This is a genomic window from [Clostridium] citroniae WAL-17108, from assembly GCF_000233455.1.
Lineage (GTDB): Bacteria > Bacillota > Clostridia > Lachnospirales > Lachnospiraceae > Enterocloster > Enterocloster citroniae.
Genome location: NZ_JH376423.1, coordinates 346,027 through 427,352 on the forward strand (window position 1 = coordinate 346,027; position 81,326 = coordinate 427,352).

74 protein-coding genes and 1 riboswitch (1 of these 75 running past the window's edge) are annotated in these 81,326 nt (G+C 51.3%); of the genes, 64 read left to right on the forward strand and 10 right to left on the reverse strand.

Translation table 11 applies throughout. The annotated features are described in order from the left end of the window. From cobK to HMPREF9469_RS16805, 11 genes are all read left to right on the forward strand, one after another. Positions 1-770: the 3' portion of a precorrin-6A reductase gene (gene cobK / locus HMPREF9469_RS16755; RefSeq protein ID WP_007863974.1), read on the forward strand. Its footprint begins 97 nt before the window's first position; the window shows 770 of its 867 coding nt (coding positions 98-867); its start codon lies off the left edge, out of view; it ends in the stop codon at positions 768-770. Next, positions 760-2,097: a bifunctional cobalt-precorrin-7 (C(5))-methyltransferase/cobalt-precorrin-6B (C(15))-methyltransferase gene (locus HMPREF9469_RS16760; protein WP_007863975.1), complete on the forward strand. Its 1,338-nt coding sequence runs from the start codon at positions 760-762 to the stop codon at positions 2,095-2,097. Before cobK ends, HMPREF9469_RS16760 begins: the two co-directional genes overlap by 11 nt. Continuing rightward, the gene (locus HMPREF9469_RS16765; protein ID WP_040416625.1) at positions 2,082-3,527 is read left to right on the forward strand and encodes a cobyrinate a,c-diamide synthase; all 1,446 of its coding nucleotides are present in this window, start codon (positions 2,082-2,084) and stop codon (positions 3,525-3,527) included. The genes HMPREF9469_RS16760 and HMPREF9469_RS16765 overlap by 16 nt, the downstream gene beginning before the upstream one ends. Then, complete coding sequence (gene cobT, locus HMPREF9469_RS16770) at positions 3,524-4,582, forward strand: nicotinate-nucleotide--dimethylbenzimidazole phosphoribosyltransferase (protein ID WP_007863977.1); 1,059 nt, start codon at positions 3,524-3,526, stop codon at positions 4,580-4,582. The genes HMPREF9469_RS16765 and cobT overlap by 4 nt, the downstream gene beginning before the upstream one ends. 44 nt (positions 4,583-4,626) lie before the next feature. Next, positions 4,627-5,283, forward strand: coding sequence for a bifunctional adenosylcobinamide kinase/adenosylcobinamide-phosphate guanylyltransferase (locus HMPREF9469_RS16775; protein ID WP_007863979.1), 657 nt, complete (start codon positions 4,627-4,629; stop codon positions 5,281-5,283). Next, positions 5,280-6,110, forward strand: a complete 831-nt coding sequence (locus HMPREF9469_RS16780) for an adenosylcobinamide-GDP ribazoletransferase (protein ID WP_007863981.1) — start codon at positions 5,280-5,282, stop codon at positions 6,108-6,110. The genes HMPREF9469_RS16775 and HMPREF9469_RS16780 overlap by 4 nt, the downstream gene beginning before the upstream one ends. Then, entirely contained in the window at positions 6,107-6,586 is a 480-nt protein-coding gene (locus HMPREF9469_RS16785; protein WP_007863984.1) for a bifunctional adenosylcobinamide kinase/adenosylcobinamide-phosphate guanylyltransferase, read from the forward strand. Before HMPREF9469_RS16780 ends, HMPREF9469_RS16785 begins: the two co-directional genes overlap by 4 nt. Positions 6,587-6,604: 18 nt before the next feature. Further along, positions 6,605-7,585 (forward strand): adenosylcobinamide-phosphate synthase CbiB, encoded by a 981-nt coding sequence (gene cbiB, locus HMPREF9469_RS16790; protein ID WP_007863986.1) that lies wholly within the window; start codon positions 6,605-6,607, stop codon positions 7,583-7,585. Between the two features lie 97 nt (positions 7,586-7,682). Beyond that, positions 7,683-8,849: a pyridoxal phosphate-dependent aminotransferase gene (locus HMPREF9469_RS16795; protein WP_007863988.1), complete on the forward strand. Its 1,167-nt coding sequence runs from the start codon at positions 7,683-7,685 to the stop codon at positions 8,847-8,849. Then, the gene (locus HMPREF9469_RS16800; protein ID WP_007863990.1) at positions 8,849-10,468 is read left to right on the forward strand and encodes a cobyric acid synthase; all 1,620 of its coding nucleotides are present in this window, start codon (positions 8,849-8,851) and stop codon (positions 10,466-10,468) included. Before HMPREF9469_RS16795 ends, HMPREF9469_RS16800 begins: the two co-directional genes overlap by 1 nt. A gap of 39 nt (positions 10,469-10,507) precedes the next feature. Next, on the forward strand, positions 10,508-11,167 hold the full coding sequence (locus HMPREF9469_RS16805; RefSeq protein ID WP_007863991.1) for a precorrin-8X methylmutase: 660 nt from the start codon (positions 10,508-10,510) through the stop codon (positions 11,165-11,167). Between the two features lie 2 nt (positions 11,168-11,169). On the opposite strand, the gene HMPREF9469_RS16810 is transcribed toward HMPREF9469_RS16805, so the two are convergent. Beyond that, on the reverse strand, positions 11,170-12,576 hold the full coding sequence (locus HMPREF9469_RS16810; protein ID WP_007863992.1) for an amidophosphoribosyltransferase: 1,407 nt from the start codon (positions 12,574-12,576) through the stop codon (positions 11,170-11,172). Between the two features lie 239 nt (positions 12,577-12,815). Here HMPREF9469_RS16810 and HMPREF9469_RS16815 point away from each other — a divergent pair, with 239 nt between their 5' ends. The 8 genes from HMPREF9469_RS16815 (at position 12,816) to HMPREF9469_RS16850 (ending at position 22,622) form a co-directional block, all read left to right on the forward strand. Then, positions 12,816-14,453: a response regulator gene (locus tag HMPREF9469_RS16815; protein ID WP_007863993.1), complete on the forward strand. Its 1,638-nt coding sequence runs from the start codon at positions 12,816-12,818 to the stop codon at positions 14,451-14,453. Positions 14,454-14,464: 11 nt separating this feature from the next. Then, positions 14,465-16,249 carry a sensor histidine kinase gene (locus tag HMPREF9469_RS16820; protein WP_007863994.1) on the forward strand — a complete coding sequence of 595 codons (1,785 nt, stop codon included), beginning with the start codon at positions 14,465-14,467 and terminating at the stop codon, positions 16,247-16,249. A 1-nt stretch (position 16,250) separates the two neighbouring features. After that, on the forward strand, positions 16,251-17,222 hold the full coding sequence (locus HMPREF9469_RS16825; protein ID WP_007863995.1) for a substrate-binding domain-containing protein: 972 nt from the start codon (positions 16,251-16,253) through the stop codon (positions 17,220-17,222). A gap of 54 nt (positions 17,223-17,276) precedes the next feature. Beyond that, the gene (locus HMPREF9469_RS16830; RefSeq protein ID WP_007863996.1) at positions 17,277-18,311 is read left to right on the forward strand and encodes a galactose ABC transporter substrate-binding protein; all 1,035 of its coding nucleotides are present in this window, start codon (positions 17,277-17,279) and stop codon (positions 18,309-18,311) included. Positions 18,312-18,616: 305 nt separating this feature from the next. Next, positions 18,617-19,744, forward strand: a complete 1,128-nt coding sequence (locus HMPREF9469_RS16835; RefSeq protein WP_007863997.1) for a galactose ABC transporter substrate-binding protein — start codon at positions 18,617-18,619, stop codon at positions 19,742-19,744. A 122-nt stretch (positions 19,745-19,866) separates the two neighbouring features. Then, positions 19,867-21,417 (forward strand): sugar ABC transporter ATP-binding protein, encoded by a 1,551-nt coding sequence (locus HMPREF9469_RS16840; RefSeq protein ID WP_007863998.1) that lies wholly within the window; start codon positions 19,867-19,869, stop codon positions 21,415-21,417. 3 nt (positions 21,418-21,420) lie between these two features. Continuing rightward, positions 21,421-22,419: a galactose/methyl galactoside ABC transporter permease MglC gene (locus tag HMPREF9469_RS16845; RefSeq protein ID WP_007863999.1), complete on the forward strand. Its 999-nt coding sequence runs from the start codon at positions 21,421-21,423 to the stop codon at positions 22,417-22,419. Between the two features lie 5 nt (positions 22,420-22,424). Beyond that, complete coding sequence (locus HMPREF9469_RS16850; RefSeq protein ID WP_227161075.1) at positions 22,425-22,622, forward strand: hypothetical protein; 198 nt, start codon at positions 22,425-22,427, stop codon at positions 22,620-22,622. 64 nt (positions 22,623-22,686) lie between these two features. Here the strand turns inward: HMPREF9469_RS16850 and HMPREF9469_RS16855 are convergent, their stop codons facing one another. Then, positions 22,687-23,163, reverse strand: coding sequence for a CYTH domain-containing protein (locus HMPREF9469_RS16855; RefSeq protein ID WP_007864001.1), 477 nt, complete (start codon positions 23,161-23,163; stop codon positions 22,687-22,689). Positions 23,164-23,316: 153 nt separating this feature from the next. On the opposite strand from HMPREF9469_RS16855, the gene HMPREF9469_RS16860 reads away from it, so the two are divergent. The 8 genes from HMPREF9469_RS16860 (at position 23,317) to HMPREF9469_RS16900 (ending at position 31,916) form a co-directional block, all read left to right on the forward strand. Further along, on the forward strand, positions 23,317-23,871 hold the full coding sequence (locus HMPREF9469_RS16860) for a DJ-1 family glyoxalase III (protein ID WP_007864002.1): 555 nt from the start codon (positions 23,317-23,319) through the stop codon (positions 23,869-23,871). Positions 23,872-24,245: 374 nt separating this feature from the next. Then, positions 24,246-25,532: a trigger factor gene (gene tig / locus HMPREF9469_RS16870; RefSeq protein ID WP_007864003.1), complete on the forward strand. Its 1,287-nt coding sequence runs from the start codon at positions 24,246-24,248 to the stop codon at positions 25,530-25,532. Positions 25,533-25,704: 172 nt separating this feature from the next. After that, positions 25,705-26,286: an ATP-dependent Clp endopeptidase proteolytic subunit ClpP gene (gene clpP / locus HMPREF9469_RS16875; protein WP_007864005.1), complete on the forward strand. Its 582-nt coding sequence runs from the start codon at positions 25,705-25,707 to the stop codon at positions 26,284-26,286. Positions 26,287-26,318: 32 nt separating this feature from the next. Beyond that, positions 26,319-27,638, forward strand: coding sequence for an ATP-dependent Clp protease ATP-binding subunit ClpX (clpX, locus tag HMPREF9469_RS16880; protein WP_007864007.1), 1,320 nt, complete (start codon positions 26,319-26,321; stop codon positions 27,636-27,638). Positions 27,639-27,822: 184 nt separating this feature from the next. Beyond that, positions 27,823-30,153: an endopeptidase La gene (gene lon / locus HMPREF9469_RS16885; RefSeq protein WP_007864010.1), complete on the forward strand. Its 2,331-nt coding sequence runs from the start codon at positions 27,823-27,825 to the stop codon at positions 30,151-30,153. A 41-nt stretch (positions 30,154-30,194) separates the two neighbouring features. Continuing rightward, positions 30,195-30,776: a ribosome biogenesis GTP-binding protein YihA/YsxC gene (yihA, locus tag HMPREF9469_RS16890; protein ID WP_007864012.1), complete on the forward strand. Its 582-nt coding sequence runs from the start codon at positions 30,195-30,197 to the stop codon at positions 30,774-30,776. Positions 30,777-30,796: 20 nt separating this feature from the next. Beyond that, positions 30,797-31,081 (forward strand): DUF6506 family protein, encoded by a 285-nt coding sequence (locus HMPREF9469_RS16895; protein ID WP_007864014.1) that lies wholly within the window; start codon positions 30,797-30,799, stop codon positions 31,079-31,081. 16 nt (positions 31,082-31,097) lie between these two features. After that, a complete protein-coding gene (locus HMPREF9469_RS16900) occupies positions 31,098-31,916 on the forward strand; it encodes a metallophosphoesterase family protein (protein WP_007864016.1) in 819 nt (272 codons plus the stop codon). A 29-nt stretch (positions 31,917-31,945) separates the two neighbouring features. Here HMPREF9469_RS16900 and HMPREF9469_RS16905 read toward each other — a convergent pair whose 3' ends face one another. The 4 genes from HMPREF9469_RS16905 to HMPREF9469_RS16920 all read right to left on the reverse strand — a co-directional run bounded on the left by HMPREF9469_RS16905 (position 31,946) and on the right by HMPREF9469_RS16920 (position 35,377). Beyond that, on the reverse strand, positions 31,946-32,464 hold the full coding sequence (locus tag HMPREF9469_RS16905; protein ID WP_007864018.1) for a DUF4364 family protein: 519 nt from the start codon (positions 32,462-32,464) through the stop codon (positions 31,946-31,948). Between the two features lie 33 nt (positions 32,465-32,497). After that, positions 32,498-33,646, reverse strand: a complete 1,149-nt coding sequence (locus HMPREF9469_RS16910; protein WP_007864020.1) for an NAD(P)-dependent malic enzyme — start codon at positions 33,644-33,646, stop codon at positions 32,498-32,500. A gap of 114 nt (positions 33,647-33,760) precedes the next feature. Further along, positions 33,761-34,729 (reverse strand): CPBP family intramembrane glutamic endopeptidase, encoded by a 969-nt coding sequence (locus tag HMPREF9469_RS16915; protein ID WP_007864022.1) that lies wholly within the window; start codon positions 34,727-34,729, stop codon positions 33,761-33,763. Between the two features lie 45 nt (positions 34,730-34,774). Further along, positions 34,775-35,377, reverse strand: a complete 603-nt coding sequence (locus HMPREF9469_RS16920) for a hypothetical protein (protein WP_007864024.1) — start codon at positions 35,375-35,377, stop codon at positions 34,775-34,777. 246 nt (positions 35,378-35,623) lie between these two features. Between HMPREF9469_RS16920 and HMPREF9469_RS16925 the strand changes: the two genes are divergently transcribed. The 17 genes from HMPREF9469_RS16925 to HMPREF9469_RS17000 all read left to right on the forward strand — a co-directional run bounded on the left by HMPREF9469_RS16925 (position 35,624) and on the right by HMPREF9469_RS17000 (position 53,691). Continuing rightward, positions 35,624-39,211 carry a DUF5717 family protein gene (locus HMPREF9469_RS16925; protein WP_007864026.1) on the forward strand — a complete coding sequence of 1,196 codons (3,588 nt, stop codon included), beginning with the start codon at positions 35,624-35,626 and terminating at the stop codon, positions 39,209-39,211. Positions 39,212-39,267: 56 nt separating this feature from the next. Next, a complete protein-coding gene (locus HMPREF9469_RS16930; protein ID WP_007864028.1) occupies positions 39,268-40,491 on the forward strand; it encodes a DUF5716 family protein in 1,224 nt (407 codons plus the stop codon). Next, positions 40,488-41,300: a hypothetical protein gene (locus tag HMPREF9469_RS16935; protein ID WP_007864030.1), complete on the forward strand. Its 813-nt coding sequence runs from the start codon at positions 40,488-40,490 to the stop codon at positions 41,298-41,300. Before HMPREF9469_RS16930 ends, HMPREF9469_RS16935 begins: the two co-directional genes overlap by 4 nt. A gap of 56 nt (positions 41,301-41,356) precedes the next feature. Continuing rightward, positions 41,357-41,845 (forward strand): YbaK/EbsC family protein, encoded by a 489-nt coding sequence (locus HMPREF9469_RS16940; protein ID WP_007864031.1) that lies wholly within the window; start codon positions 41,357-41,359, stop codon positions 41,843-41,845. A 412-nt stretch (positions 41,846-42,257) separates the two neighbouring features. Beyond that, positions 42,258-44,900, forward strand: coding sequence for a valine--tRNA ligase (locus tag HMPREF9469_RS16945; protein ID WP_007864032.1), 2,643 nt, complete (start codon positions 42,258-42,260; stop codon positions 44,898-44,900). Positions 44,901-44,932: 32 nt separating this feature from the next. Next, a complete protein-coding gene (locus tag HMPREF9469_RS16950; RefSeq protein WP_007864033.1) occupies positions 44,933-46,171 on the forward strand; it encodes a BTAD domain-containing putative transcriptional regulator in 1,239 nt (412 codons plus the stop codon). Positions 46,172-46,195: 24 nt separating this feature from the next. Beyond that, entirely contained in the window at positions 46,196-47,107 is a 912-nt protein-coding gene (locus tag HMPREF9469_RS16955) for a DMT family transporter (RefSeq protein ID WP_007864035.1), read from the forward strand. Positions 47,108-47,284: 177 nt separating this feature from the next. Then, positions 47,285-48,661: a bifunctional folylpolyglutamate synthase/dihydrofolate synthase gene (locus tag HMPREF9469_RS16960; protein ID WP_040416703.1), complete on the forward strand. Its 1,377-nt coding sequence runs from the start codon at positions 47,285-47,287 to the stop codon at positions 48,659-48,661. Between the two features lie 16 nt (positions 48,662-48,677). Further along, on the forward strand, positions 48,678-48,818 hold the full coding sequence (locus HMPREF9469_RS32490) for a hypothetical protein (protein WP_007864040.1): 141 nt from the start codon (positions 48,678-48,680) through the stop codon (positions 48,816-48,818). 3 nt (positions 48,819-48,821) lie between these two features. Then, positions 48,822-50,132: a tetratricopeptide repeat protein gene (locus HMPREF9469_RS16965; protein ID WP_007864042.1), complete on the forward strand. Its 1,311-nt coding sequence runs from the start codon at positions 48,822-48,824 to the stop codon at positions 50,130-50,132. A gap of 90 nt (positions 50,133-50,222) precedes the next feature. Continuing rightward, on the forward strand, positions 50,223-50,564 hold the full coding sequence (locus HMPREF9469_RS16970) for an STAS domain-containing protein (RefSeq protein WP_007864043.1): 342 nt from the start codon (positions 50,223-50,225) through the stop codon (positions 50,562-50,564). 31 nt (positions 50,565-50,595) lie between these two features. Beyond that, positions 50,596-51,066, forward strand: a complete 471-nt coding sequence (gene spoIIAB / locus HMPREF9469_RS16975) for an anti-sigma F factor (protein ID WP_007864044.1) — start codon at positions 50,596-50,598, stop codon at positions 51,064-51,066. A gap of 5 nt (positions 51,067-51,071) precedes the next feature. Next, the gene (locus HMPREF9469_RS16980) at positions 51,072-51,791 is read left to right on the forward strand and encodes a SigF/SigG family RNA polymerase sporulation sigma factor (protein WP_007864045.1); all 720 of its coding nucleotides are present in this window, start codon (positions 51,072-51,074) and stop codon (positions 51,789-51,791) included. A 79-nt stretch (positions 51,792-51,870) separates the two neighbouring features. Further along, positions 51,871-52,113 (forward strand): hypothetical protein, encoded by a 243-nt coding sequence (locus HMPREF9469_RS16985; RefSeq protein WP_007864047.1) that lies wholly within the window; start codon positions 51,871-51,873, stop codon positions 52,111-52,113. After that, a complete protein-coding gene (locus HMPREF9469_RS16990; RefSeq protein ID WP_007864049.1) occupies positions 52,110-52,736 on the forward strand; it encodes a stage V sporulation protein AA in 627 nt (208 codons plus the stop codon). The genes HMPREF9469_RS16985 and HMPREF9469_RS16990 overlap by 4 nt, the downstream gene beginning before the upstream one ends. After that, entirely contained in the window at positions 52,723-53,166 is a 444-nt protein-coding gene (locus HMPREF9469_RS16995; RefSeq protein ID WP_007864051.1) for a stage V sporulation protein AB, read from the forward strand. The genes HMPREF9469_RS16990 and HMPREF9469_RS16995 overlap by 14 nt, the downstream gene beginning before the upstream one ends. Before the next feature lie 63 nt (positions 53,167-53,229). Next, on the forward strand, positions 53,230-53,691 hold the full coding sequence (locus tag HMPREF9469_RS17000; RefSeq protein WP_007864052.1) for a SpoVA/SpoVAEb family sporulation membrane protein: 462 nt from the start codon (positions 53,230-53,232) through the stop codon (positions 53,689-53,691). A gap of 65 nt (positions 53,692-53,756) precedes the next feature. Here HMPREF9469_RS17000 and HMPREF9469_RS17005 read toward each other — a convergent pair whose 3' ends face one another. Next, positions 53,757-54,950 carry an MFS transporter gene (locus HMPREF9469_RS17005; RefSeq protein WP_007864053.1) on the reverse strand — a complete coding sequence of 398 codons (1,194 nt, stop codon included), beginning with the start codon at positions 54,948-54,950 and terminating at the stop codon, positions 53,757-53,759. Between the two features lie 176 nt (positions 54,951-55,126). On the opposite strand from HMPREF9469_RS17005, the gene spoVAD reads away from it, so the two are divergent. Continuing rightward, positions 55,127-56,149 (forward strand): stage V sporulation protein AD, encoded by a 1,023-nt coding sequence (spoVAD, locus tag HMPREF9469_RS17010; protein ID WP_007864054.1) that lies wholly within the window; start codon positions 55,127-55,129, stop codon positions 56,147-56,149. Positions 56,150-56,162: 13 nt separating this feature from the next. Further along, the gene (locus tag HMPREF9469_RS17015; protein WP_007864056.1) at positions 56,163-56,516 is read left to right on the forward strand and encodes a SpoVA/SpoVAEb family sporulation membrane protein; all 354 of its coding nucleotides are present in this window, start codon (positions 56,163-56,165) and stop codon (positions 56,514-56,516) included. Between the two features lie 95 nt (positions 56,517-56,611). On the opposite strand, the gene HMPREF9469_RS17020 is transcribed toward HMPREF9469_RS17015, so the two are convergent. Beyond that, positions 56,612-59,305: a transglycosylase domain-containing protein gene (locus HMPREF9469_RS17020; RefSeq protein ID WP_007864058.1), complete on the reverse strand. Its 2,694-nt coding sequence runs from the start codon at positions 59,303-59,305 to the stop codon at positions 56,612-56,614. A gap of 204 nt (positions 59,306-59,509) precedes the next feature. Between HMPREF9469_RS17020 and HMPREF9469_RS17025 the strand changes: the two genes are divergently transcribed. The 17 genes from HMPREF9469_RS17025 (at position 59,510) to HMPREF9469_RS17105 (ending at position 77,122) form a co-directional block, all read left to right on the forward strand. After that, positions 59,510-60,160, forward strand: coding sequence for a YigZ family protein (locus HMPREF9469_RS17025; RefSeq protein ID WP_007864062.1), 651 nt, complete (start codon positions 59,510-59,512; stop codon positions 60,158-60,160). 129 nt (positions 60,161-60,289) lie between these two features. Then, a complete protein-coding gene (gene typA, locus HMPREF9469_RS17030) occupies positions 60,290-62,119 on the forward strand; it encodes a translational GTPase TypA (RefSeq protein ID WP_007864063.1) in 1,830 nt (609 codons plus the stop codon). Between the two features lie 190 nt (positions 62,120-62,309). Further along, on the forward strand, positions 62,310-62,939 hold the full coding sequence (locus HMPREF9469_RS17035) for a single-stranded DNA-binding protein (protein WP_007864064.1): 630 nt from the start codon (positions 62,310-62,312) through the stop codon (positions 62,937-62,939). A 138-nt stretch (positions 62,940-63,077) separates the two neighbouring features. After that, positions 63,078-63,578: a cob(I)yrinic acid a,c-diamide adenosyltransferase gene (locus HMPREF9469_RS17040; RefSeq protein WP_007864066.1), complete on the forward strand. Its 501-nt coding sequence runs from the start codon at positions 63,078-63,080 to the stop codon at positions 63,576-63,578. 72 nt (positions 63,579-63,650) lie between these two features. After that, a riboswitch (Lysine riboswitch) is annotated at positions 63,651-63,829 on the forward strand. A 168-nt stretch (positions 63,830-63,997) separates the two neighbouring features. Beyond that, entirely contained in the window at positions 63,998-64,882 is an 885-nt protein-coding gene (dapA, locus tag HMPREF9469_RS17045) for a 4-hydroxy-tetrahydrodipicolinate synthase (RefSeq protein WP_007864067.1), read from the forward strand. 27 nt (positions 64,883-64,909) lie between these two features. Next, a complete protein-coding gene (dapB, locus tag HMPREF9469_RS17050; RefSeq protein ID WP_040416635.1) occupies positions 64,910-65,668 on the forward strand; it encodes a 4-hydroxy-tetrahydrodipicolinate reductase in 759 nt (252 codons plus the stop codon). Between the two features lie 105 nt (positions 65,669-65,773). Then, positions 65,774-66,097, forward strand: a complete 324-nt coding sequence (locus HMPREF9469_RS17055) for a hypothetical protein (protein ID WP_007864073.1) — start codon at positions 65,774-65,776, stop codon at positions 66,095-66,097. Positions 66,098-66,243: 146 nt separating this feature from the next. Next, positions 66,244-66,606 (forward strand): hypothetical protein, encoded by a 363-nt coding sequence (locus tag HMPREF9469_RS17060; RefSeq protein ID WP_007864075.1) that lies wholly within the window; start codon positions 66,244-66,246, stop codon positions 66,604-66,606. A gap of 163 nt (positions 66,607-66,769) precedes the next feature. After that, positions 66,770-67,477: a phosphoribosylaminoimidazolesuccinocarboxamide synthase gene (gene purC / locus HMPREF9469_RS17065; RefSeq protein ID WP_007864078.1), complete on the forward strand. Its 708-nt coding sequence runs from the start codon at positions 66,770-66,772 to the stop codon at positions 67,475-67,477. Positions 67,478-67,571: 94 nt separating this feature from the next. Continuing rightward, positions 67,572-69,020, forward strand: a complete 1,449-nt coding sequence (gene purF, locus HMPREF9469_RS17070; protein WP_007864080.1) for an amidophosphoribosyltransferase — start codon at positions 67,572-67,574, stop codon at positions 69,018-69,020. A gap of 72 nt (positions 69,021-69,092) precedes the next feature. After that, positions 69,093-70,529 (forward strand): adenylosuccinate lyase, encoded by a 1,437-nt coding sequence (gene purB, locus HMPREF9469_RS17075; RefSeq protein WP_007864083.1) that lies wholly within the window; start codon positions 69,093-69,095, stop codon positions 70,527-70,529. 246 nt (positions 70,530-70,775) lie between these two features. Further along, positions 70,776-71,690, forward strand: a complete 915-nt coding sequence (locus HMPREF9469_RS17080) for a LysR family transcriptional regulator (protein ID WP_007864085.1) — start codon at positions 70,776-70,778, stop codon at positions 71,688-71,690. Positions 71,691-71,859: 169 nt separating this feature from the next. Further along, entirely contained in the window at positions 71,860-73,137 is a 1,278-nt protein-coding gene (locus HMPREF9469_RS17085) for an adenylosuccinate synthase (RefSeq protein ID WP_007864087.1), read from the forward strand. A gap of 169 nt (positions 73,138-73,306) precedes the next feature. Beyond that, positions 73,307-73,963, forward strand: a complete 657-nt coding sequence (locus HMPREF9469_RS17090) for a helix-turn-helix transcriptional regulator (RefSeq protein WP_007864088.1) — start codon at positions 73,307-73,309, stop codon at positions 73,961-73,963. Between the two features lie 186 nt (positions 73,964-74,149). Further along, the gene (locus HMPREF9469_RS17095; RefSeq protein WP_007864090.1) at positions 74,150-74,518 is read left to right on the forward strand and encodes a RidA family protein; all 369 of its coding nucleotides are present in this window, start codon (positions 74,150-74,152) and stop codon (positions 74,516-74,518) included. Positions 74,519-74,550: 32 nt separating this feature from the next. Then, complete coding sequence (locus tag HMPREF9469_RS17100) at positions 74,551-75,741, forward strand: pyridoxal phosphate-dependent aminotransferase (protein ID WP_007864092.1); 1,191 nt, start codon at positions 74,551-74,553, stop codon at positions 75,739-75,741. Between the two features lies 1 nt (position 75,742). Continuing rightward, on the forward strand, positions 75,743-77,122 hold the full coding sequence (locus tag HMPREF9469_RS17105) for a sodium:solute symporter family protein (RefSeq protein WP_007864094.1): 1,380 nt from the start codon (positions 75,743-75,745) through the stop codon (positions 77,120-77,122). 656 nt (positions 77,123-77,778) lie between these two features. Here HMPREF9469_RS17105 and HMPREF9469_RS17110 read toward each other — a convergent pair. Both HMPREF9469_RS17110 and HMPREF9469_RS17115 read right to left on the reverse strand, forming a co-directional pair. Beyond that, entirely contained in the window at positions 77,779-78,033 is a 255-nt protein-coding gene (locus HMPREF9469_RS17110) for a hypothetical protein (RefSeq protein ID WP_007864098.1), read from the reverse strand. A gap of 70 nt (positions 78,034-78,103) precedes the next feature. Next, complete coding sequence (locus tag HMPREF9469_RS17115; RefSeq protein ID WP_007864100.1) at positions 78,104-80,053, reverse strand: ABC-F family ATP-binding cassette domain-containing protein; 1,950 nt, start codon at positions 80,051-80,053, stop codon at positions 78,104-78,106. A gap of 284 nt (positions 80,054-80,337) precedes the next feature. Between HMPREF9469_RS17115 and HMPREF9469_RS17120 the strand changes: the two genes are divergently transcribed. Then, positions 80,338-81,000, forward strand: coding sequence for a redox-sensing transcriptional repressor Rex (locus tag HMPREF9469_RS17120; protein ID WP_007864102.1), 663 nt, complete (start codon positions 80,338-80,340; stop codon positions 80,998-81,000). The last annotated feature ends 326 nt before the right edge of the window (positions 81,001-81,326 follow it).

Genomic DNA, 81,326 nt, shown 5'->3' on the forward strand with positions numbered 1-81,326 from the left:
GCGAGACAGTGGTATGCGTGGCCACGGAATATGGGCAGTATATAATGGAATCCTGCACAGCGGAGCCAGACGCGCAGCCGGGCGTGCAGCCGGACGCGCAGCCAGACGCGCAGCCGGGCATGCAGCCGGACGCGCAGCCGGACATCCGGCAGGGCCGCCTTGACCGGGCCGGGATGGAGGCATTGCTGGACCAGGTAAAGCCGGGGATGGTAATAGACGCCACCCACCCCTATGCGGTTGAGGTTACGCGGAACATAAGAACGGCATGTGAGACACGGCCGTGGATCCGGCTTCTGCGGTGTCAGAGGGACAAAGGCAGGGAGCGTGAGAACGTGGTCTCCGTCCCGGATCTGGGGACAGCAGTTTCCTGGTTAAAGCACAGGGAGGGCAATATACTGGTGACAACAGGCAGCAAGGAGCTGGCTTCCTTCTGTGAACTTAAGAATTACCGGCAGAGGGTATATGCCAGGGTCCTGCCGTCTGTGGAGTCTGTGCAGATGTGCAGGAACCTGGGGTATGAAGGACGCCATATCATTGCCCTGCAGGGTCCCTTTTCCAGGGAAATGAACCTGGCTATGATCCGTGAATATGATTGCCGTTACCTTGTTACCAAGGACGGAGGCCGGGCCGGAGGGCTGGAGGAAAAGCTGGACGCGGCTTCCCGGGCCGGGATCACGGCCGTTCTCATAGACAGACCGGACAGCGGCCAGGGAATTTCACTGGAGGAAGTAAAAAAACAGATAAAGGAGTGGATGGACCATGAGGGATGACAATGCATATATGGATGAGCTGCGTCCAATTGTATATCTGGTGGGGATCGGCATGGGGGGCGAGGACCAGCTGACAGGCCGGGCCATGGATTGCCTGGAGGCAGCGCAGGTGGTTACGGGAGCGGAACGCATGCTGGAAAGTGTTCGCTCATATACGGAGGGAAAGCGTGTGTTTTCCGCCTATAAACCAAGCGAGATGGTGCAGTGGCTGGGCAGCTTTAAGTGGGAGGAGGCAGCGCTGGTGCTTTCCGGGGACACCGGCTTTTACAGCGGCGCGGAGGCGGCTGCCAAAGCCTTTATGAGAGAGGGCTGGGATGTGGAGTATGTTCCGGGCATATCCAGCTTATCCTACTTCTGCGCGCGTCTGGGGAAAAGCTGGCAGAATGTCCATGCTGTGAGCAACCACGGACGGGAGTGTGATGTGGTGGCCCATATAAGGAACCACAGGTCCTGTTTTGTCCTTCTGGGAGGACCGGGAAGCGTGCCTTCCCTCTGCCGCCAGCTGGTGAGCAGCGGCATGAGCCATGTGAGCGTATGGGCGGGAGAAAATTTCTCCTATGAGGACGAGCGGATTAGCTGGGAGATGACACCGGCGGAACTGATCATGGAGGATGAACATCATCCGTTCGGAAGCCTTGCCTGTGTTTTGGTGGAGAATGAGCAGGCGCTGGAGGGACAGCTCTATCCCGCAGCAGGGCCTGAGGACAGTGATTTCATCAGAGGGCAGGTGCCCATGACAAAGGCTGAGGTCAGACGGCTTTCCCTGGAAAAACTTCGTATAGGCGATGGCGCTGTGTGCTATGACATCGGCGCAGGCACCGGATCCGTGGCCGTGGAAATGGGGATGGAGATCAGACGCAGGGGCGGCACCGGAGAAGTGTATGCCATTGAGCGAAGCGGGGAAGCTCTGCAGCTGATCCAATCCAATGCCCAGAAATTCCATGGGGCCTGGCAGGGCTTTCATATCGTGGAGGGGGAGGCTCCCGGGGCGATGAAGGAGCTTCCTGCTCCCACCCATGCGTTTATCGGGGGAAGCGGGGGCAGGATGAAGGAGATCGTGGAAACCCTTTTGGAAGCCAACCCTGAAACCCGCATTGTGGCCAATGCCATTACATTGGAGACCGTGGGGGAGATCCTGGACTGTATCCGCGAATTCGGATTCCGGGAAACGGAGCTGGTCCAGGTATGGGCAGCGCCGGTGGAATCCGTGGGCAGATATCACATGCCCAAAGCCCAGAATCCCGTGTATGTGGCAGCCATGCAGTATCCGGCCGATGCGGAGGAACCGGCCGGCGGCGGGGGTGAGATACAATGGCAGGAGTTATGATCGCTGCAGGGAAAAGCGGAAGCGGAAAGACCATGGTGACCTGCGGCCTGCTGTCCCTTCTTGAAAGAAAGGGATGGGATCCCTGGGGATTCAAATGCGGACCGGATTATATTGACGGCCTGTTTCACCGCAAGGTGCTGGGCGTGGAAAGCGGAAATCTGGACAGTTTTTTTGAGACACCGGAGCATATGCGCAGAAAGTATTCAGGCGCTGCCATGGACCACTTTGCCGTGGTTGAGGGAGTGATGGGATATTTTGACGGCCTGGGAGGTATTTGCGTAAAGGGCAGCTCCTATGAGGTGGCCGGTATCCTGGAGATCCCTGTGATACTGGTGGTGGATGCAAAAGGGGCCAGTCTGTCCCTGGCAGCCCAAATCCATGGGTTTATGGAATATATCCCGCCGTATGACCGGGGGGAGAGTCCCTCCTGCCATAATCATATTGCAGGCGTCCTGTTTAACCGTATGTCTCCCATGATATATGAACGGATGGGTAAACTGGTGGAGGAACAGCTTCATATACCTGTGGTGGGATATGTGCCTGAGCTGGATTTCCTTCAGGTCCAAAGCCGCCATCTGGGATTGATCCTTCCCCATGAGATAGAGGGACTCAAAGGTCAGATGGAGCAGCTGGCCGATGTGATGGAGAGGACAGTGGATATAAAAAAGCTGGCAGCGGTTTCCGGCTATGTTAACGGACAGGCAAAAATACGAGAAAAAAACTCACGAGAAAAAAACTTAAAAGAAGAATGCGCACAAAAAACAGATTCCAAGAAAAATATTGAGAGATTTTCTCTTGGAGTGGCTATGGATGAGGCGTTCTGCTTCTATTACAGGGACAACCTGGATGCCATGGAGCAGGCGGGCGCAAGGCTTGTGTATTTCAGCCCTGTCCATGACAGGGAGCTGCCGGATGGGCTGGATGGGCTTCTGTTTGGCGGAGGGTATCCGGAAAACCATGCCGGGCAGCTGTCTGAAAACGTGACCATGCGCCTCTCGGTGTCCGAGGCGGCTAAAAGGGGAATGCCCATATTGGGAGAATGCGGAGGATACCTCTATCTGTTGGATACACTGGAAGGGGCGGATGGACAGGATTATCCCATGGCCGGGGTGTTTTCCGGCCGCGGCTATAGGGGCAGGGAAAAAGGGCGTTTTGGATATATCACCCTGTATCCGGAAAGGGAACTCCCCTATATGCCCGCTGGCGGATGGATCAAAGGGCACGAGTTCCATTACTGGAACTGTGAGGTGAAAAAAGAGGACTGTGTAATGACTGCCAGAAAACCTGTAGGTGACAGGTCGTGGCCGTGTATGAGATCAGAGGGAAATGTGATGGCAGGTTTTCCCCACCTGTATTATCCCTCCTGTCCTCAACTGGTGGAACGGTTTGCGGCGGGGTGTATCAAATTTGGAAAGGAAACAAGAGCATGACAATGGAGGAAGCGATTCATTCGGTCAGGGGAGCGGACCGCGGCGCCCTGGAGCAGGCTTTGTCACATTGGGACAGGGTGGCAAAGCCCCTTAACAGCCTGGGCGTCCTGGAGGAGGATATTGTCCGTATTGCAGGAGCCTCGGGGTCCCATCACATTTCCATTGATAAAAAGGCAATTGTGGTTATGTGCGCGGACAATGGAATTGTTGAGGAAGGGGTGACACAGACAGGGCAGGAGGTCACTGCCATTGTGGCCGGAAACATGGGAAAAGGCTGCTCCTGCGTATGCCTGATGGCTGAAAAGGCAGAGGCGAAGGTGATACCTGTGGACGTGGGCATGAACTGCTGCGGGGAGATCCCCGGAGTCATACCGGAAAAGGTTTCCATGGGTACAAAGAATTTCCTGAGGGAACCTGCCATGAGCCGTGAACAGACGGTGATGGCAATGGAAGCTGGGATACGGATCGCAGAAGGTCTGAAAAGCAGGGGATACAATCTGGCGGGCTCCGGAGAGATGGGAATCGGGAACACCACCACCAGCAGTGCGGTGCTGTCCGTTCTGCTGGATCAGGATCCTGGACAGGTGACCGGGCGGGGGGCCGGCCTTACCGCTGAGGGGTACAAAAGAAAGATAAGGGTCATAAAGGATGGGATCGCACTCCACAGGCCGGACAGGGAAGATCCCGTGGACGTACTTTCAAAGGTGGGGGGACTGGACCTGGCGGCGCTGGCCGGTTTCTACATAGGCTGTGGGGCGGTGGGCCTTCCCGTGGTGATCGATGGACTGATCACAGGAGCGGCAGCCCTGGCGGCGGTGGGCATCTGCCCGCCGGTAAAGGATTATCTTCTGGCCTCCCACATTTCAGCGGAACCGGCAGGGGCAATGGTGCTGAAAGCCCTGGGTTTAAAGCCTGCCATCCAGGCCGGGATGTGCCTGGGGGAAGGGACCGGGGCAGCGGCCCTGTTCCCCCTCCTTGACATGGCGGCGGTTGTGTATGACCGGATGAGTAGCTTTGAGGAAATTCATGTGGAGCAATATGAACATCTGAAGTGATGGAACCGGATATGGATCGGATCCGGAGGAATGGGAGGAAGGAAATGATCTACCTGGTCACAGGTGGCAGCGGCAGCGGAAAATCGGAATATGCAGAAGGCCTTATAATGGGCTCCCCTTGTTCCAGGCGCTATTATGTTGCGACCATGGAGGTGTTTGGGGAGGAGGGCAGGGCTAAGGTAAAGCGTCATCAGGAACTGCGCCGGGGAAAAGGATTTATCACTTTAGAATGCCGGCGGGACGTGGGGAACGTTTTTTCCGGCCATGGACCTGACCATGAACGTTACCGTCAATCTAACCATGGACTTGGTTGTGGACCCGGTCAGCAGCCGGATACGGGACTGGACCGGGCAGTGCTTTTGGAATGTGTATCCAATCTGGCGGCAAATGAGATGTTTGGCTCAGGCGGCGCTGACCGGACACACTCTGAAAGGCCGGATGCCTGTTCCCTGGCCGAAGTCCTGGCTGAGGACATAAGATGTCTCGCAGCCCAGGTAAAAGATATGGTGATTGTCACCAATGAGGTGGCAATGGACGGCATCCTGTATGATCCGGAGACTATGGAGTATATCAGGCTCATGGGATTGCTGAACCAACGTCTGGCGGAAATGGCGGACCAGGTGGTGGAGGTGGTTTATGGGATTCCCGTGTGGCTGAAGAGGTGCGGGAACAGTGTTGAGAGGAGCGGCAGCGTCAAATGAATGGAATTTATTCCTGTATCATAGCCATTTCCATGTATTCCAAGATCCCCATGCCCACAGTGGAATGGACCCAGGAGCGGATGCGCTATGTGATGTGTTTTTTTCCCATGGTGGGAATTGTGGAGGGACTGGTGGTGGGAGCGTGGTTTTATGCCGGTCTGGATGTACTTGGCTTTGCTCCCTGGACCACGGCCCTGGTGGGAACCTGCGTCCCTGTTCTGGTAACAGGAGGAATCCATATGGACGGTTTTCTGGACACCATGGATGCCCTTCATTCCTATGGCGGCAGGCCAAAGAAGCTGGAGATCCTGAAGGATCCCCATTTGGGGGCGTTTGCAGTTATTTCCACAGCTGTTTATATGATGCTGTACCTGGGGGCGGCCAATGAATACGCACTTCTTTTGGCTTCCCGTCAGAAGGGGGCGGGAATGGTCCTGTATGCCGTGCCGCTGTTGTTTTTTGTGACGGAGCGGGCTCTCAGCGGTCTGTCCGTGGTATGGTTTCCGCCGGCAAAAAAGGACGGACTGGCAGCCGGATTTGCCCGGACATCCAAAAAGAAGCTGGACAGGCTGGTCCTGGTCCTGTGGCTGGTCCTGTGTACTGCCCTGGCCGCGGCGGCATGTCTCACCGCGGGGAAGGAGGCCGGGATCCTGGCCGCGTCCGTGGGAGGGGTACAGCTTCTGGTCTTTGGATGGTATTACAGGATGTCGGTAAAAGAATTCGGGGGCATTACAGGTGATCTGGCGGGATGTTTCCTGCAGATCTGTGAACTGGCCAGCTTCTGGGTGCTGGTAATACTGGTAAGGACAGGAGGTTTTGTGCTGTGATCTTGGTGATCGGAGGAAGATGTCAGGGTAAAAAGGCGTTTGTTGAAAAATTCCTTTTGCCCTCCCTTGAGGAATCCGTAGTTTCCGGGCCGTCCGCTGCATCCGGGCAATCCGGTCCATCAGGAATGCCCGGTCCGCCCGTTATCTGGACCCATGGGGCCGGTGCGGACTGGGGGACCTTTATGGATGGTATGTATTGTGATGATCTTCACCTGTTCATCAGGCGCCTCATGCTGGGAGAATCAGTCTGCGGGGAAGGAAGGGGAGCGGATGGAATAAGGGGGATGGCGGACGCCCTTATGAAGGCGAACCCGGACAGGATCCTGGTAACGGATGAGATCGGGTATGGGATTGTCCCGGTGGATTCCTTTGAACGCCAATACCGGGAGACGGTGGGAAGAATCTGCTGCCAGGCAGCCGGGTATGCGTCCCAGGTGTGGAGAGTGTGCTGCGGAATAGGGCAGAGAATCAAATGACAAGGAGCAGGAAAGAACATGGGATGGCTTGAATTGTGGAAATTTCACAGCACAGCGCTGCTGGCAGGATGCGCGCTGGACTGGATGTTTGGGGACCCGGTTTGCATTCCCCATCTTGTCCGTCTCATGGGCCGGATGATAGCCCGGCTGGAGCTGGAACTGAGAAGGCGCATGAGGGGGAGGGAGCTTGCTGCGGGAGCTGTTCTCACGTTTATCATGTGTGCCGTCTGGTGGATGGTCCCATGGGGACTTTTCCGCCTGGTCCGCAGCGCCGGATTTCCCGGATCCTTCCTGTTTCTCTTTTGCCTGGAAACCTTCATATGTTATCAGATGATGGCAGCCAGGGGGCTGTGCACGGAGAGCATGAAAGTGTGCCGGAGCCTGGAGGACGGGGAGGTGGAAATGGCCAGGCATCATGTGTCTATGATCGTGGGCAGGGATACAAGCGTCCTTGACAGGGACGGCATTGCCAGGGCTGCGGTGGAGACAGTGGCTGAAAATGCCTCGGACGGGGTGGTGGCGCCGTTCCTGTTCATGGCTTTATTGGGTCCGGCCGGAGGAACGTTTTACAAGGCGGTCAATACCATGGATTCCATGATAGGATATAAAAATGACACATATCGGTTCTTTGGACGTACGGCCGCTTTGCTGGATGACGTCCTGAACCTGATCCCGGCCAGGGTCACGGGCTGTCTTATGGTGCTGGCCGCTTTTTTCATTCCGGGGATGGACGGAATGAATGGATGGCGCATATTCCTGAGGGACAGGAAAAAGCATGCCAGTCCCAACTCGGCCCATGGGGAGGCGGCTTGCGCCGGAATCCTCCATCTGCGCCTGGCAGGAGATGCCTGGTATTTTGGGAGCCTGCACAAAAAGCCTTTCATAGGGGAGGATGACAGGCCCATTGTCCCGGCGGATATCAGAAGGGCCAATCAGCTGATGTTTGCCGCACAAGGGATTTTAGCCGCCGTGTTGGCCGCTGCCCTGGCAGCTGTTTGAAAGCGTCCGATTTATAACCGGCCCAATTTATAACCGGCCCAATAAAAGAAAACATATCTGCCCTGTGTACCAAGGGTAAGGAGAGGAGAAGAGATACATGGAATACCAGCACGGAGGAGACATTTACAGCCGGGAAATAGATCTGGATTATTCTGCGAATATCAATCCCCTGGGCTTGCCTGAAGGGGTTAGACGGGTGCTGGCCGGTTGCCTGGACACAGATGTGTGCGGCCTGTACCCGGACAGCCAATGCAGAAAGCTGAGAAAAGCACTGGGCAGACACCACCAGGTCCCGGAACAGTGGGTCATCTGCGGAAATGGGGCGGCGGATCTGATCTTTGGACTGGTGTATGCCTTAAAACCCGGACGGGCCCTGGTGACAGCGCCTTCATTTACTGAGTATGAACAGGCGCTGAGAGCATGGGGCTGCTGCCCGGACTACCTGTTCCTGGAGGAACAGGCTGGCTTTGTCCCCGACATGGACCGGCTTGTATCCACGGTTTTGCAGGCAGGACAGGAAGGAGCCCCCTATGATATGGTGTTCCTGTGTAATCCCAATAACCCCACGGGTATCCCGGTGCCCTCCCGGGCTGTGGCAAAGGCGGTATCTGCCTGCAGACAGACCGGCACCCTGTTGGTGGTGGATGAGTGTTTCTGTGATTTCCTGGATCAGCCCCAGCTGTATTCGGTTATACCGGATCTGGGAGACTACGGGAACTTGTTTGTGCTCAAGGCATTTACCAAACTGTATGCCATGGCAGGGCTTCGCCTTGGCTACGGGCTTTGTTGTGATGGGGCATTGATGGAAGCCCTTCAGATGGTCCGACAGCCCTGGTCAGTGTCCGGTCTGGCCCAGATGGCTGGGGAGGCTGCCCTTGAGGAACAGGAATATGTAGAGAGGACGAGAAAACTGATGGGGACAGAGAGGGCGTGGCTTACGGAGGGGCTGAAAAAACTGGGCTGTACCGTGTATGATTCCCAGGCAAACTATGTGTTTTTTAAAACAAAACTGGGGGAGGAGCTGGGCCGCCGCCTATTGGAGAAAAGGGTCCTTATACGCAGCTGCGGCAATTATCCGGGCCTGGACGGTTCGTTTTACCGCATCTGCGTAAAAAACAGGGAGGAAAATAAAGATTTGCTGGGGCATATGAGGGCTGTTTTTGCAGAAGCATCCGGGTCACGGGAAAAAACAGACTTCGGGACACAGGAGAATACAGATTTAGGAACACAGGAAAATACAGATCTCATAGGGGGAAATTCATAATGGCAAGATCGATCATGATTCAGGGAACAATGTCCAATGCGGGAAAAAGCATCCTGGCAGCCGGCCTGTGCCGTATCTTTATGCAGGATGGATATAAGACCGCTCCCTTTAAATCACAGAACATGGCGCTGAATTCCTATATCACCTCAGAGGGGCTGGAAATGGGCAGGGCCCAGGTGGTCCAGGCCGAAGCTGCAGGCGTCCCTCCCTCCGTGGACATGAACCCTATTCTGCTCAAACCCACCACGGACGTGGGCTCCCAGGTGATCGTCCACGGCATTTCCAGGGGGAATATGAAGGCAAAGGACTATTTTGCCATTAAGCGCAGCCTGGTGCCTGACATTATGGCATCCTATGAGCGCCTGTCCAAGGCGTATGATATTATAGTGATCGAGGGGGCAGGGAGCCCGGCTGAGATCAACCTGAAATCAGATGATATTGTTAACATGGGACTTGCGGCCCTTGTGGATGCCCCGGTGCTTCTGGTGGGGGACATTGACAGGGGAGGCGTGTTCGCCCAGTTGTACGGCACCATCGCTCTTTTGGAACAGGAGGAACGTGACCGGGTCAAGGGTCTTGTGATCAACAAGTTCCGGGGGGACAAGTCCATACTGGATCCCGGAGTCCATATGCTGGAGGAACTTTGCCATATACCGGTGGCCGGAGTGGTCCCCTACATGGATGTGGATATTGAGGATGAGGACAGCCTGAGTACACGGCTGGACAGCAGCCGGGATTTGGACAGCGGGGAATCGGGTATGATAGACCTGGCTGTTATCCGTTTTCCACGCATATCCAATTTTACGGATTTTAATGTGTTTTCAAGAATCCCGGGAGTGTCCCTCCGCTATGTGGCCAGGGTCTCTGAACTGGGAGCCCCGGACATGGTGTTCCTTCCCGGCACTAAGAATACCATACAGGATCTGCTGTGGATGCGCCAAAATGGCCTGGAGGCGGCTGTGTTAAAGCTGGCGGACAGGCAGGTGCCTGTGTGGGGGATCTGCGGGGGATATCAGATGATGGGGGAACGATTAAAGGATTCCCAGGGAGTGGAGTCTGACGGGAACAGGGAGATTGCCGGAATGGGGCTGCTTCCCCTTGGGACCGAGTTTTATGAAGAAAAGGTGAGGACACAGGTGGAAGGCTCCTTTGGGGAACTGGACGGAGTGCTCCAGCCATTGTCAGGCGCATGTATTGAGGGATATGAGATCCATATGGGGAGAACCGCCATAGACAGGGAAAACGGAGCCATGGACACAGCGCGGCTGGTATCCTGGCGCCGGGAGCCGGAAATCTGCCGGCCCATGGTGTACCTGATGGAAAAACAGACAGGGGAGGCAGGGGGAGGCGACCGGAAAAAGGTAAAGACAGACGGATGGAACAGGGGAAATGTCTACGGCGCGTATGTCCACGGCGTGTTTGATGCGCCCGGTATTGGGGAGAACATTATTAGCTGCCTGGCAAAAAAGAAGGGCTTGTCCATGGAGACGGTAACCAACGGGGACTACAGATCCTACCGCGGGCAGCAGTATGACAAGCTGGCGGATATACTCAGGGCCAGTCTGGACATGGATGCTGTCTATGGGATCATGGGCCTGCCGCCAAGGGGCAGGAACTGAATGATTGGCTGAAGGAGCCGGAAAAGGAGAAATCACAAAATGTTAAACATACAGTTGGAACAGGTGCTTCCTTCCCAGATCGAGCACCGCAGCTTTGAACTGATACAGCAGGAACTGGACCACATGGGGATCAGGCTGGATCCGGAGAATGAACTGGTCATCAAACGCGCCATCCACACCACGGCTGATTTTGAATATGCGGACAGCCTGGTATTTTCCAGCCATGCGGTAAAAAAAGGCATGGAAGCCCTGAAGCAGGGGGCGGTCATTATAACGGACACGAACATGGGAAAATCCGGGATCAATAAAAGGGCGGCTTCTGCTTTGGGAGCAGAGGTGCTCTGCTTTATGGCGGATGAGGATATTGCCAGGGAGGCAAAAGAAAGGAAGTGCACCAGGGCGGTTGCCAGCATGGAAAAAGCAGTCCGGCTGTTTGGGGCGCCGGAGGGTACACGCCCCTGTATATTTGCCATAGGCAATGCCCCCACAGCCCTGATACGGCTCTATGAGCTGGTAAAGGAGGGACGGATAAAGCCCTCGCTGATCATCGGTGCTCCTGTGGGATTTGTGAATGTGGTGCAGTCCAAGGAACTGGTCCTCACATTGGAAGATACCCCCTATATTGTGGCCAGGGGAAGAAAGGGGGGCAGCAATGTGGCTGCCGCCATATGCAATGCCCTCCTGTACCAGATAAAATAATATTATTTTTTGCCGCTCCAGCAGTAGGTGCAGAGCTTGCAGGGGGAGATTCCGATGGCTTCCACCAGATCGTCCAGCCTGTGATAGCGCAGTGAGGTGAAGCCCAGATGGTTCCTGACCACCTCCACCATCTCCCGGTAATTCCTGCTGTCAGGGTCGGCGTAATCGGCAAGGAGCTGGTCGGACACGCAGTCGCCCTCCCTGTCCTTTATGATCCTCCTGGTGATCAGATCCAGTTCAGAGGAAGATCGGGAAAAGTTCAGATAGGGACAGCCGTACATCAGAGGAGGACATGCGGGACGGATATGCACTTCCTTGGCGCCGCTCTGATAGAGCAGCTGGGTGGTCTCCCCCAGCTGGGTGCCCCTTACAATGGAGTCATCGATCAGCAGCAGTTTTTTGCCGCGGATCAGCGCATTTACAGGGATCAGCTTCATGCGGGCAATGAGGTTTCTGTCCCCCTGGTTCTGGGGCATGAAGGATCGGGGCCAGGTAGGAGTATATTTGATAAAGGGACGGGCAAAGGGAATCCCTGACGCATTGGCATAACCAATGGCATGGGCAATGCCTGAGTCAGGCACGCCTGCGACAATATCGGGCTGGGACTCGTCCCGCCGGGACAGAAGCTTTCCGCATTGGTAGCGCATGTTCTCCACATTGACTCCCTCGTAGGTGGAGGTGGGGTAACCGTAATACACCCACAAAAAAGCACAGATCTTCATGTCCTGCCTTGGAGGACTCAGGGTCTCCACGCTCTCTGGCGTGATGTATACGATCTCTCCGGGTCCCAGTTCCATATAGTCGGAATAGCCCAGATTGATATATGCAAAACTCTCAAAGGAAGCACAGAAGGCGTCCTCCTTTTTTCCAATCATAACAGGAGTCCTGCCGTACTTGTCCCTGGAAGCGTAAATTCCCTGGGGGGTCAGGATCAGTATGGTCATGGAGCCCTCGATCCGTTCCTGGGCATAGAGGAGCCCTTCCACAAGTGTGGCCTTCTGGTTGATCAGGGCTGCCACCAGTTCCGTGGCATTGATCCTCCCGTGACTCATTTCCATAAAATGGATATGACCGTTTTGGTAAGCGTCCTGTACCAGTTCCTGCAGGTTGTTGATCTTGCCCACGGTGGTGATGGCAAAACTGCCAAGGTGGGATTGGATCAGCAGGGGCTGGGGTTCATTATCGGAAATACAGCCGATTCCCAGGTAGCCTTCCAGTTCAGCTAAATCTCCATCAAATTTCGTGCGGAAGGGAGTATTTTCAATATTGTGTATGGACCGGGTAAATCCCTGTTCGCCGTACACGGCCATTCCGCCCCGTTTTGTTCCCAAATGGGAGTGATAGTCCACTCCAAAAAATAAATCCAGCGTACAGCTGTTCTTAGATGCAACACCAAATATTCCGCCCATGCTAGTACCTCTTTATTTTTGGTCTATAATTCTGTCTGTTACAGGACTAATCATAACATATATTAGCAGTGAAGGACAATATGATTGATATATTATTTATACTTATCATACATCATAAGCAGCCCGGACATTTCCGGCAATTGCAAAATACAGGGACTCATTGTATAATTTGATAGGATACCCTTGTCTGTTGAGGGTACGATCGGTTTGATCACTACGAAGAAAAGGGGCGTTCATACATGGATTTATACAGGATCATTCTGGTGGATGACGAGGAGGAAGTCAGACAGAGTATTATAAGAAAAATAAACTGGACAGAGGCCGGTTTTAAGGTGGTGGGGGATGCGGAGAACGGAGAGGATGCCCTGGAAAAGGTGGAAGCCCTGGAGCCGGACCTGATCCTTACGGATATCCGCATGCCATACATGGACGGATTGACCCTGGCGGAACGGGTGCGCCAGAAATATCCCTCCATTAAGATCGTGATCTTTTCAGGGTATGATGATTTTGAATATGCCAAACAGGCCATTAAGCTGAACGTGACCGAGTATATACTTAAGCCGGTCAATGTGGAGGAGCTGACAGCCATCTTAAAGCGGATCAAAGCCAACCTGGATGAGGAGATCGAGCAGAAGAGGAATGTAAACCTTTTGCGGGAAAATTATATTAAAAGCCTGCCCATCCTCAGGGAGCAGTTCTTAAATGAACTGGTGAGTTATCCCATGCCTGAGACGGAGGTGGAGGACAAGCTGAGGGAGTATGCGATCCCCCTTTCCGGCGCCAAAAAGTGGGTGGCCGCGGCCATTGATATAGAGCCTGAGGAGATCCGGGACGGTGTCCTGCTTCCCCTGCACAAGGAAAAGGACCTGATCCCCATATCCGTGATGCAGCTTGTGGAAGAAAAGCTTAAGAATTACTGCCGGTGCGCCCTGGCCACTTCGGCGCGCACCGCGGAGTCTGAGATCGCGGTCATTGCGGCAATTGATGAGGAAAACAGCCAGACCGGACTGATCGATGTGCTGGGTGATGTGTGCAAGGAAACCAGGAAGATCCTGGAGGTGCCCATCACCATCGGCATAGGGCACGGATGCCAGAAGCTTTCCGATATCAGCAGTTCCTATAAGGCGGCTGTGGATGCCCTTGGATATAAAGCCATTGTGGGCAGCGGAAGCACCATCTATATCAATGACGTGGAGCCGGTGAGCAGCGGAAAGCTCCAATTTGACGGCAAGGATGAGGCAGAGCTGATATCCGCCATCAAATTCGGGCCAAGGGAAAAGATAGAGGCGGCGGTCCAGACCATTATTGACAAGATGAGCGATGCCAAAGTCCATTTCCGCCAGTGCCAGGCGTACATGCTCAGCGTGTCCAGCAGCATTGTACAGATGATCCAGCAATATGACCTGGATATGGAACAGCTGCTGGAAGAAGGGTCTGAAAGGGAGGATACCTTTGCCATCATACCCAGGATGCAGAAACGGGAGGATTTCAGCCAATGGCTTTTGTCCGCGTCCCTGCGCATGAACCAGGTGATGAACCAGGAACGTGACAACACCATGAAGCAGGTAATCCAGAAGGCCAAGCAGTATATCATGGACAATTACCAGGATCCGGAGCTTTCAGTGGAAAAGATATGCCGCCATCTGCACATGAGCCCGGCCTATTTTTCCACCATGTTTAAGAAGGAAACAGGACAGGCCTATATTGCATACCTGACCGAGGTGCGTTTGGATAAGGCCGTGGAACTTCTGGGCAAGACCGATGACAAGACATATATCATTGCCGCCAAGGTGGGCTACCAGGAACAGAACTATTTCAGCTATGTGTTTAAGAAACGGTTTGGAATCTCCCCCACAAAGTTCAGGGGAACTAAATAAGGAGTAAGACCATGCTTTTTAAAAAGCAGCAACTCAATCTGCAAAAGGCCAGTATCCGGTATATCATATTCATATATTTTACCCTGACGGCCCTGGCGGCCAGCGTGTTTATCGGTGTCTCCCTGTACACCAGGCTGTCGGGCCAGATGGCGTCTACCATTCAGGAGGAGAACCAGATCCTGATCAACCAGATCAACCGTTCCATGGACTCCTATCTGCGCACGGTCATGAAGCTGTCCGATTCCCTGTATTACGGCGTCATAAAGAATGCGGACCTGTCGGACGGTTCCATTGGCAGCGAGATCACACTGCTGTATGACAATAATAAGGATAATATAGAAAATATCGCCCTGCTGTCCAAGGACGGGCAGATGCTGGAGGCCGTTCCCGCGGCCCGTTTAAAGACCAATGTGGATGTGAGGTCTGAAAACTGGTTTCAATACACCCTGGAAAAGACGGAGAACCTTCATTTCTCCACGCCCCATGTGCAGACTATTTTTGATGCCAGCGAAAACCAGTACCGCTGGGTCATTTCCCTTTCCAAGGCAGTGGAGATCACCCAGGGGCCTTCCACGGACCAGGGGGTCCTGCTCATCGATATCCGATACAACAGCCTGGAGCAGCTTTTTGACGGGGTGAACCTGGGAAACGGGGGCTACGTGTATCTGATCAGCAGTGACGGGGAGATCATCTATCATCCCAGGGCCCAGCTCATAGACTCAGGTCTGGCCCAGGAAAACAACCTGGAGGCAGCCGGGCTGAGGGATGGGAATTATGAGACTGTATTTGGCGGAGAAAAGCGGATCGTCACTGTAAAGACCGTTGGATATACGGGCTGGAAGATCGTGGGCGTCACGCCCTTGGATGGGATGTCCCTTAACAATATCAAGACAAAGCTCCTGATCATTTTTATCATTGCATTTGTTTTGTTCATTCTTTCCATTATCAACTCCTACATCTCCACCAGGATCACGGACCCGATTAAGGAACTGGAAAAGGCGGTAAACGAGATCGAGGAGGGAAACCTGGAAGCGGAGGTGAAGATGGTGGGCTCTTATGAGATACAGCATCTGGGCACATCCATCCAGAACATGGCCAGGCAGATACGCCGCCTGATGAATGATATTGTGGCCGAGCATGAGTCCAAGCGCAAAAGCGAATTTGACACCCTCCAGTCCCAGATCAATCCCCACTTCCTCTATAACACCCTGGATATCATTGTGTGGATGATTGAAAATGAAAAGCAGTCCGAGGCCGTCAAGGTGGTGACGGCCCTGGCCAGGTTTTTCCGTATCAGCCTGAGCAAAGGAAAAAGCATCATCCCTGTCAGGGATGAGCTGGAGCATGTGCGCAATTACCTGATGATCCAGCACATGCGGTATAAGAATAAATTCACCTACACCATAGAGGCGGATGAGGATGTGATGGATCTGGCCAGCCTGAAGCTGATGCTGCAGCCCCTGGTGGAAAATGCCATCTATCACGGGATGGAGTTCATGGACGGGGACGGGGAGATACGGATCCAGGCGTGGCGCCGGGAGGGGGATCTGTACATGAGCGTGTCCGACAACGGACTTGGCATGACAATGGAGCAGGTGGAGCGCCTGTTCTCAGCGGCAGACCATGCGCCTTCCCGCAGAGGGTCCGGCATTGGGGTTAAGAATGTGAACGAGCGCATCAGGCTCTATTTTGGCAGCGGCTACGGGCTTGCGATCCGGTCGGAGCCGGATGAGGGGACCACGGTGACAGCCCACCTGCCTGCTGTGCCCTACGAGGACCTGAAGAAGGAGGTATGATATGTCAAATAAGGAAAAACTTCTTTGGTGCATCTATGCCGGCGTGCTGATCCTCCTTTTTCTCATGTCCTCCACGGACCTGATCATCAAGGAAAAAAAGGTGGAGATCCTGCCCATATCCGTGATCATAGAGGATGCCAGCGATGATTATTACGTTAATTTTAAGAAGGGAATGGAGATGGCGGCAGAGGAATTTCACGGTGATGTCAGCTTTATCACTCTTTATGCCACCAATGACCAGGAACAGCAGATGGAACTGGTCCAGAGGGAGATACGCGATGGGGCAAAGGCCATTATTCTGTCCCCTGTAAATGAGGCGGAAACCGTGATGGCGCTGGATGCCATGAGCCCCAACTGCCCCATCATCCTTTTGGGGGCGCCGGTGCCCAGTGAAAGCGTGGTGGATACCATTGCGGCGGACAGCTTTGGGATGGGGCAGATGGCGGCCCGGGCAGTGACGGCCCAGGCGCCTTCCGATGTACCCGTATATCTTTTCACCGAGGGCCTGTCCTATGGGGATAATACCAATGTATATGATGGGGTGAGGTCGGTGCTGGACGATCACGGATTTACCTACAGGCTGGTGGAAAAGAGAACGGATGACACCTACAGGCAGGCCATTGAGGAGACCGTGTATCCGGGGGACGGGCGGATCACCGTCATAGCCCTGGACACCCAGTCCCTGAATGAGGTCAACCAGATCGTGGACGGAAGTACGGTGTACCAGGCTCATGTGGCAGGGCTTTACGGGGTTGGCAGCACCACCTCCATACTGGGGGGACTGGACAAGGGGATCATAGACGGACTTGCCGCATACAATCAGTTCGATATGGGGTATCTCAGCGTGAAACGGGCGGTAGAAGCCATTCAGGGCAGCAGGCAGAGAAAGCAGACGCAGCTGGATGCCGTCTATGTCAATAAGGAGAACATGTGGGATAAGCAGTATGAGAAAATGTTTTATCCCATTGAATGACAAGGTGTACTTCCGGAATGATTGAGAAGTATGCCAAGGAGCAGGGAGGATGTTATGAAAAAACACTGGTTTTACGGAGGCGCTGTCTGCCTTGTTGCTTTAGCTGTCCTGTGGGGGATATGGTCTTACAGCAAAGGGCAGGAGGCTAGTACGCAGAAAAAAACCTCCATGCGCATCGGCGTTCTGCTGTACAGGGGGGATGACACATTTATCAGCACCCTGCGTACGGCCCTGGAAAAGCAGGCAAAGGAATACGAACAGGGGACCGGGATCAAGGTGACGCTGGACATTATGGATGCAAAGAGCAGCCAGAATACCCAGAACAGCCAGGTGGAGCGCCTGATCTCCCTGGGCTGCGATGCCCTATGCGTAAATATCGTGGACCGGTCCGCGGCCTCCATTATCATTGACAAGGCCATGGCGGCCGGAATTCCCGTGGTGTTCTTTAACAGGGAACCGGTGGAGGAGGATATGAACCGCTGGGAGAAACTGTACTATGTGGGGGCGGACGCCAAGGAGTCCGCGGTCCTTCAGGGACAGATCCTGGTTGATGCATACAGGAAGAATCCGGAAACCCTGGATATCAATGGGGACGGCATGGTCAGCTACGTGCTGCTGGAGGGGGAGACCAGCCATCAGGATTCCCTGATCCGCACCGAGTGGTCCATCCAGACTTTAAAGGACGGCGGCGTCCCCCTGGAAAAGATCACAGGCGGGATCGCCAACTGGGAACGCAGCCAGGCATCTGCGCTGATGGACCAGTGGCTGGACGAATATCCGGGTCAGATAGAACTTGTGATCTGCAACAATGACGATATGGCCCTGGGAGCCATTGATGCCATGGAGCGGAAGGGGATTGTGGGAAATTCCATCAAGCTGGTGGGGATCGATGGCACGCCCGTGGGCCAGGAGGCGCTGGAAGAAGGAAAACTCTTCGGCACCGTGGAGTCGGACAAGCAGAAATACGCAAGTGTGATCTTTGATATTGCCTCCAGCCTTGCCATGGGAAAGGACGTGAAGGACAAGGTGGACCTGGAGGACGGCAAATATTACTGGTGTCCCCAAATTGCATTGACAAAGCAAAGATAGGGGATGTGGATGGGAACGTCTTGTGCAATATGGCATAAAAAACATATGCACAAGGCGATTTTGGCAATATATGGAAGATAAAATGCGAAAAAAATGAGAGAAAATATAAAAAAAATCGAATCATACGCTAAAAATCAAAGAAATTTTATAATGGTTCTTAGAAAATCATATGGAAAAATGCATAATCCGGACGTATAATATGCTTGTCGTTAAGGAAAAACCACCAAACCCGCTTGCGGTTTACTCCATTGTGGATATTCCTGATCACGGCAAAATAATACTTTATGTAAGGGAGGATTTATAGCATGAGATTATTTAAGAAGGCAACAGCAGTTGCAATGGCATCCATGATGGTTCTGTCCATGGCAGGATGCGGAAGCAAACCGGCAGAGACCACAGCAGCCCCAACAGAGGCAAAGACCGAGGCAGCAACCGAGGCGGCTTCAGAAGCAGCCAGCGAGGCAGCTACCACAGCGGCAGAGGCGACTGGAGATGCAACAGATGTTGCTGATAAGAAGGTAGGCATCAGCATTTACAAGTTTGATGACAACTTCATGACACTGTACAGGACCGAACTGGAGAGATATCTCACAGAGGATCTTGGATTCAAGAAAGAGAACGTAGTTATCCAGGACGGCAAGGGCGATCAGGCAGAGCAGACCAACCAGATCCAGAACTTCATCACACAGAAGTATGATGTTCTGATCCTGAACCTGGTGCAGGCTTCTTCCGCACCTGAGATCACCGATATGTGTAAAGATGCCGGGATCCCGGTTGTATTCATCAACCGTGAGCCGGATGTAGCTGAGGAAGAGAGATGGGCAAGCGAAAGCATCAACGCTACCTACGTTGGCTGTGACGCTAGACAGTCCGGTACATACCAGGGCGAGGAAATCCTTGAGACATCCAACAAGGGCGATATCAACGGGGATGGCAAAGTTTCCTACATCATGATCCAGGGCGATCCTGAGAACGTAGATGCTCAGTACAGAACCGAATTCTCCGTTAAGGCTCTTACCGATGCCGGCGTGGAAGTAGAAGAACTGTTAAAGCAGCGCGGTGACTGGGATCAGGCTAAGGCTCAGCAGATTGCACAGGATGCTCTGAACCAGTACGGCGATAAGATCGAAGTTATCTTCTGCAACAACGATGCTATGGCACTGGGCGCATTACAGGCAATCGAGGCAGCTGGCCGCAAGGTTAACGAGGACATCTATCTGGTAGGTGTTGACGCTCTTACAGAGGCTGTTCAGAACGTACTGGAAGATAAGCAGACAGGTACCGTATTTAACGATCACTTCTCACAGGCTCGTATGGCGGCTGACAGCGCAGTTCAGTTCCTGAAGGGCGAGAAGGTAGAGCCGGTTAACATGGTAGACTATATCAAGGTTACCAAGGACAATGCTCAGCAGATTCTGGATCAGTTAAAGTAATAATTAACATCTAGTGATTGAAACCGGGTGTGTCCACCGACACACCCGATTTTTTGAAGAAGGACGGCTGTGGGGATGCGGCCATGTATATAAATTAGAATGTATTTGAAAGGAGTAACGGGATGGCAGATCAGTACAGACTGGAAATGGTAGGGGTCAGCAAGACCTTCCCTGGCGTAAAGGCACTGGATGGTATTAACTTGAAAGTACGTCCCGGAACCGTTCATGCGCTGATGGGTGAGAACGGAGCAGGTAAATCGACTCTTATGAAATGCCTATTCGGCATTTATAAAATGGATGAGGGGCAGATCTTCATCGATGGGGAGAAAGTGGAGATCACGAACCCGGATGACGCACTTCACAAAGGACTGGCAATGGTGCACCAGGAGCTGCAGCCCATACCGGAGCGTTCCATTGCAGAGAATATGTATTTGGGCAGATACCCTATGAAGGGAATTGGCCCCTTTAAGATGGTAGACCACAAGGTCATGAACAGCGAGGCCGAGAAGTGGTTAAAAGATGTTAAAATGAGTTTTAATCCCAAGGCAAAATTAGGGACACTTTCAATCGGACAGATGCAGTCAGTGGAGATAGCCAAGGCAGTGAGCCAGAGCGCAAAGCTTGTGATTCTGGATGAGCCGACCTCATCACTGACTGATAACGAAGTAGAAGCGCTTTTCCGTATCGTAAGGGATTTAAAGACCAGAGGCGTTTCTATGATATACATCAGCCATAAGATGGCGGAAATCCGTCAGATCGCAGATGATATCACCATCATGCGTGACGGTACCTATGTGGGTTCCTGGGAGGTAAAGGATATCTCGGATGATGAGATCGTTAAGCAGATGGTTGGACGTGAGCTGACCAATGTGTATCCTCCCAAGGATGATTACAGGACAGAGGAGACCGTGCTCAAGGTGGACCACCTGTGCAGCATTCATGAGCGTTCCTTCCAGGACTGTTCATTTGAATTGAAGCGCGGGGAGATCCTTGGCTTTGGCGGACTGGTAGGCGCGCAGAGAACTGAGCTTATGGAAGCAATCTTCGGAATGCGCCACATTGCCAGCGGGCAGATTGAGATCCTGGGCAAAAAGGCGGCCATCAGGCGGCCTCAGGATGCCATCCACGACTCTGTGGGAATGATCACGGAGGACCGCCGCGGTACCGGGATCATTGGATGCCTGAGCATTGAGGACAATACAGCCATTGCCTCCTATAATAATTACACTCATCTGGGTAAGATCGATAAGAAAAAAGTGGATGAGGTAGTGAAAGACAGCATTGCGAAACTGAGTATCAAGACACCCAGCGGCAAGACACTGATCCAGTCCTTGTCTGGTGGTAACCAGCAGAAGGTTATCATAGCGAGATGGCTTGCCAACAACCCTGATATCCTGATTATGGATGAGCCTACCAGAGGAATTGACGTAGGCGCCAAATATGAAATCTACCAAATTATGATCGACCTTGTGAAACAGGGAAAATCCATTATCATGATTTCATCTGAAATGCCTGAGCTTATAGGTATGTCCAACCGGATCATCGTTATGTGCAACGGTCATATTACCGGGGAACTGGAAGGCGGGGAAGCGACCCAGGAGAGGATCATGTCCTATGCGACACAGTTTGATCTTCAGGGCAAATCAAAGAACGATTCCAAACAGGAGGTTTAAGTCATGACAGCTAAAAAATTCAATATAGTTGATTTCCTTATCAATAACGGTATTATTATGGTTCTGATCATACTTGCCATTGTGACAGGTATTCTTCAGCCCACATTCTTTTCAACCGGAAACGCAAACAATATTGCCTTGAACGTGGCTCCCCGTTTTATCATTGCCTGCGGTGTATCAGGCTGTCTGATCACAAAGGGTACCGACCTTTCAGCAGGACGTATGGTAGGCCTTTCCGCATGTATTGCAGGTACTTTGCTGCAGAAGCCGGATTACAGCGGTAAATTCTGGGAGAACCTTCCTGATTTTGGTATCTGGTGGGTTTTAGTAGTGCTTTTGATCTGTATCGCCGTTTGCGGTATTTTCGGATGCATCAACGGACTGGTGGTTTCCTTCCTTCAGGTTCCCGCATTCATCGGCACCCTGGGCATGCAGCTGATCGTATACGGCGTCTGCCTTGTATATACGGATGCAACCCCCATCGGCGGATACCGCGCAGCTTACACAGAGGTTGCCAAGGGCAAACTCTTTGGAATGATACCATACCTGTTCATCATAGCCCTTGTGGTGGGCATTGTGATGTGGTTCATCTACAATAAGACGCCTCACGGCAAATATATGTACGCCATCGGCGGCAATGAGCAGGCGGCGGAAGTATCCGGCGTGAACACCAAAAGAACTAAGATCGTCATCTACATTACGGCAGCGGCCCTTTACGCTCTGGGCGGTTTCCTGGTAGGCGCCAAGTCCGGCGGTTCCTCCGTTAACATGGGCCAGGGCTGGGAGCTGGAAGCCATTGCAGCTTGTACCATCGGCGGCGTTTCTGTAAACGGCGGTATCGGACGTGTGTCCGGTGTACTGATCGGCGTGCTTGTATTTGAAATCCTGAAAACCTGTCTCCAGTATCTGGGCGTTGACACCAACTACCAGTACATAGCACAGGGTATCGTTATCGTGGTTGCTATTGCCCTGGATATCAGGAAATACATTGCCAAGAAGTAATGACTATGGATGAAATGAAAAACCTGGAAGAACTGGCCGAGGAAAACCGGAGGCTCAAGGAAGAAAATGAACGCCTCCAGAATCTCTCGCCCAAAGAGCGCCTGTACGAACACATCCATGTGTCCGTAAGGACCATGAACATCATCATTGGCTGCTTGTGCGCCCTGTTTGTTTTAGTGATCATCCTGGGGATGATGAAATAATGATGATGAAATCAAATTGATAAAAGCGGAAAGAACGTGCCCTGCGAACCGGTTTGGAATGAGATCAAACCTGTTTGCAGGGTATGTTTGTATCTCCACAGGCCAGACGGCTGTTCTGAAACTCACCGGAAAAGGTGACATCTCTTCCGAACCATTCAGGCGCCTTAAAGGCCATGGCCTCCTCCTCTGTGGGGAATTCCACCTCGGCCAGGACAAGACCCTGGTATGAGCCCTCAAACACATCCATTTCAATGGTCAGATGGCCGGCGCCTTCCACGGGAATGAGATAGCGCTTTTTGGTAAGTATGATGCCATCGGCTTTTGCCAGCAGATGGCGGTAGGCCTGCTCGTTCAGGGGCAGGTTGTATTCCTCCCTGGATAAAAGCCCTTTACCCTTGTACGTGAGGTAATAGCTGTCGTCCTCCCGGCGGACGCGCACCACCGGACCGGTGCACAGATAAGCCTGCTCAATGGCATGGCAGGGAAATGATTCATAGTTTTCAGGGATCTGCTTTACCAGATATTTCCGTTCGATTTCCATAAATACCCTCCTGATATTGTATACATAATGCAATTAGTGGATTTTACTAAGGAATTATATTTTTTCCATTTTACTATCATATCATTTATCAATTTTCAGGAAAAGGCTAAAATGATAAAATAATATGCATAGTGGTAAGAAAGGGAGATAATCATGGCAAAGGTTTATGCATTTCTTGCAGAAGGACTGGAAGAGGTTGAATGTCTTGCGGTAGTGGACGTGCTTCGCCGTTCTGAAGTGGATGTAACAATGGTTTCCATTACAGGAGCAATGGAAGTTACAGGTTCCCATGGGATCCGGTTTATGGCGGATGCGCTGTTTGAGGAAGTGAATCCCAATGTGGCGGACGTGCTGTTCCTGCCCGGGGGCATGCCCGGGACCAACAACCTGAAGGCCCATGAAGGCCTGAGAGAAGCGATCGAACGGGCCAACAAGCAGGGCAGAAGAGTGGCGGCGATCTGTGCAGCTCCCAGCGTCCTGGGGTCCATGGGGCTTTTAAAGGGCAGGACGGCAACCTGTTATCCCGGATTTGAAGAACAGCTCACCGGGGTATCCTACACAAGCCAGGGCGTTGTGACAGACGGCAACATCACCACGTCCAGAGGGCTTGGATATGCCCTGGATCTTGGCCTTGAACTGATCCGCTTGCTTCAGGGACCGCAGCAGGCGCAGAAAATAGCTGCATCCATCCAGCACAGCCGGGGATAGGGTGCGCACCAGAAAACTCCACTTCTTGCATTGCCCCGGTGTGGGGCCGGGGACAGAAGGGGAGTTTTTTTATGATATTTTCGTAACCGTACAGGACGGCGGGAAAATGGGTGCAAGAGCGGGAGTTAAGCTTGCTTATACGTCCGTTTTTGTACCCATTTTCACATCGGATGGACATCCGATTCTTCTTGACCGGCTTTTCCGGTCAAGAAGACGAGCCGTCCAGAACTGTTACATATTTTCAATGATTTTCAATGATATTGTAAAAAAATGCTGGTGTTTTTATTTTGAGCATGCTATAATGGTACATTGAAGTGTAGCGCCCTCAGGGATCATGGGCGAATCACATATATTTTAAGGAGGAACCCGTAAAAATGAGTGTACAAGTAGAAAAATTGGAAAAGAACATGGCCAAACTGACTATAGAGGTAGATACAGCGCAGTTTGAGGATGCAATGAAAAAAGCCTTCAATAAGAACAAGAATAAGTTCAATATTCCAGGCTTCCGCAAGGGCAAAGCACCAAGAGCCATGATTGAAAAGATGTATGGTGAGGGCATTTTTTATGAGGATGCTGCTGACGAAGCCATCAATGCAACCTGCATGCAGGCCATGAACGAGAGCGAACTGGAGATCGTATCCAGACCAGAGGTCTCCGTTGAGCAGATCGGCAAGGACAAGCCATTCATCTATACCGCAATTGTAGCCATCAGACCAGAGGTGACCCTGGGTGAGTACAAGGGCATTGAAGTGGAGAAGGCAGAAGCAGCAGTTGCAGCCGAGGATGTGGATGCAGAGCTTAAGAGAGTACAGGAGCAGAATGCAAGACAGATCACCGTGGAGGACAGACCGGTTGCTGACGGTGACCAGACTGTCATTGATTTCGAGGGATTTGTGGACGGCAAGTCATTTGACGGGGGCAAGGCAGAGGATTATGCTCTGACCATTGGTTCCCACTCATTCATCGATACCTTTGAGGAGCAGCTGATTGGCAAGAACATCGGAGAAGAGTGCGAAGTAAATGTAACCTTCCCGGAGGAGTATCATGCAGCTGAACTGGCCGGCAAGCCGGCTACCTTTAAGGTGACCGTAAAGGAGATCAAGGTAAAGGAACTGCCTGAACTGGATGACGAGTTTGCAGGTGAAGTTTCCGAGTTTGATACCCTGGATGAATACAAAAAGGATATTGAGGCAAAGATTCTTGAGAGGAAGCAGAAAGAAGCTGCCACTGAGAATGAGAACAGGGTGATTGAAAAGGTTGTTGCCAATGCAACCATGGAGATCCCGGATAAGATGGTTGAAGGTCAGATCGACAACATGGTTCAGGATACCGCCCGCCGTATGCAGAGTCAGGGCCTGTCCATGGAGATGTATATGAAGTATACAGGCATGACCATGGAATCCATGAGGGAGCAGATGCAGCCTCAGGCACTGAAGAGGATCCAGACCAGACTGGTTCTGGAAGAGGTTGCTAAGGCAGAGAACATCCAGGTTTCAGATGAAAGACTGGATGAGGAGATCGCCAAGATGGCAGCATCTTACCAGATGGAAGCTGACAAGTTAAAGGAATACATGTCAGATCATGATAAAGACCAGATGAAGGAAGATCTTGCTGTTCAGGAAGCAGTGGATTTCCTGGTAGCTGAAGCAAAACTGGTATAATTCACACTGGAAAGTCCACGATAAAAAGAATCGTGGAAAGACTGGAAAGTCCACGATAAAAAGAATCGTGGAAAGATATGAAACGGGGGGTTTACGGCATGCTTTTTTTGTGCTGTAAATCTCCCGGGTTTCTGTAAGCATATAATAGTTCTAAGGACAGGAGGATGTTAATATGAGTTTAGTACCCTATGTCATTGAACAGACCAGCCGTGGAGAGCGTTCCTACGACATCTATTCAAGATTGTTAAAAGAGAGAATCATATTTCTGGGAGAGGAAGTAAATGACGTGTCCGCAAGCCTTGTGGTGGCACAGCTTTTATTTCTGGAATCTGAAGATCCGGGCAAGGATATCCATTTGTACATCAACAGTCCGGGAGGTTCTGTCTCCGCAGGCTTTGCGATCTATGACACCATGAATTACATCAAGTGTGATGTGTCCACCATCTGTATCGGTATGGCAGCCAGCATGGGAGCGTTCCTCCTGGCCGGCGGCGCAAAGGGCAAGCGTTTCGCACTTCCCAATTCAGAGATCATGATCCACCAGCCATCCGGCGGCGCAAAGGGCCAGGCCACAGAGATCAAGATCGTGGCGGAGAATATTTTAAAGACCAGGAAAAAGTTAAATGATATCCTGGCAGCCAACACAGGCAGGCCCATTGAGGTGATTGAGCGCGATACGGAGCGTGACAATTACATGTCTGCCGCGGAGGCCAAGGAATACGGTCTTATTGATGAGATCATTGAGCATCACTAAAAGACGGAAATGAATGAAAGGTTAGGTAAAGTATGCCGATTAGACCAGATGACACGATCCGCTGCTCCTTCTGCGGAAGGACTCAGGATCAGGTACGGAAGATGATTGCCGGAGCAGGCAACAACAATGTGTATATCTGTGACGAGTGTATTGAATTGTGCTCAGAGATCCTGGAGGAAGAGCTGGAGGGACAGGAAGATGCATCATCCCCCTCACTGGCAGACATCCGCCTTCTGAAACCCAAGGAAATCAAATCATTTCTGGATGAATATGTCATTGGACAGGACGAAGCCAAGAAAGTGCTGTCTGTGGCTGTTTACAACCATTATAAGAGAGTTACATCCTGCCAGAACATGGACGTGGATGTGCAGAAGAGCAATATTCTCATGGTTGGTCCCACTGGTTCCGGTAAAACTTACCTGGCCCAGACACTGGCCAAGATCCTGAATGTCCCATTTGCCATTGCGGATGCAACGGCTCTCACAGAGGCCGGCTACGTGGGCGAGGACGTGGAGAACATTCTCTTAAAGCTGATCCAGTCCGCTGATTATGATATTTCCCGTGCTGAGTACGGTATCATATACATTGATGAAATTGACAAGATCACCAAGAAGTCTGAGAACGTGTCCATCACAAGGGATGTATCCGGTGAAGGCGTTCAGCAGGCACTGTTAAAGATCCTGGAAGGAACCGTTGCCAGTGTTCCTCCTCAGGGAGGAAGGAAGCATCCCCACCAGGAGCTCCTCCAGATCGACACCACCAATATCCTTTTTATCTGCGGCGGTGCCTTTGATGGTCTGGAGAAGATCGTGGAACAGCGCCTCAGCGCCGGTTCCATTGGCTTTAATGCGGAGGTAGTCAATAAGAATGATATGAATATTGACGACCTGCTGAGAAAGGTTGAGCCAAAGGATCTTACCAAGTTTGGTCTGATTCCTGAGTTTATCGGCCGTGTTCCGGTAATGGTTTCCCTTCAGCAGCTTACCAAGGACGCCATGGTGCGAATCCTTTCCGAGCCGAAGAACGCTCTCACAAGGCAGTATCAGAAGCTGTTTGAGCTGGACAATGTAAAGCTGGAATTCACCAGGGAAGCCCTTGAGGAGATCGCACAGCTGGCAGTGGACCGCAAGATCGGCGCCAGGGGACTGCGTTCCATCCTTGAGTCCGTGATGATGGATCTGATGTACGAGATCCCATCGGATGATACCATCGGGATCTGTACCATTACCAGGGAGGTTGTAAAAAAGACAGGACAGCCGGAACTTGTGTACCGCGATATGCCGCCTGCTTCTGCCCGTAAGCCTCTGTCTGACAGAATGCGGGGAGACAACAAAACTGGTGAGATTGCCTGAAAAAGCCATCCCGGTCCCATTGGACGGGAAAAGGTGCGGTAAGTTTCTGTGACAATTTAGACAAAGAGAAAGGGCCGTTGCAAACCAGATATGACCCGGGGAGAGCGCTGATCATGGCTCCGCCCGGCACCTGTATTGCAGCGGCTTTTTAGATGGTTTTAAATACAAGAGGTGAAGTTTAAGAATGGGAGAACAAGTGATTATAATGCCGGTAGTGGCCCTCAGGGGACTGACCATACTTCCGGGAATGGTACTGCATTTTGATGTCAACAGGCCTAAGTCCGTGGCAGCGGTGGAGAAGGCCATGGTGGGAGACCAGAGGCTCTTTCTCGTGGCACAGAGACATCCTGAGATCGTGGAACCGGAGCTGGGGGAGTTGTATCAGGTGGGCACCATTGCCGTTGTAAAGCAGCTGGTAAAGCTTCCCGGCAAAGTGGTAAGGGTACTGGTAGAAGGACTGGAACGGGGGGAACTGCTGTGTCTGGATTCCGAGGAACCTGCACTCATTGGCGAGATCGGCTCCATTGAAGTGGAGGAGGACGAGCTGGACCATCTGACCCAGGAGGCCATGCTGCGCATCGTAAGAGACAAATTAGAAGAATATGGAAGGGTGAATCCTAAGATCACAAAGGAAATCCTTCCCAATTTACTGGCGGTGGGCGGCCTGGGTGAAATGCTGGATCAGATCGCCATCCAGCTTCCGTGGGATTACACCATCCGTCAGACCGTATTGGAAAACAGTTCCCTGTCAGCCAGGTATGAGGTAGTGATGCATACCCTTATGACAGAGATGGAAATATATAGGATTAAGAAAGAGTTCCAGGAAAAGGTGAAGTCCGATATTGATCAAAACCAGAAGGAATACATCCTCAGGGAGCAGATGAAGGTCATCCGCCAGGAGCTGGGCGAGGACAATCCTCTCTCGGAAGCTGACGAGTACCAGAAAAAGCTGGACAACATAAAAGCCGACAAGGAAATGAAGGAAAAGCTACACAAAGAGATCGAGCGGTTCCGCACCATGCCGGCCGGAAGCCAGGAAGGCAATGTGCTGCGCACTTACATTGAAACCCTGTTAGACCTGCCCTGGAAAAAGATGTCCAGGGACAATGACGATATCCGACATGCCCAGAAGATACTCAATGAGGACCACTACGGCCTGGAGCAGGTCAAGGAAAGGATCCTGGAATACCTGGCAGTGAGGACTCTGACAAAAAAAGGCACCAGCCCCATTATCTGCCTGGTGGGACCTCCGGGAACAGGGAAGACATCCATTGCCCGCTCCGTTGCCCGTGCACTGAATAAGAAATATGTGCGCATCAGCTTGGGGGGCGTGCGGGATGAGGCGGAGATCCGGGGACATAGAAAGACTTATGTGGGCGCCATGCCGGGCCGTATTGTGGAGGGCATGAGACAGGCTGGTGTCAGCAATCCGCTGATGCTGCTGGACGAGATCGACAAGGTGAGCAGTGACTACAAGGGAGATACTTCATCGGCGCTTTTGGAGGTCCTGGACGGTGAGCAGAATGTAAAGTTCAGGGACCATTATGTGGAGGTTCCCATCGACCTGTCCCAGGTCCTGTTCATAGCAACTGCCAACACCACACAGACCATTCCGGGACCGCTTTTAGACCGTATGGAGCTGATCGAGGTGAACAGCTACACGGAGAATGAAAAGTTCCATATTGCCAGGGATTACCTGGTGGGAAAACAGATGGAGCGCAATGGTTTAAAGGTCAGCCAGATCACATTTTCAGATAAAAGCCTGGGAAAGATCATCCACAACTATACCAGGGAGGCGGGCGTCCGCAATCTGGAACGGCGCATTGGGGATGTGTGCAGGAAAGCCGCCAGACAGTTCCTGGAGGACAACCGTAAATCCATCCGTATCACGGAGAATAATCTGGAGAAATACCTGGGCAAGGAAAAGGTCACCTTTGAGGATGCCAACGAGGAGGACCAGGTGGGCATTGTGAGGGGCCTGGCCTGGACCAGCGTGGGAGGCGACACCCTGCAGATTGAAGTGAATGTAATGCCCGGTAAGGGAAATCTCCTTATGACAGGACAGCTGGGGGATGTGATGAAGGAATCGGCCCAGACAGCCCTGACCTATGTGCGTTCCGTCTGCCCGCAGTATGGGGTGACGGACGACTATTTTGAAAAGCATGACCTCCATATCCATATTCCCGAGGGTGCCGTGCCAAAGGACGGGCCCTCCGCCGGCATCACCATGGCCACGGCCATGCTTTCCGCTGTTACGGGAAGGCGCGTCTTTGCCAAGGTGGCCATGACAGGTGAGATCACCTTAAGAGGCCGGGTGCTTCCAATCGGCGGATTGAAGGAAAAGATACTGGCCGCCAAGATGGCCCATATATCCAAGGTGCTGGTGCCGGATAAAAACAGGCCGGACATTGGCGAATTGTCCAAAGAGATAACAAAAGGCCTGGAGATCGTGTTTGTAAAGGCAATGGAGGACGTGGTCAAGGAGGCATTTCTGCCGGCGAATACCGCGTTGTAAAGAACATTTCCGGTTTCCGGGAATGGTGAGGAGATTAATATATGATTATTAGAGACGTAAATCTGGAAACTGTGTGCGGCGTCACCAGCAAGCTGCCGGAGAATACTCTGCCGGAATTTGCATTTTCAGGCAAATCCAATGTGGGAAAATCCTCTCTGATCAATGCGCTGATGAACCGGAAGGCATATGCCAGGACTTCCTCATCGCCGGGGAAGACACAGACCATAAATTTTTACAATATCAATGATGCCCTGTACTATGTGGATCTTCCAGGATACGGCTATGCAAAGGTCGCCCTGGAAGCCAAGGAAAAATGGGGCAAGATGATCGAACGGTACCTGAAAAACTCATCCATGCTCAAGATGGTGTTCCTGTTGGTGGATATCCGCCATGAGCCGTCTGCCAATGACAAGATGATGTATGACTGGATCATCTACAATGGATATCATCCAGTGATCATTGCCACAAAGCTGGATAAGATCAACCGCAGCCAGATCCAAAAGCATGTAAAAATGATCCGCCAGGGGCTTGGGATGGAGAAGGAGGGGATCCTTATCCCGTTTTCCGCAGAGACCAAACAGGGGCGGGATGAGATCTGGGATCTGATTGAGAGCAATCTGTAATTGAGGGGGAGAAATATGATATGAAATTTGCATTTATGATCATGGGTCAGTTTGACCCGGATACGGACAGGGCCCTTATGCATGGGGGAACGGTGCAGATGATCGGCGTGTCAAACATGGATGAGGCCTGCCGGACGGCCAGAGAGTTATGTGACCAGGGGGTGGACTGCATTGAACTCTGCGGCGCCTTTGAGGAAGAGGGAGCCCGCAGGGTGATCGAGGCAACAGGAAACAAGGTCCCGGTGGGATATGTGGTCCATCTGCCCTCCCAGGATCCTCTGTTCCAGGCACTGTTTGGGAAATGACCGGGAGGTACGATTGATGGAAGCGGGACCTATACGGGTGGCAGTCATGGCAGATACCCATGGCGTGCTCCGTCCTGAGGTGAAGAGGATCCTTGAGACCTGTGATATGGTCATCCACGCAGGTGATTTTGACAATCAGATGCTGTATCATAAGCTGGATGTCAGCCAGCCCCTGTTTGCGGTCAGGGGGAACAATGACAGGGGCTGGTCGGGAGGCCTTCCCAATGTGAAGCGGTTTGAGATCGGGGGAGTTAAGTTTATCATGGCCCATGAGAGGGTGGATATCCCCAGTTCCCTTCAGGGCGTGCAGGTGGCTGTCTTCGGTCATTCCCATATGTATTATCAGCAGGAGATCAGCGGAAGGCTTTGGCTGAACCCGGGAAGCTGCGGCTATAAGCGGTCCACCCTGCCTCTGTCCATGGCGGTGATGACCATTGAGGACGGAGCTTATGAGGTGGAGACTATCTGGCTGGAGAAGGGGTATGGAACTCCTGGAGCAGCCATGGCCCAGATGGAAAAGACCAAGGTGAGCAGGTACGAGAAACAGCAAAAGCGCTATAAGCAGAAGGCCTGTGAGAAGAAGGCGCCGGACCAGGACGGCCAAAAACAGAAAAAGCAAAAACAGGCAGATCCCGGAGAAGAGCGGGACCGCCTGTTCCTTATAGCCAAGATCCAGCGTTTGCGAAACGCCGGCCAATCCAGAACCTGGATTATAAAAAATCTTGGGACAGATTTAAAATACTGCGGTATGATCTATGACATCTGTGAGCGGAATCCGGATTTTAGTACACGGCAGATCCTGGACCTGCTCAAGGAGCATATCAGCTCCACCTAACATAGGACCGGCAGGATCATAAGACAAAGTCAGGATAGAAGAGAGCGCATTACATGCGCATAAATCTCCTGGCTTTTTGTTTTCCATGTATTGCACATGGATTCAGCCTGTTCTTTGTCGGGAACGGACAGATCCAGCCGTATAAGGGTGGTTTTGTTCTCGCGCACCTCGCAGTGTACAATGTAGTCCTGGTTGGTCCCTCTGTAAAAGTCGGCGGTGGTGCCCACCTCTTCCCTGAGACGGAACTTGTTTTCCTTCAGATACTGGTCCATGTCTTCTATGATGGCGGAGGAGATATTCTTGCCAAAGAAATTAAGGGTTTCCTCCCCTTCCTTGGTAATGTCATAGCGGGTGCTGTTGTGGCTGGCCTCCTTGCGGACCAGTCCGGCATCCTCCAGTTCGTTCAAGGCCTGTTGGAGTGTAAAATATGTGGTGTACTCATGCTCCGTAAAAAAGTTGGTCAGCTGAGCGTTGGTGAGAGGAAAATTCACCTGCTTTAACATATAAAGATTCATCAGTTTATATAAAGTCATAGGTTCAGTCAGCATATTATACACACTCCATCAGGTTATCCCTTATTCTCAGATATGATCCTTTACAGCCTGGCTTACCATGCGGGCAACCCTGGGGTCAAAGGCCTCAGGAAGGATATTGTCCTCATTCAGGTCCTTTTCATCCACCAGTCCCGCAATCGCGTTGGCGGCAGCCAGTTTCATCTCTTCCGTAATGGCAGTTGCCCGCCCCTCCAGGGCCCCCTTAAAGATCCCGGGGAATACGACCACGTTGTTGACCTGGTTGGGAAAGTCGGAACGTCCCGTGCCAACCACCCGCGCTCCGGCAGCCTTTGCCAGGTCCGGCATGATCTCCGGAACAGGGTTGGCCATGGCAAATATAATGGCATCCTTGTTCATGGAGGCAACCATGTCAGAGGTCACAATACCGGGAGCTGAGACTCCGATCAAGATGTCCGCGCCCTTCATGGCATCTGCCAGAGAGCCTGTCCTGCGCTCCAGGTTGGTCACGTCCATCATCTTTTCCTGCATCCAGTTAAGGCCTTCGGCCCCCTTGCGCAGGATTCCCGATTTGTCGCACATGGTAATGTTGGGGAAGCCGTAGGTTAAAAGCAGCTTGGTGATGGCCACGCCAGCGGAACCCGCGCCGTTTACAACCACACGGCACTCTTCTTTTCTGCGGCCGGTTACCTTTAATGCATTGATGACACCGGCCAGGACCACAATGGCTGTTCCGTGCTGGTCATCGTGGAATACCGGGATATCCAGGCGTTCTTTTAAGGCTTCCTCGATCTCAAAGCAGCGGGGAGCAGCGATATCTTCCAAATTGATGCCTCCAAATGCAGGCGCGATGCGTACAACCGTCTCAATGATCTCTTCTGTATCCTGGGTGTCCAGGCAGATGGGAAACGCGTTGACTCCGCCGAATTCCTTAAACAGGACGGATTTCCCTTCCATCACAGGCATGGCGGCCAGGGGACCGATATTCCCAAGACCAAGAACCGCACTGCCGTCAGATACAACAGCAATGGTGTTGGACTTGATGGTGTAGAGATAGGCGGCCTCAGGGTCCTGGGCAATGGCCTTACAGGGCTCAGCCACACCGGGCGTATAGGCCAGGGCCAGGTCCTCCCTGGATGCTACCTTTGCTTTTGACACTGTTTCCAGTTTGCCTTTCCACTCTTCGTGAAGGAGCAATGCTTTTTCATTGGTTGTCATGATAAAATCCGTCCTTTTTCAATTTTATTTGTGGAATCAAAAAACACATTTTCCTATATCATAACAATTTTGACCAATAGAATCAAGTTCCTTTTCAGATAATAGCCAGTTGTTTTATTCAGATGACAAAGATTTGGAAGGAGCGGAGTCCGTGTCTGCAAGGAAGTCATAGGTGCTGTTTTTATAATAACGCCATACAAAGATAAAACCCAGCAGAGTCGCCAGGGTGGTGAGTATCCCTCCTTCAATCCCAAACATCCCGCCATTAAGCAGGTTGTTTGCGGTAAATTCCGTTTTCACCACTCCGGGAACCGTAAGTCCGCTGACCGGCATACCGTAGATGACGCCCTGAAAGGTATTCCATGTGAAATGATACCCCATGCACATCCACAGATTGCCTGACCGGATGAACATGTAGGAAAAGAGGATCCCCACCAGTATGATGTTTAAAATGGATAAAAAGGTCACATCCGGATTGGACAGATGGATCAGGCCGAATATGACAGAGGGCACCAGCGTGATGAAATAGAGATTCCGGCACCTGCGCAGGACTGCCATTAAGAATCCCCGGTTTAACAGTTCCTCGGCAGCGGCAACCAGAACAAAGACAAAGATCCACCAGAAGGTGAGGGCTGTGACATGGGGAACCCAGGATACCACGCGGCCATTGCCCACTGTAACGACCAGGAGAAAGACAATGGAACAGTTGATGATTCCAAGGGCCATGCCTGCCCATCCCTCACGCCTGCCCCGGTTACCTGTGGTAATCCCCATTTTTTTGCAGGGATGGCCCATGATCAGACGCCAGGAAATCAGCGGCACGGCGATCATGATGATTTCAGTGAGGATCTGCATGGCGATGGGCAGCACGGTATCATTGAGCCAGTTGGTAAAAGCAGACAGCTCGCCGGTGGCGGGATTGATATGGCCGGTTTGGACCAACAGGGCGCTGAGGGCCATAATGACCGCAGTACCGGAAAGAAACACAAAAACATAAAAGGCGGCCATTACCGCTAATATGATCCAACCGGAGCGGACCTCCCCGTACCGGTTCTTAAAAATTGGATTTCCATGATGAGTCATAATGAATTATCTCCTTTGATCAGTGTGATTTTAGTATATACGCAATCACTTCATGATACAAGTGCTGTTTGCATCCGGCCCGCCCAGCTTTCTAAGACAGTCCACCAGACGTGATGACAGGATAACGGTGGTGACTGTGAGAAATATTTCCAGGGCGCTGCTGACAATCCCTGCCACGGCCAGAAGCACGGCCGAGACCACTACGATCACGGCAAGGCCAAGGAGGAATGGCCGGTAAGCCCTGGGAGCGGAGGGATACTGGCTCCAGGAGACTAATGCTAAGAAGACCAGCAGCAGCACCGTGGACACAAATGCAAATATAATGTGCAGAAATGATTTTAAGGGCAGCTGCTCCGGCAGATAGGGGGTGGTGACCGCGCAGAAAAGAAGGAGCAGGGCGGCGGGGAGCAGCCGGGCTGCCAGCGGTTTTAGGCGGATCTGTTTTCGGATCGCCCTGTAGATCATGTAATAGTATACACCTACCATCACACCCCACAGAAAAAAAGCAAGTTTCCGGTCAATCAGGTTGCCGATCACGGAAAAGTTGGTGGTAAACCAGTTATAACCCCTGGTAAAAAGAATGGTGTAGGCTGGGATCAAGAAATAAGCTAGTATTTTTATCATCATGGTTGTAATTGGCTGCTGCATGGGCGGCAGCGGATTCCTTTGCAAATATCCGTCAATTATAAAGTAGACAGAGTGCGTAGTCAAATAAAAAAATTATGAACCGCAAGGAGATACGGTCCATGGCCGGCAGGGGGAAGGTTACTGTCTGGAATTTTGATAGTATTTACATAAAGATTCAATTAAAACTTTTAAAACATATTAAAATGTGGTATCATGTTACGTAAGTGTGAACAATATACACATAAGGATAAAGATACAGGTGGTACTATGAGGGAACGGATTAACCGTCTGGCCAGGGGAATTATTGACAGCGGGATTCCGGAACTGGTGCTGGCTCCGGATCAGTTGGAGACAGTGGTTCCGGCGGGTGAGGTCATCCGTGGTGAGATTGTGGTGAGCAGCGCCAACAATCTGCATATCAAAGGACTGGTGTACTCCAGCCATGAGAGGGTGCAGGTGGTCAACAATGCATTTGGCGGGCTGCGAAACCGAATAATATACGAAGTCAACAGCAGATATACAGAGCATGGGGACGTCATTAAGGGATCTTTTTATCTTGTCACCAACGCAGGTGAGAGGGAGATTCCTTATTCTTTGTGCGTTCAGGCCGGAAATACAGGGGATGTGTACGGCGCCCTTGCCACACCCAGGGATTTTGGGCTGCTGGCAAAACGGGATCTGGAGTCCGCTCTGAGGATGTTTGAATACCAGGATTTTACAGAAGCTCCCTTTATGAAGGACGCCCGCGTCCGTACCATCTATGAGGGGTTAAAGGGCAGGGCGGGCAGGAGGAATCTTCTGGAAGAATTTCTGGTGGCCCTCCATGTAAAGGAGCCGGTAAAGCTGACACTGGACACCAGAGGCCGGGTATATGAGAACCCGCTGGAACCGGTGGGGGATTTTATTGATATTGCTTCCAGCGGCTGGGGGTATGTGTCCGCAGAGATCGATGCGGACGTGCCCTTTGTTGAACTGGTAAGCCGGAAGATAACGGACCGGGATTTTGTCAACGGCAGATGCCGGGTACATTACAGGATCGTACCCTCAAGGCTTCATAAGGGCCGCAACTTTGGCCGTATCAGGATACGGTCCCTGAGGGAAGACTTTATAATAGAGATAGAGGCTGAGGGCGATACCACGGTGGATATCACCGGGCGGGGCCTGAAAGAGGGGGACATGGACAGGGAAAGCCTGTTCCGGTATCTTTCCCTGCGCCTGAATTACGAGACAGGAATCTATGAGCCGGCTCTGATACTGAACCAGATGACAAAGGAGGCGGAGCACCTGCGCGCCGGTTTCCCGGATGACGAGAGGACACGCCTTCTTCAGGCGGAGCTTTTGATCCTCAACGGTAAGACGGACAGTGCATCCATGGTGTTGGACGAGGCCAGGGACAGTGTATTGAGAAGACGCGAGGAACGGGTGGATATCTACTGCTTTTACCAGTACCTGCGCCTACAGGTTAAGCCTGACCGGGAACAGAAGGATTCCCTGGTCCGCTACATCAGGAAACTGCTGTGGGAGGACGGGGCGGTTAGGCCCTACCTCTTCCTTTTGCTGATCAGGCTGGATGAGACCATGGCCCAGAATCCTCTGAAGCTTTATGAATCCATGGCCTCCCTGTTTGAGAACGGGTGCAGCAGCCCGTTTTTGTACACCGCGGCCTGCAGGCTTTTGGAGGAGCATCCGGACCTTTTGGTGCATTTGGGTGATTTTGAGATACAGGTCCTGTATCTGGGAATACAAAAAGGCATGGTAGGCCGTCAGACCGCAGTGAAGGCTGCGGGGATGGCCCTGGGTATCAAGCATTACAGGAAACTGGTGGAGCGCCTGATGGTAAAGTTATATGATGCCTATCCCCAGGTCTGCCTTCTGGAGGCGGTGTGCAGCATCCTGATCAAAGGGGAGCGCAAATCAGGGGAAGCGTTCCTGTGGTATGAAAAGGCGCTGCAGCAGGGAGTGAACCTGACCAGGCTGTATGAATATTTCCTGTACTCCCTGCCCGGGGATTACGGCCATCTTCTTCCCAAGGAAGTGCTGCTGTATTTCTCCTATGACAAGGATCTGGACAGCCACAGCCGTTCCGTGCTCTACAGGAATATTTTACTGTATATGAATCCGGCATCGGAGCTTTATCAGACTTATACAAGGCATATGGAACAGTTTGCCATGGAGCAGCTGTTCTGCTCCAAGATCAACAGCCGCATGGCGGTAATCTATGAGCATATGATCTACAGGGATATGATCGATGTCCGGGTGGCCAGGGTGCTTCCGGGGATCTTAAAGTCATGCCGCATCAGGTGTGATGACCCAAGGATGAAGTATGTGATCGTGCGCTATGAGGAACTGGAAGAGGAGGAGGCATATCTTTTGGAGGACCAGGCAGCTTATGTGCCTCTGTTTTCCGACAGGAATGTCCTGCTGTTCCAGGACTCATACGGCAACCGGTATCTGGATGTAAAGCACTGGAAGGTCCCGGTGATGGATAAGCCGGAACTTTTGGACCAGTGCTACAAGGTATATCCGGGCCATCCCATGCTCAGGCTCAGGGAGTGCAGGAATATACTGGACAAGGGCGTGGAGACGGACCGCCATGCAGAACTTTTGGAAGAGGCCATGGTGCAGATGGAACTGTCTCCCGTGTTTGAATCAGCCATCCTTCAGGCAGTGACGGACTATTACTGCAAACGGGCGGTTGGGGACAGGGAGGGGACAGGAGGATTTAACTGCACCTACCTGATCCAGCTGGATAAAAAACGGCTGGGGGTAAAGCAGAGGCAGCAGATCTGCGAGACACTGATCAGCCAGAACTATATGCGGGAAGCATATGACATGATACGGGAGTACGGAAGCCAGTATATAAGCCCCAACCGGCTGATGAAGCTGTGCGCCAAGACGATCCTGATGCGCTTGTTTGACCAGGACGACCTGCTGCTGCACATGGCTTACCAGGTGTTCCGGTCAGGCGCTTATGACAGCGTCATAATGGATTACCTCTGTGAGCATTTTAACGGAACCGGGTCCCAGATGTATGAAGTGCTTATACAAGGGGTAAAGGAACATGTGGAGACCTATGATCTGGAGGAGCGTCTGCTCTGCCAGATGCTGTTTACAGGCAACTGTGAACAGATGGATTCGGTCTTTGAACTTTATATGAAACGAAAGGCCACCAGGGAGATCATTGTAAAGGCATACTTTACCCAAAAAAGCGTGCAGTATTTCCTGGAAGGCCGGGAGATGGACCAGCGCGTGTTTGAGTACTTAAAGCATGCGGTGGCCGGTATCATTGAAAAGGACAGGATGCCCACTATTTATCTGCTGGCACTGACGCGCTATTTTTCAACCCTGGACCGGATCGATGAGGAGGATACGGCTCTGTGCAGGAGCATGATGTCCGTCTTGCTGGAGGAGAGCCTGGTATTCCCTTATACCAGGGAATTGTCCAGACATATTCCCATCCCTGAGGATATCATGGACAAGGCCATGGTGGAATACAGGGGCAAAAAGGACGGGCATCCCGAACTTCAGGTCAGGATCCTGCCCGAGGAGACGGATTGGCACGGCGAGGATTTCAGAAGGGTGTATCAGGGAATCTATGTAAAACAAAAAGTACTCTTTGAGGGTGAAACCATGGAGTACAGAATATATGACCATGTGGATGGAAAACGCATACTGGCGGCAGAAGGACAGGTGGAGTGCGACCATAAGCTGGAGGGCAAGGAGAACAGCCGTTTTGCCTGCCTCAACGAAATGGGGACCGCACTGAAGGAAAGGGACAGCAGCAGGCTGTCCGATGCAATGGAGGATTATCTCAAAAAATCAGCCGCACTTGGCAGGCTGTTCCCCATTGAGTAAGTGTTCCACACTGAATTTCAGGCACATCCCAGAGTAAAGTTATGGAGGAGTCGTCTATGGACGGGCTTGTGATTGGATTGGATCTGAATGATGATTACACTCAGATCTGTTGTTATGATAAAGAAAAGTCCTGGACCATTCCTACGGTGATCTGCCGCAGGAAGGAAGAGGAAACCTGGCTCTCAGGGGAGGACGCTTACGCAGCTACTCTCCTGGGGGAAGGGGTTATTGTAGATAAGCTTTTAAAGCTGGCTGCAAAGGATGGGACATCCACCATCGGAGGTATCTGCTACAGCGGAAGCACGCTTTTGAAGCTGTTTATCCAGAAGATGCTGGAATACCCCAAAAAAGAGTTTGGCAAGGACAAGGTGGCGCAGCTGGTCATCACGCTCCAGAATGTGGATGCAAGGCTTTTGGATACCCTGATGTACTGTGCGGATTTCCTGGGGGTACCCAGGGAACGGGTTCATGTGATCAGCCATACGGAAAGCTTTATCTATTATGTGCTGAGCCAGAAAAAGGAACTTTGGACCAACCAGGTGGGGCTGTTTGAACTGTCCTCAGAACGTCTGTGTTATTATGAGATGAAGGTCATCAGAGGCATGAGAAGAAACATGGTACAGGCCGAGGCGCAGAACCAGGAGGAGGCATTTAACCTGGATATTCTGGATTCTCCCTCGGGAAGCAAGCTGGCTGACAAGATACTTTGTTCCTGCGGCGAAAAGCTTCTCAGCAGAAAACTCTTTTCCACGGTGCTTCTCACCGGAAAAGGATTTGAGCGCCAGGACTGGGCCGGCGGTTTTATGAGACTGGCATGCAACAGGAGAAAGGTATTTGTGGAGTCCTATCTGTTTGCCAGAGGGGCTGCCTATAAGGGGGCGGATTACACCCACGAGGATACATCCTACCCCTATATATTCGTGTGCGAAGGCAGGCTCAGGGCTGAGGTGGCCCTGAAGGTACTGCGCCGGGGCAGGGAAAGCAATCTGGTAGTGGCCTCTTATGGGGATAACTGGTATGAGTCAAAAAGCTCCCTGGACCTGATCGTGGATGGGCAGAATGAGATTGAATTCACAATCACGCCCCTGGATTCCAAGAAAAAGAAACTGGTGCGGATCCCTTTAAGCGGATTTCCGGAACGGCCGCCCAGAACCACCAGAGTTGAGCTAAAGGTTGGATTTACTGATGAGGAAACCATGATGATGGTGATAGAAGATAAAGGATTCGGGGAACTTTTCCCGGCCACCAAAGCTGTGGTGAAACAAGAGGTAAGCTTATGAGTTTGATACTTTGCAGGCATGAGCCGGTAGAACATCCCTACTATATTGATGTGTTGGGAATCCATATCCACTCTTCCCAGGAACTGTGTTATGTGATCTACAACCATCCCATCCTTGTGATGGATGATTTTATGGATGAGCTTCTCATTGAATTCATACGCAGGGAGCTGGATATGGATTATCTGGCAGGCAGGATGGAGAAGCTGATAGAGACAGGCAGCCGTTCAGAGGACGTGCTCATGCTGTTTTTGTCGGAATGCGATTATTACAGTGATAAGGAAATACAGAAGTTTAAGCAGACCGTGGCCGCTCTCCGGGCCCTGCATCCGGCGGAATATGAAAAGGAGAGGGCGGACTATATGTTCCGGGCCCGCCAGTACGGCAAGGCGGCCCAGAGATATACCAAGGTTCTGGAATATCCAAAGGACAAAAAGGTGGACGACCTATTCCTGGCCAGGGTCTACAATAACCTGGGTGCGTCCTACGCCATGATGTTCCAGTTCCGCAGGGCTCTTGCGTCCTACGATAAAGCATACGGCCTGGGAAAGGATCTGGATGTGCTGAAACGGATCTATTTCCTCTCTGTCTTTTCGCCGGAGCTGGATGTGAAGGAGCGCTACCAGTCCATTTTTACAGAGGAGCTGAGGAGCCGGTGGAAAAAGGAGATGGATGCGGCCAGCCTGGACGCCGGGCAGGATGAGGAGGTAAGGGCCCTGCGGGCTTTGTTTAAAAAGGATCCCATCAAGCGCATCAACGGGGCGGCCCAGATGGTGCAGCGGTGGAAGCAGGAGTACAGGATGATGGTTTAGGTCCCTGGTGATGCTGGTTTGACGGGACCGTATCGGATCAATGGAGGTAAAAGGACATGGCATTTGACATTGCAAAGGAACATCTTGAAAAAATGGGGCTGGAGGACAGGATTTATACCTTTGAGGTTTCCAGCGCCACGGTGGAACTGGCGGCCTCGGCTGTGGGATGTGAACCGGCTCGAATAGCCAAAACGCTTTCTTTTATGGTGGAAGGCGGACCGGTGCTCATCGTGGCGGCAGGGGACGCAAAGGTGGACAACCACAAATATAAAGAACAGTTTAAGACAAAAGCCAAGATGCTCTCACCGGACGAGGTGACAGACCTGGTAGGACACAGCGTGGGCGGCGTATGTCCCTTTGGTGTGAAGGAGGGGGTAAGGGTTTATCTGGATGAGTCGTTAAAGCGCTTTGACGCAGTGTATCCTGCCTGCGGAAGCGCCAGCAGCGCGGTCCGGCTGTCCATACCGGAACTGGAAAAGGCCTCCGGTTATTTGGAGTGGATCGATGTGTGCAAAGCCTGGCAGACGGCAGTGATGGCCAGCTAAGCCTGCGGCTTAGTCTATCGCTGAGCTGCAAAGATGAAAACAGCTTGACAAATGGTAAAATAATCTTTATGATTGTTAAGTAAATCAATGAGATCAAAGGTTATGAGGAAGAGGAGTACACCATAACAGCCGACAGAGAGGGAGGCCCATGGGCTGAAAGGTATCCCGGGTGGATGGATGGTGGAAGGTAGCTTCTGAACCGGGACGGTGAAGGAACCGGGAGTTGTGGCTCCTGGGTTTTGTGTAACTGTCTGACGGGCGGCTCCGTTACAGGCTAAAGAGATTGCCGGATGAAGAGGTGCTTCCGGCAGAATAAAGGTGGTACCGCGAGTTATTCGCCCTTTGCACGGCTGATGCAGCCGAAGGAGCAAAGGGTGTTTTTTTATTTCATAGGGAAAAAGGAGATTAAAAGATGAAGGAACTGGAAAAAACCTATAATCCGGCGGCCATAGAGGACCGTCTGTACGAGAAGTGGTTAAAAGGAAAATATTTCCATGCAGAGGTGAACCGCAGCAAAAAGCCCTTTACCATTGTTATGCCCCCTCCCAATATCACAGGCCAGCTTCATATGGGACATGCCCTGGATAACACCATGCAGGATATATTGATCCGTTATAAGAGAATGCAGGGATATGAGGCGCTGTGGCAGCCCGGAACGGACCATGCAGCCATTGCCACCGAGGTCAAGGTCATAGACAAGCTGAAAAAAGAAGGTATTGACAAAAGAGATCTGGGACGGGATGGATTCCTGGAGGAGTGCTGGAAGTGGAAGGATGAATATGGGACCAGGATCGTGAATCAGCTTCATAAGCTGGGTTCCTCCGCAGACTGGGACAGGGAGCGGTTTACCATGGACGAGGGCTGCTCCGATGCGGTCCTGGAAGTCTTTGTAAAGCTTTATGAAAAGGGATATATCTATAAGGGATCCAGGATCATCAACTGGTGCCCGGTCTGCCGGACTTCCATCTCAGACGCAGAGGTGGAGCATGTGGAGCAGGACGGCTTTTTCTGGCATATCAATTACCCGGTGGCAGGTGAACCTGGAAGGTTTGTGGAGATCGCCACCACCAGACCGGAGACCATGCTGGGCGACACGGCAGTGGCGGTTAACCCGGAGGATGAGCGTTACAGCGACATTGTGGGTAAAATGTTAAAACTTCCTCTGACAGACAGGGAGATCCCCGTGATCGCCGATGCTTATGTGGACAAGGAGTTTGGAACCGGCTGTGTTAAGATTACCCCGGCCCATGATCCCAATGACTTTGAGGTGGGAAAGCGCCACAACCTGGAGGAGATTGTTATTTTAAACGATGACGCCACCGTGAATGTGGACGGGCCATATAAGGGAATGGACCGCTATGAGGCAAGGAAGGCCATTGTGGCCGACCTGGAAAAGCAGGGCTTGTTAGTGAAGGTGGTTCCCCACTCCCACAATGTTGGAACCCATGACCGCTGCAAGACCACGGTAGAACCCATGGTAAAGCAGCAGTGGTTTGTGAAGATGGAGGAGATGGCCAAGCCGGCCATAGAAGCCCTTAAGAACGGAAGCCTGAAATTTGTGCCCGAAAGCTTTGGAAAGACATATCTCCACTGGCTGGAAGGGATCCGCGACTGGTGTATTTCCCGCCAGCTCTGGTGGGGACACAGGATTCCTGCCTACTACTGCCAGGAATGCGGCCGTATCGTGGTTGCAAGGGAAGCGCCCCATACCTGTCCGGACTGCGGGTGCACCGCCTTTAAGCAGGATGAGGATACCCTGGACACATGGTTCTCATCTGCCCTGTGGCCTTTTTCAACCCTGGGATGGCCGGAAAAAACAGAGGACCTGGATTATTTCTATCCCACGGATGTGCTGGTTACCGGATACGATATTATCTTTTTCTGGGTGATCCGCATGGTGTTCTCCGGCATTGAACAGACCGGCCGGAACCCGTTCCACACGGTTTTGATCCACGGCCTGGTAAGGGATTCCCAGGGCCGCAAGATGAGTAAGTCCCTGGGGAACGGCATCGACCCGCTGGAGGTCATTGACAAGTACGGCGCAGATGCCCTGCGCATGACCCTGATCACGGGAAATGCACCTGGCAATGATATGCGTTTTTACTGGGAGCGGGTGGAGAACAGCCGCAATTTTGCAAATAAAGTGTGGAACGCATCACGTTTCATCATGATGAATATTGAAAAGGCGCCGGATATAAGCGGTGTGGACGCGGACAGCCTTACCATGGCAGACAGATGGATCTTGTCCAAGGTGAATACGCTGACAAAGGATGTAACGGAAAACCTGGATAAATATGAGCTGGGGATCGCTCTTCAGAAGGTTTATGATTTTATTTGGGAAGAATTTTGCGATTGGTATATTGAAATGGTGAAGCCCAGGCTGTACAATGAAGAGGACGGGACAAAAGCAGCGGCGATCTGGACGCTGAGGACTGTCCTGATCCAGGCTTTAAAACTCCTTCACCCATTCATGCCATTTGTTTCCGAGGAAATATTCTGCAACCTTCAGGAAGAGGAGGAGACCATCATGGTTTCCCAGTGGCCCGCATACAGGCAGGACTGGGACTTCAGGGAGGAGGAAGGGTCCACGGAAACCATTAAGGAAGCGGTGCGGGCCATCCGCGGCGTCCGCACATCCATGAATGTACCGCCCAGCAAAAAGGCCACCGTGTACGTGGTTTCTGAGGATGAGGGACTGCTGTCCGTATTTGAGCACAGCAGAAGCTTTTTTGCAACCCTGGGATATGCGGGAGAAGTCATACTGCAGAGGGATAAGGCGGGAATCGCCGAAGACGCGGTATCTGCCGTGCTCCCCAAAGCGGTTATCTATATGCCTTTTGCCGAACTGGTGGATATTGAGAAGGAAGTTGAACGGCTCAGGGCTGAAGAAAAGCGCCTGGCAGGAGAACTTGCCCGGTCTAACGGCATGCTGAACAATGAGAAGTTCGTAAGCCGCGCACCGGAAGCCAAAATAGCTGAGGAAAAGGCAAAGCTTGAAAAATATACACAGATGATGGAACAGGTAAAGACACGTCTGGCACAGCTTCAGAAGTAGGAAAAGTACCGGACAGAGAGGGAGAACAAAGCATGATTGATACATCAGGAAACAATCCGGTGATCCAGGTGAACATGTTCGGAGGATTCACCATCACCATGGATAACAGAACCATGAGCGACAGCGATAACCGCTCCAGGAAAGCCTGGAGCCTGCTGAGCTATCTGATCGTCAACCGGCGCAAGGATGTGAGCATTAACGAACTGTTCAATGCCATATGGCAGGAAGGGATGCAGGACAATCCTTACGGGGCTTTAAAGACCCTGGTTTTCCGGGTGCGGAAGATGATGGAGGCTGCAGGCTTTCCCTCTCAGGAACTGATCCTGAACCAGAAGGGGGCCTATATGTGGAACCCCTCCTGGAAGCTGACCATTGACACGGACCGGTTTGAGTTTTTGTGCAAGCGCATATTAAACTCCCAGGATGACATGGGAAATCTGGAACCGGAGTGGAGGGAGGCCCTTGGACTTTACAAGGGCACCTTTCTTCCAAAGTCTGCGGATGAAAGCTGGGTCAATCCCTTACATACATATTACCACTCCCTTTACCAGAAGCTGGTACGGGCTGTCTCGGAAGATCTGATGGAGCGGGGGGACTACGCACAGGTGGAGAAAATCTGTACACAGGCTGTTTCCATAGACCGGTTTACAGAGGATTTTCATTATTATCTGATCTATGCGGCTTACAAAAAAGGTGACCAGAAAAAGGCCCTCCAAAATTACAGGGATACCACGGAGATGTTCTACCGTGAGCGGCTGATGACCCCCTCGGAGCGTTTTAAGGAAATGTACCGGGTGATCAGTGACAGCGAACAGGAAGTGATCACGGACCTGAATGTGATCCAGGAGGCCCTGGGCCGTACCAGTAGCTGCGGGGAGGAGAAAAACCGGGGCGCTTACCAGTGCGAATACGCCGTATTCAAACGTCTGGTGCAGCTGGAGAGGCGCGGGGTGGAACGCAGCGGCGATTCGGTTTATCTGTGCCTGCTCACCGTGGGTGACAGGAAGGGGCGCACCTTAAAGCCGGAGATACAGGCCAGGGCCATGGAACGTCTCAGGAATGTGATCAACAGTTCGCTGCGCTCCAGCGATGCATTTGCCCGCTATAGCGTCAGCCAGTTTATCATCCTGCTGCCCTCAGCCACCTATGAGAACGGGGAGCAGGTCATGCACCGCATCCTGTCAGCCTTTAACAAGGCCTATGTGCGCAAGGATGTGTCTGTTTCCTACAGCCTGAATGTGGTGCTGCCCCAGGAAGAAATCTTACAATAAAATTACAGCGAGGTTATAACTAACATGAAGATGAGAAATGCGGTCCTGCTGCTTTTGACAGCCACCATATGGGGAGTTGCATTTGTGGCACAGAGCGTGGGAATGGACTATGTGGGTCCGTTGACATTTAACTGTGTCCGAAGCCTGATCGGTGGAGTGGTTCTGCTGCCATGTATTTGGTATTTTGACAGGAAGCGGGCGAAAACGCAACAGACCGTATCCATACCGGGAGCCGGAAAGACATTGGTGACCGGAGGCGTCTGCTGCGGTGTGTTCCTGTGTCTTGCCAGCAATTTCCAACAGTTCGGCATACAGTATACCACGGTTGGAAAAGCGGGATTTATCACCGCCTGCTACATTATCATTGTTCCGATCCTGGGACTGTTCTTTAAAAAGAAATGCAGCCCTGTGATCGTGGGCGCAGTGGCGCTTTCCGTGGCGGGATTGTACCTGCTGTGCATGACAGGAGGCGACCTGTCGGTGAACAAGGGTGATCTGCTGATGCTGGTCTGTGCCGCCCTTTTTGCAGTGCATATCATGATCATTGACTTTTTTTCACCGGTGGTGGACGGAGTTAAGATGTCCTGCATCCAGTTTTTTGTGTGCGGCATACTTTCGGGAATGGGAATGCTCCTGTATGAGACACCGGATATGGGGCAGATCCTGGCCGCATGGGCACCTGTGCTCTACGCAGGCGTCATGTCATGCGGTGTGGCTTACACCCTGCAGATCATCGGGCAAAAGGGAGCGGACCCCACGGTGGCGTCCCTGATCCTCAGCCTGGAATCCAGCATATCCGTACTGGCGGGATGGGCCATTCTCAACCAGAAGCTTACGGCCAAGGAGTTAACCGGCTGTGTCCTGATGTTTGCAGCCATTATCCTTGCACAGCTGCCCGTGGGCAGAAAGTCTGCGGCTAAGGCACAGGAGGCATGACGGCACGCGCCAAAGCAAGCAGATCCGTGAACATATAAAGCAAGGCTTGTCGGTTGGTGACGAACCCTGGCGAGAATATCCGGTTGATAATTACATAAAATTGGGTTAATATTATAAAAGCCTGTCTCTGGATGATCAATGGTCCATGGCAGGCTTATTAGAAAGAATGGTAATGAAATGGGAAGAGCAGAGGAATATTTGAATCAGATTCCTATGTGGACCAGAAAAAAGAATTCTCTGGAAGATGTCAGAAGCGTGCTGAATGCCATGGGCGCGCCTGACAGGGATATACCGGCCATCCATGTGGCAGGGACCAATGGCAAAGGCTCCGTGTGCGCCTTCCTTACATCCATGCTCAGGGAAGCAGGGTATCGGACAGGCACCTTTATTTCTCCTCATTTAGTGGAAGTAAGGGAGCGCTTTTTGATCAATGGGGCCATGGTGGGGGAACAGGACTTTGAGGAAGCCTTTGAGACTGTTCTCAGGGTCAGCCAAAGAATGGTGGAAACGGGCAAATGTCATCCCACTTTTTTTGAATTTCTTTTCTATATGGCAATGGAACTGTTTAAGAAACAGGAAGTGGATGTGATGGTCCTGGAAACCGGGATGGGAGGAAGGTTAGACACTACCAATGTGCTGGAGCACCCCTGTGCCTGTGTGATCACGTCCATCAGCTTAGACCACACCAAGTATCTGGGGGATACCCTGCAAAAGATTGCGGCAGAAAAAGCGGGTATTATCAAAAGCAGCGTTCCTCTTATATTTGACGACAACCAGCCCCAGGTATCCACGATCCTTGAGGGCTGCGCATTCCGCCGGGGCGCTGCCCGCTATCCTGTGGGCAGGGAAGACTACCGTGTGGAAGGTGTGGGGGAGGACGGGCTTACGGTCAGTGCCAGGATGAAGGATGATAAGCGGTTAAAGATCCAGATCCCTTTTGAGGCGTTTTATCAGGCGGAAAACGCCATGCTTGCCGTGCGTACCCTGGATGTGCTGAGACACACGGGGATGAGGTGCAGGAAGCACAGCCGGGTTTTAGGCCATAAACCTGAGGGAGCGGCCGGAGCCATTACGTGGAATATTACGGATGAGCAGATCGTCCGGGGGATCAAAAAGACCATGTGGCCGGGGAGAATGGAGCAGGCGGCCCCGGGCGTCTATCTGGACGGGGCGCATAACCCGGGAGGGATCGGAGCTTTTATACAGACTGCCCGGGAGATAGCAAAGCGGTTGGGGAAACATCCCTATCTGCTGTTTGCGGCTGTGTCGGACAAGGATTACGGGGAGATGGTGTCCCAGCTCTCCAAAGGAATTGCCTGGGAGACCATTGGAGTGGTTCATATGAACAGTGACCGTGGCTTGTCCTCGGAAGCGCTGGCCAGGGAATTTGAGAAAGACACGGATTGTCCCGTCCTGTCCTTTGAGGACACAGGGACAGCGGTGAGAAGGATGAGGGAGATCAGCGGGGAAGGGGTATTGTTCTGCGCAGGATCCCTGTACCTGATCGGGGAGATCAAAGCAGCTTTGGAGCGCCTGAAACAGAAGGGCGCCTGAAAGGAGTTGAACATACATGATTGATTTTGAAGAGGAAATTGAGCGTTTTAAGCCGAGCCTGGATGTGGAGGAAGTGGAGGACGCCATTGTAAAAAGTGATTTAACGGATATGACTGACATCATGATGGAACTGATTAAAGAGAGAGGCGAAAAGTAAGCGGTGAATATAGACTATGGAAGAAAGAACCAGCAGATCGCCAACAGCTTCTATAATCTGGGCCTGGAAAAGGCAAAGATCAGGGATCTGTCCGGCGCGGCCCAGTGTCTGAAGAAAAGCCTTCATTTTAATAAATTTCAGACGGACGCCCGTAATCTGCTGGGCCTTATATACTACGAGAACGGGGAGGTGGCCGATGCCCTGGTACAGTGGGTCATCAGCCTTAACCTCCAGCCTGAGGGAAACCTGGCCGACCATTATCTGGATGAGATCCAGAGAAAACCGGGACAGCTGGAGCGCGAGAGCCAGAATGTGAAGACATTTAACCAGGCCCTGTGGCACGCACAGAATGGAAGCGATGACCTGGCTATCCTGCAGCTGGCAAGGGTGGTGGAGTCGAATCCCCATTTTGTGAAGGCCCATCTGCTGCTGGCCCTGCTGTATATGAGCAGGGAGGATTACAACAAGGCGGGCCGCTCCCTGTACAAGATCCTTCAGATTGACAAAAGCAATCAGAAAGCCCTTTATTATATGTCCATTGTAAAGCAGAACACGGGCAGGGCGGACGCGGAAAAGAGGAAGATGGTAAAAGCGTTTTCCCACAGGCAGATGGAGGATGATGATGTGATCATCCCCAACAGCTACAAGGAGAGCACTGGGCTTTCCACCATCCTCCATATTATTATAGGCCTGTTTTTGGGGGTGGCGGTCTTCTTTGTCCTGATCCTTCCGGCCAGGACAAAGGCTCTTAACAGCGAGAAGAATCAGGAGATCATTGCCTACAGCCAGAAGCTGGGCAATGCCAACCAGCAGTACGATATGCTGAAATCAGAGTATGATAAGCTGGATGCCCAGGCCAAGGAAGTGCAGTCAAGGCTGGATGAGCTGACCAACGGCAATACCAGTGTCATGGCCCAGTACCAGGGGCTTATATGGATCCTCCAGAATTACAGGACAGGGGATATGGTGACGGCGGCCAAATCATTTGCTGAAGCCAGCTTTGACCTGATCGAGGATGAGAACATACAGGCCATTGTGGAAAGCATACGCCAGGATATGACGGCCAATATCTATCAGACCCTGGTGGAACGCGGCCTTACCCTTTGGAACGCGGGCAAGAAGACAGAGGCCATGGATTATTTCCAGGCCAGCCTTACCATCAGGCCGGACAACCCGGAGGCTCTTTTCTATGTGGGCCGTCTGTACCAGGATGCCGGTGATATGGACAATGCCAATACCATGTTTGACAAAGTGGTAAATGAATTCCCCAGTTCTGATTATGTGGACAGGGCAAGGAACGCCAGAGGATATTAACACAGTAAGATACTACAGAAGATAAGTTTTATACGTCTTTTGTAGTATCTTTTTTTATTATTACATCGCATAAGAAAGGAGTATGAGAGCATGGATCATACAATGTTTACCTATGAAGCCAGGGAACAGACGCTGGTCATCCATCTTCCAAAGGAATTGGACCACCACAATTGCAGGAATCTGAAAAGCGATACGGATCTGCTTCTTGACGAAAATTATATTAACAGGATCGTGTTTGATTTTACACACACATCTTTTATGGATTCCTCGGGGATCGGAGTGCTGCTGAGCCGTTATAAACAGATGGCCGCAAGCAGGGGGAAGGTGGCTTACTATGGGGCGGGAGCCCAGGTGAGGCGGATACTGGAAATGGGCGGGATGAACCGTCTGATACAGGGCTATGACGACAGGGAATCGGCCCTTAAGGGATGAAAGGGAAGAAGGAAGAATGGAGGATAAGAAAATGGAATCAATGATGGAAAGTCCCCGATTCAATCAATCAGGGAACTGTAAGGAACATTTGAGGCTGGAGATGGACAGCCTTTCCCAGAACGAGGAGTTTGCCAGGGTCGTGACCGCTGTTTTCATGAGCAGGCTGAATCCCACCCTGGAGGAAGTGGATGATGTGAAAACCGCTGTGTCCGAGGCAGTGACCAATGCGGTCATCCACGGCTACCAGGGCCGGGGAGGGGTTATCCATATGGAAATCACGGCCGATACACAGGAAAATGTGCTGGAGGTGTGTGTAAAGGACACCGGGGTAGGGATCGCGGATGTAAAAAGAGCCATGGAGCCAATGTTTACCACGGATCCTGAGGGCGAGCGTTCCGGCATGGGATTTTCCTTTATGGAGGCATTTATGGATCAGGTGGATGTACAGTCAGAACCGGGCAAGGGAACCCTGGTATCAATGAAGAAATTCATCGGCAGGTGACGCAGATGGATGAGACCATGAAATTAATAGGTATGGCTCACGAAGGGGATAAAGCAGCCAGGGATCAGCTGGTGATGGACAATGTAGGGCTCATATGGAGCATTGTAAGGCGTTTTACAGGCCGGGGCTACGAGATGGAGGATCTGTTCCAGATCGGAAGCATTGGGCTTATAAAGGCCATTGATAAATTTGACACGGGATTTGACGTAAAATTCTCCACTTACGCGGTGCCCATGATAACCGGGGAGATCAAGCGCTTTCTCAGGGATGACGGAATGATCAAAGTAAGCCGCTCGATCAAGGAAATGGGGATACGGGTCAGGGCTGCCAGGGAGGAGATGACATACAGCCTGGGACGGGAACCCACCATTGAGGAGATCGCCAGGCATCTGGATACCAGCCGTGAGGAAGTGGCGGCATCCCTGGAGGCAGGCGCCGAGGTGGAATCTTTGTACCGGCCCGCGGGCAATGGGGATGACAATACCACGTTCCTGATGGACCGGCTGGAGGAGGAGAACAATGACCATGAGGAACTGCTAAACCGCATGGTGCTAAAGGAGCTCATGGAAGGCTTGAACGAGGAGCAGAGGGAGATCATTGTCAGAAGGTATTTTTACAACCAGACCCAGACCCAGATTGCCAAGGAACTGGGGATTTCCCAGGTACAGGTTTCACGTCTCGAAAAGCGGATCTTAAAAGAAATGCGAATGCGCTATGAAAAATAAAAAAGTATAAATTTAATTTTTCAAACCATACTAGTTATCAGAACCAATCAAACCAGTTTACGAAAAGGATGTGATCTATATGGGTTTTGGTAAGCGAGTATGTGAAATTCTGGCAGTTGTCGGGGCGCTTGTCCTGATAGGGGTCCTGGTGTGGTATCTTTCATCCGCCATGGGTGACAGGGGATATGAAAAGGAAGGAACCCTTGTGTGGGAGGAGCAGAATACGGTACCGGAAGAGGAGGCTTATCCGGCCTTTGTGACAGACCCTGCATCCAGGATGTACGGGGAGCAGGAACTGTCAAGGAGCGGACGGGGATTATGAAGCACACAGTCTATGTAAAACTTAGTCAGATAACAGAACTGACACACAAGGATGTGGTTTTAAAGGATGTGGCCCAGGTCTACTGTGATGACCAGAACGTAATGAACAAGTGCAATTCCATGAAGGTCATGACTGTAAAGCTGGATGAAAAAAGGCGCTATATTATGAGCGCCCTGGATGTGACACGCAAACTGATTGAGATGGATTCCACCCTGGATGTAAACCATGTGGGGGAAGTGGACTTTATCATTGCATATAAGCCGCCAGCACCTCCCACCTATGTCTGGGAATGGACGAAAACAATCTTTGTCTGCGGCATCTGCTTTTTCGGCGCAGCCTTTGCGATCATGACTTTTAACAATGACGTCAGCGTGACTGACGTGTTCAGCGAGATCTTTAAGCTTGTTATGGGATATGAATCAGGAGGATTCACCGTATTGGAGGCCAGCTACAGCATAGGCCTGGCAGTGGGGATCATCGGGTTCTTTAACCATTTTGCTTCTATAAAGCTGAATACGGATCCCACTCCTTTGGAGGTGGAAATGCGTCTTTATGAGGATAATATCAGTAAGACCCTGATTGCCGAGGACGGCAGAAAGGAGTCCAAAATTGATATTACTTAAAAAGATTCTGCTGGCTTTTTTCGGCCTGTGCGCCGGCGGCGTCATTGCAGCCGGCGTATATGCTTTTCTGGCTATTATCGGTGTATTCGTGCGCCTTATGGGAAAGACAGGCACCAGAAAACATATTATACTGTATGAGACAGTGATCGTGCTGGGAGGCGTGCTGGGAAATATTGTGGATATCTATGAGTTTCCCATCTATATGGGAAGCTTTATAGGCACCATTTTCCTGGCAGTGGCCGGCGTGTGCGTGGGGATCTTTGTGGGATGCCTGGTTATGTCCCTGGCGGAGACGCTGAAGGCGCTGCCGGTCATCAGCCGGAGGATCCATCTGGCCGTGGGGCTTCAGTACCTGATCTTTGCCCTGGCCGCCGGAAAACTTACAGGATCCCTGGTCTATTTCTGGTTCCGTATGGCCTCCATGGGATAAAGCGTACTCCCGGAGTCTCAGAGAGTGCACCAAAGTGAATGTGATGAAAAGGAGTGGGAAGCGATGGAAATTGATAAGCAAAAATATGGGGAATATGTAAAGGAGATCACACCGGTCCACAACCTGCCTAAAAGCATGGCATGCGCCTTTTTGGTGGGAGGCGTCATCTGTGTGATCGGGCAGTTTATCACCAATTTTCTGATGAACCGGATGGGGATGGAGCAGGAGCCGGCAGCCATATGGAATCTGCTGGCCCTGATCTTTCTAAGCATTGTGCTCACAGGGCTGAATATTTATCCCAAGATCGTAAAATTCGGCGGTGCCGGTGCACTGGTTCCCATTACAGGATTTGCAAATTCAGTGGTGGCACCAGCCATTGAGTTCCATGCAGAGGGGGAAGTGTTTGGCGTGGGCTGCAAGATATTTACAATTGCCGGACCGGTGATCTTATATGGGGTCCTTACCAGCTGGGTATTGGGACTGATCTACTGGGTTGGCGGATGGATGGGGATTTTCCAGCTATAACAATAGATATGGCGGTTGAAACAAGACAATGGGACGGAGTACGTTTGGTTGTCTTGTTTTTTTGTCTATATGCTGCTTAAGCCGCCCTTTAAAGCCACACCGGCCGTACATGCCATAACAGCCAGGCCTCCGCCTATGAGCAGGTACTGGATTCTGACCGCATCAGCCAGAGGGCCGAACACCATCATGCCCAGGGGAAGGGCACAGGAGGTGGATATCTGCATGAAGCTGAATACCCTTCCCTGCATGGAGGGCTCTACCCGTTCCTGGATGGACACGGTGACCGGAGATTGATAGCAGGGGGCGGTGATACCGATCATGGTGTTGAGCGCCAGATAGGCCCAGAAGGCGGAAGCTGTCCCCAGCCCCAGCATCAGTATGCCGTAAGCCGCACCGGCCATGAGGGTGGTGTTCAGCCGCTTTTTAAACCCGCCCCAGGAAGTGATGAGAAGCCCTCCCAGTACGGTACCAATGCTGTATGTCATTTCAGAAGCGGTCAGCCGCCAAACCTGGGAGCCGAATGTACGGCTTACCATCAGGGGGGTGAGAAAGGCGGAGGGGCTGATGAGGAAAAGGATTGCAATCTGGAACATCAGCAGCCGGCGCACAAATGTATTGGAACGCAGATACCGGAATCCTTCCTTTAAACTGTCAATTTGTGCATTTCCCTCAACCGTATTTTTACGGTACATGGGAATTGTCAGGGTGGATGTGATCCCCACGCCTATAAGCGCGGTGGCCACATCGATGAGCAGGGTGGCCTCCAGACCGGCTGCGGACAGAATGGCACCGCTGGCAGCCGGGGAGAGGAACATCATAAGGGAGGTTAAGGTGCTCTGGATACCGTTCACGCGCATCAGATGCCGCGGCGGAACAATTTGGGGGATAACGGCATTCACTGCCGGTGTCTGGATCCCTGTGCCCGCAGAACGCACAAAGAGCACGATAAAAAGCAGCCGTATTTCCCGGCAGCCGGATAAAAAGGCCGCAGCCAGGGCAAGGGTTGCAAGGGCAATCACCGCGTCCGATACCATGATCAGTTTTTTGCGGTCATACCGGTCAATCCATACCCCGGCAAACAGGGAGATAATAATCTGAGGCGCAAAGCCGCAGATGGTGGAGATGGTCAGCATCCTGCCCGAGGAGGTGGAGAGCGTGATGTACCATACAATGGCGTACTGCACCAGGGAGGAGCCGAAAAGCGATATGGTCTGCGCGGTCAAAAAGCGCGCAGTGGTCTGTTTCCAATGGGAATTCACGGTTATGATACCTCGTCTTTCTAAAATCCCATACTATCAGATATTCCCGGTTCTGTCAATTTCCTAAAGCCATTGGAATATCCTTTGGGCATCTCATGGATGATCATGACTAATTTTCAGGAAATGAGAGATACTGTTAATGAATATATCCTGTCAGAGGAAGGAGAATGCAAGAGATGGGACAGATGAAAGGAAAGGCTAGTATTGAATTTGAACATCCGCCGGTGATCATCAGCGCGGGTTCCGTAGTGGGAAAAAAAGAAGGTGATGGTCCGCTGGGGCAGATGTTTGACCAGGTGGAGCAGGACGACATGTTTGGCAAGGACAACTGGGAGCAGGCGGAAAGCGCCATGCAGAAAAGGGCGGCGGACCTGGTGATCGAAAAAGGGGGCGTCAGAAAAGGCGATCTGCGGTATCTGTTTGCCGGTGATCTGCTGGGGCAGCTGATCGCCACCTCCTTTGGCACCGTGGATCTGGAGATCCCCCTTTTTGGCCTGTATGGAGCCTGCTCCACCATGGGGGAGGCTTTAAGCCTTGGGGCCATGGCAGTGAACGGAGGATATGCCGATCAGGTCATGTCCATGGCATCCAGTCACTTTGCCACGGCTGAAAAGCAGTTCCGCTTTCCACTGGCTTACGGCAACCAGAGACCCATGTCCGCTACCTGGACCGTAACAGGCTGCGGAGCCGTGGTCATAGCCGGGAACAGAAAGGACGGCCTGGCCAGGATTGCGGGCATTACAACGGGACGGATGGTGGACATGGGAACCAAGGATTCCATGAACATGGGAGCTGCCATGGCTCCGGCTGCATTTCATACCATTGAACAGAACCTGGAGGACTTCCAGGTCAATGAGACATGGTACGATAAGATCATAACCGGTGACCTGGGCGAGATCGGAAGGACCATTCTGCTGGATTTTATGAAGAATAAGGGCAGGGATTTAAGCCAGATCCATATGGACTGCGGCATTGAGATCTATGATAAGGACCAGCAGGACACCCATGCAGGCGGAAGCGGCTGCGGGTGCAGTGCCGTTACCTTGTGCTCCTATATATTGCCCAGGGTCCAGGACGGTACATGGAAGCGGGTGCTGTTCGTGCCCACAGGAGCCCTTTTATCAACCGTAAGCTTCAATGAGGGACAGAGCATCCCGGGGATAGCCCACGGAGTCATCATTGAACACATTGACGATTAAGGAGGTAGAGGTCATGGATTATGTAAAAGCATTTTTGATCGGAGGCCTGATCTGCGCCCTGGTCCAGATCCTCATGGAAAAAACCAAGATGATGCCGGGCCGTATCATGGTTTTGCTGGTGGTAAGCGGAACCATACTGGGAGCGGTCGGAATTTATGAGCCCTTTGCAAAATGGGCCGGAGCCGGGGCAGGAGTCCCTCTTCTGGGATTTGGAAACACGCTGTGGAAGGGTGTCAAGGAGGCCATTGGAAAAGACGGGATCCTGGGGATCTTTAAGGGAGGACTTACGGCCAGTTCCGCCGGAATCTGCGGAGCTTTGGTGTTTGGATATTTGGCTTCCCTTGTGTTTAAACCTAAGATGAAGTAGGGTGTGGTATGCCCGGATATCAAAACAGCCGGAAACGGGGAGCTGCCGCCAGATGGTTATGGCCCGCAGCTTTGTTTCCGGCTGTTATTGCGTTCTTAATATGGGATATTACCCGGTCCATACCCTTCGGTTGTAGGGGATGGGGAGGTGGGGGACTGGTATCCTGGTCCAATGGGGGTCACCACAGGACCATCGCCGCCAGACTCATCGGGATTGGGGTTAATGATGGTGGACACATCGGTGTGGATGGGGCAGTAGCCCGGGATGGCAAATGCGGAATCATCCGTGGCATCATTTTCACCGTCCGGGAGCGCCATGCACACACGGGTTGTCTTAGTGGGGCAGTAGGGCGTTGGGCGCATGCCTGATTCAGCGCACACGGTCACGGCCACATGCTTGTCGCATACCTCGGTGGGAGCTGTGCCCTTTGCAAAGTATTCGGTGTACACCGCGTTGCCTCTTGGGTCAGCCGTACATACGCCTGCAACGGCACGTTTCCCTGACTTGCGGCAAATCTCCGCCGTCTCTATGCTGTCCGGGATGGTGAAGCCGGGATCCGACATTCCATTGTGGACACGGTTCATAATATTTCTCCAGATGTCCTTGTGGAAGCTGGTGCCTCCGTTTCCGTTGCTCAGTTTCTGGTTGCTGTCGCATCCGCCCCAGATTCCTGCCGTATAATAGGGGGTATATCCCACAAACCACACATCATTGTTGGCAGTGGTGGTACCGCTTTTACCTGCTGCGGACATGCCTGTGAGGGCAGCCCTTGTACTGGTGGAGTTGATGGAGATCCCCGACCGTGCAAACAGCCGGTTGCTCTTCATGGACTCTGACATGGCATCTGTTAAAAGGAAGGCGGTGGAATCCTTTAATACCTGCTTGGTTTCCGGTTCATTATCTATGAGCACCTTGCCGTTGTGGTCCAGTATCTTTGTAAAGAAACGTGGTTTTGTGTAAACACCCGCATTTGCAATGGAAGCATAGGCAGCGGTCAGCTCCAGGTTGGACACGCCCTTTGTAAGTCCGCCCAGGGCGGTTGCCGCGCCCAGGTCATCCTTGACCAGGGAGGAGATGCCCATATTTTCCGCGTACTCGATGCCCAGCTGGGGAGTAACGGTTTCCATCAGGGTCCTTACGGCCACAATGTTCATGGAGTAGATGATGCCGTCACGGATATTGTGGTAGCCCACAAATCCATACCCTTTATTCCACCAGTTCCTGAAGGTTTTGGTCCCGATGGTGTAGGGAGCGTCATAGTACACGGTTCCCAGGGTGGCGCCGCAGGCATCCATGGCCGGTGCAAAGGCTGAGATGACCTTAAAGGCGGAACCGGGCTGGCGGTATACGTTGCTGGCACGGTTTAGGGTAAGGCTGGCCTTTTTCTCGCCGCGGCCGCCGCAAAGGGCCTTGATCTCACCTGTATGCTGATCCATGAGCACAAAAGAGGTCTGGGGCTGAAGGATCAGGTTCTGCCGTTCACCGATGATCTCATCCCCGTCCTTTAACAGCCAGGCCTTGAACGCATCGATATCTGCCTGGACTGCCTCCTCGGTCTTATAAAGGCCGTCAAAGGAAGGATTGCCCAGTTCTGTTTTGTGGAAGGTCTTTAAGTTTTCCTCAGAGTAATGCTGGGTACTGCCGTCCGCATGGGTCACGGAAAGCCTGTATTCAACGGAGTACTTGGCAGCCGAATAGTTATCCGGGTTGTTGATCTCCTCATCTACAATGGCCTGCAGGTCAGGGTCCTGGGTGGTGTAGATCTGAAGTCCGCCGGAATACAGCAGGTTGCTGGCCTGGCTTTCCGAATAGTCCAGCTTTTCCATCAGGGAGGAGATCACCTGTTCAATGAGCTCGTCCGTAAAATAGCTGTAATGGGTATTGCTCTCCTTGGTAGCCGTGTCCACATTCTGGATCCTGTCATAGACATCATCCGCCAGGGCTTCCTCCTGCTCCTCTTTTGAAATAAAACCCTGGTCATACATGTACTGGAGCACGATCTTGCGCCGCTCCGCATTGTTCTCCCTGCCGGAGATAGGGTTGAGCTTGGACGGATTCTTGGTAATGGATGCCAGCACCGCGCACTCGGAGAGGGTCAGGTCGGAGACATTCTTATTAAAATAGCGCTTGGCAGCTACCTTGACACCCAGGGTATTGTTGCCCAGGTTAATGGTGTTCAGGTAGTTGGTGATGATCAGGTTCTTTGTTTCCTCCTTGCTCATCCCGGAGTTTTTCTCCAGCTGGACGGCCAGGTACTGCTCCTGCAGCTTCCTCTCGATCTTGGCGCCCCATCCGGATTCCATACCGCCGGAGAACACATTGTTCTTAATCAGCTGCTGGGTAATGGTACTTCCTCCGCCCGCATAATCATCGCTGATCACGCCCCGCACGGCACGGGCAATGGAACGGATATCAATGCCGTTATGGCTCCTGAAACGGGAGTCCTCAATGGCGATAAAGGCATTGACCAGGTTCTGGGGCAATTCATCATAAGTGGCCGATTCGCGGTTGGAACCGCTGGTCACCAGGGTATCGGTCAGATTGCCCGCCGCGTCATAGACAGTGGTAGCAAAGCGGTCGGGCTGAATGTTTAAAATATCTACGGACGGGGCATTGTCAATGATGCCCTTAACCATACCAAAACCGATGGATGCACCCACTACTGCTAAAAACAAACACAGGACAAACAGGGCCTTAAAGATATTAAGGAAAAGCCGCGAGGCGTATTTGCCTGATTTGGAGTGGAGAGACTTGAGCCTGCGCTCCGTCTCGTACTTACCATAGTTCATAGATTCTCCTTTATTCAAGTAATGTCTACCCTTGTCCACTGAGGGTAAGCTTATCCTGTAGATTATACACCAGTTTTGTAAAAATGAAAAGGTTTAAATATTGCCTTGCCATCGCCGCTTTTCTATATTATGATAAAAAACAGGCGGAAACAGGTCGGATTGTGGGGAAGCTTGTCCACAAAACATGGCAAAGGAGCAACAGAAGTGGTAGAGAGTTACAAAATCGTGTATCAAGGCGGAAGCGGAGAGCTGGTGGAGAAGAAATCCAGGTTCATAGCAGACATAAGGCCGGTGTCCGGCGAGGAGGAGGCCCTGGCCTTTGTGGAGGAGATACGGAAAAAATACTGGGATGCAAGGCACCACTGTTTTGCCTATATCATAGGAGACAGGGGGCAGACAGCCAGGTGCAGCGATGACGGGGAACCGTCACAGACAGCGGGAAAGCCTATGATGGATGTGCTGGCAGGGGAGGGCCTTCATGACGTATGCGCCGTGGTAACCAGGTACTTTGGGGGAACCCTGCTGGGCACGGGCGGACTGGTGCGGGCCTATTCGGGAGCGGTCAAGGCAGGCCTGGAGGATTGTGTGATCGTGGAAAAAAAGCTGGCGGTCCGTCTGGAAGTGACGACTGATTATAATGGTTCCGGGAAAATACAGTACATTGCAGCCCAGGCAGGCATGGACACATTGGATGTGCAGTACACGGACAAGGTGGTTTTTGTGTTTCTTGTGCCCGTATCAGAGGAAGGGCGCTTCCGGTCCCAGATCACGGAGGGAACCAGCGGACGTGCCCATATAAAGAAAGTGGACGAGGTATACTATGGCATGGGACAGGGGGAACTGATTGTTTTTTAACGGAAAATGCCTGTACAGCCTGTATTTTCCGTCAAAAGCCCTTGCAATCTGTAAATAGCAATGCTATACTATAAAACCGTGGCTGTAGACGTGAACCAATGCATATATAATTAAGGAAGAGTAATCACTATGAAGATGAAAAGAGAAGATGTAAGAAATATCGCTATCATTGCCCATGTAGACCATGGCAAAACAACATTGGTAGACCAGCTGTTAAGGCAGAGCGGCGTATTCCGTGTGGGCCAGGAGGTTCAGGAGCGCGTGATGGATTCCAACGACATCGAGCGGGAGCGCGGCATTACCATTCTGTCCAAGAATACGGCTGTATTTTATAAAGATACAAAAATAAACATCATCGATACGCCAGGCCATGCCGACTTTGGCGGTGAGGTGGAGCGTGTGCTCAAGATGGTGAACGGGGTTGTTCTGGTTGTGGATGCCTATGAGGGGCCCATGCCTCAGACTAAGTTCGTGCTCCAGAAGGCGCTGGAGCTGGATCTGGCTGTTATTGTGTGCATTAACAAGATCGACAGGCCCGAGGCCCGTCCCGCAGAGGTGATCGATGAGACCCTGGAACTGATGATGGATCTGGACGCCTCTGATGAGCAGCTGGACTGTCCCTTTATCTATGCCTCCGCCAGGGGAGGATTTGCAAGATATGATATGGATGATGAGAACATGGACATGAGTCCCCTGTTTGAGACCATCATTGAGCACATACCGGCCCCGGAGGGCGATCCTGAGGCAGATACCCAGGTGCTGATCAGTACGATCGATTATAATGAATTTGTGGGCCGTATCGGCATTGGAAAGATCGACAACGGCGGTCTTAAGGTGAATCAGGAATGCGTGCTGGTGAACCACCATGATCCTGACAAATTTAAAAAGATCAAGATAGGAAAACTCTATGAGTTTGACGGACTGAAGCGCGTGGAGGTACAGGAGGCGTCTGTGGGCTCCATTGTGGCCATATCCGGCATTGCCGAGATCCATATTGGGGATACCATATGTTCCCCTGAGAATCCGGACGCGATCCCGTTTCAGAAGATCTCCGAGCCCACCATTGCCATGTATTTTATGGTAAATGACAGCCCGCTGGCAGGACAGGAAGGAAAGTTCATCACTTCCCGCCATCTGCGTGACAGGCTGTTCAGGGAGCTGAACACCGATGTAAGCCTTCGCGTGGAGGAGACGGATTCCGCCGACTGCTTTAAGGTGTCCGGACGAGGCGAGCTGCATTTGTCCGTGCTCATTGAGAACATGCGCCGGGAAGGCTTTGAGTTTGCGGTGAGCAAGGCAGAGGTATTGTACAAATATGATGAGAGAAACCGCAAATTAGAGCCCATGGAGCTGGCATATGTGGATGTCCCTGAGGAATACACAGGTGTGGTTATCCAGAAGCTTACCAGCCGCAAGGGAGCCCTGCAGGGCATGAGCCAGGCAGCCGGCGGCTACTCCCGTCTGGAATTCTCCATTCCTTCCAGGGGACTGATCGGATACCGCGGTGATTTCATGACAGATACGAAGGGGAATGGTATCCTCAACACCATCTTTGATGAGTATGCGGAGTACAAGGGTGACCTGTTCTACCGCCAGACCGGTTCCCTGATCGCTTTTGAGGCAGGGGAAGCCATTACCTACGGCCTGTTTAATGCACAGGAGAGGGGAACCCTGTTCATCGGACCGGGAACAAGAGTGTATTCCGGTATGATCGTGGGACAGAGCCCCAAGGCGGAGGACATTGAGATCAATGTCTGCAAGACCAAGAAGCTGACCAACACCCGTTCCTCCAGCGCAGATGAAGCGCTGAAGCTGACACCGCCCAAGATTATGAGCCTGGAGCAGGCGCTGGATTTTATTGATACGGACGAACTGCTGGAGGTAACCCCTGAAAGCCTTAGGATCCGTAAGAAGATTTTGGATCCCACCATGCGTAAAAGGGCGTCCTTTAAGAAGTAAAAAACGACAATTTTAAACACAAAAGGCGATTCCTGTCGAAATGTTCTGGCGGGAATCGCCTGTTTTTTTGGTCTATTATGGTAAATCTCCTCATAAACTATCAATGTGCCGTACAAAAGCAAGCATAAACAGGATAAAAAACATAAAACGGCAAAATGAGAATTTATAAGAAGCGAAGAGGAGATGTACTATGTCAGAAAAAATGATCGAAAACAACAAGGTAAGCGTTATTGGTGAGATTGTATCAGGCTTTACCTTTAGCCACGAGGTATTTGGAGAAGGCTTTTATATGGTAGATGTTGCTGTGAACAGATTGAGTGAGCAGGCTGATATCATACCGCTTATGGTGTCGGAACGCCTTCTGGATATCCATCAGGACTATACGGGTAACACCATTGAGGCTCTTGGACAGTTCCGCTCCTACAACCGTCACGAGGGCGTCAAAAACAGGCTGATGCTGTCCATCTTTGTCAGGGAGGTCCATTTCCTGGAAGAATTTACGGACTACACAAAAACAAACCAGATATTCCTGGACGGCTATATCTGCAAACCGCCAATTTACCGAAAAACTCCTCTGGGCCGTGAGATTGCCGATATCCTGCTGGCTGTAAACCGTCCCTATGGGAAATCTGATTACATACCCTGCATCAGCTGGGGCCGCAATGCGCGGTTTGCGTCCAGCTTTGAGGTGGGCGCAAGGGTGCGGGTCTGGGGCCGCGTACAGAGCAGGGAGTACACGAAAAAGCTCTCTGAAACCGAGTGTGAGAAGCGCATTGCCTATGAAGTTTCCATCAGTAAACTGGAATGCGATGAAGCCTGATTTTTTTGAATCTCTTTGGAAAATCTTTCGGAAGATGTAAGAAATATTTGCAAAGTTGTTCAAACTATGCTATTATGAGCGAAGTCTATGAATGACAGACCATTCAGAAGAAAAAGCGAATAAAGCATGAGGTGCATGATGATGAAAGAAAGCATGATACAGGTTATCTGCGGGCCAGGCAAGGGTAAGACAACAAGTGCGATCGGCAGGGGAATCAGTGCGCTGACCAAGGGCAGCAATGTAATCATGGTACAGTTTTTAAAGGGTTCCATGGATATGGATAACATGGAGATCATAAAGCGTCTGGAGCCGGAATTCAAGATTTTTAGATTTGAGAAATCGCCTGTCTTCTTTAATCAGCTGTCAGAGGAAGAAAAGGAAGAGGCAAGGATCTGCATCCGCAACGGAATCAATTTTGCGAAAAAGGTCCTGGTTACGGGCGAATGTGATATTCTGATCCTGGATGAGATCCTGGGAATCCTGGATGAGGGAGTGATCACTCAGGAAGAGCTGTGTAATCTGATCAGTCAGGCCAGGCAGTCCGAGATACGCCTGATCCTCACCGGGAATGTATATCCCCAGACACTGGACCCTTATGTGGATGAGATCACCAAGATCCAAACCAGATATGAGCAGTAATGGGAAATGGGCGTAATACCCGGGATTTCCTGTTGACATCCTCCTCAGGGGATGATAATATAATACCAACAATCATAGAGTAGAGGTTGCGTTGATCAAGAGTAATCAAGCCCGATGTGGCAGGCACAGGGGAGGGTTTGATGAAAGGGAAAGACGCCGAAGAAGGAGAACGCCTGAATCAGTTATCCTTCTGGGCACATGGTGAACAACCGTGTGACTGTCATCCGGGTGGATGGAGAGCTACCAAAGAACGTGGATTCGCAGTAGTGCGAAGTTGAAACGCATGGGAAGGGCTGACATTTACCTCAGCTCTTTTTTGCTATTCTGGCACAGCTTTTCTGGGAACATGGCTGTGAATGGTTTTTACGGGAAGGGAAGCATACTGTGATTGAATCAAGAAAAAAGGAGAGAATAAAAGTATGGCTATTTTTGAAGGAGCAGGCGTTGCGCTGGTCACACCGTTTAAGGAAAATGGGGAAGTGAATTATGAGAAGCTGGAGGAAATCGTGGAGGAGCAGATCGCAGGAGGCACAGATGCCATCATTGCCTGTGGGACCACGGGAGAGGCTTCCACCATGTCCCATGAGGAGCACCTGGATGTGATCGGATATGTGTGCAAGGTATCCAATAAGCGGGTTCCTGTAATTGCAGGAACAGGTTCAAACTGTACGGAGACGGCGGTCTATCTTTCAGGTGAGGCTGAGCGCAGGGGGGCTGACGGGCTTTTGGTGGTGTCCCCTTATTATAACAAGGCCACGCAGAAAGGGCTTATGGCCCATTTCACGGCGGTTGCGGACGCGGTAAAGATTCCGGTCCTTCTTTATAATATACCGGGAAGAACAGGCGTGAACATTCTTCCCCAGACCATCGCCACCCTTTGCAAGGAGGTGGATAATATTGTGGGAGTGAAGGAGGCCAGCGGCAATTTTTCAGCCATCGCCACCCTGATGAACCTGTCCGATGGCAAAGTGGACCTGTATTCAGGCAATGACGACCAGATCGTGCCCCTCCTTTCCCTGGGCGGAAAGGGCGTTATCTCAGTTTTATCCAATGTGGCGCCCCGCCAGACCCACGATATCTGCGCAGCCTATCTGTCAGGGGATGTAAAGCGCAGCGCAGAACTTCAGCTGGCTGCGATCCCTCTGATCACAGAACTGTTTTGCGAGGTAAACCCCATTCCCGTTAAAGCGGCCATGAACATAATGGGGAAGAATGTGGGACCCATGCGCATGCCTCTAACTGAGATGGAGCCTCAGAACCAGGCGAAGCTGAGAGCGGCCATGATCGCCTACGGCATTCTGTAAGACAGTTAAGAAAGGACGGTAAGATAAATGGTCAGGATGATAATGCACGGCTGCAACGGGGCCATGGGCCAGGTGATAACAGGCCTTGCAGCAGATGACAAGGACATTGAGATCGTGGCAGGCATTGACCTGCGCCAGGGAACAGACTGCGGCTATCCCGTATTTACCTCCCTTGGGGAATGCAATGTAAGCGCGGACGTGATCGTGGACTTTGCATCCGCAAAAGCGGTGGACGGGCTTTTAAAATTCAGCGCCGAGACTGGGACCCCGGTGGTCCTGTGTACCACGGGACTTTCCCAGGAACAGCTTGCGGCTGTAAAGAGGACCAGCGCCAGTGCGGCTGTACTGCGTTCAGCCAATATGTCCCTGGGCGTCAACCTGCTCCTTAAGCTGGTCCAGGACGCCGCCAGAGTGCTGGCTGGTTCCGGCTTTGACATTGAGATCGTGGAAAAGCACCATAACCAGAAGATGGATGCCCCCAGCGGCACTGCCATTGCCCTGGCCGACTCTATGAATGGAGCCATGGGAGATTCCTATGAATATGTCTATGACAGAAGCGGGAAGCGGGAAAAGCGCAGCCCCAAAGAGATTGGGATCAGCGCTGTCAGAGGCGGATCCATAGTAGGGGAGCATGATGTGATATTTGCGGGCAGGGATGAGGTGGTGACATTCAGCCATACGGCTTATTCCAAGGCTATTTTCGCCAAGGGCGCCCTGGAAGCGGCCAAGTTCCTGGCAGGCAAGGGTCCCGGGCTTTACACCATGGCGGATGTGGTCCGGCTCTGATTAGCTGCATTTTTACATTTAATTCCATAGATGGCAGGATGTTCCACCATAATCTATTCTCGAAACGCACATAATAAAGATAGAAATCGAAAGGAGAATGCGATTATGAAAAAAATCAGACCTGCTATCTTAGCTATGTTACTGTTAGTCATGGTTTTATCTGTTACGGCCTGTGGAAGCAGTAATAACGAGACCCAGTCCACGACAGGTACCAGCCAGTCTTCCTCATCAGCAGCCACCTCTACCACTGGGGCAGAGAGCGGTATGTCCGGTTCTGCAGAGACCAATGAGGGCATTATCGATGGACTTGTAGATGATGTGGAGAAGGGTGTGGATGACGTAGGCAACGGCGTTAAGGACATCACAGGTGAATCAGGCAACATGTCTGAGTCAACCACCAACACATCCACCACAGAGGCTACACGATAATATAAAGAGTATATGGCGGTGAATACAAAGAGGACCCTTTCTCAGCCGGTGAGGCCAGGAAAGGGTCCATTTGGTCTTTGGGTCTTGCGGCCCGGTGCGGTTTGAATTATAATGAGTCCATAAAGTTATGGGGGAAATAACTGCAGATGAGGCTGTTGTATTATGTTAATGGGGTACGAATCCGTTTTGCCAGGCGCCAGGCTGTGAAAGGGTGGGCTAAGAGGCTGAAACTCTGTAAAAGGGAGCGGGGACCCGGGAAACAGGCCCTGCGCCGGGGGCTGCTTTTTCTGGCGGCAGGCGGAGTCATGTGGGGGATTTACAAAGGGGGATATATTGGTTTAATCCTTAAGGATATGACAGGGTTCCATATCATTGAGGAACGTGTTACAGGCGGAGACATGCTCCGGGAAGGGGAGCCTACGGTAAAAACAGGGCTGAACTTTCGTTTGGAGGATGGAAATTTCACTATTTTCAGGGTCCGGACCTATGAGGAATCAGGGAGTGATTAGCTGGGAAGAAAGAATTCATTAGGAATTTTAATGATTGTCCTGCTTGTATTCATATTCATATTGTATTATAATTTCTTCTGAAATGGTATTCTTTTATAGCGTCAGCTTATAAATCTATATCTACGTAACCATATGAATAAAAGAAAAGGACAGGTGGATACCCATGGAAAAGAAAGAGATGCTCTATGAAGGAAAAGCTAAAAAAGTCTATACAACCGAGGATCCGGATTTATTGATCGTATCCTATAAGGATGACGCTACGGCATTCAACGGATTAAAAAAAGGAACCATTGTAGGTAAGGGCGCTATCAATAACCGCATGACAAACTTTATCTTTAAGAAGCTGGAAGAAAAGGGAGTACCCACCCACCTGGTTGAAGAGTTAAACGACAGGGAGACGGTTGTGAAAAAGGTTGAGATCGTACCTTTGGAGGTAATCATCCGCAACTATTCCGCAGGCAGCTTTGCCAAGAAGATGGGAATGGAGGAGGGGATCAAGTTCAAATGCCCCACCCTGGAATTCAGCTACAAGAACGATGATCTGGGAGATCCTTTCATCAACAGCTACTATGCGCTGGCGCTGGACCTTGCAACCCAGGAAGAGATTGATGATATCACCAGATATGCATTCCTGGTAAATGAAGTACTTCAGGAATATTTCGGCGGTCTGAACATTGACCTGATCGACTTTAAGATCGAATTTGGACGTTACCACGGAAAGGTGATCCTTGCCGATGAGATTTCCCCTGATACCTGCCGCCTCTGGGATAAGGACACCCATGAGAAACTGGATAAGGACAGGTTCAGAAGGGACATGGGCAATGTAGAGGATGCCTATGAGGAAGTTTTCCGCAGACTGGGTATCCAGTAATCAATTTACATATAACGCCTGGGCTGATACCCAGGCGTTACCTTCTTTAACAGCGTGAACCGATGGACATAGGAAGAGAAAGGGACATGACTTCATGGATCAGAATCAGATGGACTTTGATATTGGGGCAGACAAGCTGCGCGAAGAGTGCGGGGTTTTTGGTATATATGATTTTGATGGGAATGATGTGGCATCAACGATCTATTACGGGCTGTTTGCCCTGCAGCACAGGGGGCAGGAAAGCTGCGGGATCGCGGTAAGCGATACACAGGGACCAAAGGGGAAGGTGGGCACACACAAAGGCATGGGCCTTTGCAATGAGGTATTTACCACAGAGATATTGGAACAGATGCACGGCAACATCGGGGTAGGACATGTGCGGTATTCCACGGCGGGCAGCAGTACCCGGGAGAATGCGCAGCCTCTGGTGCTCAACTATATAAAAGGCACCCTGGCCCTGGCGCATAACGGAAATCTGGTCAATGCACCGCAGCTGCGCCATGAGCTGGAGTACACGGGAGCCATTTTCCAGACCACCATTGACTCTGAGGTCATTGCCTACCATATTGCCAGAGCCAGGGTGAACACCCCCAGTGTGGAGAGCGCCGTGTCCCTGGCCATGAAGAAACTGAAGGGCGCTTATTCCCTGGTGATCATGAGCCCGCGAAAACTCATAGGAGCAAGGGATCCCTTTGGTTTTAAGCCTCTGTGTATCGGTAAGCGGGACAATGCCTATATACTGGCATCTGAGACCTGCGCATTGGATACCATTGGAGCGGAGTTTGTCCGGGATGTGGAACCCGGGGAGATCGTTACCATCACAAAGGACGGGATCGTGTCCGACCGGGAGATGTGTCCTAAGGATCCCGCCAGAGAGGCCAGATGCATTTTTGAGTATATCTATTTTGCAAGGCCGGACAGTGTCTTTGACGGGGTGAGCGTGTACCATGCCAGGATCCAGGCGGGCCGTTTCCTGGCCATGGATGCACCTGTGGAGGCAGACTTGGTGGTAGGGGTTCCGGAATCCGGAAACGGCGCTGCCCTGGGCTATTCCATGGAATCCGGGGTCCCTTACGGAACTGCGTTTGTAAAGAATTCCTATGTGGGACGCACCTTTATAAAACCCAAGCAGAGCAGCCGGGAATCGGCAGTGCGCATTAAGCTGAATGTGCTCAGGGAAGCGGTGGCCGGAAAACGGGTGATCATGATCGATGATTCTATTGTCCGGGGCACGACCAGTGCATTGATCGTGAACATGCTCAGGGACGCCGGCGCCATCCAGGTCCATGTGCGCATCAGCGCGCCGCCTTTTCTGCATCCCTGCTATTTCGGCACGGATATTCCATCGGAGGACCAGCTGATCGCCCATGGACATACGGTGGATGAGATACGAAGGATCATAGGGGCGGATTCCCTTTCCTTTTTACAGACGGAACGCCTTCATGAGATGGCGGCCGGAAAGCCCGTATGTATGGCCTGCTTTAACGGTGTTTATCCCATAGAACCGCCTTCCGCAGACATCAGGGGAACTTACGAAAAGTAAACAGCGGTTGAATACAGGCCTCTGTTATGATAAGATAAAGACCACGAAATGATTGAATATGGAGGAAATGACATGAGTGACACAGACAGATACGTAAGCCCTCTTTCCGAGCGCTATGCCAGCAGGGAGATGCAGTATATCTTTTCACCGGATATGAAGTTCAGGACCTGGAGGCGTCTATGGATCGCCCTGGCTGAGACCGAGAAGGAGCTGGGACTGGGGATCACGGATGAGCAGATTGAAGAGCTGAAAGCCCATGCCCAGGATATTAACTATGATGTGGCAAAGGCACGGGAAAAGGAAGTACGCCATGATGTCATGAGCCATGTCTATGCCTACGGGACGCAGTGCCCAAAGGCAAAGGGCATCATCCATCTGGGGGCTACCTCCTGTTATGTGGGGGACAACACAGACATCATCATTATGACCGAAGCACTGAAGCTGGTGAGGAAAAAACTGCTCAATGTGCTCTCTGAGCTGTCACGCTTTGCCGATAACTATAAGGATCTTCCAACCCTGGCCTTCACCCACTTCCAGCCGGCCCAGCCCACCACGGTAGGCAAGAGGGCCACCCTGTGGATGATGGAACTGAAGCTGGATCTGGATGATCTGGACTATGTGATCCGTTCCATGCGCCTGCTTGGCTCCAAGGGCACCACAGGCACCCAGGCCAGTTTCCTGGAACTTTTTGACGGAGACCATGAAAGGTGCCGCAGGCTGGACCAGCGCATTGCCGAGAAAATGGGATTTGAGGGATGCTATCCTGTGTCGGGGCAGACCTATTCCAGAAAGATCGACAGCCGCGTCATAAGCGTGCTGGCCGGCATTGCCCAGAGCGCCCACAAGTTTTCCAATGATATCCGCCTGCTCCAGCACCTGAAGGAAGTGGAAGAGCCGTTTGAGAAAAAGCAGATCGGTTCCTCGGCCATGGCGTACAAGCGCAACCCCATGCGCAGTGAGCGCATCGCCTCACTGGCAAACTATGTGATGAGCGACATGATGAATCCCATGCTGGTGGCATCCACCCAGTGGTTTGAGAGAACGCTGGATGATTCCGCCAACAAGCGTCTCTCCGTTCCAGAGGGATTCCTGGCAATCGATGGAATCCTGGACCTTTATCTGAACGTGGTGGACGGTCTGGTGGTGTATCCCAAGGTGATCGAAAAGCACCTGATGGCCGAACTTCCCTTCATGGCAACGGAGAATATCATGATGGATGCGGTAAAGGCAGGGGGAGACCGCCAGGAGCTTCACGAGAGGATCAGGGAGCTGTCCATGGAAGCAGGCAGGAATGTAAAGGAAAAGGGGCTGGATAACAATCTGCTGGAGCTGATCGCAGCTGACCCGGCCTTTAACCTTTCACCGGATAATCTGAAGGCAGCCATGGATCCGTCCCGGTACGTGGGCCGTTCACCCAGGCAGGTGGAGGAATTTCTGGAGGAGATCATTTCCCCGATCCTGTCAGAAAATGCGGACGAGCTGGGAATGCGGGCTGAGATCAATGTGTAGGCCCCACCAGTGATATAATACAATACACAGCCGGAAACAGGGGCGCAGGGTCAGCAAATGCTGGCGGCGGACCGGTTTCCGGCTGTGCTGCCGTATGATGTGAAAGTGGATCCGCATCAGTTTGTTTCCTTAGCGTGACCCAATCTTGGTATTGTGGTTAAAATGGAAGAATGGTATAGTTGAATCAGGATACGCGTGTTGCTGAAAATGGATGCTAAAAGGATTCCATTGGAAGGAGAGGAATGGATGAATGTAAATCTGGAATACTATAAAGTGTTTTATTATGTGTGCGCCCACGGAAGCCTGACCGCGGCGGCCAGGCAGCTGTGCATTTCCCAGCCGGCGGTCAGCCAGGCTGTGCGGCAGCTGGAAAAGGAAACCGGCATCAAACTGTTTCTGCGCACCTCAAAAGGGGTTCAGCTCACAAAGGAAGGAGAACTTTTGTACCGCTACGTGAAAGCGGGAGTGGAGAGCCTTCTGGAGGGGGAAAAGATGGTGGAACGCGTGCTCGGCATGGATATGGGGGAAGTGCGGATCGGTGCCAGTGATATGACGCTGCAATTTTTCCTGCTTCCATATCTGGAGGAGTTTCACAAAGAGTATCCCAAAATCAAAGTGAATGTATCCAATGCTCCCACTCCGGAAACCATAAAAAGCCTGGAGGAGGGGAAGATTGATTTTGGGGTGGTGACCACGCCCTGTGAGTGCAGGGGAACCATGAACCAGATTCCGGTAAAAGCCATACGGAACGTTTTTATTGCAGGCAACAGTTTCAGCGGACTCAAAGGGAAGATCCTGGATTACCATGCCCTCTCCGGCCTGCCCTGTATTTTTCTGGAAAAAAATACCAGCACCAGGACTTTTATGGATGATTTCCTTTTAAAGCAGGGGATTGAACTGAAGCCGGAGTTTGAGCTGGCGATCAGTGACATGATCGTGCAGTTTGCAAAGCGCAACATGGGAGTGGGATGCGTGATGGAAGGGTTTGCCAGAGATGCCGTGGATGCAGGTAATGTGTTTGAACTGAAATTCAACATGGAGATGCCTTCCCGCCATATCTGTGTGGTGACAGGGGAATCCGGCCTGATCTCCATGCCCGGGCGAAAACTGCTGGAGATGATAACAGGACAGAAAATGGATGAAAACGGGATCTTACATTAGAGCGCGTGAAAATTCATTCCCGCAAAACACGCTCTAGTCTCAGATGGGTATAAGTAGTCATTATGGGAATCATAATAAAGAACGTCTTTACTTATAACGCATGATGTAGTAAAGTAATTATTGTTTTTTAATGAGCATGTACGGGAGATACCCGAAGGAGGATTTTAGTATGGTCAGAGCAATTGTAGGCGCTAACTGGGGCGATGAAGGAAAAGGCAAGATCACAGACATGCTTGCCAAGGAATCTGACATTATAGTACGTTTTCAGGGCGGAAGTAATGCAGGTCATACCATTATCAACGACTATGGCAAATTTGCCCTTCATCTTCTTCCATCCGGAGTGTTTTACCAGCACACCACAAGTGTCATCGGCAACGGTGTGGCGCTTAACATCCCATATCTGGTGAATGAGATCCAGGCACTGGTGGACAGAGGCGTTCCAAAGCCCAGGGTTTTGGTTTCCGACAGGGCCCAGATCCTGATGCCGTACCATGTGCTGTTTGACACCTATGAGGAAGCCCGCCTGGCCGGCAAGTCCTTTGGTTCCACAAAATCGGGCATTGCTCCCTTTTATTCAGATAAATACGCAAAGATCGGTTTCCAGGTCAGTGAACTCTTTGACCAGGAGCTTTTAAAGGAAAAGGCATACAGGGTGTGCGAGCAGAAGAATGTGCTGCTGGAGCACCTGTATCATAAGCCCCTTCTGGATCCCCAGGAGATCTACAATGAACTTTTAAGCTACCGCGGCATGATCGAGCCATATGTGTGCGACACCTCCGCATATCTGTATGAGGCCATCAGAGAGGGAAAGAAGGTTCTGTTGGAGGGACAGCTGGGCTCCCTTAAGGATCCGGACCACGGTATCTATCCCATGGTTACATCTTCCTCCACACTGGCTGCTTACGGAGCAATCGGAGCAGGAATACCTCCCTATGAGATCAAGGATATCACCACGGTTGTAAAAGCTTATTCCAGCGCAGTGGGAGCAGGCGCTTTTGTAAGCGAGATCTTCGGGGATGAGGCCGAGGAGCTGAGACACCGCGGAGGAGACGGCGGAGAGTATGGCGCAACCACAGGCCGCCCAAGGCGTGTGGGCTGGTTTGATGCCGTGGCTACCAGGTACGGATGCCGGATCCAGGGCACCACGGAGGTGGCGTTCACCGTGCTGGACGTGCTGGGATACCTGGATGAGGTGCCGGTATGTGTAGGGTACGAGATCGATGGCCAGGTAACCAGGGATTTCCCCACCACAGCCAGGCTGGAAAAGGCAAAACCTGTACTTACCAAGCTTGCGGGCTGGAAGTGCGATATCCGGGGAATCAGGAAGTATGAGGACCTTCCTGAGAACTGCCGTAAGTATATCGAGTTCGTGGAAAAGGAGATTGAGGCTCCTATCTCCATGGTTTCCAATGGACCGGGACGGGATGACATTATCATGCGCCGATGAAATAATGCAATGAGCATAAAACGGAGTGATCAGGATCGTTGATTCTGATTGCTCTGTTTTATTTTTGTCTTGTTCTTTTCAGGTGATTTTTTAAAGTAGAGTTGACTTAAAAAAAAATGTGGAATAAAATGATACTATGTTATTACCATAAAAGAAGCAGGTTGAATGAATGAAGCTGACAGAAACGGATAGGAAAATACTTAAATCATATGACACTGTGCTGGATGGATTGGCTGATTACCTGGGAGAGGGATGTGAAATCGTACTTCACAGTCTTGAGAACCTGGAACAGTCAGTTATTAAAATTGTCAATGGACATCACACAGGAAGACGGGTAGGGGCCCCCATCACCAACCTGGCACTGGAAATGCTGGATGAGATACAGAAAAATAAAAACCAGACAGGCATTTCGTATTTCACACAGAATAAAAAGGGAGAACCTTTAAAGTCTGCGACTATCGTGATACGCGGAGAGAATGACCGAACCATTGGACTTTTGTGCATTAATTTTTATTTAAACATGCCGTTGGCTGATTTCCTCTCTGTCTTTACTCAGGGAAATGGCTCCGGCGCGGGAGCGCAGGCAGAGGTCTTTTTGGACAGCAGCCATGGCCTTCTGGAGGATGCGGTAGCTAGCGCCAGGCAGGCAGTATCATGTAATCCCTCTATCTTACCATCTCTGAAAAACCGGAATATTATCCGTATGTTATATAATCAGGGAATCTTTAATATGAAGAATTCAGTGGATTATGTTGCCAGCCAGCTGAATATTTCAAAAAATACGGTGTACATGCACCTTAGGTATATAAAAGATGAACATAGGTAAAGTTTAAAAGAGAGCAAAGATTTGATCCAGGGAATCCTTGCTCTCTCTTTTTTTACCAAATTAATAAAAAAAAATTTATTAAATCTGTAGATTGACTAAACTAAAATTCATTGTTATAATAAAAATAGATAAAAATAATTAATAAAATATAAACAAAATATAAATAATTCATAAAGGAGGAAAAAGATGAAAGTAATTTCCACAACAAAGGCACCAGCAGCAATTGGCCCGTATTCACAGGCATATGAGGTAGGGAATCTCGTGTATGCATCCGGTCAGATTCCAGTGGATCCCGTTACCGGACAGGCGCCTGATGGAATTAAAGCCCAGGCAGAACAGAGCTGCAGGAATGTAGGCGCTATATTGGAGGCAGCGGGCCTAACCTATGAAAATGTCGTGAAGACAACCTGCTTTTTGGCGGATATGAATGACTTCCAGCAGTTTAATGAGGTTTATTCTGAATATTTCACGTCTAAGCCAGCCAGGAGCTGTGTGGCAGTCAGATCCATTCCCAAGGGGCTTTTGTGTGAGATAGAAGTGATTGCTGAAAAGTGAACAGTTAAAGTAAAAGGATGAGGAGGAATACGATGAACAGCTTTACAAACAGTGAAGTTAATTTGGAGGTCCTGAAAAAGCGTGCATACAACATGAGATGGGCGGAAGTGGAAGAGGGGATGATTCCGCTGACAGCAGCAGATCCGGACTTTCCGGCTCCCAGGGAGATTGCGGATTCATTGATCGAATATATAAAAGGCGGGTATTTTTCTTATACTCCCAAAAGAGGGTTCCCTGAATTTGGGGAGAGTCTGGCAAGAGCAGTAAAAAACAGAAAGAACGAGGATATTGACCCAAAGCTGGTACTGCCGGTGGACAGTGCTGCGCGTGGAATGCACATCATTGCTCAGGCTGTTTTGACCCCGGGAGATGAGGCCCTTGTGTTCGACCCGGTTGATTTTCTGTTTAAGACAAGTATGGAAGCAGCCGGTGCAAAGGTAAATCTGTTCCCCATGAAATTTCGTGAGGATGGCACCATAGATTTCAGCGATATTGAAAGCTATATCACACCAAAGACAAAGATGCTGGGACTTTGCAATCCCCACAATCCCCTTGGAAAGGTTTATCCGGTAAAGGATTTGGAATACCTTCTGGATCTGTCAGAGAAGTATGGTTTTTACATTATGAATGATGAGATCTGGTCGGATATCGTGTATTCTGATGCAGAGTTTAACAGCATTTGTTCCCTTGGAAAGGCAAGGAATAAGAGGACACTTTCCGTATTTGGCTTTTCAAAAAGCTTTGGGATTGCCGGCTTACGTGCAGGCTGCATTTATTGTCAGGATGAGGATATTTTTGAAAAGCTGGTGGAGGCATCCCTGGTTGATACCACTATAGGCGGCATCTCTTCACTGTCCCAGATTGCGGCAATTGCCTGCCTGGATAAGTGCTACGGATGGCTGGACCAGTTTGTAGCCCATCTTCAGTCCAACCGGGACTATGCATTGGAACGCCTCAATCAGATACCGGGAGTAAAATGCTATAGGCCTCAGGCTACATTTGTTATATTCCCGGATGTATCAGAACTTCCCATGAGCTCAGAGGAACTGGTGGAATATTTAAAGAAAGAGGAGAAACTGGCAATTGTTCCCGGCGGAAAACAGTTCTTTGGACCTGGGTCGGAAGGGCATGTAAGAATATGCCTGGCTACCAGCAGAGAAATCCTTAAAGAGGGCCTTGACCGTATGGAGCGGGGGATTCGTAAACTTGTGAAGGAGGCGTAATATGGCGAAAGTTCTTGTTGCATTTATTTACATGGTTGCTATCTTGGTCATAGGATTTGTCAGTGCCAAGCGGGTAAAGACAGCAGAAGATTTTGCTACGGCAGGAAAGAAAATTCCATTTTGGACTAATGTGTACTCCATGGCATCTGCACAGATTGGAGCCGGCGCCACTATGGGCGTGGCCAGTATGACCTATATGTATGGTTTTTCCGGCATGATCCTTGGATTCGGAGCAGCCACAGGGGCTATATGTTCAGGACTTATCTTTGCCAAAAAGATCAGGGAAGCCAATGTCACAACGATACCTGAACTTATAAGGAACCGTCTGGGTGAGCGAGTTGCAAATATGATCTGCATACTGACCATCATACAGGTATTCGGAATACTGGCAGGACAGGTACGCTCCCTTGGAACCATTCTTCAGATTTTCATACCGTCCCTCAGCCTGTTGAATGCAATTATTATCATGAGTGTCATTATGATGATCTATTCGGTAGTAGGCGGAATGGTAGCTGCCACGAATACGGATAAACTGAATGTCAGCATTATGATCATATCAGTTATGGTGATCACGCCTATTATTGCCATGATGAAGATCGGCGGTACCCATGGACTTGCTCTTAATCTGAGCGCGGATCAGAAGAGCCTGACCACCATGGGTATAGTCCCCATGATTTCCACCTTTTTATACTTCGGTCTGGTGGGTATGATCAACAATGAAAACTTCCTTAGAATATGCGGTGCCAAAAATGCACATGAGGCAAAGGGAGCAACCCTGACAGCCGCTCTTTTGATCTACCTTCCATATATGATTTTTGCCGGTCTGATCGGTATCATGGGCATTCTTTTGATCCCAGAACTGGGGACTTCCGATTCCATTATCCCTGCAATGATCGATAAGATGACAGGGGATTTAACAGGTGCATTCCTTCTTTCAGGACTTCTGGCAGCTGTTATGGGAACCGCGGCATCGGTTGCCATGGCTACCAGCGTAACATTTACCAAGGATGTGGCAGTACGTCTGAAACGTGACATGAGTGGTTCTGATGTGCTGAAGATTCAGCGTATTTCATTGATCGTATTTACAATTCTGGCCATTATTGTGGGATATCAGGGAACTTCCATTGTTACAATCATGGAAGATGTAGGTGCACCATGCGTGGCTGCATTGATCCCCATTTTCCTTGGAATGTTTTTTTGGAAAAAGACAAACCCCAGAGGAGCAGCCATTACGATCGCAGTTGCTGTGATATCCACGGTCGGCTACTGGTTAATGGGTTCACCTCTGGGAATCAGCCACTTCCTGTTTGGGCTGGCTTGCTCCACCATAGCCTTGTTTGTAGCCTGCCCATTAACTTACAGGGGAGAAGATGATAAGTAGGAGGTGAAATGATGCTATATACAGTACTTGATGTGATAATCATTGGAGGGGGATGCGGCATTGCTGCTTATCTTCTCTATAACATGCTAAGAGAGACATTTAGGAAAAAATAAAAAACAGGAGAACATACCAGATAGGGGATTCCCCCCTGTATGTTCTCTTGTTTTTTATTCTCGTGCGCCCGGCGGCGCACGTTTTTAACCGGTGAAAGTCTGGAATCCGCCCGGTAGTGGGAAGGATATAGCTGAAGGCAAGGGTGTCCATCGTGAGGTGGAATCTGAAGGAAGCCGGATGTGGGGAATATACTAACCCGCGGGCAAATCTCTGGTCTGACGAACAGAAATCACATCAGGCTATGCATGAGGGTAAGACTGCGAGCCAAGCCGAAGCCCAATAACTACACGGAATCATGTATGGTAAATGTGGCAGATGGATGGAGAGAAAGAAACGTGTGGTACCCGGGGAGGTCTGTTTTCTGGAAGCCCCAAAGGAGCCGAAGCCAGCGCAGGGATTTATACACTGTACTTAATTATAGTGCTTTATATGCGGAATACAAAAAAACAAAAGGAAAAGCATCGTACATCTAGACTGAAAACCTTATCGTTAGACAGTCTGACGCACGGTGGTGTGAGAGGACGGCGGTCAATCACCGCCTCCTACTCAATTGTAAGGTCTTCCTCCTGCTTTGGCTCCCCGTCTGGTCCATCCAATGGTTCCGGAGGATCGGAGGGTTTTAAGACCCGTGTCATCAGTCCCATGGAAAACATGATGATGGGTATGAACACCATGGAAAAAATTACTGCCATCAGGTGGTTTTTGGGGGCGCCTGTCACTGCCAGGACAATGGCAAGCACAAACAGTCCCACTAAAAGCACCACTCCGGCCAAAGCAAACATCCGTTTTAATTTCATAATATGACTCCCTTCGCCTTTCCTTCCGATCAAGGCTCCCGCCTCTTTTGGCGGTGAGCCGTCCGTGTTTTTAATCCTCTGCCAGTTCCTCCCAGCGCTGGTACAATTCCTCCAGCCGGGATGCGATCTCCTCCTTTTCCCTGTTCAGCTCCATCAGCCTGGCCACATCGGTATAAACCTCCTCCTGGGCCAGAAGACCGTCAATCTCGCTGTCCCTGGTTTCCAGGGCATGGATGGAATCCTCTGTTTTCTTAAGCTCATTCTGGCGTTTGCGGATCCTGGCCTGTTCCTCCTTCTGGGCTTTCCAGTCCATTTTCACATCGCTGGCAGGGGAGCCGGCAAAAGGTGCCGCTTCCGGACCTTCCTTTGAAGGTGAGGCAGGGGATGGGTTCCTTGCAGCAAATGCAGCTTCCACATCCTCTTTTTTCTCCAGGTAATAATCGTAATTTCCAATGTAATTGATCAGGGACCGGCTGGTCAGATCCAGGATTCTGGTGGCCGTCCGGTTGATAAAATACCTGTCATGGGACACATAGAGCACGGTTCCTGTATACCGGCACAGGGCGCTCTCCAGTATCTCCTTGGAGGTGATGTCCAGATGGTTGGTAGGCTCATCCAGTAAAAGGAAATTGGCATCGGAGAGCATCAGCTTTGCAAGGGATACGCGTCCCCGTTCGCCGCCGCTTAAGTCTTTGATCAGCTTAAACACATCATCTCCGGTAAAGAGGAAGGAGGCCAGGGTGTTGCGGATCTGTGTATTGTTCATGTTGGGATAGGTGTCCTGTATTTCCTCAAACAGCGTCTTTTCCATGTGAAGGACCTGGTGTTCCTGGTCATAGTAACCCACATGGACTTTGGAGCCCAGGCGGATCTCACCGCTGTCAGCGTCCAGGAGGCCGTTGATAATCTTTAAAAGGGTGGTCTTGCCCGTACCGTTATTGCCGATAATGGCAACCCGCTCCCCGCGTTTTATCTCAAAATCCACATTGGAAAATAAGGTCTGGCTGCCAAAGGATTTGCTCAGGTCAGTGACGGACAGAACATCATTGCCGCTGACCACATCCGGTTCCAGGCGGATATCCATGGAATCATCAATATCCACCGGCTTTTCCAACCTCTCTATCTTTTCCAGCATTTTTTCCCGGCTTTCAGCCCGGCGGATGGATTTCTCCCGGTTAAAGGATTTGAGCTTTGTGATCACCTCTTCCTGGTGTTTGATCTCCTGCTGCTGATTTAAGTATGCCCGGATTCTGGCATCCCGAAGCATGGCTTTTTTATCGCTGTAGGCAGAGTAGTTGCCTGAGAATACGGTCGCTGTTCCATTGTCCAGCTCCACGATCTTTGTGACGACCCGGTCCAGGAAATACCGGTCATGGGCCACGATAATGACGCTGCCGCTGTAGCTTTTAAGGTATGTCTCCAGCCAGGCGATGGATTCCATATCCAGGTGGTTGGTAGGCTCATCCAAAAGCAGGATATCCGGCTTGGTGAGAAGCAGCTTGCCCAGGGAAACGCGGGTTTTCTGCCCTCCGGAAAGGGTGTTGATGTGTTTGGTGAATTCCTCCTCCTCAAATCCAAGGCCCTTTAATACACCGGTAATCTCACTCCTGTAGGCATAGCCGTTGGCCAGCTCAAAGGAGTGGTTCAGGCGGCTGTATTCGGACAGCATGGACTCCAGTACATCGCCGGTGGCGGATTTCATCTCCAGCTCCAGGCTGCGGATCCGTTCCTCCATCTGGATGATGGGGCGCTTTACCTCTAAGAGTGCGTCATAGATGGTGCTTTCGCTGTCCAGATCCTGATGCTGCGCCAGATAGCCGATGGAGGTGCCTTTGCCAAGGGCTGCCACGCCCTGGTCTGCGGACAGTTCTCCGATGATGATCTTAAGCAGGGTGGATTTGCCCGCGCCGTTGATGCCCACAATGGCGGCCTTTTCATGTTCCTCCAGGTGGAAGGATACCTGCTTTAAAATATGTTTTTCTCCAAATGATTTGGTTATATTGCTGCATGATAAAATCATGGGTAACTCCTTTGTGCCAGACACTCAGCGCCTGGGTTGGGGCGCCTGTATGCGAAAATGTTTCGCTGTATGTTGTGAGGTTTTTAGGCTTTTTATTATCAAAAATTCTTTATTTTGCACTCATCAGTATAATATAAGAGGATATTTTTTTCAAGAACATACTTAAACGTGTTTGACATTTTTTTGACGCTTGTTTATAATAGAACCATTAGGTATGATTTAGATACTGTTATCTGGATCATTTTGATGTATCAGAGAAACGCGTAAGGGGAAGGTGGAACACGATGGAACGCAAAGAGATATCGAAGGCGGTAATTTCAAGATTGCCCCGCTATTACCGCTATTTGGGAGAGCTGATTGAAGAGGGTGTGGAGCGCATATCTTCCAATGAGCTGAGTGCCAGGATGAAGGTGACGGCATCACAGATCCGCCAGGATCTTAATAATTTCGGAGGATTCGGACAGCAGGGATACGGATATAATGTAAAGTACCTGTATGCTGAGATAGCAAAGATTCTGGGAATTGACCAGCAGCACAACCTGATTATTATCGGTGCCGGAAACCTGGGCCAGGCTATTGCCAACTATACGAATTTTGAGAGACGTGGATTTGTTATCAAGGGTATGTTTGATATCAATCCAAAGCTCATTGGTCTTGTGATCCGCGGAATTGAGATCCGGTCTGTGGATGATCTGGAGTTTTTTATCAAGGAGAACGAAATTCAGATCGCAGCCCTGACCATTCCAAAGACAAAGGCGTCTGAGATCGCAGACCGTCTGGTAAAGGCCGGCATTAAAGCTATCTGGAACTTTGCCCATACTGATCTGGTGGTTCCGGACGATGTGGTGGTGGAGAATGTACACCTGTCCGAAAGTCTGATGCGTTTGTCATACAGGGTTTGCAGTATGAACGATCAGGCGGAAATCGAAGGGAAAACGTCAAAGTAAGAAACAGCCGGCAAGCAAAGGAGAGTACCTTTTTGCTTGCCGGTTTTTGATTTCCGGGAGACCCCAATACGGTCTCTAAGTGCTCATAGCGAGCCACTCCACTAGGTTCGTGAGGGACCTTACCAAGTGGAGATGACATGCATCGCACGTAAGAGACCCCAATACGGTCTCTAAGTGCTCATAGCGAGCCACTCCACTAGGTTCGTGAGGAACCTTACCAAGTGGAGATGACATGCATCGCACGTAAGAGACCCCAATACGGTCTCTAAGTGCTCATAGCGAGGAGGTAAGCGGGGATGAGAACTTTGGTAACGGCAAAACAGATG

Bases quoted from the DNA above. Each gene is read 5' to 3' on its own strand.
- HMPREF9469_RS16760 (WP_007863975.1), top strand. From the start codon at position 760: ATGAGGGATGACAATGCATATATGGATGAGCTGCGTCCAATTGTATAT.
- HMPREF9469_RS16765 (WP_040416625.1), top strand. From the start codon at position 2,082: ATGGCAGGAGTTATGATCGCTGCAGGGAAAAGCGGAAGCGGAAAGACC.
- cobT (WP_007863977.1), top strand. From the start codon at position 3,524: ATGACAATGGAGGAAGCGATTCATTCGGTCAGGGGAGCGGACCGCGGC.
- HMPREF9469_RS16775 (WP_007863979.1), top strand. From the start codon at position 4,627: ATGATCTACCTGGTCACAGGTGGCAGCGGCAGCGGAAAATCGGAATAT.
- HMPREF9469_RS16780 (WP_007863981.1), top strand. From the start codon at position 5,280: ATGAATGGAATTTATTCCTGTATCATAGCCATTTCCATGTATTCCAAG.
- cbiB (WP_007863986.1), top strand. From the start codon at position 6,605: ATGGGATGGCTTGAATTGTGGAAATTTCACAGCACAGCGCTGCTGGCA.
- HMPREF9469_RS16795 (WP_007863988.1), top strand. From the start codon at position 7,683: ATGGAATACCAGCACGGAGGAGACATTTACAGCCGGGAAATAGATCTG.
- HMPREF9469_RS16800 (WP_007863990.1), top strand. From the start codon at position 8,849: ATGGCAAGATCGATCATGATTCAGGGAACAATGTCCAATGCGGGAAAA.
- HMPREF9469_RS16805 (WP_007863991.1), top strand. From the start codon at position 10,508: ATGTTAAACATACAGTTGGAACAGGTGCTTCCTTCCCAGATCGAGCAC.
- HMPREF9469_RS16810 (WP_007863992.1), bottom strand. From the start codon at position 12,576: ATGGGCGGAATATTTGGTGTTGCATCTAAGAACAGCTGTACGCTGGAT.
- HMPREF9469_RS16815 (WP_007863993.1), top strand. From the start codon at position 12,816: ATGGATTTATACAGGATCATTCTGGTGGATGACGAGGAGGAAGTCAGA.
- HMPREF9469_RS16820 (WP_007863994.1), top strand. From the start codon at position 14,465: ATGCTTTTTAAAAAGCAGCAACTCAATCTGCAAAAGGCCAGTATCCGG.
- HMPREF9469_RS16825 (WP_007863995.1), top strand. From the start codon at position 16,251: ATGTCAAATAAGGAAAAACTTCTTTGGTGCATCTATGCCGGCGTGCTG.
- HMPREF9469_RS16830 (WP_007863996.1), top strand. From the start codon at position 17,277: ATGAAAAAACACTGGTTTTACGGAGGCGCTGTCTGCCTTGTTGCTTTA.
- HMPREF9469_RS16835 (WP_007863997.1), top strand. From the start codon at position 18,617: ATGAGATTATTTAAGAAGGCAACAGCAGTTGCAATGGCATCCATGATG.
- HMPREF9469_RS16840 (WP_007863998.1), top strand. From the start codon at position 19,867: ATGGCAGATCAGTACAGACTGGAAATGGTAGGGGTCAGCAAGACCTTC.
- HMPREF9469_RS16845 (WP_007863999.1), top strand. From the start codon at position 21,421: ATGACAGCTAAAAAATTCAATATAGTTGATTTCCTTATCAATAACGGT.
- HMPREF9469_RS16850 (WP_227161075.1), top strand. From the start codon at position 22,425: ATGGATGAAATGAAAAACCTGGAAGAACTGGCCGAGGAAAACCGGAGG.
- HMPREF9469_RS16855 (WP_007864001.1), bottom strand. From the start codon at position 23,163: ATGGAAATCGAACGGAAATATCTGGTAAAGCAGATCCCTGAAAACTAT.
- HMPREF9469_RS16860 (WP_007864002.1), top strand. From the start codon at position 23,317: ATGGCAAAGGTTTATGCATTTCTTGCAGAAGGACTGGAAGAGGTTGAA.
- tig (WP_007864003.1), top strand. From the start codon at position 24,246: ATGAGTGTACAAGTAGAAAAATTGGAAAAGAACATGGCCAAACTGACT.
- clpP (WP_007864005.1), top strand. From the start codon at position 25,705: ATGAGTTTAGTACCCTATGTCATTGAACAGACCAGCCGTGGAGAGCGT.
- clpX (WP_007864007.1), top strand. From the start codon at position 26,319: ATGCCGATTAGACCAGATGACACGATCCGCTGCTCCTTCTGCGGAAGG.
- lon (WP_007864010.1), top strand. From the start codon at position 27,823: ATGGGAGAACAAGTGATTATAATGCCGGTAGTGGCCCTCAGGGGACTG.
- yihA (WP_007864012.1), top strand. From the start codon at position 30,195: ATGATTATTAGAGACGTAAATCTGGAAACTGTGTGCGGCGTCACCAGC.
- HMPREF9469_RS16895 (WP_007864014.1), top strand. From the start codon at position 30,797: ATGAAATTTGCATTTATGATCATGGGTCAGTTTGACCCGGATACGGAC.
- HMPREF9469_RS16900 (WP_007864016.1), top strand. From the start codon at position 31,098: ATGGAAGCGGGACCTATACGGGTGGCAGTCATGGCAGATACCCATGGC.
- HMPREF9469_RS16905 (WP_007864018.1), bottom strand. From the start codon at position 32,464: ATGCTGACTGAACCTATGACTTTATATAAACTGATGAATCTTTATATG.
- HMPREF9469_RS16910 (WP_007864020.1), bottom strand. From the start codon at position 33,646: ATGACAACCAATGAAAAAGCATTGCTCCTTCACGAAGAGTGGAAAGGC.
- HMPREF9469_RS16915 (WP_007864022.1), bottom strand. From the start codon at position 34,729: ATGACTCATCATGGAAATCCAATTTTTAAGAACCGGTACGGGGAGGTC.
- HMPREF9469_RS16920 (WP_007864024.1), bottom strand. From the start codon at position 35,377: ATGCAGCAGCCAATTACAACCATGATGATAAAAATACTAGCTTATTTC.
- HMPREF9469_RS16925 (WP_007864026.1), top strand. From the start codon at position 35,624: ATGAGGGAACGGATTAACCGTCTGGCCAGGGGAATTATTGACAGCGGG.
- HMPREF9469_RS16930 (WP_007864028.1), top strand. From the start codon at position 39,268: ATGGACGGGCTTGTGATTGGATTGGATCTGAATGATGATTACACTCAG.
- HMPREF9469_RS16935 (WP_007864030.1), top strand. From the start codon at position 40,488: ATGAGTTTGATACTTTGCAGGCATGAGCCGGTAGAACATCCCTACTAT.
- HMPREF9469_RS16940 (WP_007864031.1), top strand. From the start codon at position 41,357: ATGGCATTTGACATTGCAAAGGAACATCTTGAAAAAATGGGGCTGGAG.
- HMPREF9469_RS16945 (WP_007864032.1), top strand. From the start codon at position 42,258: ATGAAGGAACTGGAAAAAACCTATAATCCGGCGGCCATAGAGGACCGT.
- HMPREF9469_RS16950 (WP_007864033.1), top strand. From the start codon at position 44,933: ATGATTGATACATCAGGAAACAATCCGGTGATCCAGGTGAACATGTTC.
- HMPREF9469_RS16955 (WP_007864035.1), top strand. From the start codon at position 46,196: ATGAAGATGAGAAATGCGGTCCTGCTGCTTTTGACAGCCACCATATGG.
- HMPREF9469_RS16960 (WP_040416703.1), top strand. From the start codon at position 47,285: ATGGGAAGAGCAGAGGAATATTTGAATCAGATTCCTATGTGGACCAGA.
- HMPREF9469_RS32490 (WP_007864040.1), top strand. From the start codon at position 48,678: ATGATTGATTTTGAAGAGGAAATTGAGCGTTTTAAGCCGAGCCTGGAT.
- HMPREF9469_RS16970 (WP_007864043.1), top strand. From the start codon at position 50,223: ATGGATCATACAATGTTTACCTATGAAGCCAGGGAACAGACGCTGGTC.
- spoIIAB (WP_007864044.1), top strand. From the start codon at position 50,596: ATGGAATCAATGATGGAAAGTCCCCGATTCAATCAATCAGGGAACTGT.
- HMPREF9469_RS16980 (WP_007864045.1), top strand. From the start codon at position 51,072: ATGGATGAGACCATGAAATTAATAGGTATGGCTCACGAAGGGGATAAA.
- HMPREF9469_RS16985 (WP_007864047.1), top strand. From the start codon at position 51,871: ATGGGTTTTGGTAAGCGAGTATGTGAAATTCTGGCAGTTGTCGGGGCG.
- HMPREF9469_RS16990 (WP_007864049.1), top strand. From the start codon at position 52,110: ATGAAGCACACAGTCTATGTAAAACTTAGTCAGATAACAGAACTGACA.
- HMPREF9469_RS17000 (WP_007864052.1), top strand. From the start codon at position 53,230: ATGGAAATTGATAAGCAAAAATATGGGGAATATGTAAAGGAGATCACA.
- spoVAD (WP_007864054.1), top strand. From the start codon at position 55,127: ATGGGACAGATGAAAGGAAAGGCTAGTATTGAATTTGAACATCCGCCG.
- HMPREF9469_RS17015 (WP_007864056.1), top strand. From the start codon at position 56,163: ATGGATTATGTAAAAGCATTTTTGATCGGAGGCCTGATCTGCGCCCTG.
- HMPREF9469_RS17020 (WP_007864058.1), bottom strand. From the start codon at position 59,305: ATGAACTATGGTAAGTACGAGACGGAGCGCAGGCTCAAGTCTCTCCAC.
- typA (WP_007864063.1), top strand. From the start codon at position 60,290: ATGAAGATGAAAAGAGAAGATGTAAGAAATATCGCTATCATTGCCCAT.
- HMPREF9469_RS17035 (WP_007864064.1), top strand. From the start codon at position 62,310: ATGTCAGAAAAAATGATCGAAAACAACAAGGTAAGCGTTATTGGTGAG.
- HMPREF9469_RS17040 (WP_007864066.1), top strand. From the start codon at position 63,078: ATGATGAAAGAAAGCATGATACAGGTTATCTGCGGGCCAGGCAAGGGT.
- dapA (WP_007864067.1), top strand. From the start codon at position 63,998: ATGGCTATTTTTGAAGGAGCAGGCGTTGCGCTGGTCACACCGTTTAAG.
- dapB (WP_040416635.1), top strand. From the start codon at position 64,910: ATGGTCAGGATGATAATGCACGGCTGCAACGGGGCCATGGGCCAGGTG.
- HMPREF9469_RS17055 (WP_007864073.1), top strand. From the start codon at position 65,774: ATGAAAAAAATCAGACCTGCTATCTTAGCTATGTTACTGTTAGTCATG.
- HMPREF9469_RS17060 (WP_007864075.1), top strand. From the start codon at position 66,244: ATGAGGCTGTTGTATTATGTTAATGGGGTACGAATCCGTTTTGCCAGG.
- purC (WP_007864078.1), top strand. From the start codon at position 66,770: ATGGAAAAGAAAGAGATGCTCTATGAAGGAAAAGCTAAAAAAGTCTAT.
- purF (WP_007864080.1), top strand. From the start codon at position 67,572: ATGGATCAGAATCAGATGGACTTTGATATTGGGGCAGACAAGCTGCGC.
- purB (WP_007864083.1), top strand. From the start codon at position 69,093: ATGAGTGACACAGACAGATACGTAAGCCCTCTTTCCGAGCGCTATGCC.
- HMPREF9469_RS17080 (WP_007864085.1), top strand. From the start codon at position 70,776: ATGAATGTAAATCTGGAATACTATAAAGTGTTTTATTATGTGTGCGCC.
- HMPREF9469_RS17085 (WP_007864087.1), top strand. From the start codon at position 71,860: ATGGTCAGAGCAATTGTAGGCGCTAACTGGGGCGATGAAGGAAAAGGC.
- HMPREF9469_RS17090 (WP_007864088.1), top strand. From the start codon at position 73,307: ATGAAGCTGACAGAAACGGATAGGAAAATACTTAAATCATATGACACT.
- HMPREF9469_RS17095 (WP_007864090.1), top strand. From the start codon at position 74,150: ATGAAAGTAATTTCCACAACAAAGGCACCAGCAGCAATTGGCCCGTAT.
- HMPREF9469_RS17100 (WP_007864092.1), top strand. From the start codon at position 74,551: ATGAACAGCTTTACAAACAGTGAAGTTAATTTGGAGGTCCTGAAAAAG.
- HMPREF9469_RS17105 (WP_007864094.1), top strand. From the start codon at position 75,743: ATGGCGAAAGTTCTTGTTGCATTTATTTACATGGTTGCTATCTTGGTC.
- HMPREF9469_RS17110 (WP_007864098.1), bottom strand. From the start codon at position 78,033: ATGAAATTAAAACGGATGTTTGCTTTGGCCGGAGTGGTGCTTTTAGTG.
- HMPREF9469_RS17115 (WP_007864100.1), bottom strand. From the start codon at position 80,053: ATGATTTTATCATGCAGCAATATAACCAAATCATTTGGAGAAAAACAT.
- HMPREF9469_RS17120 (WP_007864102.1), top strand. From the start codon at position 80,338: ATGGAACGCAAAGAGATATCGAAGGCGGTAATTTCAAGATTGCCCCGC.